Origin of the sequence: Alkalibaculum bacchi (assembly GCF_003317055.1) — a bacterium.
GTDB classification, from domain to species: Bacteria; Bacillota; Clostridia; order Eubacteriales; family Alkalibacteraceae; genus Alkalibaculum; species Alkalibaculum bacchi.
On the sequence record NZ_QNRX01000005.1, the window covers coordinates 1 to 115,343 of the forward strand.

General features: G+C 35.2%; 114 protein-coding genes, 1 pseudogene and 1 riboswitch (1 of these 116 running past the window's edge). Of the genes and pseudogenes, 36 read left to right on the plus strand and 79 right to left on the minus strand.

Features of this window, described 5'->3' with window-relative positions:
- The coding region (locus tag DES36_RS15020; protein WP_207657427.1) for a hypothetical protein at window positions 1-182 on the plus strand (182 nt) is incomplete at its 5' end.
- A gap of 24 nt (window positions 183-206) precedes the next feature.
- Here the strand turns inward: DES36_RS15020 and DES36_RS04630 are convergent.
- Window positions 207-425 (minus strand): sporulation initiation factor Spo0A C-terminal domain-containing protein, encoded by a 219-nt coding sequence (locus DES36_RS04630; protein WP_113920058.1) that lies wholly within the window; start codon window positions 423-425, stop codon window positions 207-209.
- Between the two features lie 129 nt (window positions 426-554).
- Between DES36_RS04630 and DES36_RS04635 the strand changes: the two genes are divergently transcribed.
- On the plus strand, window positions 555-794 hold the full coding sequence (locus DES36_RS04635; protein WP_113920059.1) for a helix-turn-helix domain-containing protein: 240 nt from the start codon (window positions 555-557) through the stop codon (window positions 792-794).
- 108 nt (window positions 795-902) lie between these two features.
- Here DES36_RS04635 and DES36_RS04640 read toward each other — a convergent pair whose 3' ends face one another.
- The 8 genes from DES36_RS04640 to DES36_RS04675 form a co-directional block, all read right to left on the minus strand.
- On the minus strand, window positions 903-1,781 hold the full coding sequence (locus DES36_RS04640; RefSeq protein WP_113920060.1) for an AraC family transcriptional regulator: 879 nt from the start codon (window positions 1,779-1,781) through the stop codon (window positions 903-905).
- Window positions 1,756-1,896 (minus strand): hypothetical protein, encoded by a 141-nt coding sequence (locus DES36_RS14745; protein ID WP_170128174.1) that lies wholly within the window; start codon window positions 1,894-1,896, stop codon window positions 1,756-1,758. The genes DES36_RS04640 and DES36_RS14745 overlap by 26 nt, the downstream gene beginning before the upstream one ends.
- A gap of 506 nt (window positions 1,897-2,402) precedes the next feature.
- The gene (locus tag DES36_RS04645) at window positions 2,403-3,962 is read right to left on the minus strand and encodes an SIR2 family protein (RefSeq protein ID WP_113920061.1); all 1,560 of its coding nucleotides are present in this window, start codon (window positions 3,960-3,962) and stop codon (window positions 2,403-2,405) included.
- A gap of 148 nt (window positions 3,963-4,110) precedes the next feature.
- Window positions 4,111-4,920, minus strand: coding sequence for a nitroreductase family protein (locus tag DES36_RS04650; protein ID WP_113920062.1), 810 nt, complete (start codon window positions 4,918-4,920; stop codon window positions 4,111-4,113).
- A gap of 159 nt (window positions 4,921-5,079) precedes the next feature.
- The gene (locus DES36_RS04655; RefSeq protein WP_242981705.1) at window positions 5,080-5,958 is read right to left on the minus strand and encodes a GNAT family N-acetyltransferase; all 879 of its coding nucleotides are present in this window, start codon (window positions 5,956-5,958) and stop codon (window positions 5,080-5,082) included.
- Window positions 5,959-6,512: 554 nt separating this feature from the next.
- On the minus strand, window positions 6,513-7,364 hold the full coding sequence (locus tag DES36_RS04665) for a DUF3658 domain-containing protein (protein WP_170128175.1): 852 nt from the start codon (window positions 7,362-7,364) through the stop codon (window positions 6,513-6,515).
- A 451-nt stretch (window positions 7,365-7,815) separates the two neighbouring features.
- On the minus strand, window positions 7,816-8,178 hold the full coding sequence (locus DES36_RS04670; protein ID WP_113920065.1) for a DUF6483 family protein: 363 nt from the start codon (window positions 8,176-8,178) through the stop codon (window positions 7,816-7,818).
- 395 nt (window positions 8,179-8,573) lie between these two features.
- Window positions 8,574-9,800, minus strand: a complete 1,227-nt coding sequence (locus DES36_RS04675) for an amidohydrolase (protein ID WP_242981696.1) — start codon at window positions 9,798-9,800, stop codon at window positions 8,574-8,576.
- Between the two features lie 198 nt (window positions 9,801-9,998).
- On the opposite strand from DES36_RS04675, the gene DES36_RS04680 reads away from it, so the two are divergent.
- On the plus strand, window positions 9,999-10,745 hold the full coding sequence (locus DES36_RS04680; protein ID WP_242981697.1) for a carbonic anhydrase: 747 nt from the start codon (window positions 9,999-10,001) through the stop codon (window positions 10,743-10,745).
- Window positions 10,746-10,960: 215 nt separating this feature from the next.
- Here DES36_RS04680 and DES36_RS04685 read toward each other — a convergent pair whose 3' ends face one another.
- A complete protein-coding gene (locus DES36_RS04685) occupies window positions 10,961-11,236 on the minus strand; it encodes an aminoglycoside 6-adenylyltransferase (protein ID WP_242981698.1) in 276 nt (91 codons plus the stop codon).
- A 131-nt stretch (window positions 11,237-11,367) separates the two neighbouring features.
- Window positions 11,368-11,892, minus strand: coding sequence for a nitroreductase family protein (locus tag DES36_RS04690; protein WP_113920068.1), 525 nt, complete (start codon window positions 11,890-11,892; stop codon window positions 11,368-11,370).
- 143 nt (window positions 11,893-12,035) lie between these two features.
- Here DES36_RS04690 and DES36_RS04695 point away from each other — a divergent pair, with 143 nt between their 5' ends.
- From DES36_RS04695 to DES36_RS04705, 4 genes are all read left to right on the plus strand, one after another.
- Window positions 12,036-12,632 (plus strand): TetR/AcrR family transcriptional regulator, encoded by a 597-nt coding sequence (locus DES36_RS04695; protein WP_113920069.1) that lies wholly within the window; start codon window positions 12,036-12,038, stop codon window positions 12,630-12,632.
- A 525-nt stretch (window positions 12,633-13,157) separates the two neighbouring features.
- Entirely contained in the window at window positions 13,158-13,310 is a 153-nt protein-coding gene (locus DES36_RS14750) for a hypothetical protein (RefSeq protein WP_170128176.1), read from the plus strand.
- Window positions 13,311-13,321: 11 nt separating this feature from the next.
- On the plus strand, window positions 13,322-13,834 hold the full coding sequence (locus DES36_RS04700) for a cobalamin B12-binding domain-containing protein (protein WP_113920070.1): 513 nt from the start codon (window positions 13,322-13,324) through the stop codon (window positions 13,832-13,834).
- Window positions 13,818-14,579: an ABC transporter permease gene (locus DES36_RS04705; RefSeq protein ID WP_113920071.1), complete on the plus strand. Its 762-nt coding sequence runs from the start codon at window positions 13,818-13,820 to the stop codon at window positions 14,577-14,579. The genes DES36_RS04700 and DES36_RS04705 overlap by 17 nt, the downstream gene beginning before the upstream one ends.
- A gap of 23 nt (window positions 14,580-14,602) precedes the next feature.
- Here the strand turns inward: DES36_RS04705 and DES36_RS04710 are convergent, their stop codons facing one another.
- The 14 genes from DES36_RS04710 to DES36_RS04765 all read right to left on the minus strand — a co-directional run bounded on the left by DES36_RS04710 (window position 14,603) and on the right by DES36_RS04765 (window position 28,918).
- The gene (locus DES36_RS04710) at window positions 14,603-15,889 is read right to left on the minus strand and encodes a TIGR02679 domain-containing protein (RefSeq protein WP_113920072.1); all 1,287 of its coding nucleotides are present in this window, start codon (window positions 15,887-15,889) and stop codon (window positions 14,603-14,605) included.
- Window positions 15,889-19,965, minus strand: a complete 4,077-nt coding sequence (locus tag DES36_RS04715; protein WP_113920073.1) for a TIGR02680 family protein — start codon at window positions 19,963-19,965, stop codon at window positions 15,889-15,891. Before DES36_RS04715 ends, DES36_RS04710 begins: the two co-directional genes overlap by 1 nt.
- Window position 19,966: 1 nt before the next feature.
- A complete protein-coding gene (locus tag DES36_RS04720; RefSeq protein ID WP_113920074.1) occupies window positions 19,967-21,115 on the minus strand; it encodes a TIGR02678 family protein in 1,149 nt (382 codons plus the stop codon).
- A 5-nt stretch (window positions 21,116-21,120) separates the two neighbouring features.
- Window positions 21,121-22,602 (minus strand): TIGR02677 family protein, encoded by a 1,482-nt coding sequence (locus tag DES36_RS04725; RefSeq protein WP_113920075.1) that lies wholly within the window; start codon window positions 22,600-22,602, stop codon window positions 21,121-21,123.
- Between the two features lie 117 nt (window positions 22,603-22,719).
- Window positions 22,720-23,613, minus strand: coding sequence for a hypothetical protein (locus tag DES36_RS04730; RefSeq protein ID WP_113920076.1), 894 nt, complete (start codon window positions 23,611-23,613; stop codon window positions 22,720-22,722).
- 547 nt (window positions 23,614-24,160) lie between these two features.
- A complete protein-coding gene (locus DES36_RS04735) occupies window positions 24,161-24,802 on the minus strand; it encodes a DUF3786 domain-containing protein (RefSeq protein ID WP_113920077.1) in 642 nt (213 codons plus the stop codon).
- Between the two features lie 65 nt (window positions 24,803-24,867).
- A complete protein-coding gene (locus tag DES36_RS15265) occupies window positions 24,868-24,996 on the minus strand; it encodes a hypothetical protein (RefSeq protein ID WP_278278690.1) in 129 nt (42 codons plus the stop codon).
- Window positions 24,997-25,130: 134 nt separating this feature from the next.
- Window positions 25,131-25,418, minus strand: coding sequence for a hypothetical protein (locus DES36_RS04740; protein ID WP_113920078.1), 288 nt, complete (start codon window positions 25,416-25,418; stop codon window positions 25,131-25,133).
- Between the two features lie 62 nt (window positions 25,419-25,480).
- Window positions 25,481-25,624, minus strand: a complete 144-nt coding sequence (locus DES36_RS15025) for a hypothetical protein (protein WP_242981699.1) — start codon at window positions 25,622-25,624, stop codon at window positions 25,481-25,483.
- Window positions 25,625-25,942: 318 nt separating this feature from the next.
- The gene (locus tag DES36_RS04750; protein ID WP_113920079.1) at window positions 25,943-26,497 is read right to left on the minus strand and encodes a hypothetical protein; all 555 of its coding nucleotides are present in this window, start codon (window positions 26,495-26,497) and stop codon (window positions 25,943-25,945) included.
- A 335-nt stretch (window positions 26,498-26,832) separates the two neighbouring features.
- On the minus strand, window positions 26,833-27,489 hold the full coding sequence (locus DES36_RS04755; RefSeq protein ID WP_113920080.1) for a hypothetical protein: 657 nt from the start codon (window positions 27,487-27,489) through the stop codon (window positions 26,833-26,835).
- A 17-nt stretch (window positions 27,490-27,506) separates the two neighbouring features.
- Complete coding sequence (locus DES36_RS14755) at window positions 27,507-27,650, minus strand: DUF6019 family protein (protein WP_170128177.1); 144 nt, start codon at window positions 27,648-27,650, stop codon at window positions 27,507-27,509.
- Between the two features lie 27 nt (window positions 27,651-27,677).
- Complete coding sequence (locus tag DES36_RS04760; protein WP_113920081.1) at window positions 27,678-28,667, minus strand: DUF4003 family protein; 990 nt, start codon at window positions 28,665-28,667, stop codon at window positions 27,678-27,680.
- A 17-nt stretch (window positions 28,668-28,684) separates the two neighbouring features.
- Entirely contained in the window at window positions 28,685-28,918 is a 234-nt protein-coding gene (locus tag DES36_RS04765) for a hypothetical protein (RefSeq protein WP_113920082.1), read from the minus strand.
- 306 nt (window positions 28,919-29,224) lie between these two features.
- On the opposite strand from DES36_RS04765, the gene dinB reads away from it, so the two are divergent.
- Window positions 29,225-30,442 (plus strand): DNA polymerase IV, encoded by a 1,218-nt coding sequence (dinB, locus tag DES36_RS04770; RefSeq protein ID WP_113920083.1) that lies wholly within the window; start codon window positions 29,225-29,227, stop codon window positions 30,440-30,442.
- A gap of 13 nt (window positions 30,443-30,455) precedes the next feature.
- On the opposite strand, the gene DES36_RS04775 is transcribed toward dinB, so the two are convergent.
- The 7 genes from DES36_RS04775 to DES36_RS04805 form a co-directional block, all read right to left on the minus strand.
- Window positions 30,456-31,403 carry a CobW family GTP-binding protein gene (locus tag DES36_RS04775; RefSeq protein WP_113920084.1) on the minus strand — a complete coding sequence of 316 codons (948 nt, stop codon included), beginning with the start codon at window positions 31,401-31,403 and terminating at the stop codon, window positions 30,456-30,458.
- Between the two features lie 225 nt (window positions 31,404-31,628).
- A complete protein-coding gene (locus DES36_RS04780; RefSeq protein WP_113920085.1) occupies window positions 31,629-32,426 on the minus strand; it encodes a methyltetrahydrofolate cobalamin methyltransferase in 798 nt (265 codons plus the stop codon).
- Between the two features lie 23 nt (window positions 32,427-32,449).
- On the minus strand, window positions 32,450-33,097 hold the full coding sequence (locus tag DES36_RS04785) for a cobalamin B12-binding domain-containing protein (protein WP_113920086.1): 648 nt from the start codon (window positions 33,095-33,097) through the stop codon (window positions 32,450-32,452).
- 58 nt (window positions 33,098-33,155) lie between these two features.
- Window positions 33,156-34,550: a methyltransferase MtaB domain-containing protein gene (locus DES36_RS04790; RefSeq protein ID WP_113920087.1), complete on the minus strand. Its 1,395-nt coding sequence runs from the start codon at window positions 34,548-34,550 to the stop codon at window positions 33,156-33,158.
- Window positions 34,551-34,579: 29 nt separating this feature from the next.
- Window positions 34,580-34,939 (minus strand): B12-binding domain-containing protein, encoded by a 360-nt coding sequence (locus DES36_RS04795; protein WP_170128178.1) that lies wholly within the window; start codon window positions 34,937-34,939, stop codon window positions 34,580-34,582.
- Between the two features lie 652 nt (window positions 34,940-35,591).
- Window positions 35,592-36,233, minus strand: a complete 642-nt coding sequence (locus DES36_RS04800; RefSeq protein ID WP_242981700.1) for a cobalamin B12-binding domain-containing protein — start codon at window positions 36,231-36,233, stop codon at window positions 35,592-35,594.
- A gap of 14 nt (window positions 36,234-36,247) precedes the next feature.
- A complete protein-coding gene (locus tag DES36_RS04805; RefSeq protein ID WP_113920089.1) occupies window positions 36,248-37,570 on the minus strand; it encodes a PocR ligand-binding domain-containing protein in 1,323 nt (440 codons plus the stop codon).
- A gap of 273 nt (window positions 37,571-37,843) precedes the next feature.
- Between DES36_RS04805 and ilvA the strand changes: the two genes are divergently transcribed.
- Window positions 37,844-39,043 carry a threonine ammonia-lyase gene (gene ilvA, locus DES36_RS04810; RefSeq protein ID WP_113920090.1) on the plus strand — a complete coding sequence of 400 codons (1,200 nt, stop codon included), beginning with the start codon at window positions 37,844-37,846 and terminating at the stop codon, window positions 39,041-39,043.
- 261 nt (window positions 39,044-39,304) lie between these two features.
- Here the strand turns inward: ilvA and DES36_RS04815 are convergent, their stop codons facing one another.
- From DES36_RS04815 to DES36_RS04845, 7 genes are all read right to left on the minus strand, one after another.
- A complete protein-coding gene (locus tag DES36_RS04815) occupies window positions 39,305-40,108 on the minus strand; it encodes a histidinol-phosphatase HisJ family protein (protein WP_170128179.1) in 804 nt (267 codons plus the stop codon).
- 298 nt (window positions 40,109-40,406) lie between these two features.
- Window positions 40,407-41,597, minus strand: a complete 1,191-nt coding sequence (hydF, locus tag DES36_RS04820) for a [FeFe] hydrogenase H-cluster maturation GTPase HydF (RefSeq protein ID WP_113920092.1) — start codon at window positions 41,595-41,597, stop codon at window positions 40,407-40,409.
- 15 nt (window positions 41,598-41,612) lie between these two features.
- Window positions 41,613-43,031, minus strand: coding sequence for a [FeFe] hydrogenase H-cluster radical SAM maturase HydG (hydG, locus tag DES36_RS04825; protein WP_113920093.1), 1,419 nt, complete (start codon window positions 43,029-43,031; stop codon window positions 41,613-41,615).
- Between the two features lie 17 nt (window positions 43,032-43,048).
- A complete protein-coding gene (gene hydE / locus DES36_RS04830; RefSeq protein WP_113920094.1) occupies window positions 43,049-44,089 on the minus strand; it encodes a [FeFe] hydrogenase H-cluster radical SAM maturase HydE in 1,041 nt (346 codons plus the stop codon).
- Between the two features lie 14 nt (window positions 44,090-44,103).
- Window positions 44,104-44,355: a TM1266 family iron-only hydrogenase system putative regulator gene (locus DES36_RS04835; RefSeq protein WP_113920095.1), complete on the minus strand. Its 252-nt coding sequence runs from the start codon at window positions 44,353-44,355 to the stop codon at window positions 44,104-44,106.
- 438 nt (window positions 44,356-44,793) lie between these two features.
- Window positions 44,794-45,423 (minus strand): NUDIX hydrolase, encoded by a 630-nt coding sequence (locus DES36_RS04840; protein WP_113920096.1) that lies wholly within the window; start codon window positions 45,421-45,423, stop codon window positions 44,794-44,796.
- Between the two features lie 292 nt (window positions 45,424-45,715).
- Window positions 45,716-47,119, minus strand: coding sequence for a hypothetical protein (locus DES36_RS04845; protein WP_113920097.1), 1,404 nt, complete (start codon window positions 47,117-47,119; stop codon window positions 45,716-45,718).
- A 244-nt stretch (window positions 47,120-47,363) separates the two neighbouring features.
- Here DES36_RS04845 and DES36_RS04850 point away from each other — a divergent pair, with 244 nt between their 5' ends.
- Window positions 47,364-48,641: an HD-GYP domain-containing protein gene (locus DES36_RS04850; protein ID WP_113920098.1), complete on the plus strand. Its 1,278-nt coding sequence runs from the start codon at window positions 47,364-47,366 to the stop codon at window positions 48,639-48,641.
- 536 nt (window positions 48,642-49,177) lie between these two features.
- On the opposite strand, the gene DES36_RS04855 is transcribed toward DES36_RS04850, so the two are convergent.
- Genes DES36_RS04855 through DES36_RS04865 form a run of 3 tightly spaced genes read right to left on the minus strand, consistent with a single transcriptional unit; the run spans window position 49,178 to window position 50,905 of the window.
- On the minus strand, window positions 49,178-50,107 hold the full coding sequence (locus tag DES36_RS04855) for an FUSC family protein (RefSeq protein ID WP_113920099.1): 930 nt from the start codon (window positions 50,105-50,107) through the stop codon (window positions 49,178-49,180).
- Between the two features lie 18 nt (window positions 50,108-50,125).
- Complete coding sequence (locus DES36_RS04860; protein WP_113920100.1) at window positions 50,126-50,398, minus strand: barstar family protein; 273 nt, start codon at window positions 50,396-50,398, stop codon at window positions 50,126-50,128.
- Window positions 50,399-50,416: 18 nt separating this feature from the next.
- On the minus strand, window positions 50,417-50,905 hold the full coding sequence (locus tag DES36_RS04865) for a ribonuclease domain-containing protein (RefSeq protein WP_113920101.1): 489 nt from the start codon (window positions 50,903-50,905) through the stop codon (window positions 50,417-50,419).
- A gap of 191 nt (window positions 50,906-51,096) precedes the next feature.
- Between DES36_RS04865 and DES36_RS04870 the strand changes: the two genes are divergently transcribed.
- Window positions 51,097-52,023 carry a metallophosphoesterase gene (locus tag DES36_RS04870; RefSeq protein ID WP_113920102.1) on the plus strand — a complete coding sequence of 309 codons (927 nt, stop codon included), beginning with the start codon at window positions 51,097-51,099 and terminating at the stop codon, window positions 52,021-52,023.
- Between the two features lie 187 nt (window positions 52,024-52,210).
- A complete protein-coding gene (locus DES36_RS04875; protein WP_113920103.1) occupies window positions 52,211-53,170 on the plus strand; it encodes a DMT family transporter in 960 nt (319 codons plus the stop codon).
- Between the two features lie 283 nt (window positions 53,171-53,453).
- Here the strand turns inward: DES36_RS04875 and DES36_RS04880 are convergent, their stop codons facing one another.
- On the minus strand, window positions 53,454-53,759 hold the full coding sequence (locus tag DES36_RS04880) for a LysM peptidoglycan-binding domain-containing protein (protein WP_113920104.1): 306 nt from the start codon (window positions 53,757-53,759) through the stop codon (window positions 53,454-53,456).
- Between the two features lie 143 nt (window positions 53,760-53,902).
- Between DES36_RS04880 and lexA the strand changes: the two genes are divergently transcribed.
- The 3 genes from lexA (at window position 53,903) to DES36_RS04895 (ending at window position 56,547) form a co-directional block, all read left to right on the plus strand.
- Window positions 53,903-54,520 (plus strand): transcriptional repressor LexA, encoded by a 618-nt coding sequence (lexA, locus tag DES36_RS04885; protein ID WP_113920105.1) that lies wholly within the window; start codon window positions 53,903-53,905, stop codon window positions 54,518-54,520.
- A 143-nt stretch (window positions 54,521-54,663) separates the two neighbouring features.
- On the plus strand, window positions 54,664-55,533 hold the full coding sequence (locus DES36_RS04890) for a methylenetetrahydrofolate reductase (protein ID WP_113920106.1): 870 nt from the start codon (window positions 54,664-54,666) through the stop codon (window positions 55,531-55,533).
- Between the two features lie 267 nt (window positions 55,534-55,800).
- Window positions 55,801-56,547, plus strand: a complete 747-nt coding sequence (locus DES36_RS04895; protein ID WP_113920107.1) for a peptidylprolyl isomerase — start codon at window positions 55,801-55,803, stop codon at window positions 56,545-56,547.
- A 198-nt stretch (window positions 56,548-56,745) separates the two neighbouring features.
- On the opposite strand, the gene DES36_RS04900 is transcribed toward DES36_RS04895, so the two are convergent.
- From DES36_RS04900 to DES36_RS04915, 4 genes are all read right to left on the minus strand, one after another.
- Window positions 56,746-57,588 (minus strand): glycerophosphodiester phosphodiesterase family protein, encoded by an 843-nt coding sequence (locus DES36_RS04900; protein ID WP_113920108.1) that lies wholly within the window; start codon window positions 57,586-57,588, stop codon window positions 56,746-56,748.
- 107 nt (window positions 57,589-57,695) lie between these two features.
- A complete protein-coding gene (locus DES36_RS04905) occupies window positions 57,696-58,610 on the minus strand; it encodes an alpha/beta fold hydrolase (protein WP_113920109.1) in 915 nt (304 codons plus the stop codon).
- 276 nt (window positions 58,611-58,886) lie between these two features.
- On the minus strand, window positions 58,887-59,132 hold the full coding sequence (locus tag DES36_RS04910; RefSeq protein ID WP_113920110.1) for a hypothetical protein: 246 nt from the start codon (window positions 59,130-59,132) through the stop codon (window positions 58,887-58,889).
- Window positions 59,133-59,225: 93 nt separating this feature from the next.
- Complete coding sequence (locus DES36_RS04915) at window positions 59,226-59,822, minus strand: cyclodeaminase/cyclohydrolase family protein (RefSeq protein WP_170128181.1); 597 nt, start codon at window positions 59,820-59,822, stop codon at window positions 59,226-59,228.
- 262 nt (window positions 59,823-60,084) lie between these two features.
- Here DES36_RS04915 and DES36_RS04920 point away from each other — a divergent pair, with 262 nt between their 5' ends.
- On the plus strand, window positions 60,085-60,717 hold the full coding sequence (locus DES36_RS04920; protein ID WP_113920112.1) for a corrinoid protein: 633 nt from the start codon (window positions 60,085-60,087) through the stop codon (window positions 60,715-60,717).
- 30 nt (window positions 60,718-60,747) lie between these two features.
- The gene (locus DES36_RS04925) at window positions 60,748-61,728 is read left to right on the plus strand and encodes a uroporphyrinogen decarboxylase family protein (protein WP_113920113.1); all 981 of its coding nucleotides are present in this window, start codon (window positions 60,748-60,750) and stop codon (window positions 61,726-61,728) included.
- A 67-nt stretch (window positions 61,729-61,795) separates the two neighbouring features.
- Here DES36_RS04925 and DES36_RS04930 read toward each other — a convergent pair whose 3' ends face one another.
- The gene (locus tag DES36_RS04930; RefSeq protein ID WP_113920114.1) at window positions 61,796-62,629 is read right to left on the minus strand and encodes an arginase family protein; all 834 of its coding nucleotides are present in this window, start codon (window positions 62,627-62,629) and stop codon (window positions 61,796-61,798) included.
- Between the two features lie 53 nt (window positions 62,630-62,682).
- Window positions 62,683-63,690 (minus strand): asparaginase, encoded by a 1,008-nt coding sequence (ansA, locus tag DES36_RS04935; RefSeq protein WP_113920115.1) that lies wholly within the window; start codon window positions 63,688-63,690, stop codon window positions 62,683-62,685.
- 152 nt (window positions 63,691-63,842) lie between these two features.
- On the opposite strand from ansA, the gene DES36_RS04940 reads away from it, so the two are divergent.
- Window positions 63,843-64,376 carry a hypothetical protein gene (locus DES36_RS04940; RefSeq protein WP_113920116.1) on the plus strand — a complete coding sequence of 178 codons (534 nt, stop codon included), beginning with the start codon at window positions 63,843-63,845 and terminating at the stop codon, window positions 64,374-64,376.
- A 76-nt stretch (window positions 64,377-64,452) separates the two neighbouring features.
- On the opposite strand, the gene DES36_RS15270 is transcribed toward DES36_RS04940, so the two are convergent.
- From DES36_RS15270 to cobT, 9 genes are all read right to left on the minus strand, one after another.
- Window positions 64,453-64,590, minus strand: coding sequence for a DUF4368 domain-containing protein (locus DES36_RS15270; RefSeq protein ID WP_113920223.1), 138 nt, complete (start codon window positions 64,588-64,590; stop codon window positions 64,453-64,455).
- 190 nt (window positions 64,591-64,780) lie between these two features.
- On the minus strand, window positions 64,781-65,560 hold the full coding sequence (trpA, locus tag DES36_RS04950) for a tryptophan synthase subunit alpha (RefSeq protein WP_187387057.1): 780 nt from the start codon (window positions 65,558-65,560) through the stop codon (window positions 64,781-64,783).
- Entirely contained in the window at window positions 65,553-66,743 is a 1,191-nt protein-coding gene (gene trpB / locus DES36_RS04955; RefSeq protein WP_113920117.1) for a tryptophan synthase subunit beta, read from the minus strand. The genes trpA and trpB overlap by 8 nt, the downstream gene beginning before the upstream one ends.
- A 64-nt stretch (window positions 66,744-66,807) precedes the next feature.
- Entirely contained in the window at window positions 66,808-67,413 is a 606-nt protein-coding gene (locus DES36_RS04960; protein WP_113920118.1) for a phosphoribosylanthranilate isomerase, read from the minus strand.
- Window positions 67,410-68,204 (minus strand): indole-3-glycerol phosphate synthase TrpC, encoded by a 795-nt coding sequence (gene trpC / locus DES36_RS04965; RefSeq protein WP_113920119.1) that lies wholly within the window; start codon window positions 68,202-68,204, stop codon window positions 67,410-67,412. The genes DES36_RS04960 and trpC overlap by 4 nt, the downstream gene beginning before the upstream one ends.
- Window positions 68,201-69,229 (minus strand): anthranilate phosphoribosyltransferase, encoded by a 1,029-nt coding sequence (trpD, locus tag DES36_RS04970; protein WP_113920120.1) that lies wholly within the window; start codon window positions 69,227-69,229, stop codon window positions 68,201-68,203. The genes trpC and trpD overlap by 4 nt, the downstream gene beginning before the upstream one ends.
- On the minus strand, window positions 69,226-69,810 hold the full coding sequence (locus DES36_RS04975) for an anthranilate synthase component II (RefSeq protein ID WP_113920121.1): 585 nt from the start codon (window positions 69,808-69,810) through the stop codon (window positions 69,226-69,228). The genes trpD and DES36_RS04975 overlap by 4 nt, the downstream gene beginning before the upstream one ends.
- A complete protein-coding gene (gene trpE, locus DES36_RS04980) occupies window positions 69,807-71,273 on the minus strand; it encodes an anthranilate synthase component I (protein WP_113920122.1) in 1,467 nt (488 codons plus the stop codon). The genes DES36_RS04975 and trpE overlap by 4 nt, the downstream gene beginning before the upstream one ends.
- A 590-nt stretch (window positions 71,274-71,863) precedes the next feature.
- Window positions 71,864-72,985: a nicotinate-nucleotide--dimethylbenzimidazole phosphoribosyltransferase gene (gene cobT / locus DES36_RS04990; RefSeq protein ID WP_113920124.1), complete on the minus strand. Its 1,122-nt coding sequence runs from the start codon at window positions 72,983-72,985 to the stop codon at window positions 71,864-71,866.
- A gap of 284 nt (window positions 72,986-73,269) precedes the next feature.
- Window positions 73,270-73,526, minus strand: a riboswitch (cobalamin riboswitch).
- 155 nt (window positions 73,527-73,681) lie between these two features.
- Between cobT and DES36_RS04995 the strand changes: the two genes are divergently transcribed.
- Window positions 73,682-74,224: a DUF2284 domain-containing protein gene (locus DES36_RS04995; protein WP_113920125.1), complete on the plus strand. Its 543-nt coding sequence runs from the start codon at window positions 73,682-73,684 to the stop codon at window positions 74,222-74,224.
- 228 nt (window positions 74,225-74,452) lie between these two features.
- Here the strand turns inward: DES36_RS04995 and DES36_RS05000 are convergent, their stop codons facing one another.
- On the minus strand, window positions 74,453-75,838 hold the full coding sequence (locus tag DES36_RS05000) for an MATE family efflux transporter (RefSeq protein WP_242981701.1): 1,386 nt from the start codon (window positions 75,836-75,838) through the stop codon (window positions 74,453-74,455).
- Window positions 75,839-76,053: 215 nt separating this feature from the next.
- Here DES36_RS05000 and DES36_RS05005 point away from each other — a divergent pair, with 215 nt between their 5' ends.
- The 5 genes from DES36_RS05005 (at window position 76,054) to DES36_RS05025 (ending at window position 81,819) form a co-directional block, all read left to right on the plus strand.
- Complete coding sequence (locus DES36_RS05005) at window positions 76,054-76,530, plus strand: winged helix-turn-helix domain-containing protein (protein WP_113920126.1); 477 nt, start codon at window positions 76,054-76,056, stop codon at window positions 76,528-76,530.
- Window positions 76,527-77,897 carry a sensor histidine kinase gene (locus tag DES36_RS05010; protein ID WP_113920127.1) on the plus strand — a complete coding sequence of 457 codons (1,371 nt, stop codon included), beginning with the start codon at window positions 76,527-76,529 and terminating at the stop codon, window positions 77,895-77,897. The genes DES36_RS05005 and DES36_RS05010 overlap by 4 nt, the downstream gene beginning before the upstream one ends.
- A 409-nt stretch (window positions 77,898-78,306) precedes the next feature.
- Window positions 78,307-78,996 (plus strand): polyphosphate polymerase domain-containing protein, encoded by a 690-nt coding sequence (locus DES36_RS05015; RefSeq protein ID WP_113920128.1) that lies wholly within the window; start codon window positions 78,307-78,309, stop codon window positions 78,994-78,996.
- Between the two features lie 17 nt (window positions 78,997-79,013).
- Entirely contained in the window at window positions 79,014-79,685 is a 672-nt protein-coding gene (locus DES36_RS05020) for a DUF4956 domain-containing protein (RefSeq protein WP_113920129.1), read from the plus strand.
- Between the two features lie 49 nt (window positions 79,686-79,734).
- Entirely contained in the window at window positions 79,735-81,819 is a 2,085-nt protein-coding gene (locus tag DES36_RS05025; RefSeq protein WP_113920130.1) for a carbohydrate-binding domain-containing protein, read from the plus strand.
- Window positions 81,820-81,972: 153 nt separating this feature from the next.
- On the opposite strand, the pseudogene DES36_RS15430 reads toward DES36_RS05025, so the two are convergent.
- From DES36_RS15430 to DES36_RS05045, 4 genes and pseudogenes are all read right to left on the minus strand, one after another.
- A pseudogene (locus DES36_RS15430) lies at window positions 81,973-82,077 on the minus strand (pyruvate formate lyase family protein); the annotation flags it as partial.
- A 335-nt stretch (window positions 82,078-82,412) separates the two neighbouring features.
- The gene (locus tag DES36_RS05035; RefSeq protein WP_113920132.1) at window positions 82,413-82,736 is read right to left on the minus strand and encodes a hypothetical protein; all 324 of its coding nucleotides are present in this window, start codon (window positions 82,734-82,736) and stop codon (window positions 82,413-82,415) included.
- Between the two features lie 185 nt (window positions 82,737-82,921).
- Window positions 82,922-84,943: a catalase gene (locus DES36_RS05040; RefSeq protein WP_113920133.1), complete on the minus strand. Its 2,022-nt coding sequence runs from the start codon at window positions 84,941-84,943 to the stop codon at window positions 82,922-82,924.
- Window positions 84,944-85,213: 270 nt separating this feature from the next.
- The gene (locus DES36_RS05045) at window positions 85,214-85,669 is read right to left on the minus strand and encodes a DUF441 domain-containing protein (RefSeq protein ID WP_113920134.1); all 456 of its coding nucleotides are present in this window, start codon (window positions 85,667-85,669) and stop codon (window positions 85,214-85,216) included.
- A gap of 283 nt (window positions 85,670-85,952) precedes the next feature.
- Here DES36_RS05045 and DES36_RS05055 point away from each other — a divergent pair, with 283 nt between their 5' ends.
- Window positions 85,953-87,017, plus strand: a complete 1,065-nt coding sequence (locus DES36_RS05055) for a DUF3810 domain-containing protein (RefSeq protein WP_170128182.1) — start codon at window positions 85,953-85,955, stop codon at window positions 87,015-87,017.
- A gap of 102 nt (window positions 87,018-87,119) precedes the next feature.
- Here DES36_RS05055 and DES36_RS05060 read toward each other — a convergent pair whose 3' ends face one another.
- Window positions 87,120-87,638 (minus strand): nitroreductase family protein, encoded by a 519-nt coding sequence (locus DES36_RS05060; RefSeq protein ID WP_113920137.1) that lies wholly within the window; start codon window positions 87,636-87,638, stop codon window positions 87,120-87,122.
- Window positions 87,639-87,821: 183 nt separating this feature from the next.
- On the opposite strand from DES36_RS05060, the gene DES36_RS05065 reads away from it, so the two are divergent.
- Together DES36_RS05065 and DES36_RS05070 are read left to right on the plus strand one after the other, a co-directional pair.
- A complete protein-coding gene (locus tag DES36_RS05065; RefSeq protein ID WP_113920138.1) occupies window positions 87,822-89,411 on the plus strand; it encodes a hypothetical protein in 1,590 nt (529 codons plus the stop codon).
- Between the two features lie 3 nt (window positions 89,412-89,414).
- Window positions 89,415-90,488, plus strand: coding sequence for a hypothetical protein (locus DES36_RS05070; RefSeq protein ID WP_113920139.1), 1,074 nt, complete (start codon window positions 89,415-89,417; stop codon window positions 90,486-90,488).
- Window positions 90,489-90,595: 107 nt separating this feature from the next.
- Here the strand turns inward: DES36_RS05070 and DES36_RS05075 are convergent, their stop codons facing one another.
- The 3 genes from DES36_RS05075 to DES36_RS05085 all read right to left on the minus strand — a co-directional run bounded on the left by DES36_RS05075 (window position 90,596) and on the right by DES36_RS05085 (window position 94,452).
- On the minus strand, window positions 90,596-90,892 hold the full coding sequence (locus tag DES36_RS05075) for a hypothetical protein (RefSeq protein WP_113920140.1): 297 nt from the start codon (window positions 90,890-90,892) through the stop codon (window positions 90,596-90,598).
- 151 nt (window positions 90,893-91,043) lie between these two features.
- Entirely contained in the window at window positions 91,044-92,684 is a 1,641-nt protein-coding gene (locus DES36_RS05080) for a diguanylate cyclase (RefSeq protein WP_113920141.1), read from the minus strand.
- Window positions 92,685-92,703: 19 nt separating this feature from the next.
- Window positions 92,704-94,452: a sensor domain-containing protein gene (locus tag DES36_RS05085; protein WP_113920142.1), complete on the minus strand. Its 1,749-nt coding sequence runs from the start codon at window positions 94,450-94,452 to the stop codon at window positions 92,704-92,706.
- Between the two features lie 363 nt (window positions 94,453-94,815).
- Here DES36_RS05085 and aroD point away from each other — a divergent pair, with 363 nt between their 5' ends.
- From aroD to DES36_RS05130, 9 genes are all read left to right on the plus strand, one after another.
- A complete protein-coding gene (gene aroD, locus DES36_RS05090) occupies window positions 94,816-95,574 on the plus strand; it encodes a type I 3-dehydroquinate dehydratase (protein ID WP_113920226.1) in 759 nt (252 codons plus the stop codon).
- Window positions 95,575-95,714: 140 nt separating this feature from the next.
- The gene (locus tag DES36_RS05095; RefSeq protein WP_113920143.1) at window positions 95,715-95,939 is read left to right on the plus strand and encodes a hypothetical protein; all 225 of its coding nucleotides are present in this window, start codon (window positions 95,715-95,717) and stop codon (window positions 95,937-95,939) included.
- 306 nt (window positions 95,940-96,245) lie between these two features.
- On the plus strand, window positions 96,246-96,938 hold the full coding sequence (locus DES36_RS05100; protein ID WP_113920144.1) for a GTP-binding protein: 693 nt from the start codon (window positions 96,246-96,248) through the stop codon (window positions 96,936-96,938).
- Window positions 96,935-97,969 (plus strand): ATP-binding cassette domain-containing protein, encoded by a 1,035-nt coding sequence (locus tag DES36_RS05105; RefSeq protein WP_113920145.1) that lies wholly within the window; start codon window positions 96,935-96,937, stop codon window positions 97,967-97,969. Before DES36_RS05100 ends, DES36_RS05105 begins: the two co-directional genes overlap by 4 nt.
- A gap of 35 nt (window positions 97,970-98,004) precedes the next feature.
- On the plus strand, window positions 98,005-98,763 hold the full coding sequence (locus DES36_RS05110; RefSeq protein WP_113920146.1) for a Rossmann-like domain-containing protein: 759 nt from the start codon (window positions 98,005-98,007) through the stop codon (window positions 98,761-98,763).
- Window positions 98,764-98,782: 19 nt separating this feature from the next.
- Window positions 98,783-99,493, plus strand: a complete 711-nt coding sequence (locus tag DES36_RS05115) for a methyltransferase (protein WP_113920147.1) — start codon at window positions 98,783-98,785, stop codon at window positions 99,491-99,493.
- Window positions 99,494-99,790: 297 nt separating this feature from the next.
- Window positions 99,791-100,162 (plus strand): GntR family transcriptional regulator, encoded by a 372-nt coding sequence (locus tag DES36_RS05120; RefSeq protein WP_113920148.1) that lies wholly within the window; start codon window positions 99,791-99,793, stop codon window positions 100,160-100,162.
- Window positions 100,159-100,857 (plus strand): ABC transporter ATP-binding protein, encoded by a 699-nt coding sequence (locus DES36_RS05125; RefSeq protein ID WP_113920149.1) that lies wholly within the window; start codon window positions 100,159-100,161, stop codon window positions 100,855-100,857. Before DES36_RS05120 ends, DES36_RS05125 begins: the two co-directional genes overlap by 4 nt.
- Window positions 100,851-101,648: a hypothetical protein gene (locus tag DES36_RS05130; RefSeq protein WP_113920150.1), complete on the plus strand. Its 798-nt coding sequence runs from the start codon at window positions 100,851-100,853 to the stop codon at window positions 101,646-101,648. The genes DES36_RS05125 and DES36_RS05130 overlap by 7 nt, the downstream gene beginning before the upstream one ends.
- Before the next feature lie 145 nt (window positions 101,649-101,793).
- On the opposite strand, the gene DES36_RS05135 is transcribed toward DES36_RS05130, so the two are convergent.
- From DES36_RS05135 to DES36_RS05190, 12 genes are all read right to left on the minus strand, one after another.
- The gene (locus DES36_RS05135) at window positions 101,794-103,623 is read right to left on the minus strand and encodes an ABC transporter ATP-binding protein (RefSeq protein WP_242981706.1); all 1,830 of its coding nucleotides are present in this window, start codon (window positions 103,621-103,623) and stop codon (window positions 101,794-101,796) included.
- A gap of 860 nt (window positions 103,624-104,483) precedes the next feature.
- Complete coding sequence (locus DES36_RS05140; RefSeq protein ID WP_113920151.1) at window positions 104,484-106,211, minus strand: ABC transporter ATP-binding protein; 1,728 nt, start codon at window positions 106,209-106,211, stop codon at window positions 104,484-104,486.
- A gap of 82 nt (window positions 106,212-106,293) precedes the next feature.
- Window positions 106,294-106,722 carry a MarR family winged helix-turn-helix transcriptional regulator gene (locus DES36_RS05145; protein WP_113920152.1) on the minus strand — a complete coding sequence of 143 codons (429 nt, stop codon included), beginning with the start codon at window positions 106,720-106,722 and terminating at the stop codon, window positions 106,294-106,296.
- Between the two features lie 211 nt (window positions 106,723-106,933).
- Window positions 106,934-108,013 (minus strand): uroporphyrinogen decarboxylase family protein, encoded by a 1,080-nt coding sequence (locus DES36_RS05150; protein WP_113920153.1) that lies wholly within the window; start codon window positions 108,011-108,013, stop codon window positions 106,934-106,936.
- A 23-nt stretch (window positions 108,014-108,036) separates the two neighbouring features.
- A complete protein-coding gene (locus tag DES36_RS05155; RefSeq protein WP_113920154.1) occupies window positions 108,037-108,735 on the minus strand; it encodes a GntR family transcriptional regulator in 699 nt (232 codons plus the stop codon).
- 13 nt (window positions 108,736-108,748) lie between these two features.
- Window positions 108,749-109,384: a cobalamin B12-binding domain-containing protein gene (locus DES36_RS05160; protein WP_170128183.1), complete on the minus strand. Its 636-nt coding sequence runs from the start codon at window positions 109,382-109,384 to the stop codon at window positions 108,749-108,751.
- Window positions 109,385-109,490: 106 nt separating this feature from the next.
- On the minus strand, window positions 109,491-110,474 hold the full coding sequence (locus tag DES36_RS05165) for a uroporphyrinogen decarboxylase family protein (RefSeq protein ID WP_113920156.1): 984 nt from the start codon (window positions 110,472-110,474) through the stop codon (window positions 109,491-109,493).
- Between the two features lie 75 nt (window positions 110,475-110,549).
- The gene (locus tag DES36_RS05170) at window positions 110,550-111,185 is read right to left on the minus strand and encodes a corrinoid protein (protein ID WP_113920157.1); all 636 of its coding nucleotides are present in this window, start codon (window positions 111,183-111,185) and stop codon (window positions 110,550-110,552) included.
- Between the two features lie 514 nt (window positions 111,186-111,699).
- On the minus strand, window positions 111,700-112,242 hold the full coding sequence (gene yfcE / locus DES36_RS05175; RefSeq protein WP_113920158.1) for a phosphodiesterase: 543 nt from the start codon (window positions 112,240-112,242) through the stop codon (window positions 111,700-111,702).
- Between the two features lie 231 nt (window positions 112,243-112,473).
- Window positions 112,474-112,959, minus strand: coding sequence for a hypothetical protein (locus DES36_RS05180; RefSeq protein WP_113920159.1), 486 nt, complete (start codon window positions 112,957-112,959; stop codon window positions 112,474-112,476).
- Window positions 112,960-113,020: 61 nt separating this feature from the next.
- Window positions 113,021-113,386, minus strand: coding sequence for a magnetosome magnetite crystal formation protein family (locus DES36_RS05185; RefSeq protein ID WP_242981702.1), 366 nt, complete (start codon window positions 113,384-113,386; stop codon window positions 113,021-113,023).
- A 480-nt stretch (window positions 113,387-113,866) separates the two neighbouring features.
- Window positions 113,867-115,343 carry the 3' portion of a helix-turn-helix domain-containing protein gene (locus DES36_RS05190; protein WP_146953607.1) on the minus strand. Its footprint extends 218 nt past the window's final position, so the window shows 1,477 of its 1,695 coding nt (coding positions 219-1,695); its start codon lies beyond the right edge, outside the window; it ends in the stop codon at window positions 113,867-113,869.

Below are 115,343 nucleotides of genomic sequence, written 5' to 3' on the forward strand. Positions count from 1 at the left end.
TAAAATGGTCTATCAGTATGCATTTGATGGTCTATTTTAATGCATCAGGTGGCTCAAAAGTTAGCATCGATGGTCCATTTGAAATGCAATATTCAATTTTCATCCAAAAGCCAAACCTTACAACAATTTCATCTTTCGGCAACATCACGAGGGTCGAGATCATTAACATGACGGGAGGTTAAAGACCTCCCCTACTGCTCCAAACCTTATTTATTTTTTGCTTTAGTCGCTATGTAGCTGATAAATTCTACTACCGTAGGAACTTCCCCCTTGCGTGGTACTCTGTCTTGATATGCCCTTGTCACATCATTATGGTTTGTGTTATTATATGTTTCATTAATCACCGATTGCATTTCACGTTCTACCTCTTCCACTGTAATGCCATACTTTCTTGCAACTTCTCGATAAACCTTATTCATACTCATCTGAACTTCCTCCTATATGTATATTATTTTTTAAAATCGGACTAATACTAGTCCCATTATAGCAACAAGTCCCAGTAAAATAAAGAGAAAAAGGACTAAAATCAGTCCTAAATATTTGAGAGGTTTTATATGGCCGAGCAGAAAATAAAATCAGATTCACACATTTCCATAGGAAAAAACATACGAGAAATTAGAATTGCTAAGAATATCGGTCAGACTGAGCTTGTGAGACTTTTGCATTTGCAAGGTGTTTCTATTACTCGTGAATCTTTGGTGAAAATTGAGAGAGGAATACAGCATATCTACGCATCACAACTAAAAGGAATAAAAGATGCTTTACAAACAACCTACGACGAGTTGCTAAAATAGGGAGATCGGCTATCTTTTAATAGAAATATCAGAAGTGCCAGCACAGCACAAGGGAGACAAATAGCTTTGCCTCCCTTGTTCTTTGTTGGCACTTTTGTAAAAAATTTTTCATAATACTTTTTTCTTCACAGGAATCCAGATTTCACTTCTATATTTCGGATTTTTAGTATCTGGGCTCTCATTCCACAAAATTTCAGGGCCTTGGGCTGCCTCATAACCTGAAGATGGAAACCACTCTGAATATATTCTACCCCATATATTTTGAAGTGTTTCTGGAAATGGCCCAATTGATTCGAATACTGCCCAGGTACAAGCATCCATTTTCAGTACATCAAATTCTGCTGTTTCATCACTTGATGTTGCTACACCGATATAATGATCTAATTCTCCCTTTTCTTCCATTCTTCCTTCTGAAAAATTAGTAGAAGCACTAATGATTCCTGTTGGTTCTAGATTTGAAAGTGATTTTAAATGCTTGATAATCTCGGGGGTTAATAATTCAGTCATTTTTGCAATTTCAGGGTTGACACCTTCAAAAATAATTGGAACTCTCTTCTTAAAACCTACTAACTTAAATGGTTCTTTCTCAACAATGCGATAATTCATTTCGCACCCTCCTTTGATTGATAATTGAAAGGTCATTTTAGGATAAGCTTTTATCTGTGTGAGCTCACTTCTTGCCTCTGAAGGAAGAATACCATGCACAGAATGAAAAGCACGAGTAAATGAATCAGCCGAACTATAGCCATATTTAACAGCAATGTCGATTATTCTGAAACTCTTATCTTTCAAATCAAGTGCAGCTAATGTTAATTTTCTTCTTCTGATATACTCTGATAAACTTATACCTGATAAAAAAGAAAACATCCGCTTAAAATGATACTCTGAACAGTAAGCAATTTTAGTTATTTTACTATAATCAATTTCCTCTGTTAAGTGCTCTTCAATGTATGCCAATGCGTTATTCAAACTTCTTAAAGAATCCATTAAACAACCTCCTTTCATCATTAATATTATCAAAGGATACGCTTACCCATCCGACAATCTGTGCACAGTTTAGTCGACTACTTCTAATGCTCTCCACTTTTCGATATTTCTTCAATCCCCTTATAGATTACATAGGCTGCTGTATTTTGCAAACTGGGAGTTTATGAGGGACGGGGAGTTTATGAGGGACGGGGGAGTTTATGAGGGACGGGACTTTTCAAGTCACAAGATTAAAGTCAGCCTTTTATGACCCAAAATTCTATGTCCCTCGTGATTCTTATAGATGCATATTTTGAAACATAAGTGACCTAAATTTGGATTGACAAATACAAATGTTAGATTAAAATAATCTGTCTCTATCAATGCTAAAATTCATAATATCACAATAACAATCTTACAATAATCAATATCCTAAAATTTTAAAACAAGTAGTCAAATTCAATGTTTTCTATTTACAAATCACTATTTATCTAGTATAATTAGGCTAACAAAAACATAAGCTAATATTGTGCTGAACAGAAAGGTGTCTATTTATAGGTGCTAAATCTGATAGGTGCGTTAAAATCGAAAAGGGTTTTCTGTACGGTGTTTGTTTACAAATGCTTGAGGCAGGAAACTCTTTCACTTTCCCCATTTTAAATAATCATATATCATAATTAGCCTTCTTATATGTGTTCTTGCTTGTGAATCTACATTCTGTAATATATTTACATCCTCCTCAAACAAGTTCCTTAGTACATCTTCAAGTTCAACAACATTAATTTGTTCTTTTCCTAGATGAGATATCAACCTTGTGGCTCTTTCTAATGAGTCTTTCTCTTGGTTCCATATTTGTTTTACTGAGCTGTACTCTCCCAAACAATTCCTATTTTTTTTGATTGTTTTAGAAATAATAGCATCAAAATTCTGTTTAATTGCCAGCTCTTTACATTCTGGAAACTCTTTTGTTGCTTCGTACAAATATTTATTAACTGGAAGCCTACCTGAATTTTGTCTCAATACCTTTGGATATGCATACTCTAATAGTTCATCTGCCGAGAAATCCAAATCACCTATTACAATATTTCGGTACCATTCATTGCTATCAATTCCACTGAGCCCTTTAAGTCCCAAATCAGAGACTTTCCCTATTGCAAGTACCAGTTCGTCATCTGATACTCTAATATCATCAAGAGCTGCTACCCTTAAGTTTGATGTTGGCATATTGGTAATCGTGTAATCATACAGCTCCTTCTTAAAGCGGCGCAGTATTTTTACTGAAAGCTTTGCCTTTTTATTTTCCATAGCAGAATAAAGAGACATAAAATCTCCAAGCATTACTTTCTTCATGCCTAACGGTTTGTTGTCCACCATGATAATATATGGACTGACCTGAACGCCCACCATATCTCTATTATATTCCACGAACACAAATCTATCTTCTAGCAGTTTAATCTGTTTTTCATCCAAGCAATTTACAATAGACTTAATGATATTTTGCACATTTATATCACTTATAGAATAACCCATAAAAATAATTGGATATTCCATAAAAATAGTCATCAATTTTGCAGCTAGATAGGCACTTTTTTCTCCAAACTTCACATAATCAGATTCATTAATTATAATACTCTCTGGATTTTCAACTGAACCATGTATTTTATAAATTTCTGCAATGCCCTGAATTGCAGAGAAAATCAGCTGATTCTGACCAACATATTTTGTAAACCCCTGAAAATTATCTTCTAAAAAAGTATCATAATTGGTTGTTATTACTCCTGCTATACTCTTTTCAGAAATATGGACGAGTTTGTTTATTTCTTCTTGATAGTGGGGTTCAACTATTGTGTTACGTTTTATGTATGCTGCTAGTTCTGCCTTAAATGGAGATAAACCATTATTTTTTATCTGTTCTAATGCCTCTTCATTAACATTTCTTATAGAAGCATCTCTAAACCATTTTTCATCGAAGTCTCTTTGAATTAATTCTGCTATTTTAGGCATAATACCCGCCTTACATTGTAAAACCTTTGCTTTGTTCTCATATGAACTATAAATAAAATTATCATCCTCAATAACTCTAGCAAAATGCTCCAACAAACCTTTCCAATCTGGCAAATTCAAATATCTTCGAGTCATTCCAGAACCTAAGAACAAAAATGGAGTAGTATTAAAATTACTTATAACATCTTCAATTGTCATTAATATTTCACCTATTTTCTATTTTCAAATATATATTTGAACGAGAATTTTAGTCTATCAATATTTTTATAATATCATAATTATATCCCCATCTATACTTATTTAATAGGAAAGTAAAATTTCCTTTTATTTGCGAGAGCTCATTATCTTATTTCAAAACAACCTTGGCTTGTTTTCTAGGAACCGTTCGGTAGTATTTTACATCGGGATAACCCAATACAAGACAAGCTTGTACTTCTTTTTCATCCTCAATATCTAAGAACTGTTTTATCTCTTTGTTTTGATTTGCAGCTCTTACGAAAAAGCCGCTATAAAACATTCCAAGCCCTTGGGCAAATGCCATAAGTTCCATATTTGAAGCAACTAGCCCTGCATTAATAGCAGAATCACTGACGACACATACAACTGCAGATGCATGAAAAAACAAATCATCACGACCATCTTGACTATAGTGATCACACATAGTAATCCACCGACGAGCGTGCACTTTATATATCCTAGAAATTTCAGTATTTATTAGTATTTCTTGTGCCTCTTTGTTTAAACTCTCCAGTGCCATCTTCGTTAATTGGGGCAAATTATCTCGTACAACCACATAAGAGGTACCTTGTAAATTGCTACCAGTAGGAGTATATCTTCCCGCCTCGATAATATTCATCAGCTTCTTATCTTCAATGGGCTTTTGAATAAATCGTCGTATAGATCTTCTTCCCTTAATGGCCTTAAGTAATACATCAGGATCTAAGGCTGCCGACTCTAAAGTAGACTCTTCTACCTCTCGCATTTCGTACCCTTCTATAGAAACCGCATTCTGAGGACATACAGCAACACAATGCCCGCATTCCATACAGTTAAAAATAGCCTTGGCCTTTTTATCTTCAATAATAATATTCTTTGGAAAGCAGTCCGCGACACATAGACCACATCCTATACAAAGTTCATTATCAATACGTACCAATTTAATACCTCCAGTAAACTATTTACGATTTATATAGATAAACTAATAAATCTCATCAGAAAAGATTAAAAATATATTGCTCCTAAAATTTTTTGTTCCTCGTAAAATGTTTTAATTTGATTCCTTTCTTTTGTACCTAATCTGCAGCACGCTTTCCACCTACGATTGAAATAGGAAGTCCGGACGTTTTCTATAATAGTCAAATGATGTTTCTACTTTAAATCCACACTTTTTATATAAGTTAAATGCATTTTTATTTGTGCTATCGACTTCGATTGTTATATTTTCTCTACCTCTATTTTTTAAATCTGTTAGTATTCGCTTTAACATAGCTCGTCCAAAACCTTTTCCTTGATATTGTGGTGATACTCCAAACCCAAATATAGAGGCTTCATCATTTCCAAGGCTTGCAGAACCCATTCCAATATGTTTTTTATCTATCATACCTATATATTGTATTCTATTCTCTGATTCAAAAGATTTAATTATCATACTTTTTGCATCTTCATAATTGTCATTGAATATTTCCTGACTCAAATTTATAAGTGATTCCAAATCTTCTTTTTCTGCTTCCTTTAACTTTATTTCAGGAGTTGGGCGAACTTCCATATCATCTACTGAATCATTATATCTTAAGAAATACTCTGTAAAATCAAATTCTGCCTTTAGTTTTTCTATTACTTCGTTTCCATCATTTGATTGCGGTTCACAAACAAATACTAAATCTAATATATTATATTTGGTTATTTCTTTTATAGCCTCATGGAGCAGCTTTTTAAAATATCCTTTTCGCCTATATTTAGGTAAAGTATAGGCTGATATTTCTGCTTCATCTCTGGTTGGAATAAACATAGATACAAGACTCACTAATATGTTACTATCATAAAGTAAAAATAAGCTCTTTATTTCAGAATTAAAATTTATGGATGTGTCAAGAAATATACTTCCATTTAACTTATCATGCTCTTTACATATCAGCTCAACTTTCCTTATTTCCTTTATGATTTCCTCACTTGGCTCACTGAATTTTTTAATCACCAATACAAACCCCTCCACGCATATGCGTTATATCTACATTTTAACAAAGTATAATTCTGATTACCAAGGTTAATTTAATACGCGACATTCTACTGTGGCTCAATTTATAAATAATGTTCGTTACGGGAAGTCAAAGACCTCCCCTACCGCTCCCACTTTAAAGTATTACCTCAATTCACGTAAAATCCCTTTGTCTTCAAAGCCTTCACAGTTAATTTTATACATTAAGTTTATCATGTCGTGACTATATTTTGTAAGGATTTAATGCATAATCTACACAGTCTGCAAGGCAGTTAGCTATGGACTTCCCTTTGTTTTGGTGCATAGAAATTTGAGAGGGGAATACAGCACATCTACGCATCACAACTAAGAGGAATAAAAGATGCTTTACAAACAACCTATGACGAGTTACTAAAATAGGGAAATGAGCTATCTTTTAACAGAAATAGAAGAAGTGCCAGCACAGCACAAGAGTTGAGACAAACAGCTTTGTCTCCCTTATTCTTTGTTGGCACTTTTGTAAATATAATTTATCCTTAATGTTATTAAACGCTTTAAATATATGCTTTTCTTAAAACTTTTCCATAGGGATGTGATGGTTCCTTATTTTCAACAACAATTAGTTTATTATCCTCAATCATCTTATCAATACGCAAAGCATACCAACTATCGCTAATGCCTAGACTGTATTCTCCTAAGAGCTTACCGATAAGTCGTGCCATAATAATATCATTATCTGGAAGATTCTTTGTGATAATGAAATCATAAAAATTTTCTGGTACAGAAATTAGCTTTCCGTTTATAACTGCTCGTAATGGTGCACTTTCTACCATCAAGTCATGCCAGTAGTCACTAGCAATTCTCTTTTCTATCTGTGATAATTGTTTCTCAAGAGGTAGGAATTGATAAATTTTACCTCCCTCAACTTCCCCCCAGTGACTATACTCTGCTATTTGATCCTCAGATATTTGCTTATATTTAGGTAAAGAAACAACACTTATATTGCAGTCAATATTTCTCAATATATTGCAAACAAAATATAATCCACAAGTAGAATAAGGAGTATTGCTTTTCCATATTCGTATGGGTATACCATTTTTTGCAGTTGATAGAAGATATTCCATATCTTTACGTTGATTTAGGAAAAACTGCTCTTTTTCCTTATTATCAAAATCAAATCTCCCCCACAATTTGAGAAAAACATTTTGGCGCTCAACTCCATCAATCGAACCTGAAATATCTCCAACATCAAGTGAAAAGCCTATATTAACCACATCTCTAGAATTTCCTCCAACTGCTTGGCCTTCAAAATGTTTCTCTAATTCCACCTTAGTTGGTTTTTCCCCAGCATAGCTGACAGCTTCACCAATTATATTTTTATCATTATAATTTTTTGCTGCTTTCATAAAACCTTTCTCACTATCGCTAAATACAACTTCAAGCATCATTTCACCTCTTGTACAAATATATTAGTGTTATCTATTCCACTTTTTCAATAAGGAATTATGCTGTTTTATATTATCAGATATTACCGAATTGATTACTTCATCAAGATTTCTAAAAGACACAATTGGGACGTTAAATATATAAAGATATCTCTTTAGATGCACATTTTGCACATCCTGTTTATAAAATGGCGTTCATGCTTAAATCATGAGTTCATGACGGAAGGTCAAAGACCTCCCCTACAACCTAGATACCGATAGGTAGGGGCGCACCTTTGGTCTGACCCGTTTGCACGACGCAATGTCCTACTGTTACGCAATATATAAAAATTGCGTCATGCAGGGAACGCTGCCGCTCCGTATTTCCAAATCCGTATATTAATATGACATTTTCCTACTAATATCTTTATTCTTAAAATAATGATAAACCAAACACTTTAGCAATCTCTTTTACCCCTTGCTCAATTTCTTCCCTAGGAAAATTAGATTTTTCTAATAACTCATCATCTAAATTATTTAATTTTGCATAAAAATCCAAGGCTAGCTCCATATACCTTTTGTCATTAGAATCTATATTTTGAAATAGCAAATTCTCGGCTTCATTGATTTTTCCTTTCCCTATTAAATTGAGCAATTGTTTATATAAATAATCAGTTTGGGTATAATTTTCTTCACTTGGTAGTTCATAGGAAATTGTATCTTTATTAAAGAAAAGTTTTGCAAGCAACCTTATCAAATCATCTACCATGCGCATTATATAATCTTGTTTAATCATAGGATATATCTCAACCTTTCAAATGTATTGATATTTATTACTTTAAATATTACTAGCATTTATGTTAATTAAATTCTAAAGATCATATCAAAACATCACGAGGGACGAACATCAGGTAGGGTCTGAATGCACTTGGCGCACAATTAATAATGATGAGTCAATGTATGATATAACAGCAATTTATCGATTATTAACAAAGATATCGATATGGTAACTTATTTCTCCTAAAAAATGGAATAAAAAGTTACCGTCCCTATATGCCTATAATAGTTGTCATGTTATTGTTATTATTTTTTTACAAAAACAATAGCTTCTTTCTGATAGGAATCAAAATAATTGTTTAAACTAGGAAAGAGTTATTGTTATTTTTCTTCAAATTTACAAGCAATTATGATTTAATTATTTAAAAAATCAAGAGTAAACTGCGCATGTAGTGCTGTGCCATATTTTAAATAATCTTCATCAATCTTGAATTTCTCATGGTGTGGAAAGTAAATAGATTCTTTTTCTTCGTTTCTATATCCCATAAATGCATAAACTCCTTTAGCATGTTGGAAATAGTAAGGCATATCCTCTGATCCCATATATCTAGGTAAATTTATATTTTTACCTTCTCCTAAGACTTTTGTTGAAGACTTGTCAGCTATAACTGCTAATTGTTCATCATTGCAAAGGCTGAGAGCACTCTCTTCTATTCTTACATCTACCTTAAGCTCATAGGCATCTGCTATTGCTTTTGCATGTCTTTTTATTGCTTCATGAGCTATTTCCCTAACAGTTAGATTGAAGTATCTCATAGAAATATCAACCTCTGTATATTTAGCTACTATGTTTGCTTTTGTGCCACCAACGAACTTCCCAACAGAAAGGACTATTGGATCTTGTGCATCAATATTCTTAGTAACTATTCCCTGTAAATCTGTAACAAAAATACATGCGGGATGAATAGTATCTTTTGCCTTATGAGGTACAGAGCCATGTCCTGATACTCCTTCAAATTTAACATAAATAGTGTCACAGCCTGCCATTCTATACCCAGCTTCAATATTTACATATCCAGTCTCTAATTCTGGCATTCCATGCATACCAAAACAAGCATCAACTCCATCCATTCCGCCTGCTTCTATTATTTTTTTAGCGCCTGAGAAAGTCTCTTCACCTTCCTGAAAGAAGAATCGAACTTCACCAGGTATTTCATTCTTCATTTCAGATAAAATTTTTGCTGCACCAAGAAGCATAGCTGCATGAGCATCGTGTCCACAGGCATGCATTATCCCAAGTGTTTTCGATTTAAATTCAACATCCGTTTCTTCTTTTACAGGAAGTGCATCAAAGTCTGCTCTTAAAGCTATCGTTTTTCCGTTTTTCCCACCTTTTAATGTAGCAATTATAGATGTGTTTCCAGCTTTCTTATATGGTATTGCAAGTTTATCCAACTCTTTAATGATTTTTTCCTGAGTTTTAAATTCTTGTCCACTAAGTTCAGGATGTTCATGTAAATCTCTTCTAAAATTTATAATGTATTCTTCTATTGATTTAGCTTTGTTTAATATGTCAGTCATAAAACACCTCTTATTTAATCTATGAAGGTAGTATTTACTTAAATGTCTTTGAGCAAACAAAAATTAAGCAATCATTTCTTCTTTATTGTATTTTATCATGAATATTATGTTTTAAGTTCGTTTCTGGATAAAAAAGGTCAATGGTCTTATCAAAAAAATTTTAGGACTTTTCTTAAGATATTGTTGTATACTAATGGGATTAATATGATAAAATAGTAATAAATGGAATCCAAAAGCAAAATAGAAAGGAGAAATAATGTGAATAATACGAACACACTATCAACACTATTAATAGCTGCATTGTTAACAGCAGTATTTACGGGGTGTACACCTCAGAAAATAATAGGAGTAAATGAACCTGTAATTGATCAAAACGTAGAGGTTTATGAAAATCCTACAGTAAGTTCAGCAGAAGACGCAATCAAGTTATTAAAAGAAGGAAATAAAAGATTTGTAAATAATGAATTAGCGAACTATGACTTAAGCCACACTAGACGAAGTGAATTAACTGAGGGACAAAAACCTTTTGCAGTAGTGGTAACATGTTCAGACTCAAGGGTAGTACCAGAGCATTTGCTCGATCAAGGTTTAGGAGATTTATTTGTTATAAGGGTGGCAGGTAATATATTAGATGAAGCAGAAATAGGGAGTATAGAATATGCAGTAGACCATTTAGGAAGTCCATTAGTAGTAATATTAGGGCATGAGAGTTGTGGGGCAGTAACAACAGCAGTAGCAAAAGCCGAAAAACCTGCTGAAACACATACAACTGAGAATATAGACGCATTCTTAGATAATATAGAGCCTGCAGTTGCAAAGGCTAAAAAAACCGAGTTAAAGGGAAAAGAATTAATAGAAAAAGCAATAGATATAAATGTTGAACTATCTGTAGACCAACTTTTAGAGGAAAGTAATATAGTAAAAGAGGGGGTAGACGCAGGTAAAATAAAAGTTGTAGGTGCTAAATATTTATTAACAAGTGGTGATGTTGAGTGGTTTGAATAGGAACGCAAAAGTATTTTATGATAAATAAGGGTTAAGAACGAAGGAGCAAGGTCAAGGATTTATGAGGGAAATAAGGAAGAATTCTCAAGGGAGCAAATGTTTATTCTGTCTAATGTGAAGGTAGGCATTTGCGGAATGAAGTAAATTTTGCCGTAAATATTTAGAATACTTACATAACAAGAAATTTTCTCAAAGAATTTTAAGGAAAAAGCAATCTATAATGAAGTGCTGTACCATAATCTCCAAAAAAAGGTAAACTTAATAAAAATTGATAACAAAGATTTAAATTTATCCTTTATGCTATTAATCCAGTCTTTGTTCTCCCTAAATGACCTTGTTTCAGTAACAACAAATACTATATCATTATCTTGAAATATATTTTTGGACACATTTGGATTTGCACGTGAACCTTCTAAATACACCGCACGAATACGAATATCGTTATTGGCAACGGCTATGATTAAATCCAACATTTCTTTTTCAGATCGCATACAATGTCTCTCATTATAGTTTTACATTTTCTATATTAGAACCTTACTCTAATTAATCTATTATATTATCATACATATTCCACTTAATAAGGAATATTAAATTTTTAATCTACTTCATAAGGAACTTTATCTTATTCTATATATTTCTCATACATTACCGTTTCGTCTATTTCCTTGCGCTCTGTAATATGACGCTCTGGACTTAAAAAGCCTTTGTCAGGATACCCAATCAGGAGTAGAGCTGATGCTTCGATGTAATCTGGTAAATTAAATTCATTGCTGATAATGGCTGGATCAAACAAACCAACCATTACGCTTCCTATATTTAATTCTCTTGCCGCTAGCATCATATGGTCACAGACAATACCTATATCTAAATCACCTGAGCATTTATTGTCATATGGCCGTACTAATTCATTTCGTCGATCTCGACATACGATAAAAATACACTTAGAACCAAAGGTTTGATATGCTTTTTTGATTTTTAAAATATTTTCTTCACTCTGAACAACAATAATCCTTTGTGGTTGTTTATTACAAGCTGTAGGGGCGACACGTCCAGCCGATAGAATCTTATTTAAGTCACCTTTTGGAATCTGTGCTCCAGTAAAGCCGCGTGTTGTGCAGCGCTGTTTTGCCAGTGTTAAAAAACCCATTATTCTTCCCCCTTATATGCGAATAATTATTCGCATTATTATTATAACAACTTCATTAATAGCTGTCAACAAAATACGAATAAATATTCACATTCTATTGACCTGATTTAAAATTCAAAGTATAATAAAAATGAGGTGATACTATGAATGATGTAAGAGAACCCGTTCAAAAGCGTTCTATTGAAAAAAAGAAAAAAATACTAGATGCCGGGTTTGCCCTTTTTTGCGAAAAGGGGTATTACAAAACCAATACAATTGAGATTGCCAAAAGTGCTGGTATCTCAATAGGCTCATTATATAGTTACTTTAAAGATAAGAAACAAATATATATTGCTGCTTTTCACGATTACCTTGAAAATATTTCAGGACATTTACTGGAAAAATTGAGTTTCCAACAGCCTCTTTCACTGCCTAGTTTTGTCGAAAATTGGATCTGTTATTATATTGACTTATATGCCGATACCAGTCACGCTCTGGCTCAACTAAGAATGATGATATCAGAAGATATTGATATCAATCGTCACTTTTCCAATTTTGAAAATGAATATTTTTTAAAAATCACAGCGCTATTGAACAAAAATGGTATAGAGCAAGATGATTTATTTGAAAAAGTTTACACTTGCTGTATTTTAATCGATGCTCTTAGACAGGAGAAATCTACATTTTCACACGATGGTTTAGACTTCAATATTTTTAAAAACCAAGTAACCAAAACTGTTATTGCATTATTGTCTAGTTGATTTTTATTAAGGTTTTATAGCATTACAGAACAGCTCTCTTTTTCTGTATTTTCGTGTATGGCAGTTAATTTGTCATTTGATGACTCTATCTATTACAGAAAGAGCAAAGCCAACGATATGAAGGCTTTGCTCTTTCTTCAATTATCTCCCCCTCAAGAACATTTTTTACTGTTGCACGAACTTATGCATTAAAAAGCAATGTACCAAACAGTAAGCCTAAGGGAACATCACGAGGGACGCAAACATTAACATCACTTTTGCTCCCACTTTAAAGTATTACTTCAATCCACATGAAACCCCTTTGTTTTCAACGCCTTCATAGTTAATGTATTTCTTTCTAATATTATTAATCTCTTCCTCTAAAAAGGTAATTGTAATGAGATAGGACCTATCATGCTCCTTTATTAAATTAGGTTCTTCTATAATCTTCTAAAATTATGTTCAAATTATTTTGTTTAAAAATTATATCATAAGGATATATATACAACGCAACATATTATTCAACAAACAAGGAGGTTCTAATAAATGGATGATAATATTAAAGTTTATCTTAATCAATTTCAACAATATCTAGGAACCTATGATAAAGATTGCACTATAGAATATTCAATGAGTCTTTTATCCGAAAAAAAATCACAGTTCAAGAGCTTTACGAAAAAATCCTTACTCCCTCCCTAAATAGTATATCAATGACAAGGGCTGAGGAAGCCAGTGAAATCTGGAAAGAACATCTCATGACAAATATCGTGAGGACCATAATAGAATGTGCTTACCCATATGTGTTAAAGGAAAAGCAAATTCATAAAGGTGAGTATAAAACACAAAGGGTAATCATTGTATGTCCTGAAGAGGAGTATCACGAGATTGGCGCTCGTATGGGAGCAGATTTTTTTGTCATTATGGATTATGAAGTATTCTACATAGGATGTAACACACCAAAAGAAACGCTCTACTCTGCCATTGATACCTTACACCCAGACATCATTGCTATAAGTATTACTAACGCCTTAAATTTGGTTTCGCTCAAAAGGATTGTGAAAGAACTCAAAGAAAAAACAGGAAGTAGTGTTAAGATTCTACTTAGCGGCAGTGCATTTATTCATGCCAATAAAAATGAGAAAGACTTTAACGCTGATGGATTAGTTCTAACATTGAAAGACATTGAATTATTTAGGAGGAACCAACATGAGACTAGCATTTAATATAGCATGGAGATTCTTATCCTCAAGCAAAGGGCAAACCGCCTTAATTGCACTAGGAATCGCTATAGGGATATCCGTTCAAGTATTTATTGGCTCCTTAATTGCCGGACTTCAAAATAGTCTTGTAGACACAACTATAGGAAGCTCTTCACACGTTACAGTACTTTCAGACGATAATAACAAGCGAATCTCTGATTATGATTCTATTATAAATACAATAAAAGAGACAGATAAGAATATCACTGAAATCTCCCCTGCGGCGGATGCTTCTGGATTTATTAAAGTAGATGATAGCACATACCCTATTCTTATGCGGGGATTTGAAATTAATCAAGCAGATGGAATTTATAAATTAAAATACGAACTTTTCGAAGGAGCTCTTCCAGCGAACAAAGAAATTATCCTTGGAAAAGATTTTACAACGGAAATTGGTCTTAATGTAGGAGATAAAGTAGAAATTCTAACCCCATTTGGTAAAACAGAAGAAGTATCACTTTCAGGTATATATGATTTAAAGGTATCAAATTTAAATAAGACTTGGGCAATCTCAAATATGCAATTAGTACAAGATATTTTTGAGTATGGTGATGAAGTGACGGGAATTGAAACACAGTTAGAGGAAGTATTCGAAGCAGATATCGTTGCCGATAAACTAACTTCTACACTCCCCTCTACGCTTAAATTCTGTACTTTGTTCACTATTAAATATATTGATAATATTAGTGGTATTAAAAAATATACCTAGAATAAATCATACAACTCAGGTTCTTATATCCCCTCTAAAATATCCGAAATATAATATTCAAGTAATAGTTCTTGATAGGCACCATAACGCCTTTTCTTAATTTCATTAGCAATAACTTGTAACTCTGGACTTTTTATATTATCTAGCTTTTTTAGCCTCTGCTCTGTCAATTTTACCTTTGACTGTATTTCGTTGTACTCCTCTATACCGTATCTCCATAAAATCAGAGACTCTCCGTATCGTTGTTTTAATTTGTCTGCAATCATAATGCCCTCTGGATCAAAATCACCTGAGTAATACACCTTAACGTCATCTTGGACAATTTTATCTAGCAAAACCAAGGATGCCAGTCGTAGCTGTCCATAGGTGCAGATCGTAGATGGGCTTATTTTTCTTGTTTGATAGAGGACTTCACTAAATACTGTAGGATTTTCGAATACATATACCTTTTTGTCTCTACATTTTACTTCTTCAATATTACTAAGATTCAATAAAGATATTTGCAAAGGCTCTCCTGATTGCATAAAGCCCTCCCACCCTTTATGAATTTCTTCTGTTTTCCATGCGCTTATTCCACTGCACATAGTAAAATTAGATAGTTCATCAATGAGCAGTCCTGATTTATACAGCAATTCACTTTGTTCTTCAGCGTTTTCAGGATAAGTACAATTGAATTTATAAGCAATGGCATAAAGGAGGAGTTTACCGCATATTTTGTTTCGATCAAAAGTATGAGGATCCTTAGTAATGCGCGAAGCGTATAAAGCTAATCGAATCTTAGTATCATCTAAAGGCAATTGATTTAAGCCTTCACATGCGTATTGTAGATATTTTTCCAACAGAGATGGATTTTCATCGTATTTTTGACTGATAATGCGATAAGCATTGTCTTTATTTTCAAGAGCATCTTTCAACCATTTATTTGCCAGTGTTCCTTCAAAGGGCTTTAATACTTTATCAAAGTAACTTTTTTTAGCCTCTTCGTATTGAAGATGAAGTTCTTTTTTAGATTGCAGTTTCTCTCCAAAATAACATTCTAAAACATCAATAAAGTCAACGCCTTCAAACCTTGTGTTGTTTAAAACCTTTGCAAAAGACATAACTGATATCTGTGCAGATTTTTTATAGTAGTCCTTTTGAAAGTAACCAGAAAGGGCTTCTTTTTCGTCTTCCTTCAAATGAAATAATTGAATACTTCCTCCTAAATGACCTAAAGATTCATATTTTTCTTTTATTTTCTCTAAAGAGCGTCTCAAACCTGGTGTATTCTTAAAATAATCTGCACAAGCTTTCGATAAACCATTTTCCATTAAACTACCAATTCTTTCACTTTTCCATCCCAATGGTAGCGAAGGACCGTTACAAAATTTGCATTATCTGGGCGAATTAACTCGCTAATAGAAAGAGAGGGAACCGTATCGTAATCTCCCCATAGTATTTGTGAATTCATAATATAACCTAAATCTAATTCATTTAACAATCGAAACATATCTCGAATATTTTGTTCATCTACTCCAGCAAAGGCCTCATCTAAAGATATGATTCTAGGACAATCTTTTCGTCCACCTTCGTAACGGGCGTTTACAGCAGAAAACAAAGGTACATACATGGCCATTGCCTTTTCACCACCACTAAATTGATAGAAAGCATTATTGGTGAGCTCTTTTTTCATCTGACCCGTCTTTACAAAATAAAGTTTAAACTCAAACCACTTACGATAATCCAAAATTTCTCTCATAATGCTGTGAAAAGTGATATTTTGACCATTGTCCTCTGTAGCTCTTCTGGCCAAGGCAATTTTAGACCTAAAGTGTTCTGAAAGCTTATCTAAATCCTCTACCCGCATCAAATTAGCATCTTGCTTTAGCAATTGGACCAATTCTTTTGTATCAAGCTGTTCTTCTGTCTCTGCTTTCTTGCTAGTCCACTGCAAGCTGAAAGACAGTCCACTAGAGGTATTCATAGACTTCATGAGAGTGTTCATTCGACCTACCCATTTTTCACTGTGAAAAATCCTCGATTTTATTTTTTTGCTGATATTTTTTACTAAAATATCCTCAAACAATTGCCGATCGCTTTCTCTAAGGAGGTTTTCATTTTCTTCAATACTATCGTTCATAAATTCTATTAATTCATAAAAATCTACCTTTTTTCCACGAACTTTAGCCGTAATATTGCGTCTCTGTCTTTGTATAACTCCGTTCAAAAAACCATCTTCTTGATAAGGTTCGAAAATGTAGTCTAGACTTACGGAATAATCTCTAAGATAAGAGGCATTTTCATGAAATTTTTCTATCAATGCATTTGTATAATACCCTCTCTCTCGATTATCTTTCTCTTCTTGAGATATCTCTTGAAGAACCTTTTTTGCCAAGGATATTGGTGCTTCTTCTCCTTCAAACGTTATGACATACTTCAAACCATACTCTTCCATAAAAACGTCTTCACAGTATTTATTTATCTTTTCATGTGTATGGCTTTTCTCCTCTAGCTCTTTTAATTTTTCTGTTGCGCTACTGTAGTTAGCCTTTTCATTAGCACGCTCATCTGTCTTTTTTAATTGTTTTTTTGGAATTTCGTCTAATAATTGCAAACACCTATTAATTTCTTCTTTGATTTCTTCGTAATTTGTGTAAGTTAATTGTTCCTTTAAATTATTGAGAACCATAGAAGCTCTCTCTGTTTTATTGGATAGATTGTTAATATCATATAGCAAATCATCTAAGTCTGCCTCTATTTGATCTTTCTGTTCAAGTGTTACGCTAATTAAGCCTAGAGAATGAATAAAGGAATTGTGGGTTTTTTCCAATTCGTACAGCTCATCTCGATACACTTTTGATTTGACAAAAGCTTCTTGAAAGATTTCTAAATTAGGCTTTAACTGAAGTTTATGCGTCTTTTCATATACCCTTTCTCGTGCTGTTTTTAGGGCTTCATATTTTTCCTTTTCTTTATCTGTTTTTATCTTTACTTCTTCAATAGACATTTTATAGCTAAATTCTGCAGTTTTCACTTCTTCTACTGCAGTCATTAAATCTATATGACTTGGTACTCCATGAAATTCAGACTCGAGAAGATCATAATCTTTAATTAAAAGGTCTAGCTTTTCCATATACTCTTGAATAATGCCTTCAAGTGATTCTAATTCTTCTTTTAATTCGCCAATCTTTTTATCCCTATAGGCTCTTCTAGCTGCAGTGCCAATATATCTAGGAATATATGACTTTGACACTTTTCCTTCTAAAATTCCTAAGCCATAAAATCCCTTCTCATCGATATACGTTTCATTTCCTGAATCAATTAAAATACTGAAGAGTGCACTACTTACATCTTCTTTAGAGATGCCATCTAGTTCCAATTTATCTACTTTTAAAAATTGGTCTAAATTATACGTCATTAGCTTTGGTTCAGAAACGATAAATTTATCGGCACCTTCTATATTCAATTGAGATAGTTGGTTTTTGTATTTAGATGGAAGTACTAAAGCATCTAATAGGCCCATTTCTAACAATGCTTCTTCTATAATCCCTTTTTGTTCTTCAGAAACCCCTTCTTTAAAGTCAATGGCCTTATATAGTGGTATATGTGGAATTCCTTGCTCTTCTAATCTTTTCCGAAACAAAATCACCTTTTCATCTCGTAAAGGCTCTGGATCTTTCTGTTCCTCCCAAGTGTGAATCTCTTGTTTCTTCTCCTCAGCAGCTTTTATCCACTTTTGCATTTCTCCCTTGATTTCGTAGGTCTTGACGTTTATTTCACTTTGAATACTATGGTACTCCTGGCGAATTCTTTCTAAAACCTCATTTATATCACTGCCTACGTCGAAATTATTGATTCCCCTAGCAATATCATTAATCGCATTATCTGAAATATTTAAAATACGGTTTTGATCTTTCCAATAATAGATTTTTTCTAAATATTCTTCTTTCGTCTCTAATAGTAGCCCTCTACACTGCTCTAACAATCGAAAGAATTCATCTCGTTTATTTTTGGTTTCTTCCAACTCTGCTAAAACTTCATCATGATCTTTGTTTTTTCGCTTCTGATCTTCGAGAGCCTTGATACCATCTTCAATTTTGTCTGTAATCTTTCTTGTCTCACCTTTTATATAAGCAAAATCGTACTTTTCTTCTAATTTCTTTTCTATTTCATCTTGTAAAAAACAATGCTCATCAAAGGCAAAATCTATGGAGAGACTTTCTAGTTCTTCTAAATGTTCTTCTATTTCTTCATGCAATTTCTCTTTTTTTTCTACATATTGTTCTTCCTCATAATGATTTTTTCGCTGTGCTTCCTTTTTTCGATCTAGTTGTTTGTTTTTATCTTTTATTTGTTCATTTAATCTGTCTATCTCGTCTTGAGTTTGGAGAATTTTTTCTTTAATTTGTAGGCTATCGTGTTGATCTAACTCTTTCTTTTTTTCCTTTACTGTTTCTAATTGAATAGACAAGCGTTCGATATCTCGATTTAATGATTGGTAAGACTCTTGGGCTCTTGTCTTTTCTTTTGCTAATATAGATTTATCCTTGTAAAAATGACTCAGCTTTTTATTTTCATCGATAAACGTTTTTGTTTTTTCTAATAAGAGAAATTTATTGTACTTATCATACGCATTCTTTATTTTTTCTCCAGACTTTTTGCTACTTTTTAACTCTTCTAACCGACTCTTTATATTGTCCATATTTTCGATGGCTTCAGACATAGGTCGCAAATCGTCTTCTGATAGAGGTTGTAAGGAATTTTCCATTATTTCATAGATTACTGTGGGTCTAAAGTCTTTTGATAGTTTAGGACTTCTAAGCTGGACTAAAAGTTTTATGAGTTCTTCATATTCATCTAATTCAGAAAATCCAAATAGCAAATCATTGACCATTTTCATGTACTCTTTCTGTCCATCTGTGACCTTTCCACCTTCACCTATCCTATTCTGGAGTTCTTTTATGGTAAGTGGAATCTTCTCACCAATGTCCTTGTAAAGAAAGAAGTCCTTTCCTATTCTCCTTCCATCATTTATAACAAAACCCCAAGACCTCAAAGGCTTTCCCCTCACTGCCTTAAATCCTATACCGATCGTCAAGGTCTTGTCCGTCTGTTTTTTCTTAAATTCCATGTACAAATAAGCTAAGGATTCGTCTTTTCCTTCGCCTTCCTCACCAAGAAGATAATTTTCCATCTTTCGAGCTTTTGAACCAAAGGGATCTAATCTTTCAGGGCTCTTGTTTGCATCTAATAACAATGGAATAAAACTTTGCATCGTTACGGACTTTCCTGATCCATTAGAACCTCTAAGGAGTAATCTGCCATCCGAAAAATTGAATTCTTCTTCATCATAATACCAGAAGTTTATAAGACCTGCTCTATTCATCATCCATCGATTGTCATTCAATTTAATTCCTCTCCTCTAAGTTTTCTAAATAATCTTTTGGATATGTGCCAATAACCTTTCCAACCAGTGGCATGATTTCTACTGTTTTTCCCATTTCAATAATAGAAACCATTTGAAACTCTTCCATATATTCTAATATTCTTTCCGCTAAGATAGAGAAATTCATCTCGCGATATTCCTTACTCCATCCATGATCTGTTTTACTTTTTAACTCGTTTATAAGTTCCTCAAAATTTCCTTTTGACAAAATAATGGTTCCACTCTTGTTTACGGAAATCTCATGATTTTTTATTTTATTTACAATCAATGCGTTAAAAAGCAGCACTACATCACTAATTGCTTTTGTGCTAGGAAAGGTGTCTTTTATGTTTTTTTCTGGGTCAAGTACGATTAATGCTCCATTTCGATGGACGTGTAAATTGTAGCCTAAATACTTTTCTAGGTCACTTTCAATCATACCCCTCTGTTTTTTTACATAATCGTAATCTGCATCTTCATTTCCTTCATTGTACATAATAGGGGCCATAAGGAGCCTTCTATAAACTCTATGACGTCTCATAAACCCTCTATCCTTGTCCAAATTAGCCCATTCTTCTTGCTCAAAATCTTTATAAGATCTATATTCTAAAATATTTGTGCCAAAGCTGCGGACAAAATACCTTGATAATCCAGTGCTTTCATATAATACTTCTGCATCCATGCTCCTTGCAAAAACTTGTTCGTCACCATCGTCTACCTGAATCATATGAGCTTCCTGCGCAAACTTTAGCACTTTAATCAAATGTTTCCTATGGCGATATAAAGTCCAATCTACCTCTTCTTCTCCCATAAAATTGCCTTTTATGTACTCTGTGATTTCAGACAGTACAAATTGCTCTTCTTTTGTCTTGTCCTCTAAAAACATTAAGAGTAGACATAAAAAAGCGTATTCCATAGAATCGACAAAGTCTTCTATTCCCATGAAGCTTTCTGCTCTACCTGGTATCTTTTCTAATTTAATTACACTAGGATTTACAATGACGTGATAACCTAATTTTTCATTTAAAAAAATCTTAAACTTAGCGATGCTATCTTTAATGGCATAATATAATTCCTTATCTTCTTCTTTATAAATCCAAAAATTTTCTAAAAGCAATTCTAGTTCTCTCATTATTTTTACCTTTCGAATTCTATTGTAAAAGCAGGCATTTCCAGGTCGCCATCTTCACAATGGAGGATACATTTTTTGTGCCTAAAATCAGGCAAAATCACTTTATAATTTCGACCATCTTCAGTTCTACTACCATAATCTGTTCCATTAAGCCCCTTGCTCAACCAACGGAGTAATGTAGTTCGAACATGAGATGGAATAGTAGGTAGATTTTTAAAGTCAATCTTGTTCTCTATAATATACTGATCCATAACCTTACGCTCTTCTTCTCTAACAGCAATTATTCTTTGCAACATATCTTTTTTCTTTTGTTCGTTATTTCTTATTGGCGTAGTTCTTGACTTTTCCCTATAGGTTCGAATTCGTGGCTTGATGTTTTGAATCGTAGACTTTTCTTCGAAAATATCACTATTGATGCTATCCGTCTCCCTTATCTCATTTGCCTTGATATGCTTCATATGAAAAATTCCAAAGGCAAAACTAGAGAGTTTATGTGCTTCATTGATATCTTTGCAGTTTAAAAACATTTTGCCTAATTTCTTATACTCTTCCTTGCGATTAGCTGCGCTATTTCTACTTTCCGATATTTGGGCGGCATAACGAGTTATTTTTCGAATAATTTCATTTGTAATGTCTAACATCTTAGAGGCTTCACTTTCCCGAGTAGGAGACCCTAAAAACCACTCTTCTAGATTTTCCCACCTACTATAGAAATTCTCTTTTAATAATTCATAAGAAATCTCTGTATCTAATCTAGGAATAGATAATTCGTATTCAATGGCCTTTTCTAGAACGGTTATCGCATCACTTGCGTGATAGGATTTTAAAATGTATTCAATAGCCGATCCATTATTTTGTAATCCTTTTATAAAATCTCTTAGGTACTCAATAAATTTATCTTTAAATACTAAAAACTCCTTGGTCTTCATCATTTCTTCTGCTTTTATGCTGTAGAGATCTCGAATGTAATCCTGATAATTTTGATTAAGCCTTTTAAAATCAGCACTTAAATTATTCCACCAATTGTGAACGGTTTTACGATCCTCGTCGATTACAAGGGGTAATTTGCTCAATTCTTCTTTAATTCGCTCTAGAAGAGATGGTTCTAAGGAAGCGCTTTCTGCATGAAGATTTTCTAGTCGTATCGTCAATCGCTCAATCTCTACACTATACTCTGAAAGTTGATAACGAAATTGCTTATTTTTAAACTCTTCTACCGTGCTTACTTTAGAAGTATCTTGAATGGCTAATAGATTTCTCCAAGAAATAAGTACGTCTAAATCCTGACGACATTGTTCTATAGTGTATTCCTTGAATTCATGGTGTTTTTTTAGCTCTTCAAAAACCTCTTCCTTGTAGAGATAATGTTTCATTTTTTCGTATTCTAAATAAAAATACCTTAAAATAGAGCGATACCTCCAGGTATTCTCTGTAGTAAGGTAGCGCATTTCATCAACTTGTTTTATCAGCTTATTAGATATATCCATTATTTTGATTCTTCCTTTGTTTTCTCTAGATTCTTCTGATCTACTATCAATTACAATAATGTTCGCACAGGAGGTCGAAGACCTCCCCTACAATCCGGATAATAAAATTTATATTCCTTATTTATTCCTTACAACATTTAATAGTTTATCAATATACATCTTATCCATTTGTACATAGTTCGAACCTTTTTCACTAGAATCCTTTTTAACTCCACTATTCATAACATATTTGTCTATATCAACATATTCTTGCCATGAATCATAATCATATTTCTCTGAAGGCTGAGCCATAGATGGATGAGCTAATTCTAATTTTATACCATTTTTTAATTCAATATTATAGAAAAACTCACCCTTATTTCTTCCACTATCAACAAATCCAGTATTTACATATTCTACATCACTATAGCTATATTTGTTTCCCTTCAAGTTGTAAAAGCTATAATCATAAATACCATCTTCTGTGACTACCACTACACTAGTTATTATAATATATATAAGTGGAATTATTGTTAATATCAGAACTTTATCAATCTTTAACCGCGGAAATAAGCCTTTGTTCATTGAAGATAATTTTTCTTCTCTATATAGAAACATTCCGATTCTACTAGCCACTATTGTCAGTATTACAAATAATAAATAGGAATATGGACTTTTTATAAGATAAATTAGATATTCTCTTTTAGCAAATAGTTTTTCTTGTATAAGATTAATCCCTATATAAAATCCTATAAAAGCTATTACCATTACTACTAATAATAGAATATAATATATAAATGATATTATATGGCTTAGCAGATCCAAAGCAATATTACGTTTTTTGTTGTATATTTTTGAATAGTTTCTGAGATTGTAAAATACTAAAGTAATTCCAATTATAACAAAAATTATGTTTAATACTATAGATTCGTAATTTTTATGGTATATGTTCATGAATAGCCACAGTATTGGACCTAGCGCTATAAGTATAGATGAGAATAATCCGTATTTAATATATTTTACATCTTTCATGTATATGCTCCTTATAAATTCATATTTTGAATTGTTTTAGATCATTATGTTTTAAACAAATTACAAGACCAGTTTGTAATTTAAAAGATGTTTGCAATAATATCCTATTACATGAAAAAAGAACGCGCTTTCAATCTAGAAAACCTCGTTCTAAATTACTTAAATATTTATTCATTCGTTAACTTCGCTCTTTAGTTTATTCATATAATCCTCTTTTCTCCTTCGTTTTCCCACAAAATGTGTAGCATAGCATTCTTCTACGCTAGGAGTGCCTGATTTACTAAAGCGCAGAATGTAACATTATATTCCATACATACCTAGCTTTCTTCAAGTAATTATCAATTGAGCAAAATGATTGTATTTTATTCGAGATACCTCTAATATGTATAGGGTAAGCTATAACAATGTCAATACAAAAAATACAACTTCATTATAAGCATTATAAACCATCAATCTATATGATTCAATTCGATTATTTGCATCCCTCCATCTATATTGATAATTACATTTATTATCATTTCTATAAAATTATTTTGTTCATCAATATTTACTCTCCCATTATTTTCTTGACTTTATAAAGCAGATGGTAAGCAATATAAAAAGTTGTCTCAAAATGCATATAATTTAAGATATTTTTATCCCAAAATATTTTTATTTCCCCTGAGAATTCATCATCACAGTCCCAGAACTGTATCATGACAGGCAAAAAATCAAATACATTTATGATAAAACTGACATCAGCATATGTTGCCTCTTTCCCACCTAATTGTACACATGCTTTTGCAAGCTCTGAACACTTCCCACTGAAATGCTTAGAAAAAGGAGCGAACAAATCACTACCAACAGCTCTTCCAGAGTGGCCCGTAGCACCTAAACTAGCGCCTAAACTTTGCATATTAATCCATTCTCCTGATAACTCTAACTGTGCCTTTGAATAAGAGAATAAATCAAAAATAGACATAATTTCATTAAAACCTGCTTTAGAGTGATATAATATACCATCAATTGACTTTTCTACTAATCCGGTCTCGCGATTAATGCGGTGTTTCTGATTGATAAAATTTATGTACAAATACTGTTTATCATAGATGAGATTAAATTTGTCAGCTATAGCTTTGTGATTCCACTTTGGAAACTCAAGTTGAGCTTTTTCTGCTTGAATTTCATAATTTGATTTCCCTAAATCCATACCTTTCCCCCCTTCTGCTTTGTGGTATTTTATGTTGTGACGCGATTTAAAAATTGAGTTTTATGTTATGAATTCTTCTTAATATATATCTTTAATACTTTTGTAATTAAGGCTGTACTATAGAAAATAAATCCTATTATTACCACAGAAATCAAAGAAATGATTAATGGTACAAAAGTTATTAGTCCGTTCACTATGACCCCTCCTTTTTTAATCTAACTACTAGAAGATTACTAATTTAATTAAAAAATCTTCCGCTATTTACATCATATTGATCTACTGTTGCATAATATATAATATTGTGTATTAATCTTATTTTAATATAATTTTACTTCTTACTATTTAGTGAATGTAAAACTTTATTAACAAGATATTTTGCTTGCTCATTATCGCTTTGCTTAACAGAAACAATATGCTGTGTATCGTAATTCATATTTACCCCAGCTCTTCTTAAGCTAAATCTTTCATCGCTTCTTAAAAGTTTTACTACTTTGTGCTTATATTTAATATTATTTTCTGTCAGAACACTTATTATTTTTGTTACCTCATCTATTGAATACCCAATATATACGTCTTGGTTATTAAATAAAAGCATTATTTTATCGAGCAAAAACACTATATATTCCCCCTTATGTTTCACGATATACAAACAATACATCTTAAACAAACAATGTCAGTTTAATTTTTAACAGCAAAAAATATTAAAATCAGTATTCCAATAATTATTACACCTACAATAGTCCTTGTAAGCAACTTTCCTTTAGTTAACTGTCTTAAATCACCCATAAGTGAATGATCTATTGAATCAGCGAGGTTCGTCATTGGATTCTTTATAATATTCTTCCATTTTACGTTTATCTTCCTTCTCCATGATTTGACCTCCTAATATTTAATGATTTGATGAATATGATCCTGTAAATATTAAGAGTTTTTATTTATATAAATTTTTAGCACCTTTATTAACAGTATTAAAAGATATATGATAAATCCTACAATAGATACTAAAATTACAATATTTATTATATTCCATATTATACTCCATACAGATACAACTGACATATTATCACTACTTTCTTATTATACTTTTTTCTATATGTAACATAAAAAATCATTTCAAATTTGTATCAGTATTCAACTACTTTATCCCAACGTCCTTCCATTTGTGTTACCATTAAAGGTATAGGGCTCTGTAATTGTTGGCTCAAAATTAATTATTCCATCGTATACTTCTGGAGTGCATAGTATTATCGAGAGGTTTTTATTTGTGCTATCATGCATACAGAGGATATAACTATCTTCTCCATTTCGCTCTGTTTTCCACATTGTCGTACTCTCATACAACTTAGTGGCTTCACCATATTCTCTTGAAAGCTCCTGAACTAATTTTTCATAAACTTTAGAGGACTCCTTTTCAGCTGGAACAATACTAATATTTGATTGAATTAGCTTGCCATCTTCATCAAAAGTGTAATCTACTTCTCCTATTAAATCATTAAATTCTATATCTTGATATAAAATATAATCTTCCTTTGATACTTGGGGATCTCCCCATTCTTTTTTTATTTCAAGAATTTCATCACGTGACATACCTAATTGTATCTCTTTAAAATAGGGTGTTTCCTTTTGACAAGCTGTCATACTAAATAAAAGTATAATACATAAAAAGATAGCGATTCGTGCAATACTTTTTTTCATTTACTCATCTCCCTAAAATTATTATAAATGTTTCGCTTTATTCAATGATATACTATTATTTATAATAATAACCAATATATCCAATATTTACAATTCATTTTACGAATGTTGGCCAATAAATTATCATATTGCATATTATGGAGAAATTATCAAAGTATATATTATTGAGTAATAGAGAATGAACTAAGATTTGCTGGACAAATTCCAATTTGTTTAAATAGATTTACATTTCCTTCCCAAACTATAAAATAAAAGACTAGCAAAAGGTAAGTCTTTTATTTTATATCTATATTTCAATTTTATTTAACTTAATTGCTATTAAGATAACTACCTTTTTATGCATCTTCCTCTAAAAAAGTAACAGTAATAAGATAAGACCTCTCATATTCCTTCAATAAATTAGGTTCTTCTATGTATTTTTCTATTGGCCAGGTAGCCACTTCATCAGAATTGCTTTCTATAGCTAAGGCGATAGGAATCGCCTCTCCAACTTTTATCTTTGTATTACTGTTTAAATGCATTTGGGTTTTAGTGAAATATCCTTCTGTTTTCTCTTTTACATCAAAAGTATCAGTAAAAGTTGCAGTGCCTATATAGCCATTATTATCGCCTTGAAATCCCATATTTAACTCATTTTTATCCATATTGTATTCAAAATAGCATCTACCCTTTTTAAAGTCAAGAGATGAGCGATTGCTATTAATAACTACAGGCATAAGATCTCCCTTATTTTCTATAACATTGATTTCTATTAATCGAATATTTTTGTTCGTGTTATAATCATATATGACACCGCTGCCGTTGCTATTTGTCACTAAAGCCTGTATATTTTCCTCAGCTACTGTTAATATAGCAGGAGAAATGGTCATTTCAGGCAATGGAGTTATAGATTCTTCTCTTAGAGTATCAGATTCTTCTACCTTAGTGGTAAAGCACCCTGCTAATAGTAGAGTACAGAAAAGGATTGCACATAAAGCCATAGGCTTTTTCATATTGGCACCTCACTTTTTTATTTTAAAAATCCATCATCTCTCGCTTCTTTTATCGCATTTTTTACAGCAAGCTTAATAATAAAATATAAAATAATTGCTGGAATCGCGATAATTATAGGAAACACAAACAAACTTATGAAAACATTTGGCCCTATCATCATATAAACCATCTCCTTTCCCTTCGTTTATTAACTATTTGCAGCATTTGTTGCCGTTACACTTGCCGTAATTGCTGCCGTTACAGCTATTTGCTCTGCAATTATAATGCTTGTGATGCTATTTATAGACGCTACTTCCATAAGCTTATTTTCACATTGTCTCTTGTATTCCTGCTCTACTAAAATGGCACTGTACATCAGTCGCTGTTTCTTTGCTATTCCTAGTGCTCCAAAGCCTTTAAAGGAGAGTAAATACTCGTTCACTTCTACTATATCATTAATCACTTGCTGTGTATTTTCCGTTGTCATAGCTAAGACACCTAGTATGGCTAGTTCTACTCCCGTGCCAAACTTACAGTCTCTATTTTTTAACCCTTCGAAGATCTCCATAACTTTATTGCACTTTTTGAGGAAGTTTTCCTCCCCTAAAGCTAGGGCATGGCTTAAAGACTGAACTGCATTAGCAGAAAAGAACTGAGTCTGTAAAAAGTTATAGCATTTTTCCATTTCTGTAATGGCTTCCTCTACAGTCAAGTCACTAATGGCGAACATTATGGCAAAACCACTATCTTCACTTGATGTTAAGAAGGGATGTTCTTTTTTCATTCTCTTGTAGATTTCCTTTGCTTTTTCTACGACCCTCTTATAATCCGTATCTTTGACCATATCTGCCATTACAAAGGCGGACAATGGCAAATAATCAGAAGAATAAAATTCCTTTCTGAGTAAATCGTAAATCCGGAGTACCTTTTGAAACTTTATAACAGCCTGACTTTCAAGGGAAAGCACGGTAGCTAAAATTAAGTTTGTGGTGCTTCGAAAGGGAGACAAAAGGCCAGTATTAGACTTAATAATGTCTTTACATTCTTTAATTTTTACTTCATCTACTTCTAATTGCCTCTCTGTGTACATACTCCCACAAAGAGGATGGAGTGAAGAATGATCCCATCTAAAATGATTCTTCATAATATCTCTATTTCTCACGAACAGCTCACATCTTTGTTTTAGCACATTGTCCATATGCGGTACCCCCCTGCCTATTTATTCTCTCTTTTTTTCTCCATCCACTTGGTAAACAATTCCTCTTCATCTTCATTAAAAGCATGGTCTGCTCCATCTTCTACATGTTCAATTTCTACTACATTGTATTCTGAGGCTATTCCAATACATTCACAACAATTGTCACAAACTTTATTTTTATCTAAATCACATATTTGGCACCTGCCACAATCATCACAGATTTTATTTTCATCTAATTCGCAGTAATTCATTATTTCACTCCATTAATTGTTGATATTCTTGAATACCATTCTACCGTAAATGTTTTCAGTTGAAAAGGATAAAATGGTATACTACAAGTAAGTGCCTTTGGCACTTTAGCTACCAGTAGCCAGTCTTCAGTCATCAGTGCTAGGGTCAAATCTTACAGGTTAAAAGATCTGACCCTGACGCTCAGATACCATATGATGACTCAAGCAGCAGCTAGGATCAAAAAGTAAAACTTTTCCAATTACTTAAAAAGCGCTTGTGCCGCTTTAAATACCAGCAAGGTGAAAATTTTAAAGGAGGTGGTTCCTATGCAAAACAAAGTAGTGTTTTTAGTGGATATGAACGCTTTCTTTATCAGCTGTGAAACTACACGTCATCCACAAATTATTGAAAAGCCTGCAGCTGTAGCAGGGGATCCTAAAAATAGGACGGGAATTATTCTCACGGCTAATTACGAAGCGAGAAAATATGGAGTTCGTACTGCAATGCAAGTTCATGAAGCCAGAAAACTTTGCCCTCAAATCGTGCTGATTGCGCCAGACCACTCTTTTTACAGGCAAAAATCTCATGAAGTAATGAATGTCCTTATGGAGTACACCCCTATTATTGAACAAAATAGCGTAGACGAAGCTTGGCTAGATATGACAGGATCTGAAAGAATTTTTGGACAGCCTTTAGAAGTGGCTAAAACCATTATGTCTCATATTAATGAAGAATGTGGTCTATGGTGTTCTATAGGAATTTCTGAAAATAAATTTTTATCTAAAATGGCATCGGACATGAAAAAACCTCAGGGAATTACAGAACTTTGGCAAAAAGATATTAAGAAAAAGCTTTGGCCACTTCCTGTTCGGAAAATGTATGGCATAGGAAATCAAACAGCTAAAAAACTGCAGAGCATTGGTATTTTCACCATTGGAGATATAGCACAATATTCAAGGGAAAGTCTTTATAAGAAATTTGGGAAAATAGGATCTCAAGTCTACCTTCTTGCAAATGGAATAGATTCATCTCCTGTAGTCTCTCACAATCACGATGATGTAAAATCCATTGGCCGATCCGTTACACTATCTAAAGATATTAATAATGTAGAAGATGCAAAATTAGTACTCATGAAATTAGCAGATGAAGTAGGTATTCAAGCACGAAAACAAAATAAAAAAGGGCGTACTATACAAATCATCATTAAGTATTCAAACTTTCAAACCATCACAAGACAAAAAACCATAGAGCCCACTAATTTAACTACAATCATCTATGATACAGGCATTGAATTACTACATAAATACTGGGACCCTCACAAATCTGTTCGACTACTAGGCATTAGTCTTAACAATTTTGATGAGAAAGGTCATTACGAGCAGATCTCGATGTTTGACCTTCCAAAAGCCAATGTACCAAAAGATAATCTCGAAAAAACAGCTAAATTAGAAAAGGCATTAGACGCTATAAGAGAAAAATATGGATCTTCCACTATAAATCGAGCGTCTCTCCTGGATAAAAATATTGGATCAAAGGAGAAATAAAGAGATAGATAACTCATTTGCAAGCAAACAATCTCTCTACTTTTCCTTTATTCAAATCTTTACCGATGACGCAGAGCCTTCCCGTATAATCAGGTGAAATATCCCTAATCTCGTACTCGCCAGGCACAAAATCAAATTGAATCCAATCTCCTTCTACTGTGGCCAGGATTCCTTTTGCCCTTAAGACGATACCATAGTCTCTATCACTGAGGGCCTTTAGAGAATGCTCAATATCTCCTTTTGTATAAGGCTGGCTTGTTTCCATTTCCCAGCGCTCAAAAAATTCATTTCCTTTATGAGAATGATGATCATGATTACAATGTGGGTCGGTGCAGACTTTTTCTTGTTCTTCCATGAGAGAGCCTACTTTGTTTTCTAATAATGCAAGGACTCCCTTACTCTCTAATTGATCCCATGGAGTAGTTACAATATTTGCATTTTTATTGATCCTTTTTATATCCTCTACTATGTAACGAATTTTTTCTACAGTAGCCTTCTGTGTTCGACTTAAAAATATGGTATTGGCATTTCTAATTTGATCTTCAAAGTACTCTGTGACATACTCTAGATTCATTTCATATTTTACTACATCCACAATAGTAACAATTCCATTTAATTTTATTTGATCCTGAGAAGTAAATTCAGTACAAGAAGATAAAACTTCTGAAAGTTTGCCCACTCCTGAAGGTTCGATAATAACTCTGTCTGGTTGATATGTTTTTATGACAAGTTCAATAGCTCTAGAAAATTCTCCCACTAGAGTACAGCATATGCAACCTGAATTGATTTCTACAATATCAATACCTGTTTCTTGTAATAGGCTTCCGTCTATGCCGACCTTTCCAAATTCATTTTCTACAATGACTACTTTTTCTCCTGCTATGTTTTCCTCTAGTAACTTTTTTATAAAAGTAGTTTTTCCTGAACCCAAAAAACCAGATACAATATCAATTTTTGTCATAAGAATACCTCTCCCTGAAATGATATATATTTAGCGCCTTCGGCGCTTTAGCCATCAATGACCAGTCTTCAGCAATCAGTGCTAGGGTCAAGTCTTATAGGTCAAAGATCCTTCGCTAACGCTCAGGATGACTTAAGCAGTAGCTAGAACCAAAAGTAGCAGTTTCTTATTCAATAAATACACGAAAAGGAAAAAGCAACTCCTTTTCCCTTTCGTTTATAAGATTTATTTATAGAGTCCTTTTCTGTGAGCCTTTAGATAATCGCAATTAAACTCATCTTGATCTAGTAAAGTAGTCGAAGCAATCAAGGAACCCATCATTTCTTTATCCGTTGGATCTAAGACATATCCATCCATTCCAACTGCCATGATTTGGACAGCAAATAATCTATTTAAGACTTTTCGATTTGGCAATCCAAAGGAAATATTACTGAGCCCACATGTGAAGTGTACATCTGGAAATTCCGACTTAATTTGCTTAATCGCCTCTAATACTTCGATTCCTGCTGTACTAATGCTACTAACTGGCTTTATTAGAGGATCAAAGTAAATATCGTCGTCTGGCACACCAGCTTTTGTAAGCTTATGATATAAATTACGAGCTACCTTTACACGGTCTTCTGCTGTTTCAGGCATTCCAGTACTATCCATACAAAGTGCAACTACTTTTGCTTTATGCTTCAACATAATAGGTAATATGGAATCAAATCGATCATCTTCATCACTTATAGAGTTTAACATTGGCTGATCGTATTTACAAAGAGCCAATCCTGCATCTAAAACAGCTGCATCTGGACTATCAATACAAAGAGGTGCCTCTACTTGCTCTTGTATACAATTGACAAGCCAAGTCATTACTTCTGCTTCATTGTTGACCATTGTACCACAATTTACGTCAATATAATCTGCTCCTGCGTCGTATTGTTCTTGTGCTAATTTTTTAATAAAATCTGCATCTTTATTTAAGACTGCTTCTTTTACAGCTTTTCTACTTGTGTTGATTAATTCTCCCACAATAAGCATGGTCATAACCTCCTGGACATTTGTTAAGCGTGTGCTTTTTCACTCAATAAGGAATCACATAATTCAACTGCAGCAGCAGCATCTTCACCGTACCCATCAGCACCTACTTGATCTGCAAACTCTTGACTAATTGGGGCTCCACCGATCATGATCTTAACTTTATCTCGAACACCCTTTTCTTGTAAGAAATCAATAGTCTCTTTAATATTCATCATTGTAGTCGTTAACAATGCAGACATACCGATGATATCAGGTTTTTGTTCTTCTATTGCCTTAAGAAAATCTTCTGGTTCTATATCTGTTCCTAAGTCTATAACGGTATATCCGCTACTCTCTAACATCATACCTACTAAGTTCTTACCGATATCATGAAGGTCCCCTTTAACTGTTCCCGTAACAATGACACCTTTCGTTACTAAATCGCCCTCTTTAATATGCTCTTTTAAAAGTTCCATACCAATATTCATCGTCTTAGCAGATTTCATAACTTCAGGAACAAACATTTCACCTGTTTTAAACAAAGGCGTTACGAGATTCATACCTCCTATTAAACCTTCATTTATAATATCCATTGGCTTAGCGCCATCATCCATTGCTTTGTTAACAAGACCTTTAACTTTTTTAAACTCTCCATCAAGAACACATTGAGCGATATTTTCAAATTTAGACATATTATAATCCTCCTCTAATTAAACAATAATTTTTGTATTACAGTAATTCATTAAAAATCTATACGCTTGTAGCTTCGCCTATTAAATATTCGCCAGGTAAATATTTACTTTCATCTAAATCTTCTTTAATATCATTGTAAAATTCCATAGGGTCTTCAGGTATTTCGTCTAATTCTCTAGCCATAATATCAAGATATTTATTGTCTCTCTTATCTGCAGAAACTTTGCCATCTGCTATACCCTTTTTAAGTCCTTCAACTGCTAATTGAGCTGCTAATTTTGTTCTCAAGAAAGGATTTTGTTCTTTAACTAATTCTTTACTGATATCAAATACAAAATCAGGTCTAAGTACATAAGCATGAACGTCTAAAGGAGAGTCAGACTCTACTAATAAATCTCTAAATTGTACATTCATGCCTTGTTTCGTTGCTTCATTCATTAATCTACAGTCGTAAATTAATTGTTCCATTGATACGATTGGTGCGTAATCAGATAATAGTTTTACTTGTTGTACCGATTCATTACTCCAAAGATCCGCCACAGCTGCTGAAATATTACCAACTGGACTAAAGTGTGCACATGCTGCAGATTTTCCTTCCGCAGATATTGGTGTACCTGTTATTGCTTTAATATATGGACCTGCGTATTCACAGTCTTTACTAGGTCCTACTGCACCCATTTCGTAAGCTACTAAAGCTCTAGATGCGGTAGCAACACGTACTACTGCTGCAAAAGATTTAGGTATAAATCCTCTTTCTGCAAGTACCATAGCTGTATTAGCAAATCCACAAGAGGAATCTCCAGCTGCATAACAATTATTGCGATCTGCAATATCAACTAAATGTCCCCATAAGAATTCCATATCTCTTGCCGCTAATACGCCTAAGGAGAAGATTACTTGTTTGATTTCCGCATTGACTAATGCATCATCATGTAATTCTTTTCCGCCTGTTGACTCTATAGAAAGGAAATCTGCTCCATCTCTAGCACAGCCTTCAAATGCTTCTATCATACCATCCCAGTATTTTCCACTTCTCATTACAGGAGGACGACTCATTTCTCTTGTATCGTTAAGAGTAGCGCGTAATGCTGTTTTTAGACCATATTTATCTGCATATTCTTTCATAATATCTAAGATGATGCGATTGACTTCAATACCCCATTTAGGATTCTCTGTAAAGTTTACTAATGTTTCTAATTCTAGAACCACACCTGGTGCATAAAGTTCATGAGCTCTTTTTAAAGCGCCATTTATAATGTCTGCATAAATTTTGTATGCATCTTTTACTGAATTTTCATCGATATTCATTCCTGGAAGAGTAAAGTTTAATTCAGGATAAATGGTGCCTCCACCAATGACGAGACCGCTTTTTGTAGTAACTGGATTAGGGCAAGAACCGTACACAAAATCATTTAAATCCTTATAAGCTAACTGTGTAAAACTCTTTTTCATATTGATTCCTCCATATAAATTAAATTATATTAACAAGTTTCTGTTGATACCATATAACCAGATGATTCGATAATCTTTCTAAAGAGACGTTCACCAATGTTCTTAGTTTCTCCAGAAATGGTTCCTAATCTTACTATACTGTACCCAATTATAGGTTCTAATAAGTCTAAAATCATCTGCTGCAGCTCACCTGCATAAATAACATCTCCTACAAGGTACTCTCTGTTCTCAAAATGTCTTCCCACGATTGCCATGCCCTTTTGACAAGCTCCAATAACTTTTATTGCATCTTCTTTTGATGGGTTGGACTGGACAAAATGATTTAGTAAATTTATAACCTCATCTTCTTCAAGTTCGCTTACTAATTGTGTTATTAACTTAAAATTCATAAAGATACCTTCCCCTTGTCTCATAGGCGTTGTAGCTAAAACATTTTTTAAAAGCCAGATATGGATTCTGCAGGCCTGCATTTCTTATTGGCTTTCCTACACCACCTCCAAAATTTTGTATTTCACTATAAGTATATAACTTCTTTCTATACTTATATAATACTCTCCTTCAATTCCTAAGTCGATGGAGGATATCAATACATTCTGGTACTCCATCACTTTGAAGTTTTCGCAAATTGTACTATTTCAACAATTTCTGGTAATTTTAAGGTGGTCAGGTGGTCAGCAAATATGCGACTTACGTCGCAGTGAACAATGAATATGGAACAATAAGCAATGAATAATATAAATGCTAAATAAATAGTCGCATATTTGTACTGTTCCATGTTCAGTGTTCAGTGTTCAGTGTTCAGTGTTCATTGAAGGTTTTTACATTTTGTTATAGTACTAGGTAAGTTAGAACTATTATATAGTTTGTGTACTAATAGATCCTTCGCTTCGCTCCAGGATGACCTAAGCAAGGGCTTGGGTCTTTACCTCGCCTTTAAGCGAGTTTGGTTTTCCTTTCCGCATTCCGCTTTCAGCTTTTGAAGTTTTCCCGTCCAACCAAAAAAAGCCAAAACTCCATCTGATGAAATTTTGGCTTTTACATTTACTTTCCTATTAAATTATCTACAAGATCAATAGTCTCAAACAAATCTTTTGCGTAGCCATGAGCACCAATGGCTTTGGCATAGTCGTGGGTAACAGGCCCTCCTCCTACTATGACTTTTACCTTCTCGTCTAAACCTTCTTCTCGAATCTTATTCATGACTTCTCTTTGAGAACCCATAGTTGTCGTAAGAAGAGCAGAAAGAGCTAGGATATCTGGCTCATATTTATAAATAGCGTCAATAAAACCCTCTACAGGAACATCAATCCCTAAATCTATTACAGTATAACCTGCACTTTCTAAAAGCATTGCCACCAAATTTTTACCGATATCATGAAGATCTCCTGCTACGGTACCTATTACAATGACGCCCCTGGAATAACGGTGTTCGCGACACAGGACTGTTCTTAAGATATATAAGCCTGCGTGCATAGCACGTGAAGCTCTTAATACTTCTGGTACAAAATTTTCCCCTGTTCGAAAGCTCTTACCAATTTCGTTCATAGGCTCAACTAAACCCTTTTCAATAATCCTCTCTGGATTAATTCTTTGATGTAAGGCAAACTCTGCTTTTTCTTTTACTAATTGAGCATTACCATTGATTACTCCCATTTGAATCTCTTTGATAATGTCTTCTACCAATCCGTTTCGCCCTCCTAACTTTGCTTTCTATACTGAGTAGGCGTGATTCCTATTTTTCGACGAAAAACTTTTGTAAAATAACTAGGATCACTGTAACCTAGCTTTTCTGCAATATCTTCTACTGAAATCCCAGGGATACGTAGCAGTCTTTTTGCTTCCTCCAATTTGACCTTTGTAACGTATTCCATAATGGTCATTCCTTGATCATCTTTAAAGATTTTGCTTGCATAATTAGGACTTAAAAAGACGGCATCGCAAATTTCCTCTAAAGAGAGATTCTCTTGATAATTTTCTAGTATATAATCTTTAATACCTCGAATAGCTAAACGATTGCTCGCATTAGAATTATTTTTTATAGCCTGTAGAAATAAATCAAAGGTTTTAATAGCTGCTAAATCGATTTCTTCTTTGGTTTCATAACAACCTACATCCTTTAAAAAAGTAGAGCTAATATCCAAGGCTTCGTTTAAGTCCGCCCCTCCATCTACAGAAGCTCTTGAAAGGATTACTCCTAGTTCCAGAACTCGTGCTTTGATCTTGTTTATTTTAGCTGCGCCTTTAAGGAAGATATCGGCTAGAAGTGTTTGATATATGTTCTTGGCTCCCTCAAAGTCTCCTAGTTTTATTTTGCTGACTAAGTCTCGCTCTTTCTCTAAAGAATAATTAAGACTTATACTTTGTATGCTAAGTTTTTCTTCTAAACTCTTTCTATTTTGTATTTCTTCATTTAATAAGGATTGCTGCAATGCCATCTCCTGTTTTTGTTTCTGATTTTCATATCCATATTTCATAATATTATTTGCCGTAACGTAAAGTAAATCTGCAGCACCTTGAACTTTTTCTACGGTGAGAACTTTTAATTCCTTTGCTGCATCTATAAGCTCATAAAAATCAACTGTTAGCTCTTTATTCATCTGTCTTAGTTCAATCCAAAAGAATTCCTCTGGCTCCCACATGAGTACTTGACCACAAATAATCGTTCCTAAATGTTGTCCATTAATAATAATAGGAGCTGCCCATTCTATTAATCCAGCAGGGCACCTAAATATATAGGGTTCTCCAAAAATTGCTGCTTGTTTCCCCGCTCTTTCGTAGGCACCTTTACAGCGCTTAAGACCTTTTTCTCTTTCCTTTTCCCATATGATGCGACAAAATCTACAGCTCTTTTGGGCATCTTCTCTTGAAAAAATGGACCGTCCTTGTATATCTACAATATTTGCTGTTAAATCTGTAGCTTTAGTAAAAGCATTTAAGATTTTTATTAAGAGCTCTTTGTCTACGATATCTAGCAACTGAGCTCTCTTTGATAGCTTTGCTTGTTGGCTTTTATCTGTCATAGTTCGAACTCCTCCTTATGAATGAGTCTTGATATGAAAAGAATATATATATAGTATAACATTACTAATCTATAAAATTTTGTATATTTATATATTATTTTTTTAAAAAAACTCTTAAACTTATTAAATCCAACCATATATGAATACAAAATTATTTTATAGCTTTCATAACACTAGAAAAAATCTCGGTTTCAATTCAATTGTTTCAAACAAGATCTTAGGGTATAATACATGAAGACAATTTAATGTTTTACGACGAAAGAGGAGATAAATATGTTAACATTAGATAAAATATACCACGCTTCCTATATATTAAAGAATATTGTCAGGCCAACAGATCTAATTAGGGCTTCTAATATACGACCAGATAGTAAACTATATCTTAAAACAGAAAATTTGCAAATTACAGGTTCTTTCAAAATTAGGGGAGCATACTATAAGATTTCACAACTCACACAAGAAGAAAAGTCAATGGGCGTGGTGGCTTGTTCTGCAGGTAATCACGCCCAAGGCGTAGCCTTAGCCGCATCTAAAAGTGGCATTAAATCTCTAATCTGTATTCCAGATAGCGCCCCAATATCAAAGGTAGAAGCCACGAAGAACTTTGGAGCGGAGGTTTGTCTTGTAGAAGGAACTTATGATGATGCTTATAGTAGGGCATTAGAAATGCAAAAAGAAACTGGAGCCACTTTTATACATCCTTTTGAAGATGATTTAGTCATTGCAGGTCAAGGAACCATAGGGCTAGAAATACTAGAAGAAATTCCTGATGCAGATGCAGTAATCATCCCTATTGGAGGAGGGGGACTTATTAGTGGCGTTTCTTTCGCCATCAAATCCCTAAACCCCAATATAAAAATATATGGGGTACAAGCTGCTGGAGCCCCATCTATGATTAATTCCAGAGCAGAACACGAAATACAAACCCTTCAATCCGTCAATACCATTGCCGATGGTATTGCTGTAAAAACACCTGGACAGACTACATTTAATCTTTGTGAAAAGTACGTAGACGAAATCGTCACTGTGACAGATGATGAAATTTCAACGGCAATACTTACTCTAATTGAAAAGCAAAAATTAGTAGCAGAAGGGGCTGGAGCTGTCTCTGTCGCTGCTGCACTCTTTAATAAAGTTCCCATAGAAGGTAAAAAAGTAGTTTGTTTAATATCTGGAGGTAATATCGACGTGACCATCCTATCCCGAGTGATTGATCGAGGACTTCAAAAAGCTGGACGACTCGTAACATTAAATATCAAATTAATAGACAAACCAGGGCAATTAAGAGATGTATCTAAAATCATTGCAGATTTAGGTGGAAATGTGGTATCGGTAAATCACGATAGAACCGATGCCAATGTAGATATAAACTCTTGCTTCCTACGAATCTCCCTAGAAACAAGAGATCGAGATCATGTAATGGAAATAAAAAATGAACTCATGAAAGAGGGATATTCCTTTTCGATAAATTAATAAAGCAGAAAGGGAAAAGCGGAAAGCGGAAACTCTCATAAAGACGAGTTTTGGTAGGGAACGGCGTCCTCACCGTTCCGTAAAAGGTCACCATTGGTGATCTCTTTTTATGTAATAGGAAAGTCCTACTTTTAACATTGGCTCCTTCCTAGTCATCCTGAGCGCAAGCGAAGGATCTTGACCTAAAAGGAATACCCTAATGCTAATGACTAAAGACTAATGACTAGCGACTAATGCGCCGAAGGCGCTCTTCTTGTATACTTACAATTCAACAGCTTTTGGTTTTCTTTTTTCAAAAGAGAATACTGATTTAAATCCTATCTGCTTTAGCATTAAATATACAGAGCCTATATTATAGCCTATAGTATCCGTCAAATGAGAATCTGAGCCAACAGTAAGGATTTCTCCCTTTAGGTCTCTGTATTCTTTTAAAATGGCTCTTGACGGAAAAATTTCTGTTGAGCTTGAGCGAAATCCTGATGTATTGACTTCAAGTCCAATATTCCTCGAAACGGCCTTCTTTAATATTTCGTAGATGAGCTCTTGAAAATCTGCGTGTCGATATCTGCCGCTAGAATCGAAAGCATATCTTCTAAGTAAATCAAAATGTCCAATCACATCTAAATCTCCAACTGAGACGGTCTCTAAAAGCTCTTCAAAATAACCTCTGTAACTTGATATTTGATCCCTATGGATGATATAATCTTTCAAATCTACTCCATCTATAGAATGAACAGATCCGATAATAAAATCTAGATCCTGGCCTTTAATTCGAGAGTTGATCTCATCCCTTTTATAATGGGGCTCGCCAATTTCTAATCCCTTCTTGACAATGAGCCTGCCTTGAAATACATCTTTTGCGAATTCGATATCTCTTGAATACTGTTCAAAATCGATATAATCACAGCAGGGGTCTCCCTCTCTCAGTGCAAAATGCTCAGTAAAGCAAATTTCGGTAATGCCCTTATCTACGGCACTTTGGCACATCTCCCCCACAGTATTCTTTGCATCCCAAGAATGTGTTGTATGTGTATGATAATCTAATAATGCGTTAATGAATATCACCTCAAATATTAATATAACATTATCGTACTCTTCTTGAGGTTTAAAAACAATATTGTAACGTTTTCAGTTTTTAGCTGAATGCGGAATGCGGAAAAAGGATTCTCTCGCATATAGGCGAGGCTTTCTCTAGCTTTTTTCGTTAATTTGATACTGCTACAATTAAAGCAAGGGCGAACAAAGTTCGCCCCTACAGACTAAGGATAATAAGAACAAAATGCAAAATAATATATTACATATTATCTAGTTAATAGGTTTTTACATACTCGCCAAAGGCGAAAGGGTTTTGCTGACCACCTTATTACAAATCAATTTTATCCAGTATCCCAGATAAATAAGCTAAGACCACACCGTAATTGCTCATAGGGACCTGTTGGTTTTTAGCTTTGTCTACACGACTAGTGACGTATTTCCGGTTAAACATACACCCTCCACAATGAATGATTAGATCATAAGAGGATAGATCTTCGTGAAAATCTGTACCACTAACGATGTCAACTTTTAAGTTCTCCCCTACTTTCTTTCGAAGCATTTTGGGGATTTTTTCCCGCCCTATATCTTCTGTTAGAGGAGAATGAGTACAAGCTTCTGCAATAAGGACTTTTGAGTTTTCAGTTAAACGGTCAATAGCGCTTGCACACTTTATAAAGTAATCTAAATCTCCTTTATAATTGGCAAAGAGCACAGAAAAAGAAGTCAATTTGCTAGACTCTGGCTTTTTCTCGTATACAATAGGAAAGACTTGCGAATCGGTAATAATTAAATTTGGTGGAGAAGCCAAGCTACTTAAGGCTTGGTCTAGATTGTCTACAGTAGCATTTAAGACAAGGCATTTTTTGTCTAAAAGATCTCTTATAGTCTGCACTTGAGGTAAAATAAGTCGTCCCTTTGGGGCTTGAATATCCTGAGGCATGACTAATAGTATCACATCTCCTTCTTTTGCCAGTCTTCCAGTGATGCTCTGGACTTCATAATTTTCTGGCAACTGACGCAAGATTTCTTCTTTTAATTCTTTTATGCCTCTTTTTTCTTTGGCACTGACCACAATAGGCGAATGTTTACACTCTGATTTTACCAGGGAAGACAATTCATCTAGATCATCTAAAACATCAGATTTATTGATAATAGGAATAACAGATATTTTTTTCTTTCTTAATTCTTGAATCCATCTTATTTCTTCATCCATGTTTACATTGTTAAAGAGCATAAGGGCAATATCCATTTTTTCCATAGCTTGTTTGGTTTTTTCCACCCGCATAGAACCTAATTGACCAATATCATCAAATCCTGCCGTATCGATAAATACACAGGGACCTATTGGGTGGATTTCCATGGATTTATACACAGGATCTGTAGTAGTGCCTGCAATATTTGACACCAGTGCAACTTCTTGATTTGTCAAAGCGTTTAATAAAGTAGACTTTCCACTATTTCTTTTTCCCATTATTCCTATGTGCAATTGATTGGCTCTAGGCGTATCCATAAGTCCCATTCTTTTATCCTCCTACTAAAATCTAAAATCTCGTTTTCCATCTTCAATTTCTTTTAAATAATTCCATGCAATATCTCGTACTGTTTCCTTCTCTATATGTTTAAACTCTTTAGCTATAATAGCCTCGCCTTTTTCCTTCGTATCCTTAGAAGCATAATCTTCTAAGTACTCTTTTAATGTAATAAGAGAATTCGGTTGGCAGCAATTTGCTATTTGACCTGATTTTACTAAGCTCATAAATCTGTCCCCAGTACGACCCTCTCTATAACATGCTGTACAGAAAGAAGGTACATAACCTAAAGTAACAAGCCAATTTACGATTTCATCCAAAGATCTTGTATCGCTTAAATCAAATTGAGCAGAATTTTCATCTTCAGGCTCTTTTTCTACATACCCTCCAACACTTGTGCTAGATCCTCCACTGATTTGAGTGATACCCAGTTCTAAAACTCTTTCACGTGATTTTTGAGACTCTCTAGTAGAGATAATCATGCCCGTATATGGAACGGCAATTCGAATTACCGCTACGATTTTTGAAAAGATATCATCTGAAATAGCATTTGTAAAATCTTCTTTTTTAATATCATCTGCTGGGCAAATTCGTGGAACACTAATCGTATGAGGTCCTACTCCCATAGCAGATTCTAAATGCTCTGCGTGCATTAATAAGCCAATAAAATCATAGCGGTAAGTTTCAAGTCCAAACAATACTCCTAATCCTACATCATCAATGCCGCCCTCCATAGCTCGGTCCATTGCCTCTGTATGATATGCGTAATCATGTTTTGGTCCTACTGGATGTAATTCTTCGTAAGATTTTTTATTATAAGTCTCCTGAAATAAGATATAAGTTCCAATACCTGCGTCTTTTAATTTTCGGTAGTTTTCTACAGTAGTAGCTGCAATATTTACATTAACTCGGCGGATATCCCCATTTTTATGTTTAATGCTATATATGGTCTTTATGCTTTCTAGTATATACTCTATTGGATTGTTAACTGGGTCTTCTCCTGCTTCTAGTGCTAATCTTTTATGACCCATATCTTGCAAAGCCACAACTTCTTTTGCAATATCTTCTTGCGAGAGTTTCTTTCGAGCGATGCTCTTATTCTCTTGATGATAAGGGCAGTATACACAGCCGTTAACACAGTAATTTGAAAGGTATAGAGGAGCAAACATAACGATTCGATTTCCGTATATTTTTTGCTTAATTTCTTTTGCTAGCAACATTATCTCTTGATTTTCTTCTTCTAAATCACACTCTAAAAGTACAGCTGCTTCTCGATGACTAAGGCCCTTACATTCCTTTGCCTTGTCTATTATGCTTCCAATGAGCTCTTTATTGCTTTTGTTTTCTCGAGCATAAGCGATGGTGCTTTGAATTTCTCCGTCATCAATAAACTCTGTAGCCTTTTTTGATTTTACATTATACATAATGGGTAATACCTCCTCTAAATTTCAACAAAATCTCCTCTGTCTACTACAATTTCATAACCAATACGATTCATTCGACTGTCTAGACAAACCTTGCATTCTGCTGCTTCGTCTCCTGTGCATATTTTATTATCATATAGTTCGTAATTTTTTCTTACGGTCACTGGAGATAAATTTGGCATAACTACATTTGCTCCAGATAATATTCCTAGTTCTCGACCATTAGGGTCTATAGTGCCTAATGCTGTGGTAGCTGGTATTAAGGCATTAGGATTCATCAATCTAAGCAGTCCAATAACAAAAAGGGTAAGTTCTAAAGTACCAGCCATCTCTTTGGCAAACGGCGTTTGGTGATGAGGAATAAAAGGTCCGACGCCAATCATTGCTGGTGAAAACTCTTTGATAAAGAGTAAATCCTCTACGATATCTTCTGTTCTTTGATAAGGCGAACCTACCATAAATCCCGTTCCTACTTGATAACCAATATTCTTTAAGTCTTCTAAACATTTTTTCCTCTTTGAAATGGTTAAGTTTGTAGGATGTAATTTGTTGTAATGGTCTGGATTAGAAGTTTCGTGTCTAAGCAAATACCTGTCCGCACCACTTTCAAAATACTTTTTATAAGACTCATAGGATTTTTCGCCTATTGATAAGGTTACTGCACACTCAGGGAATTTCTCCTTTATAGATAAGATAATCGAACAAATTTCCTCATCGGAGTAATGTAAATCCTCTCCGCCTTGAAGGACAAAAGTGCGAAATCCAAGATTATATCCAGTATCACAACAACTTAGAATTTCTTCTTTACTCAATCGGTAACGAACAGCTTGCCTATTGCTTGCTCTGATGCCGCAATAATAACAATCGTTTTTGCAGTAATTTGTAAATTCAATTAAGCCACGCCGAAAAACGGTATTCCCATAGTATTTTTGGGATACAGCTCTGGCTTTTGCAAATAAGTATTGGCTCATCTCTGAATCGTAATGATTTAATAGATGAGATAGCTCCTCTTTAGATAGTATCTGATTCTTTTCAAGTTGATCAATTAACTCAAACATATTTCCTCCTAAGGTTAATGTGACAATTTTGAATAAACAGTCTTAACGCTAACATGGGGTATCATACCTAATTTCCCTGAAAGGGCACTAATGACATCACTTGGTGCATCAATAACAATGCTAATAACGGAAACCTGACGCTTATGATAAGGGATTCCCATCCTTCCAACCACATATTCTCCATATTCGTGAAGAACTGTGTTTAATCTTTCAACAGAATCTTTTTCTTCTACAATAATACCAATAAGTGCAATACGAGATTCCATAGTATTCCTTCCTTTCAATTATTTATTAAAGTAATAATAAATAGCGTATCTGGTTTGAGTTCTAAGTAAAACATTTTTGGTTATTAATGATGACTAAAATAATAGCTAAATCTAAGTAGGACTTTCCCATTACACGAGAAGAAACCCTGTACGCATGCGTACAGGGTTGAGAACACGAAAAAAGCAGGGGATACCCCCAGATATACAATTCATCTCTCGCCTTCTCATTTGGGACGAACCCTCATGTAGTCAGTACGCAGTTTTTATACAGTTTTTATAAGGTTTGTAACTAGAATGAGAATAAACTCTATCTAAATCACTCACCAATATTGTAATTTGAGTATAGCATATATAAATGATAATAACAATTAATTTGTTTATATATTCACATATCTTTCCTAAAACTTATACATCAAAATAGAACTTAATTATGTACTATTATTTTAAGCTATTGCTTTTAATTAATTCTCTTATAAAATTTCTCGTTATTTTAGCAGTTAGTCCCCATATAATATACTTTTCGTATTCATAAAAGTAAACAGGATAGGTCATAATTCTGTTTTGGTACACTGGACCATTTTTTATTTTATGAAATGGAAAAGAATTATCCTCTGCTACTTTATAAGACATATCATAAACTTCTGGCTTATGATCCATAAAGTACTGCAATGGTACAGTAAAAATTTCTTCTACTTCGTCTTTGCTAAAATCAATATTTTCTACGCAGACTTTATCAAGTATCCCTACAAAAGGATAAATCATATCGTTTGTGTGATTCAATAAGTGATCAAGCTGTCCGATAATCTCAATTTGTTCTTCACAAATCCCCATTTCTTCATAAGTTTCACGTATACACGCTTCTTTAGGCGTTTCATCTCTTTCGATTTTTCCTCCAGGAAAGGAAATTTCTCCTGGTTGCCTTCGAATGCGATTAGATCGAACTTGAAAGAGCAGGTGGAGTTCACCCTTTACTTGAATAATAGGAACGAGAACGGAAAAATAATTTTCTATATCAAAAGGCTTACTCTTCTTATTTTCAAAAACCTTTACGATTTCTTGAATATTCATATGGTCTCCTTTATATGGATTCTTTCTACATAATATTTAATGTTTTACTTCTTTATAATACATCAAATAGCGTAGAGTAACAATAGATGAACTATGGTTAAACAGTAGTTAAACTATTCTTTTATTGTCTACGTTTTGCAGTAAGTAGCAAAAAAGCTCTCTTTTAAGAGCTTTTTTGTTTGATACGAAAGTCCTACTTTTGATTCTCAATCCTACCCTAGCCATCCTACAGCTCTAGTAAAGGATTTTAACCTTAAAAGAATACCCTAATGCTAGCTACTCGTGATTTTTTCTATATTAAGAACATTCCCACAATCGTTGTCACAATTAAACCTATTAGTACTGGCTTCATATTTCGTCTGGCAAGTTCAAATGCATCGATACCACATATAGCTGCTACTGGGATAACTGCCCAAGGAACGATAGTTCCCCCACCAACCCATATAGCTGCTATTTGACCAAGCGCGGTTAAAGTTGCAATACCAGAGCCTAATGCCATTGAGAATAATTTTGCAATAGATCCTGCAAGAGATATTCCTGAAAATCCAGAACCATCTAAACCAGTTATAGCACCAACAGTTGTTAAAGTTATAGCTGCAACTCCTTGATTAATTGGAACCGCTTTTGCTAAGGCAATTCCTATATCATTTACAATCCCTTGAGAATTTGCTGGTAGTACTTCCCCAAAGATTTGACCAAATGCAGCATCTCCTAGATAAAAGAAAGCTGCTATAGGGATTACTGCACCAAATATTTTAAAGCCAAATTGAAATCCTTCTATTAGATGTGAAGTGATTTTTTCAAGACCTTTTTCTCTATAAGTCAAAACAGAAATCATTACTAAAACAAAACAAGCAGTACCACCAATTAATGCTGTAGCATCTCCACCTTGTAATTTTTTTATGTACATGATTACAATATCTGCAGCAAAAAATAGTGGGATTACGATTGCAAAGAATATTCTAGTACCTTTTGAAAATTTATACTTATTTTTCTCTATGCAATCTTTATCTTCAATATCTTCTACTGCTCGTTCTTCCTCAAACAAAGTACCATTTTTCATATCCTTTCTTAAGAAGTAAAAAGCAGTAATTGTAGTGACCACACCCATGACAATATTTAGAGGAATACTTGCAGAAACAACATCACTGACAGGAATACCTGCTGCATCTGCGGTAATTTTTGGCGCTCCTTGAATAATTAAGTCACTGGCTAAGGCAATACCATGGCCAAATAAATTCATTGCCATTGCCACACCAATTCTTGGCAATCCTACTTTTAATGCAATTGGTAACAGTACTGCCCCCATTAAAGCAACTGCAGGTGAAGGCCAGAAAAACCAAGATAAAATCATCATTAATATCCCAATGATCCAATAAGCAAGAGAAGGGGTTCGAATTATTTTTGTAAAAGGATAAATCATCGTCTCATTGATACCTGATATTAAGAGTATATTACTCATACCAGTAATTACGGATATAATTAAGATGGTACCCATAAGCTCTTCTGTGGCAAAAACAAAAGAATTAAATACACCCATAACAGCAACAGAAAAATCTGAAGTTCCAACGACACCAAGAACAAATATCCCTAGAATGCAGATAAGACTCGTATCTTTCTTGCAAATCATAAAGACAATAATCAGTAGAATGAAAATAAGATAGATCCAGTGTATTGTTAATAAATCAATACCCATACGTCACCTCCTAAATGATAATGCATCTATTACACATTATGGTGATTTAGGTAATTTCGTTACATTTTATATAATCGTAATTGGATCTATAATTTATCGAAACATCTTTCTCTTAGCTTTTTAATTCAAAATCTTTAAATAATATCTTCAGATATCAAAGTAAAATAAGCACAATTTAATAGTATTATTTTCCACAATGAAAGAGATATGGTAATATAAATATATCAATATTTAGGAGGAGTATATGCAAAGACATGTTTCAGTAAACCTAGGAAATCTTCTATTATCACTTTCTGATATTACGGATATTGCAAACCCTAAAATATCCCATCATCAATTTCGCACTGCATTTATAGCTGTAGAAATTGCTAATTATTCAGGAGCCAGCCAAAAGACAATTGAGAACATTTTTGCAGCTGCTTTACTACACGATGTAGGGGCAATATCCGTTGAAGAAAAAACAGAATTACATAATTTCAAAGAAATGCCCACACATAATGAAGCATTACAAGTTCATGCTTACCGAGGCGAATTATTGTTAAATCAAACCCCTTGGTTTAAAAACATCTCTAAAGCTGTTCGTTATCACCATACTAATTATAAAGATATGGAAAACTCTATAGATCATATTGATGTATTTTCAGCTCAAGTAGTTAATCTTGCAGATTATGTAGAGAGACTCGTAGATCGTTCCCAACACATCCTTCTTCAATACAAGGACATTAGAAATCATATAAAAAAAATAGAGCAATATATTATTCATCCTAGTATTATAAAATCCTTCCTTGAGACAAGTGAACGTGAGGAATTTTGGTTGGATTTGGTATCGAATAAATTATTTACGTTTTTACAACAAAATGGTCCTTACCGAAATCAATTTATCGATATGGAAGATATTATGCACATCTCAGAAATGTATAAAAGCGCTATCGACTTTAAATCACCTTTTACGGCTACCCATACTACTGGAGTAGCACAATGTGCTAAGGTACTATCAGAGAAGTTTGGCTTGACTGATCTTGAAATTGACCAAATAACTATTGCAGGTTATTTACATGATATTGGTAAATTAATCATACCTAATTCCATCATAGAAAAAGAAGGCAAACTGACCTCTAATGAATACGCTATTATGAAAAGTCATACCTATTTTACGTATCATACGATACGCATGATAGGTGGATTAGAGCAAATTGCACAAACAGCAGCTTATCATCATGAAAAACTAGACGGGAGCGGATACCCCTTTTGCTGCAAGCAACATGAGATTGGACTTGGTGCTAGAATCATGACCATTGCAGATATCTTCACAGCTATTACTGAGGATCGCCCCTATAGATTAGGTATGAATAAACATCAAGTAATAAAGATTCTGCTAGAAGAAGTAAAAAACAAGAAAATTGATGGAAATGTGGTTGATTTACTTATAAACGACTATGAGGAAATTGAAGAAATTGTTAAATCAAAACAGAAAGAATCAAGAAACTTCTACGTCAATGAATTTATAAGTTTACGTGAATAATCAAAATAAAAGCAGGGATATTACTCCCTGCTATAAAGTAGTGTATGAGATATTACCAACTAGCGCCTAATGGCATTCTATTATAGTTTACCTCAAAAAAGCTCCCCTAATAGATTTTTATATACTACCTAACACCCCGTATAAACTTCGGCCAAAGTTTAAAGCCCATAGTTGTCGGAATGCCTAAAATATTTACAATCTCTGGTTCGTGGTACTTTAAGTATTTCATCTTAAATCAACCCCTATACCTTTCGATTTTCAATATTCGCTTCCTATAAAAATCATTATTTTAAAGTTCTCTGCACTACTTTATAAACTTATTATGTCTAAATTCAAATGATATATGTATCATAATTATATTATCTTAATTAGAAAAGTATGGTAATTATTTAGGATTTAGTGTTGTTTAAATTAAAAATAAGGAATTATTATATTAAATATCATTTATGATAAGATTTGTTATGATATTTATTATTAATTATAAGGATTGTTGTAATATAAAAGAAGAAAGGATCTATGAAACATTCTTTCTTCTTTTAATTATCTAACAACTCTATATTTTCTAAGATGATTCCTAAATGGTAATTGTAGATCATATCTAAGGAATTTAGGTTTTCGTTACAGTAGTATCTATGAACGACAAAGCCAAGGGACTCTAATTTCTTAAAATTTAATTCATTTACTTTTCTCTCACATACAATAGGAGCTATTACCTTGAAATGAGAATAAGTCTCCTGTATTATTTCCAGAGTAACAATAATATCCTGTACTCTTTGCTGATTGGCCTGTTGAACCTTGATTTCATTCAAATACTCTTTTAATTCACCTTTTAATTGATTAAGGCCATCACTTATAGTCCCTATACAACGATTTATTAATTTACAACAGTCTTTCGGACATGAATTCTCTTTTACATAAGTACAGATATACCCTTCAATGAGCATATTAAATTCTTTATTAAGAGAACTTAATTGTCTCTGAATGCTGTTTTCAAAATTATAAGGTGCAATTAAGAAGTTTATTGCCAATCCAATAAGAATACCTATAGAGGTATCCAAAATACGATTTATACTGTACTGTATAGCTTGTAATCCGCCTATATTAAACATGATAGAAATAAATACAACTCCAGCAATAGATATGGACTTATTCCAATGAAATATATTGCAGATTGTAATGATGATAATCATTCCTAAAGCACTTAAGAGTGCATCTCTAGGGCTAATTAATGTAAAGCCTAAACCTACTATAGCCCCTAGAGCAGTTCCCATTAACCGATCTCTACCTACTTTAAAAGAGCTGATAATAGATGTCTCCATGGACAGTATGGCTCCAATAACTGCAAAGAAAGGATTTTCCCAATGAGCTATTTGATATACTATTATACAGATAAAAACAGCAAGAGAAGTTTTATAGGTTCTCATACCTATTTTATAATCCAATAATCTGTACTCCTTTAATTTCATTATAAACTCTTTTTATACTCAATCTTCCATTTCAATAGATATATTATCATTATTTTCTTTTGCATCTAGAAATACTTTTAATATTTTGTTGCCATACTCATCAGGATTGCTTTTAAGAGTTTGTGTATTCTTAAAAACAATGTGAATTGGCTCATCATAAGTGCTCAGCATATCCCATAGAGCATCTAAATTTTTACCATAATAGTCTGGAAAAGCAAGAGTCTTTGATATATACTCATGAGCTTCTTCTTTCGTATTCATTTTTTTCCCATCTAATAGGATTGTCTTCATATTATCTCCCTACACATTTTAATATAATTGAGTAAAGCTTTCATAATGGTCACTCGTATAATATATTAGCCCATCATTAGAATAAACAATTCTCTCTGCACCCCTATAACCACCATTATAGTTTACATCACACTCAAACCATTTTCGCCCTTCTTCATCAGGTAGTATTCCCTCGTAATTACCAAAAACATCTCCACCTATTACGCCCATCTCTGTTACCTCCCACAGATTACCTTCAGAACTCTTCCACCCGAGTTTTGAAGCCTGTGATTTCGTAAGATAATTAGTTGGTAATTTGCCATAAGTGTTTATGTATAAGGCTACATCATCAACAGTGTAATAAGCTTGATTTTCTTCAATTGAATCTTCTACTTCAGCCACTTCTTGCTCATTTTGAACATCTTCCACATTATTTTCTTGATTCTCTATTACCATATCAAGGCTGCATCCAATAGCAACGAATAAAGTCATGAAAATGAGCAGAATCCCTAATAGTTTTTTCTTCATATTACCTCCAAAATATTTATTCATTACACTATTATACCTTATTTATATCATCAATATAGGAGTTATTTATTCACATAATTGATATTCCTTTTTTCTATATATGCTGTAGAGCAATTCCTTTTCTCCCCTGTTCTGAATGAGTTTTTATTGAATATATTTTATATAAATCAACAGGATAGGATGGGATAAAGATGTATGGATTAAAGGAGGTATCAAAAGTTTATCATACCTCAAAAAAAGTAGATTTTGATGATAATTCAAGATTTGTCATTATGAGTGATGTTCATAGAGGCGATGGTAGCTGGGCTGATGATTTTCATAGAAATCAAAACTTATTTTTTTCGGCTTTATTCTACTATTATGAACATGAATTTACTTATATTGAAAACGGCGATGGAGATGAGTTATGGAAATTTAGAAGCTTAAAGGATATTATACGAATACATAGCGATGTATTTTGGTTAATGTCTAAATACTATGAAGATGGAAGACTGTATTTTATCTATGGTAATCATGATATGGTAAAAAACAAAAGAGATTATATAGCTAAAAATATGTACTACTTCCTTAGAGAAAGGGATAAAAAAATCATTAAACTTTTTAAAGATATAGAATTACATGAAGGGCTGATCTTAAAGCATTGTGACAAAAACTATGAAATTTTCTTAACTCATGGTCATCAAGTAGATATTATGAGCAGTGCCCTATGGAAATTATCTCGTTTTTTGGTGCGCTATTTATGGAGACCTATTGACAATTTAGGTTTTAACGACCCTACGAGTACGGCAAAAAACTATACTAAAAAAGAAAATGTTGAGCGTTCTTTGACCAAATGGGTTGAAGAAAATAAATGTATGTTAATAACAGGGCATACGCACAGGTCAATGCTACCTGAAGTTGGTCAGCTTCCTTACATAAACGATGGAAGTTGTGTTCACCCTAGATGCATAACTGCTATTGAAATACTAAAAAGTGAAATCATGCTAGTAAAATGGTCCGTAAAATCAAGGCCTGATGGCACCTTGTACATAGGAAGAGAACTACTAGCCGGACCATTTAAAATAGAAGATTATTACAAGGTATTTGAGAGAATACAATCATCAATCGACACTCTATGATACTTTTTTACAAAATAGTAATATACTAAAATCAATAAATTCTACACTTTAAACTTAAACTTTACATTTATAACTCTACACTTAATGTTTCACTTGTTGTATAATCTCCTTATGCCATCATGGATTGTACGAAAAATACTTCTTCCTTCCTATATATGAGCAAATACATAAAACAAGAGGTCGTATTATGAACACAGAAACATTTTTTACAACAAGACGAAATATCGTCTTAATTGCCGCACTTTGCGCTTTCTTCTGGGGCAGCGCCTATCCTTCTATCAAAATCGGATACGAAATATTCCATATTTCCTCTAACGATATTCCTACAAAACTAATCTTTGCTGGGTATCGTTTCTCCCTTTCTGGGATTATGGTATTATTGATCTCTACTATAAAAGAAAAGGCATTAAAACTTCCATATAAAACTGATTTTTCAAAAATTTTGATTCTAGGTCTTTTCTTGACAACAGCACAATATATTTTCTTTTATATTGGTCTAAGCCATACTACTGGAGTAAATGGTGCTATATTAAATGGAACAGGTACCTTCTATTCTGTAATCCTCGCCCATTTTATCTACAAAGATGATTACTTGAACATGAGAAAAACTCTCGGCTGCTTTTTAGGTTTTATAGGAATTGTTATTGTAAACTTTTCAAGTGACTTTCGCTTTGCGTTTAACTTCTTTGGAGATGGTTTTATTATAATAGCCGCTTTAATCAGCTCTTCAGCGAATATTTACAGTAAATTCTTGAGTCGTTCAATAGATATCCTTATCCTTACAGGATTTCAACTGCTTTTTGGCGGAATCCTTTTAGTAGTTCTTGGGTATCTAACAGGTGGCAGCCTTACAGGTTTTACCCTAAAATCAACAAGCTTATTAATATACATGGGTTTTTTATCTGCAGCAGCATTTTCATTATGGACTTATCTACTAAAATACAATAAAGTTGGAGAAATTTCCTTTTATAATTTTTTAATTCCAATATTTGGCGCAATACTTTCTTCCCTATTCTTAGGTGAACGTTTTTTAAATACAAAAAATATCCTTGCCCTTTTCTTTGTCTGTATAGGAATTTATATTGTAAATAAAGACGATGGAAAAATATACAATTGGAAAATAGTGAAGCTAAAGAGAACAAAATAAAAGTCATCAGTACGCTATGGTTAAGAGGGGCAAATCAGAAATTTGAACTTCATTAGTGTATGCAAGAAAGCGCCTGTGGCGCATTAGTCTTTAGTCACTAGCATTAGGGTATTCCGTTTGGGTCAAGATCCTTCGTTTATGCTCAGGATGACTGAGCAGGAGCCAATGTCAATAGTAGGACTATCCTATTACATAAGAAAACAAGGTGGAGCCACCTTGTTTTTAATTATGCCACTATATATGAGTTTGAATTTTCTAAATTAATATTAGATATATAAACTCTTTATTCTTGAGTTGGAACTTGAATTGTTTGCCCAGGATATATGGTTTGATTCTTAATATTATTTACCTTTACAATCTCATAGACTATTTCTCTAACATCCCTATCGTTACCTGTATTGATATCTGCAATCTTCCAAACAGTATCTCCCTTTACTACAACATAGTCCTTATATATGATTTTTTCCTCTCCAGAAACTGCGTTAAACATAAGCATAAACGCACATAAAAATGATACAAAGAGCAAAAACAACGCCAATGTAAATCTTCTTTTATTGACTATGCGAATTATTTTACCATTGAAATTCATTTAAATAACCTCCTACATGTCGAACACTTGTTCTTTGTTTTATTGTACAAGAACAAACGTTCTCTGTCAACCGTTTTTCGAACATTTGTTTGTACTCAGCTTTTTTTTATGTTATAATGAGAAAAAATGTGGAGGTGTGTTATTTGCCTACTGAACTAAGTAAAAAACAACAAGAAATCTATAACTACATCAAGCAAGAACTATATAATAGAGGATATCCACCTTCTGTCCGTGAGATCTGTACAGGTGTAAATCTAAAATCAACTTCTACAGTTCATGGTCATCTATCGAAACTAGAAGAAAAAGGATACATTAAAAGAGATCCTACGAAGCCAAGAGCTATTGAAATCATAAACCGAGATGAAAGATATAGCAAAATTAAAGAATTAATAGAGATTCCTATTGTGGGCCAAGTAACAGCGGGGCAACCTATATTAGCTGTAGAAAATATAGAAGATACCTTTCCCTTGCCTGTCAGTTTCGTCAATAATAAAGAGTGCTTTATGCTTCATATAAAAGGAACAAGTATGATTGAAGCAGGTATTTTAGATGGCGATTATGTAGTTGTTGAAAAACAAAACACTGCAATAAATGGAGACATTATAGTAGCACTAGTAGATGATGACGAAGCTACTGTAAAACGTTTTTACAAAGAAAAGAACAAGATTAGACTTCAACCTGAAAATTCAGCCATGGAGCCAATTTATCGAGAAGAAGTGGCTATTCTTGGAAAAGTCACTGGAGTCATACGCAAGTTGTAGTCAGGCATTCAGTTATTAGAATAAATTATAATCAAAAGGCAATTATACTTATAGAAGTATGGTTGCTTTTTTGTTTTAGCTGAAAGTAGAATGCTAAAACCCTTACCACCTGTTTTATATCGTTAACTAAAGGAGGTTATTTATTGAACGTAGCACAAATCATGAAAGAAAGAATGTCTTTCTCCTTTGAAGTCTTTCCACCAAAACAGGATAAACCTGTAGAACCATTGCTTGACACATTAGATCATCTATATAAATTTAAACCTGATTTCGTTTCCTGCACATATGGAGCAGGTGGAACAAATGCAGGGAGAAATGTGGAAATATGTAAAGCAATTAAGGATAGTGGCAAAACCATTCCTGTAACTCACTTTACTTGTATCGGCAACTCTAAAGAGAAGATAAAAAGAGAATTGCAAAACTATTTAGATATAGGCGTAGATCATATTTTAGCTCTTCGTGGCGATTATCCTAAGGGCTGGGAAGGTACAAGAGGAGATTTTAATTATGCAAATGAATTAGTGGAATTTATTAAAGTTCATTTTCCACAATTTACAATTGCTATTGCTGGGGATCCTGAAAAACACGTTGAATGCCATAGTTTTGACGAAGATATTTCTCACCTGAGAGTAAAACAAGATTGTGGTGGAGATTATATTATGACTCAGTTATGCCACGATGTAGACCAGTTTCAATGGTGGCGTGATAGATTGATTGAATCTGGTATTACATTACCTATAGATGTGGGTGTTATGCCAGTACTTGCAAAAGATCCAACTATTCGTATGGCAGTTTCAAATGGTAGCGGCATTCCAAGAGATTTAGCAGAAGTCATTGGAAGATACGGCGAAAATCCAGAAGACTTTAAAAAAGCAGGAATTGAATACACCGTCAAACAAATCTACAAATACATGAACGCTGGTATCGATGGCTTACACATCTATTCTTTAAATAAATGGGAAGATGTAGCTAAAATCGTTAACAAGTCAGGCATCAGAAAAATGCACAACTAGTTAGGACTCTTTTTAATGAAAAGTCCTACTTTGTATCTATATAAAGCAATAGGTAAATTTATACACAAGTGCTACATGTCATAGCTAAATGACCCAAAAGGAATGCAATATACTGATGACTGGTGGCTGATTGCTGATGACTAGAGCGCCTAACGGCGCTCTTTTTATAGACAGTAGCCTAAATTTCTGATATCATGAATTAAGTATGAGACTACGGGAAATCAATTTACTAATTCCTCATGATATTGAAAACAAAGGAGAAATGAAATGGAAAACAAAGTATTAGCTACTGTAGGAAGTAGAGAAGTCACTCAAAGAGACCTTAGCTTTCTTATGAACAGTATGGACCCACAAATATTACCACAGTTTCAATCAGAAGCAGGTCAAAAACAATTAATTGCAGAACTTATTAATCAAGAATTATTTTATCTAGATGCCATTAAACAAGGTCTAGATAAAGATAAAAGATTTAAGATAGAAGCAGATAGATTACACGATAATCTTCTTAAGCAATTTGCATTAAGTGAGCTCCTTAACAATATACCTGTTTCTTCAGAAGAGATTGCTGCATACTATGAAGAAAATAAAGATCAATTCTCTAGTCCTCAGCGCGTGAAAGCTAGCCATATCCTTGTGAAAACGGAAGAAGAAGCTGCAGATATTATAAAGGAATTAGAAGCTGGACTTTCTTTTGAGGAAGCTGCTACAAAATACTCTACTTGTCCTTCAAAAGAAAGAGGTGGAGATTTAGGCTTCTTTACAAAAGGTCAAATGGTAAAAGAATTTGAAGATGCTGCCTTTACATTGGAATTAAACAAAATAAGCGAATCTGTAAAAACACAATTTGGCTATCATATTATTAAAGTGACCGATTCAAAACCAGCAGGAACAAAATCTCTAGATGAAGCAAAAAAAGAAATCGAACAAATTGTATTAGGGCAAAAACAACAAACTGCCTACATGAACAGAGTAACAGAATTAATGACTCAACACAAAGTCGAATTAAAAGTTTGATTAAAAGAAGGGATGACAAGATGTCATCCCCTTTCTACTAAAAAATTTCACTTTATTTTTTAACTTTTACTCTTAATCGTCTACTTTTCTGTTAGAAATGTAACCACAACAAGCCCAATGGAACTCGTCTTTAAACGAATTAGGTTCTTCTTCCACTTTCAACTTTCCGCTTTCCACCTTTGTTTTTTCAGTCCAACCTTAAAGTGCCGAAGACACTTTCTCACCTGGCTCAAAACGTTCAAATATAAAGTAATCAAAATCTTTTCGTGCTTCTTCTAGAGCTTCTTTCGATTGTATAGTCCATGCAAATGTTGGTACTTTATAAAGCTTTTTGCATAAAGAAAATGAAAACATTTTAACATACTTGTAATTAAAAGCGATAAAATGTGGTTTTGTCAAAAAATTTAGGAGTAGGTTTTCTAGAGCAAAGTATAGTAGTTTACCCCTATACTGTTCCTCTTTTAAAAAATTAGAAGCAAGCTGCCCTCTAATCACTTTAGGACGGTGTTCTTTAAACCACAAAAGTACTAATGGATTAAAGGACTCTATACAAAAATCCCCTTCGTATCGATCTAGTATTGGCACAATAACATCGCAGAGAGTAGTATCTTTATCTTCCACCTTTAATTCGACAATTATCGGAACTTTTCCTTCTACTATACGGAGCACATCTTCAAAAAGGGGTATTTTTTGATTAGAACGATATAATCTCAATGCTTTAAGTTCACTATATGTAAGTTCATTGACCTTTTTGTCTACACCGCACATTCTTTTCAAAGAATAATCATGAAAAACCACAGGTATATTATCTTTAGACAATTGTACATCTAATTCGATTCCATAGTTTTTCTCTACTGCCTGGCGAAAAGCCAGAATAGAATTTTCCGGCGGATGGACCTTCCTTTTATGTAAACCCCTATGGGCGTAATAATAACCTTCAAAAGGTTTAAAATCTACTCGCCCACTTTTTTCAGGCTTGATTGCTAACAAATACAAAATTACAAATAGAAACAAAATAAAAAACACAAAATATAAAAACATATTTCCTCCCACGACTTTAATCGCTAGTCACTAGCCATTAGCCATTAGTCTCTAGCATTAGGGTATTCTTTTTAGGTCTTCTTGCTTAATTATTCAGAATATCCTCTTTACTCTTTTATAAAAGCGAATATATCATTGAATACTCGACTAGAATCTATTTCATTTAGGATTTCGTGGCGATATCCTTCATAAATTTTTAATTTTACATAATCCTCCTGTAAGACCTTTGACAATTGTTCATATAATTCTGTTGGCCCCTTACCAAAATGACCAACGGGATCATCACTACCTGATAGAATAAGGACCTTTGTATCTTTTTGAATCTTTTTCAAATTACTTGGCTCATTACAATATTCTAGACCTGTAAACAAATCTCTATAGAAGGAAATTGAGCAAACAAAACCACATAAAGGATCTTTTATGTAGTATCGAACTACTTCTTTATTTCTTGTTAGCCAATCAAAAGCCGTTTCTGGATCTTGCATTTTTTTAGCAAAGTTTCCAAATACTACTTTATCCAAAAAAGGAGATGGTTTTTTGGGGTCATTAGCCGCAAGCATCGATGTGAATAACTTTCCAATTTTTAATACCCCATTAGCAGGAGCATAAGGAGTTCCTAAAAGGAGGGCTTTTTTAGCATTTTTTTTATTGTATTTTATTAAATAAGACCGTAAAAATAAGGATCCCATGCTATGACCTAGTAATACAATAGAATTCGATTGGCAAGATTTCTTTACATGTTCAATAAATAACTGCATATCCTCAACTACAACTTGCCATCCATCTTCATCTGCAAAATGACCTTTTACATTAAATCGAATATTTTTACCATGTCCTCGAAAGTCTAAAGCGTAAACATCACAATCATTTTTATTTAAAAACTGAGCAAATTGCTCATATCTACCTGCATATTCTGCCATACCGTGAAAAAGAATTACTGTATAGGCAGGTTTTTTTACCAACCACTCTGAATAATATAATTCATAATCATTATAACCTTTAAAGCTATTTGAAAACTCCACCTAATTCCTCCTTGAAATATCTTTTTTTAATTATATCACATCTATTCAATACAGAGAAATCACCTATATTCGTTCTAAATTTAAGTTGCAAGATTTATGTTTTATGTAAAGTCTTTTAGGTTGCAACAGATTTCTTTGTGTTTTGTATTTATGATATTATATCATTTATGATAAGATTTATTTTGATATAACGAATAATGAATCTTACAAAAATAAGAGGTCATAATAACCTTCATTAAATAGAAGCTATTATGACCTCTTACATATAATAATATTTTAGGCATTACTATAGTTACTATATAAAAGCTCTTTTCCCTCCCTACTAATGACTATTTTTTCTAAATTCATTTCTGTTAAAGACTCGTTTTCTTGGCCAAAAAAATGTATTAAGCCTTCTTCTTTCATTTGTTGCAGTATTTCATATAATTCATTTATTTCTACTTTATGCAGATTTCCGTATCTTTTGGAGGTAATTGGAAACTTCAAATCTAAATCATGTAAAATTTGCAATCTAATGTTCACATCAAACACTCCCTTACTATCTTATATAAGTATTTTATTCTACAAACAAAACAAAAATCCTCTTTAACAAAGATTCTTTATCATTTTAGCTTTTTATTTAAACATCCCATTTATCACGCTGTTCTTTATTTTGCTACAATTTTCATAAAGTGTTTCTACAGTTTCTTTCACTCTTTCTGTATAAGCCATATCAGAAAGATAAGTCAAGTTCACTTCTATAGCTTTTTTAACAGCTATAGCAGCACCTTCCGATAAATATACAGCTCCAGCTAAATCGCCTAGAACCTTTGCATAGCTCTCTTTGTGAATCTTTTGAATCTCTACTAAAATTTGTTCACAACCTTCTAGTATTGCCACTAAGGGGTCTGTAGCTTTTTGTAAAAGATCTTCATATTGATTTGGAAACTCCTTTTTCTTTTTTGTGCCTTTTATGACTTCACCAAAAGCCTTCATATCATCATCAGCTAGACGTAAACAATGTGCTTTTAACCTTTTCATCTTTTCAGTGACATCTATAAGCAATTGGTTCTGAGGATCCTTCTTTATACTTGCTTTACATGACATTTCAACTACAGCTGAAGCCATAGCTGCAGCAGTAGCACAAACACTACCACTTGCCGGACCTGGAAAACTTGGTTCAGCTATCTTCTCTAAGTACTCTTCTAAAGTTAGATTTCTAATATTGTACATAGCCATCACTCCTATTCCATAAATTTCTAAGGCCTTATTCCTATTAGCTTATCATAAAAAGAGAAGACCATACACTATTTTGATAATAATTATTAAAAGATATAAATATAATAATGATTATATATTTTTACAAATTATAATTGACTTTTGTTTTATAATCATGTAAGATTAAGTTAACATAAAATTTTAGGCAATGAACCTATATTTACTATAGTAAAAGAATATAGGAATAAAAATTACACGTATATAAGGAGGAAGTAACATGTCAAAAATTGAAGAAGTAAAAGCTAAGGTAGAAGCAGGTAAAACAAAATTAGTAGCAGGTTTAGTTCAAGAAGCTTTAGATGAAGGTAATTCACCAAACGATATTCTTCAAGCTATGGTTGACTCTATGGGTGTTGTAGGAGACAAATTCTCAAGTGGAGAATTATTTGTACCAGAAATGTTAATCGCAGCTAAAGCAATGTCAAAAGGTGTTGATGTATTAAAACCTCTTATGGCTGGTGACAGTTCAAATTCTTTAGGAACGTGCATTATTGGAACAGTAGAAGGCGACCTACATGATATCGGTAAAAACTTAGTATCTATGATGATTGAAAGTGCTGGATTTAATTTGGTTGACATCGGTGTTGACGTACCTGCTCAAAAATTCGTAGATGCTATTAAAGAAAATAACAATGTAACTCTAGTAGCTTGCTCAGGCTTACTTACAACTACAATGCCAGCATTAAAAGAAGCTGTACAAACAATCAAAGCTAGTGGTTTAGAAGGTTTTAAAGTAATCGTTGGTGGAGCTCCTGTAACTCCAGAATTTGCAGAAGAAATCGGTGCAGATGGCTATGCTCCAGATGCAGGTAGCGCTGTTGTAAAAGCAAAGGAACTGGTAAAAGCATAATTCACTTTTAAATAAAGGAGGTCTATACATATGTTAACAATAAAACAAAATTTGCAAGAAGTTATGAAAGGTGGAAATCCTGACCGCTTCGTAAAACAATATGAATTTTTGGATATCATTTTAGAATTACCTACTGACGCACCTATGGGCGGACCTGGTCAAGAATGGCGTACTGCTTGGGGTGTACTCAATAGATGGCCAGAAGGACAAATAGGTGGCTTCCCTGTTCACGACGATGAAAACATCGTTATAAAAGACATTACAAAATGGAAAGATTATGTAAAAGCTCCTAGAGTAGAATTTTCTGATGAAGAGTGGGCTCCAGCAATCGAACGAGCTAATAAAGTAGACCGAAATGAAAAATACGTTGCTGCTTTTGTTGCACCAGGTGTATTTGAAATGACTCATCACTTAATGCGTATGGAAAATGCTTTAATGAACTATTACGAAGAGCCAGAAGCTATGCATGAGTTAATCGATTACGTAACGGATTACGAAATTCGTTGGGCAAAAGAAATCATTGACCATATTCATCCGGATGCAATATTTCATCATGATGACTGGGGTAGCCAAATTTCTTCTTTCCTTTCACCAGCAATGTTCGAAGAATTTATCGTACCTGCATACAAGAAGATCTATGGTTTCTATAAAGAAAATGGCGTAGAACTTATTGTACATCACAATGATGCTTACTCTGCGAACTTAGTACCTTTTATGATCGAAATGGGTATTGATATTTGGCAAGGTGCAATGAGCACAAATAATATCCCTGAACTGATTAAAAAGTATGGTGATAGGATTACCTTTATGGGTGATATTGATAGTGGCGTTGTAGACTTCCCTGGCTGGACACCAGAAAACGTTGAAAAACATGTAAGAATCTCTTGCGAAAGATGTGGTAAACTTCATTTTATCCCTTCTCTAAGCCAAGGTTTAAACTTTAGTTCATTCCCAGGCGTATATGAGGAAACAGACAAAGCAATCGACAAAATGAGTAAAGAAATGTTCTAAATATAGTACTAAAGCTTTTTACCAAGAAACCACCTTCTAGAAGGTGGTTTCTTTATTTTAGGGTAATCTATAAGTTTAAACCCAAATCCATTATGGTGTTTAAAGGCTCCCTTTTTTTATTTCCCATTGGTTGGCATTCAAAAAGCCCAACTCCTACAATATCGAATTCTGTTTTAAGATTTTCTAGAAGTTTTAAAAGAGTTTGAATTCTAAGACCTTTTTCTACAGGCAAAGGTACATGTGCAAACTCCTCTTTTTCTAATACATCTAAATCAATATGAACATAAATTCTCTTTCTTCCCTTTTGGCGAATTTGCTCTAAGACAGCGTCCATATTGTTTTCTATGGTTTCAACAGATACGACAGGGATACTTTCTTCCTTTACATACTGTTTTTCAGGTTCATCCAAATCTCTTGTTCCTAGCATGATGATTTGAGAGATCTCTACTTTTGATGGAAATAAATTAACAATTTTCTCTTCACTTTCCCCTATTAAAGCTCTAAGAGGCATTCCGTAAAAATATTTTGTGTGGGAAGATTCCGGCGTATTTAAATCTCCATGAGCATCGATATAGAGTATTGTCATATCCTTATTGTATGTACGATTCAGATAAGAAATAGACGTAACATCTGCGTCACAGCTTCCACCTATTGTAAATATGGTTTCAGGTTGATGATCTTCGATTAATGCCTTCGCCTTATTTAATTGATTATAGATTTCTGTATAACCTAGTATATCATCTTGTACTGGGCTAATATCTTCCGTACTGACTGCTACCTCTTCATAAGCTATTTCATCAAAATATAGCCCTCGCAGCTCTAAAGTACCATAATAAGTGGAGATATCTGGCCCTCCCCCTTGCCAATGTGGAAATATTAAATTAAGGTGTTTCTTATTCATTTGTGATTCCTCTTTCCTAAAAATTCTCGCTATACTATCTTCCTACGAAATGACTATTTTGTCAACTCCCCTCTCAAATTTGTTTCCATAAGCCTTTTCACGGTCTCTACGTCATCATATAAACTAAGGAGATAATCTAATTTTGTAACTGCAGCCTCAACGGTCATATCGTACCCACTGACTGCGCCAGCTTGTGATAAAGTAGAAGATGCTTCATATTGGCCGATTACAGCAGAACCTTTTAAACACTGTGTACAAACGACAATAATTGTATCGTTTTCTTTAGCCCTCTTAAGTAAGCCTTGTAAGATATGATCTGCCTTTGGCAGATTCCCTGCACCCAAAGCTTCGATAACAAATCCCTTTAAATGAGAAGTCATAAGGCTTTCAAATACCTCCCATTGAATCCCAGGAAATATTTTAAGGACAGCTATTTGACGTTTATCAAAGATTCGAACTTTAAAGTCACCCTTTGTAGGACGAATAAGCTTATTCTTTACTTCAATATTTACGCCTACTTCAGCTAAAAACGGATAATTTGGTGAATCAAATGCGATCAAATGATCTGAACTTATTTTTGTTGCTCGATTTCCTCTCATAAGTTTACTTCCAAAATAAAGGCACACTTCAGGGATATTGTAATTGGCTGCAATGAGAAGGGCTGTAATAATATTATCTCGTCCATCGTTTCGTATTTCGGATAAAGGAATTTGAGATCCTGTCAAGATAACAGGTTTAGACAAACCATCTAACATAAAGGAGAGGGCTGATGCCGTATAAGCCATGGTATCTGTGCCGTGCAAGATAACAAATCCATCGTACATATGGTATCTTTCTTCAATATCCTTAGCGATTTTTACCCATTCCTTTACGGAAACATCAGAGGAGTCCAATAGTGGGTCGTATTCAATATAATCATAAGAAGGCATTTCTTCTGAGTTTAATTCTTGAATGGCAGATAAAGCTTGTTTCATAAAACCCTTTTTTGGTGCATAACCATGAGCAGTCTTAATCATACCAATAGTTCCACCAGTATGGATAATACAAATTCTTTTTTTCATTACTACACCTGTCCTCTTTTTATTATTTTAATATCTGCTAAATACAATTTATATATACCAAATTACTATATAAGTTAAAACGGAATCGTAACAATAGGCTTAATAATGAGTATAATATAGTGAACAATATAAATAAAAACTGGAGGAAAAACATGGATTATTATTCTTTCAATTCCCCTATAAATGATTCAATGAATTATGTGCAAAATCCTTATATAAATCAAATGCAACCAATTTTGTCAAATAATCCAACAGAGACAGACCTTACTCTATTTAAAGAGCTAAGCGGATTTCCTAACTATGGAAATCCAAGTAGAAATGCGGATATTCTCTATACAGGAAACCAAGGTACTTGGACGTTTGAAGTTCCAGCCTTCTTCTTTGTACCAGGCTTATTGAGAGCCGAAGTATTAATTTCAGGTGTCCTTGACGACAAACAACCTCCGACTCCTATCCGTCAATACTCTGCTACCATAACGATTAATGGCCGAGTAGTTCATAGAGGCGCTCTTCCATTACAACACGGTAGACCTTTTGGAACAGTATTTGACAATTGGCAAATTATGAGATTTAATGTAAGAAATCTAAGAAGAGTAAATACAATTGAGATTCGAAATACTTCTACAGGCGCAGAAAACGATTGGATTGGTTTAGATTGGATAGAAATGAGATTTTCTCGTAACTAGAAAAGAGCTCCCCTTAAAGGTGGCGCCTAAGGGATTTACTACCCTAGAAATTTGGCATAGTCGGTATAAATATCGGTTATGCCTTTTTCTCTTGAATTTTCGGAAGTTCCACTACTCCGATACAGTTAAAAATCACTTCATTATGATGTTGCCTATGACCATCGACCTTTTCTGCCTTGTAGACAACGACTTTCTCAATAAACTGCCATATAATTCTAAATCAAAACCCTTGTTGTCATCAGCGTATTTCTTGAGCATTGCTTTCTGATATGAGATTTATCAAGAGTGTTTTCCCGCAAAGCCACTACGATCTGCAGTAGTGGCTTTTTGCTATAATTAAACAAAAAACCAAATGCGCCATCTGACAATGTATAAATAGCTTTCATAAAACAAGCCAGTTATGTTCAAGTTATCTCGCAAACAGCTCTTTTCATTGCGCTGACATAGTCTTTCACATACGGCACACAGTCCTCGCCATATTTGGCGCAAAGCTTCACAATGGCAGAGCCAACGATCACACCATCGGCCTTTTGCGCCATGTAGGCCGCCTGTTCCGGCGTGGAGATGCCGAAACCCACGGCACAGGGAATATCCGTCACTTCTTTTGCAAGTGCAATCATCCCATTGATGTCGGTGGTAATTTTCGATCGGGTGCCGGTAACGCCCAAAGAAGATACACAGTATAGAAAGCCACTGGCTTCTTTTGCGATCATCTGGATGCGGTCATAGGAGGTGGGCGCAATCATCGACACCAGATCTAGCCCGTATTGTCTGCAGATACTGTCAAACTCTTCTTTTTCCTCCAAGGGAATGTCGGGAAGAATGAGGCCGTCAATGCCGATGTCTTTGCAAGTGGAGATGAAGCGCTCCGCGCCGTAAGAGAACACCACGTTGGCATAGGTCATGAACACCATGGGGAGCGTCACGGTTTCACGTAGCTCCCGCACCATGGTAAAGATCTTTTCAGTTGTCACGCCGCCAGCAAGGGCGCGGTTGTTGGCCTCCTGAATGACAGGTCCTTCTGCAGTGGGATCAGAAAATGGAATGCCCAGCTCAATGAGGTCGGCTCCCGCCTGCTCCATGGCGGAGACCAGTAGTTTGGTTACCTCCAGCGATGGATCACCGCAAGTGATAAATGGAATAAACGCCTTGCCGTGTGAAAATGCTTTTGAAATATTACTCATAAAGATCCTCCCCTCTGTATCGGGCAATGGCGGCACAGTCCTTATCGCCGCGGCCGGAAATGTTGATAACGATGATTTGATCTTTGTCCATAGATGGCGCCAGCCTTATAGCGTGGGCCACAGCGTGTGCGGATTCGATGGCTGAGATGATGCCCTCCATACATGAGAGATACTCAAAGGCCTCGATCGCCTCACCATCCGTTACAGCAATATACTCAGCCCGGCCGATGTCGTGGAGATATGCGTGTTCCGGACCGATGCCAGGATAGTCTAGACCTGCTGAAATAGAGTATACGGGGGCGATCTGTCCATACTCATCCTGGCAGAAATAAGATTTCATGCCGTGGAAGATGCCAAGTCTGCCGGTGTTGATTGTGGCGGCGGTATCCTTTGCATCGATGCCCCGTCCAGCGGCCTCACAGCCGATAAGCCGGACTGATTTGTCATCAATAAAATGGCAGAACGCACCGATGGCGTTGGAGCCACCACCGACACAGGCGATGACCGCATCAGGAAGCTGTCCCTCCTTCTCATGTAACTGCTGCTTGATTTCACGGCTGATGACCGCCTGAAAATCCCGGACAATTGTTGGGAACGGATACGGTCCCATGACTGAGCCGAGTACATAATGTGTGTCGTCAATCCGTGTCGTCCACTCCCGGAAGGTCTCGGACACGGCGTCCTTCAGCGTCGCCGTTCCAGAATCTACCGGATGCACTTTCGCACCCAGAAGCCGCATGCGGTAGACATTTAGCCTCTGCCGCTCGCAGTCGATGCGTCCCATGTAAATCTCGCATTCCATGCCCATCATGGCGGCTACTGTGGCGGTTGCCACGCCATGCTGACCCGCGCCGGTCTCCGCGATGACGCGAGTCTTTCCCATACGCTTTGCCAGCAATATTTGACCGATGACATTGTTGATTTTGTGAGAGCCGGTATGGTTCAAGTCCTCCCGTTTGAGATAGATCTTCGCGCCACCCAGATCCTTTGTCATGCGCTCGGCATAGTACAAGCGGCTGGGCCGTCCAGCGTACTCGTTGAGCATATAGGTCAGTTCCCGGTCGAATTCCGGGTCATCCTTGTATTTTTGATAGGCTGTTTCCAGCTCCAGTATAGCGTTCATCAATGTTTCGGGAATGTACTGCCCCCCGTGAACGCCAAATCTCCCTTTTGTATGTTCCATAATGCCTCCTTTTTGGTTTACATGACTTTCTCCTTCAGCAGGACATGAACCTTCAGCTCCCGCATCAACGCGTCAAACGAACGGTATCAACAAACCGCTTCATCTTGTCATAGTCCTTGTTTCCGTTGGTTTCCAGCCCAGAGCTGGCATCTACAGCAAAGGGCTGACACCTGTCAATGGCTACCGCCACGTTATCTGGGGACAGACCTCCAGCCAGAAAATAGGGTCGATCAAAACCTGTAACCAGCGACCAGTCGAACTGTTCACCGGTTCCGCCCATGCCATTGTCCAAAAGCACATAGTCGGCAATAGAGTCCCTGGCTTTTTCCGTATCTTCCTGAGAGGCAATTCTGAACGCCTGAATAATCGGTTTGTCTGTTAGCTGCCGCAGTCGGCGAATGTAATTTCTGTTCTCGCGGCCATGTAGCTGCGCCAGATCAATCACACCACTATTTAGAAGCTTGGCGACGGTTTCCGCCTGCTCGTTCACAAATACGCCCACTGCCTGAATTTCTGCGGAAAGCGCCTTTCTCAGCTCAGCCGCCTGCCGGAATGATACAAGCCGCTTGCTTTTTGCTGCAAACACAAAGCCGATTAAGTCCGGTTTTAGCTCATTGGCATATGTGATATCTTCCAATCTGCGAAGGCCGCAAATCTTAAGCCTTGTCATCGGTCGCCTCTCAGCTTGTGCAACATTTTTGATTTGTGCGCTGCACGCATCAGGCTCTCACCCACCAAAACCGCATCCACACCAATCTGTCGCAGTTGGTGAACATCCTGAACTGTTTGGATGCCGCTTTCTGCCACGAACAGAGCGTCTGCGGGAGCCAGCGCCCGCAGATGTCTGCTGTTGCCGGTATCCACGGAAAAGTCCCTGAGATTGCGATTATTGACGCCAATGATGCGCGCACCGACCACTGCAGCCATCTGTAGCTCCTGCTCATTATGAACTTCCACCATCGCTGACAGACAGAGGTTATCGCACAGCTTTAAATACTTTTTGAGCTGTTCCAGATTGAGAATCGCACAAATCAGCAGTACCGCGTCCGCACCCATGAGCTTTGCCTGATAGATCTGGTATTCGTCCACCATAAAATCCTTGCGAAGCATAGGCGTATCCACATTTGCACGTATTTCTTGAAAGATCTCATCGCTGCCCAGAAACCATTTGGGCTCGGTCAGACAAGAGATGCAGTCAGCACCTGCCTGTTCATATTCCTGAGCAATCTGTACATACGGAAACTGTTCTGCGATTACGCCCTTAGAGGGAGATGCCTTTTTTACCTCGCAGATGAAGGACACACCTGGCTTTCGAAGCGTCTTTTCAAACTGGAAGGGCTCCCGGACGGGCGCTGCACCACCTGTGCAGAGCTGTCGCAGAACATCCAGTGAGTTTTCCTCCATATCCGCCGCTACACGAACTCTGGCGTACTGCGCCAGCTGGTTTAAAATCGTGCTCATTCGCGAAACCTATTGGACGCGGCGACAAAATCTTCCAGCTTTTTCGCCGCCATCCCAGAATCTATGGTCTCAGCCGCCATCTGTACTCCGTCCGCGAATGTTGCCGTTTTTTCGGCAATATACAGTGCTGCGCCCGCATTTAGAAGGACGATGCTGCGCTTTGGACCGCGCTCTGAGCCTGAAAGGATGGCACGGGTTATGGCCGCATTTTCCTGTGGCGTGCCACCTGCCAGCGCATCCTTTGTGCAGCGGGTAAGCCCGAACTCCTCTGGGGTCATAACATAGGATTTGTAAACGCCATCGGAGAACTCACATACCGTAGTCGGTGCGGAAAGCGAGACCTCATCCAGCTTATCCTGGCCATAGACCACCATACCTCGGCGGACGCCAAGACTTGTAAGAACACGTGCCAACGGCTCCACCAGCAATTCATCGTACACACCCAACAGCTGCATCTGTGGTCGAGCGGGATTGGTCAGTGGCCCCAGAATATTGAATACCGTGCGTATGCCAAGCTCTTTGCGGATAGCCCCCACATATTTCATAGAGGTATGATACTTCTGAGCAAAGAAGAAACAGATATTCACCTGCTCCAGTAGCTTGACGCACTGCTCCGGGGATAGACTGATATTGACGCCCAGCGCTTCCAAACAATCCGCCGTGCCGCAAAGGGAGGAAGCTGCGCGGTTGCCGTGCTTTGCCACCTTTACACCGCAGGCCACCGCAACAAACGCGGAGGTTGTAGAAATATTGAAGCTGTGCGCGTTGTCACCGCCGGTACCAACGATCTCCATAACCTGCATATCATGCTCCACTTTCGTAGCGTGGCTTCGCATGGCTGCAGCACAGCCAGAAATCTCATCGATGGTTTCAGATTTTGTGCTTTTGGTGGAAAGCGCCGCCAGAAACGCGGCATTTTGAATGGCGGTCGTCTCACCGCTCATGATCTCATTCATAACGGTGTAGGCTTCGTCATAGGTTAAGTCACGTTTATCTACTATCTTTACAATAGCTTCTTGGATCATTGTTTTATCTCCTTTGCTAATTCTAAAAAATTCTTCAAAATAAGGATTCCATCTGGGGTCATGATGGATTCTGGGTGAAACTGCAGACCAAACACCAGGCTTTCGCTGTGCCGGACGGCCATGACCTCTCCATCCTCCGTTCTAGAAATCACCTGAAGGCAATCCGGCAGGGTCTCCTCCAAGACTGCCAGCGAATGGTAGCGTGCCACCGGAATCGCCGTTGGGCAGCCTCGAAACAGAGGACAGCTCTGATCCAGCGTGGTGATCGACTGCTTGCCATGCATTAGCTCTTTTGCGTAGGACACCATTGCGCCGTAGGCAGTGCAGATGACCTGATGCCCTAGACACACGCCAAGAATCGAGAACCGGCTCCCAAGTTCTTTTACCACATCCATGCAGATGCCAGCATCCTCTGGTCTTCCGGGACCGGGAGAGAGAATAATTGCCTCGGGTGAGAGCGACGCAATTTCTTCTGCGGACATCGCATCGTTTCGAATGACCCGTGTATCCGGATTCAAGGTCCCCACAAGCTGATACAGGTTATAGGTGAAGCTGTCATAGTTGTCAATGATCAGTATCATAGGTTTTCCTCCTCAGCCTCATGGAGCGCTTTGACCACGGCAGCGGCTTTATTCAGGCATTCCTGATATTCCGTCTCCGGCACGGAGTCTGCCACGATACCCGCACCGCTTTGAATGAATACCTTGTTGTTCTTTTTGTATACAATGCGAATAGCGATGCAGGTATCCAAATTGCCCGCAAAGTCTAGATAGCCGATAGCCCCACCGTAGATACCCCGCTTGTTATTTTCTAGATCATTAATCAGCTGGCAGGCTTTGATCTTAGGTGCGCCGGACAGGGTGCCCGCCGGCAAAATCGCATCCACGGCGTCCATCGCCGTTTTTCCCTCCGCCAGCTCACCGCGGACGATGGAGCCAATATGCATCACATGAGAATACCGTTCGATTTCATGGTACTTCTCCACTCCCACACTGCCAAACCGACTGATCTTGCCGATGTCATTTCGTCCAAGATCTACAAGCATATTGTGCTCAGCCAGTTCTTTGGGGTCAGCCAGCAGCTCCTCAGCCAGCGCATCGTCCTTCTCCTTCGTTGTTCCTCTCGGCCGTGTGCCCGCCAGCGGGAAGGTATGCAGTACACCATTTTCCAGCTTCACCAGCGTTTCCGGCGACGCACCCGCCACCTCCATATCCGAGGTAGAAAAGTAAAACATATACGGCGACGGATTCACCGTCCGAAGCATTCGATAGGTGTTCAAAAGAGAGCCTTCATAATCTGCCGCCAGTCGATTAGACAGCACAATCTGAAAAATGTCGCCCTCTCTGATGTGGTGTTTAGCCTGCTCCACCATCTGGCAATACTCCTTCTGACTGAACAGCGGCTGTAACTGAGACCTGAGATGCCCGGGTGGCTCCTCTCTGGGCGTTCCAGTTTTCAAAAGTGACGCCATCTGTGCCAGCTCCAGTAACGCCCGGTTGTATTCCGTTTCACAGTTGGCAAGAGAAATATTGACGATCAGCATAATCTTCTGTCGGTAATTGTCAAAGGCGATGACCTTGTCAAAGAGCATTAGGTCAATATCATTAAAGCCTTCTGTGTCTCTGCCGTCCAGTTGCAGGGACGGCTCAGCATATTTGAGATAATCGTAGGAAAAATACCCTACCAGACCCCCAGTGAACGGAGGCATACCGTCCGGACGTGCGCTTTTGTGTTCCTCGATGATCTGCTTGATGTATGTTCCCGGGTTGGTCGTCTCAAATCGCATGGAACCGATGCGCAACTGACCGTCTAAACAAGTGATTTCCAGCTTTGGGTCATAACCAAGAAACGTATACCGGCCCCAGTTTTCGTGATCAGATACAGATTCCAGGAGATAGCAGTGAGTGGATACGTTTTTCAGTATCTGCAGCACCTGAATAGGAGTCCCGAAATCCGATAAGATTTCCATACATACTGGCGCAGTTTTGTACTGCCCGGATTTCGCAAACTGTTTCAGTTCATTTAAGTTTGGCTTTACCTGCATAATATTTGCTCCTTTTCTATCTGCCAGGGAAATAAGAATAGCTTAGCTACCAGCGGCTAGTCTTCAGTCATCAGTGTTAGGGTCAAGTCTTATGGGTCAAAGATTTGGCCCTAACATAGGATGACTCAAGCAGCAGCTAGGGTCAAAAGTACAACTTTCCTATTACATAAAAAAAACGCCCCTGACAGAATTTTAATTCTGTCAAGGACGAATAAATCGCTATCCGCGGTGCCACCTTGATTTACGGAAATCCCGTACTCTTTTCAGGATACCATCATATCCCTGGCCACTTACGCGTGCCGGACGTCGCAGAATACTCAGATCGAAACCCTTTGACTGCGCCCTCAGCGGTCCATTTGATGACTTGTTTTCCGCCCGATTCTCAGCAACACGGACTCTCTTTGGGATCATGATCACCGTTATCTCCGCTTCAACGGTTTGCAACAGAATAGCACGATTTGTCCGTGTTGTCAAGTGGTTTATGATAAAAGTCATTTTGTTTCGCTTACAAATTTATATAGTTGGGCGGGTATGCGCTTCGCGCAATGATCAATTTAGAATTGAGAATTAAAAAACGCCAAAGGCATTTTTTAATAATCTCCTGTAGTTACTCCAGCCGCTTCATAAGTAGCCATTTCATCGGCCACTCTTAGTGCTGTATCTATTGTTGGGAACATAAGAGCCGCTCCTGTTCCTTCTCCAAGCCTCATATTAAATGCAATTCTTGGTTCTAGTCCTAATTGCTGTAGTCCGATACGACAACCTTTTTCTTCTGAGCTATGGGATGAAATCATGTACTTTGTTGCCACTGGTGCAATCTGAGCTGCTGTTAATGCTGCAGCTGTTGAAATAATACCGTCTAGAATAATTGGTACTTTTTTATAAGCTGCTTCTAATATTGCTCCAACTAATGCAGCAATTTCAAGTCCCCCAATCTTTGCAAGAGTGCCAACAGGGTCTTTTATATCGATATTATTGATTTGAATTGCCTTCTTAATTACTTCTTGTTTATGTATTAAAGCATCATCTTTTATTCCTGTTCCTCGCCCAGTTACTTCTTCAATAGAGCAGCCTGTAAATACGGAAATAAGAGCTGAACTTGGTGTTGTATTCCCTATTCCAACTTCCCCTGTAGCCAAAAGATTTATGCCAGAATTTATAGCATCTCTAGCAACTTTTGCACCTGTAAAAAGAGCTTGAAGAGCTTCTTTTCTACTCATTGCAGGTCCTTTAGCCATATTATCCGTGCCATTTTTTACTCGACTAGCCATGAGTTCTGGTGGATTTAGTGGACCAGCGATTCCGATATCTGTTGCGATAACGTCTCCTCCTCCACTTCGAGCGATAATATTGACTCCCCCGTTTTTATTCATATAAGCATAAAACAATTCAGCCGTAACCTCTTGAGGTGCAGCGCTTACTCCTTCAGCTACAACGCCATGATCACCTGCCATTAAAAGTACAGCTTTTCCTGTGATCTTAGGTTGAGCAGTGCCTTGAACTCCTGCAATTTGTTGAGCAATATCTTCTAATACCCCTAAGCTTCGAAGAGGTTTAATCTTAGCATCTAAACGAGCTTGCATACCTGCAATAGATTTTTCGTCTAACCCTGTAATATTACTTGTAAGCTCTTGTAATGCACTTTCAAGTTCTGCTTCACTTGCACTTTTCACATCTTTCAAATTATGAAATTTTTCGTTGATTGTATTCATTTTTATATCTCCTCCAGATTAGAATTATTATTAGATTGTGGCAAAAGCTAAATAATCAATCTTCCTCGGTCGCGACGCTCGCCAAATGAAAGCATAGCTTTCATTTCGTATCCACGAGACTCCTCAGTCAAATCGGCAAGCCGTTTGCCTGTTCCGTCTCATGTCTACTGCGAAAGCTATGCTTTCGCTTGGCTCGCTGTTTCACGAAAAAAAGTCCCGCCACAATAATATTATTTATTGTGGTCGGGACTTTGCCGTCATCTCCGCCGCTTCCCATTTCAGGAAAGGCTTCTCAATCTTAGGCAGGTCTCCTGGCTTTGACTCAAACGCCCTTTCGCCCCTTCCCAGCATTAGCCAGTGGTTAGCGTGAGCTCGTCATTACAGTGGTGGGTCCGCACCGGACTTTAAGCAGTAGAAATCTACAAATCTTAAATTTATGATTTCCTTACATAAGTTCGCCAACAACTCCTTCGTCGTAGGGCGAACTAATACCGGTTTCCCTATTCTCCTCATATGAGGCACCTAAAATTGCTTACATATTTTAATTTATTTATATTATACCAAATGGATTAAAATAGTCAATAGTGTGACTTTAATTTCTATCTATTTAGTTTAAACTCCTCTCTCATTGACAGCAATCTGCAACCTGTTTGTGATATAATTATTAATATTAAATAAAAAAGTGAGGCAGATACTATGATTACTCAGGAAGAAATTGAAAAGAAAATTACGGAATATCCTATATTTGAGTACGCATTTTTTGATACAAATGAATTAAGTTTTTACCCTAATGTAAGAACCATATGTGAAGTTCAATGTCCTCAATATGGAAAGTCCTGGTCCTGCCCACCAGCAGTGGGTACATTAGAAGAATGTAGAGAAAGGTGCTTAGCATATAAGGACGCTTTTATCTTTAGCACCGTTTCAGAAGTAAAAGATATACTCAATATGGAAGAAAGCCTTTCAACAAGAGGCGAACACATTGATATTGTAAACCAAATAAGAAAAGATGTCTTTCCTAAGGATGAGAACATATTAATTTTGACAGCAGAATCCTGTAGCATATGTGAAAAATGTACATATCCTGATAGCCCTTGTAAACACAAAGATAGGATGTATCCTTGTATTGAAAGTCAGACCATAATCGTAACGGAAATATGCGAAAATTACAATATGTCCTTTTTAAACGGTCATAATATCATCACCTGGTTTTGCTTGATTTTATACAACAAAAAGTAGCCATCAGCAACCAGCAATCAGCCACCAGTGCTCTTGGACTAGGCTTCGGTGGTCAAAGACACGTATCAAGCTAACTACCAGCTCCAATCCAAGTATTCTAGATTCCTCATAAGCTATTTAACACTAGAATCATTATTAAGTAGTAACCAATATTTCGTATAATATCAAATAACTAATAAAAAACCAGCTCTACTGGTTTTTTATTAGTTAAGATGTAAATACTAAAATTTAGTGTTCATAGATTTCTTCTTTTACAGCCAAATGGTTCTTTTCCTTAACCTTGTTTAAGTAAATAATATACCACGCAACCAAAACAATTCCCTTAATCACACTGCTTAAACTTACACTCCACCACACACCAGTAACACCTAGTACCGCATTAGATGAAAGAAGGACTGCTGCTGGAATTCTAAGACTTGTAAAAACAATGCTCACAACAGAAGGAGGTACTGTTTTTCCTAATCCATTAAATGCACCAGCTGTTGTAATTTCTAAGCACATAAACAATTGAGAAATTCCAAGTATTTTCAAATACTTGACTCCATAATAGATGGCTTCTTTTTCAGACAAAAATATGCTAAATATTGGCCTCGCACCAAAAATCAGTAAAACCGTAGTAATAAGTCCTATAGTCGTCATAATCCTCACGGCGATATGATAGCCTTTATTGATTCGATCCCACTTTTTCGCTCCATAGTTTTGACCTACAAAGGCCGCTAAAGCTGTAGAAAAACCATTCGCTGTATTCCAAGATATGGATTCTATTTGAGATCCTATTTGTTGTACTGCTACAGGTACAGGACCCCACTGAGCTATAAGTCTTGCAATGATCATAGATATAAAAGTAAAAAGTCCATTTTGCAACGCAACTGGTAGACCCAATGTAAATACTTTTTTTAGTATATTCCAATTAGGTACTTGAAAAAAACCCACTTTAGAGGTATAGGATAATTGAGCTTTAACTGCCTTAAACAAGAAAAAAGTCACAATCATTTGTGCAAAAACCGTGGCAATTGCTGCACCTTCTACTCCTAAAACAGGAAATGGTCCTATTCCTAAAATCAAAAGGGGATCTAGAATAATATTTGTAATAACGCCTATGACATTAATATAGAAAGGCGTTCGACTGTTTCCATGCCCATTTAAAACTCCGGTCAGCACAGGATTTAAAAATGTAAAAATCATCCCATATGAGACAATGAGCAAGTAATCCTTAGCCATTTGAATAACAGAAGGATCTCCTAAATGGAAGAAATCAATTAGTGAATCTTTGAATACTATGAGAACTGTACTATAAATAAGAGCCAGAAAAATAACTAGCTGCAAACAGCTTCTAATAAACTCTAGAGCAGATTTTATATTCTTTCCTCCTATAGACTGAGCCACGCCTACTTCTGCACCAATTTTTGGTATCATAATAAAAGCCATAGCCAACCATGGAAAAAAACCAGCAGTACCAACTGCTGCTACAGCTTTGCTGCCTAGCTTGCCAATAAAAATCATATCAGCTAAACTATAGGTCATTTGAATAAAAGAGGACCCCATAATGGGTAGTGCCAATTTTAATAGTGTCTTTTGTATGCTACCTTCTGTTAATAAATTTACTTCTTTCAATGTCTGTTCTCCTTGACGTTAGATCATGATAGAGTATTATAACATAATTGCTCTTAATTTACCTCTAAAGGGTAAAAAACTAAATTTATAGATTAAGACTTTATCATATTATTCTCTTGTCGATCATATTAAACTATAGAAATTTTCTCATTATTTGCGTGAAATTTTCGTAACTTCTACCGTCATAATCTATTATAATTAAAATGAGGTGACATATGATTATCCTTACAGCAAAAGACAGCGATTTAGATTATGCAACAGGGATCAATCTAGGTAGCGATGATTATTTTACGAAGCCCTTTAGTGCCATCTCCTTAGTAATGAGGGTAAAGGCCATACTGCGAAGAGTTAAACTAGACAAACAGTTACAAGAAAGCGATGAAAAACAGGAAAATTCTCTTACCTTCGGTCAAATCTCCATTAACCGAAAGGCCATGAAAATCACCGTTAATGGTGCTCTTATAGACTTTTCACCTACAGAATACAATCTTCTACTCTATTTGATTGAAAATGCAGATCGAGCAGTATCAAGAGAAGAACTGCTCAATGAAATATGGGGTTACGAAAAAGACATTGAAACTCGTGCTTGTGACGATACCGTGCGCAGAATCCGAAAAAAGCTCGTCCATACCAATACAAAAGTAGAAACCATATGGGGCTTTGGCTTTACTATGAAGGTGGTTGACCCTTGAAAGATACGAAAAAAAGCATAAAATTTAGGCTTATTTCTAGAGTAATCCTACTCATACTCATTGTATTTATATTTATTTCTATGGTTTTTGATTTTTTGATTTCTCAGTATATGAAAAACAATGCAAATGAGGTATTACATAATTCTAGAGATTACATTGTGCAAGGTCCGATGGACAGCGGCAGCGAACCACAAATACCTCATAAGCCAAAGCCTAATGGCACTCCTATGGGAAAAGCCGAAACAGTAGTCTTAACATCAAATTATGTTATACTACACCCTACCCAATCTTTAGACAAGTACTTCGACAATAGAGACTTGCAGGATTTTACAATAGAAATAAAAGCTCAAAAAATCAACTTAGATACTAGTGAAATACAAAAGCTTTCGACAGACTCAGGACTGTATTATTTTACTTCAATATCTAAATCCGATATGGATTTAGATCAATTCTATATTGTCAATTTTATTAATATGTCTCATATGAATGAATTTAAAGTGAATCTTAGTCGTATTTTATGGATTATCATGATTCTTGCTTTATTGACAACTGTACTCATGACCTATGTAATTGGGTCAAGGATTACTGAGCCCATTGTATACTTATCAGAGTTTGCCAAGAAAATTGGCGAAGGCAAATATGAAACCATAGAAGATGAATTTGACGATTTAGAGCTTCATCATCTAAAAAATCCCATGAATGACACATCAAAAAAATTAAAGGCATACGATGCAGAGCAAAGAGCATTCTTTCAAAATGTTTCACATGAATTGAGAACACCCCTGCAAATCATTAAAACCAATGCAGAAGGCATTCAATTTGATATTTTAGAAAAGAACAGTGCCTGTGTTATCATAAAGGATGAAACGGATAAACTTAGCGAATTAGTAGAAGATATTATCTACCTTTCCCGATTAGAGTCTAGATCAAAGGATATGATTACTACACAAAATGATCTGCGAGAAACTTTATCTTATGCAGCTGAAAGATACCATTCTTTATTTACAAGTAAAAACATAAAAGTAAGCTACGAGTTTGATGAAGATCCAGTACTTTTTACTTACGATGAAAAGTCTATAGAGCGAGCCTTTCAAAACTTATTATCTAATGCCTTACGATATTCTAGAGGTAAAATAATTATCACATGTAGAAAAACTCAAGGTAGAATAGTCATTAAAGTTGAAGATAATGGTCCTGGAATCAGCCAGGAAGACCTTCCTCGTATTTTTGATCGATTTTATAAGGGAGAAAACGGAGTCCACGGCATAGGCCTTTCAATCGTCAAATCCATAGTCACCTCCTACGGTGGCCGAGTAGAAGTCCAATCAAGCCTTAAGGGAACGGCTTTTACTATATTTTTTAATTAAATAGATCATTCTCAAGAAAGTGCCTTTGACACTTTAGTCATTAGCAATCAGCTAACAGCTATCAATGCTAGGCTCAAGTCTCATAGGTCAAAGATTCAATCACATATAATGAAGTAGTTAAATTGAAAAGTAGAACTTTCGTAATATATTAAAAAGATGGACTTAGATCCATCTTTTTTCTTTATGTCCTCTATATTCAATCCTATCTACTGATTAATCATCCTATGCAATATTGAAATCTTTGACCCACAAAGCCCTGCCCTAGAATACTGATAGCTGATGACTGATCGCTGATGGCTACGCTTTTATTTCGTAATTTTTGCCTTAATTTTGACGCCTTTTTTCGGAGAAGCTTTTCTTCTTTTCATTTAAACTAATGCTACAGACAATTAAAAGAGGAGGTTAAAACTTGGAAGAAAAATATTACCGAAATGAATACAAACACTCCATTTCACAGGAAACTCGAATAACACTACACTCAAGATTAAAAAAATTCCTTCCTATGGATGTACATTCTCAAGGAAAAAGCTATCTCATTAAAAACTTATATTTTGACACCTTATACGATGATGCTTTAAACGAAAAATTAAATGGAGACCCTTATAGGGAAAAATTTAGGATTAGGTGCTATAACAATGATTACAATTATATTCGATTAGAAAAAAAGGTCAAGGAGATACGAAAAGGATATAAGCTCAGCACAAAGCTGGCAAAAAAGGATATCCAAAAGATCCTTTTAGGAGATATTGAATTTCTTAAAGACAAAGACGACTCACTACAAAAAGAGTTCTATGTAAAAATGAAGACAAAAGTATTACTCCCTAAAATTATTATCCAATACCAAAGAGAGGCTTATACCTTTAGACCTGGAAACACGAGAATAACACTAGACTACAATATTCGGTGTAGCATTAATCCTACAGATTTTTTTAATGATACACTATCTTACCTAGAAATAGAACCACATAAGTGTGTTCTCGAGGTAAAGTTTGATCACTTTTTACCGGAAATCATTAGAGACTTAATACAAGTAAATGAAACCACAAGCACAGCAAATTCAAAATACGCATCAGGTAGACTTTTTACCCTTAATGCATAAACATTTGGAGGTATACTATGAATTTTAACGATATTTTAAAATCAAGTTTTTTAGAAAGGGTAAGCGACTTTTCTATTATAGATGCAACCATTGCTCTAATAGGCGCTTTTGGCATTGGTCTATTTATATATTTTATTTACAAAAAAACATTCTCAGGTGTTATGTACTCAAAGCCGTTTAACACTTCCCTTGTGCTTTTAACCATGCTCACAACCTTTATTATACTTGCAGTGACAAGCAATATTGTATTATCTCTTGGAATGGTAGGCGCTTTATCCATTGTAAGATTTAGAACTGCCATTAAAGACCCACTGGATTTAGTATTTTTATTCTGGGCAATTGGGTCAGGAATCATCCTCGGGGCTGGTTTACTTCCTTTAGCCATATTAGGATCTTTTTTCATAGGGATTGTGTTAATAGGCTTTCAAATGTCTAGTCCTAAAGAATGCCCTTATATTCTTATGATTGAATGCAAAAATGAGATTACAGAAGTATCCTGTTCAGAGCTTATAAAAACAAAGTGCAATAAGCATAAGATAAAGAGTAAAGCTATCACTGATGGAACGATTGAATTAATTTATGAAGTCCGAATAAAAAATAATGATACTGTTTTTTTAAATGAACTTTCTGCCTTACATGGGGTAAACCATGCTACACTGGTAAGCTATAATGGCGAATACGCTACCTAAACACTTAAGTTTCATTTTATAGTGACAAAACAATCATAAGGAGAAAAACATGCTATTAAAAAGATTTAATAATAAGATATATAAGGCATTGGTTCTCTCAATTCTCTGTGTATTGATCTTTAGTTCTTGTACTCCTAAGACTACAAATAATGCTAATACATCAAATAGCTCCTCTTCAATCTCCGTAAATTTTAGTGAAGAAGAATTAAATGATGAATGGAGCCAAGAAGATTCCGATTCTATTGTACTAAAGGGAGATTCTATTGAAAGTGATGGAGATGGTGCTATTGTTAAAGATAATATACTAACTATCGTATCAGGTGGAACTTACGTTATTTCAGGTACTCTAAATGACGGTCAAATTTTAATTAATTCTAAAGATGAGGAAACGGTTAGAGTGATTTTAAATGGAGCAAATATAAATTGTAGCGATAATTCACCTATCTATGTAGTGAACTCTGATAAGACGATTCTTACTTTAGCAAAGAACACGAAAAACACCCTTACAGATGGTAAAACATATACATTAGAGTCTGGTAGTGATGAGCCTAATGCGGCTCTATTTAGTAAAGATGATTTAACCATAAATGGTGAAGGGTCCCTTACTGTCACTGGAAATTACAAAAACGGCATTTCCTCTAAAGATGAACTGAAAATTGTAAGCGGAAATATCTCCGTACAAGCAGCAGAAGATGGCATACGAGGAAGAGATTTTATTGCTGTAAAAAACGGTACGATTACCATACAGGCGACAAGTGATGGGATGCAATCAAATAATGATCAAAATTCCTCAAAAGGATTTGTTTACATTGAAAATGGAGAGGTCGATATTGAAGCAGGAAATGACGGAATTCAAGGGGAAACAAAAGTACTTGTAAAAAATGGAGACATAAATATCAAAACAGGAGGCGGCAATGAAAATGGCGTCAGCCATGAAGGTGGACAAAGAATGGGGTTTAGTACAAATACAAAAGATATCAATAATACGGATTTAGAAGACAGAGCTCCCCAAAGAATTCCTCCAAGTGGTGAGTACCCACAAAACATTATGCCTGATGATTCAAAGCCAGATAATCCTATATCACAAGATGAGAATGCTCAAACGACAGACACACAAAGTGCTAAGGGCATCAAGGCGGGAGTAGATATTACTATAGATAGTGGCAATATGACTATAGACTCTGCTGATGATGCCATTCATTCTAACGATAGCTTAACCATAAATGGTGGAGAAATCCAGATTCATTCTGGAGATGATGGAATTCATTCCGATGGATCACTCACACTAAATAATGGTACTGTTCATATTCAAAAGAGTTATGAAGGAATTGAAAGTTCATCTATTGCCATTAATGACGGATCTTTTCATATCGCATCTAGCGATGATGGAATAAATACAGCTGGAGGAAATGATGGTTCTTCAATAAATGGAAGACCTGGTCAAAATAATTTTGACTCAGATGATGGTAGCCATCTTGAAATCAATGGTGGTGAAGTAATCGTAAATGCAGATGGGGATGGCATCGATGTAAATGGAACGGCTACTATAAATGATGGCCTTATAATAGTAAATGGACCTACAAATGATGGAAATGGTTCCTTAGACTACGCTGGTTCTTTAGATGTAAATGGAGGGATACTCGTCACAGCAGGCAGCGCCGGAATGGCACAAGCACCTAGTAGCTCTTCAAAACAAAATAGCATCAAAATCAATTTAGATTCCGTTCAATCAAAAGGTACCTTAATACACGTAGAAGACGAAAAAGGCAAAAACATCTTAACCTTTACACCTGCAGAAGATTACCAATGCGTAATTCTTTCATCCCCTACTATTAAAGGTGGTTCTACCTATACCATTTATACAGGAGGAAAATCTACAGGTGAAGCAAAGGATGGATACTACTCGGGAGGCACCTATTCAGACGGGACAAAGCTTGGCAGTATCAAAATCGAAAATATCGTTACAGAATACGGTACCTCTTCGGGAAATATGCAAGGAGGTGGTAGACCAAATGATGGTTTTTCTGGAAAGCAAAGAACTCCTGGACAAAAACCAAATATGAATGGCCAAACCGGTAACGAAGAATCTTCAACGCAAGGACCTACTACCCCTAGTATAGATAGCAATCTGTAAGCCATCAGCATTCAGCCGCCAGTGCTAGGGTCAAGTCTCACTGGTCAAGATTACCAGCAAACAATTGTTAAACATTGAAAGTTACTATAATGAGAAAAGGGGAGGTAACCTTCCCCACTACACCTCGCCTAAAGGCGAGGTGATTTACACTATTAACTTTGTTTGTTTCTTAGACTGCAAAAACAAATAGGTAAGCTCGTTGGTTGCGTCTATACCTTCCTTTGTCTGTCCTCCTATAGTCACAGCCTCCCAGTGGGCACTCCTTTATTCTCCTTATAGGCAAAATATCCTACAATTAGGATTTGTTCTACTTATTCATGCTTATTTTTATACATAGATATTTTAAATAGCCTTATGAAGTCGCTATTAGTTCAATAATTATTGATTTTCTACTTCTATATTCTACTGCTAATTCCTCGCTTTACATTTGAGCTGCTTTATAAGCAATGTTTCATCGGTAGGTAGATAGGTATTCATTTGAAAATTAGAGATTTTTCATAAGAGTTACAAAAATGAAGAGTAGATAGATTGTTGTTATAATTCTAATGATTTTATAAAATCATTAGAATTATAACAACAATAACAGCAAAATATCATAATAACTTTCTATTTTCATAATCTTCTTTTTGATACAGTAACTCTCCACCATTAAGAATATTTGATGCAACTATATCCCCCTTTTTTATTGCCATTTCTACTTCTTGGCTCGTCAGTGAGATAATATCAAAAGGAGTGTCAAGCTTGATATCAGCAGAATAAAAAATCCGGCGAATTTGCACTCTTTTACGAAAGCTGCTTTTATTTTCATTCCAAACTACTAAAAAAAGTTTAATCGTCTTTAAATCAAGAACATAAATTTGCTCTGCATCTATTCTTTTAATCAATTGGCTAATGATCGGTTCATAGCTCTTATCCATTAAATCCTCCCCCTGTCAGAACTTACGTTCTGATACTATTATACCCCAACATTTGGAAATTAACCAGGAAAAATTAAGTGTTTTTACATTTTAAATGTATTTTGTTCATTAAAATCAAAGATAATACCAAAAAAACCCCCATTAGGGGGCGAAAAACGAATAGCTGGACACTGATTGCTGGTAGCTTAAAGTGCTACTTCCCTTTTCCAGTGTCTATGCATTGAGATATCATCAATCATCTTTTGTACATTCGTATTGTCTATTATAGTAACTCCTGTTTGGCCTTTCATTTTAGGATTTAATAGACTAGAAGCAGAATTTGAAACAGCTAGTGGCTTGTAATGTATAAAGGTTTCATTAATATATCTCTTTACATCAGCCTGGAAAGTATCACAGCCTTGATCTCCTAAAAGTACAATGATTCCATCGTGAAGAACTGGATCCGTTGACAATAGAGTATAAATGGGTATGTGATTATTTCCATTGCTGTCCTGTACAGGACTAAGGGACTGAGCTATAATCTCAGGTTTGGCTTTTGCAGTCGTTAAGGCAGTTACAATGTTTTCATATTCGTTTACATCAAATCCATTCGATACAATGATTCCTATTTTTAAAGTGTCTGCCTTTTTCACTGTATTTTCTTGGCTAAGAGCTGGAGATACTTTTTCATAAACAGATTGTTGTGTTTTTGGAGGATTTACCCCAATAAACTGAGCTACTTGTGTCATCATGTCCGTATTGATGCTTCCAAACATATCAACTACCTGTTGCCTAATATCCATGCATTTTACTTTAGCAAGCTCAAATTTAAAGGCTTCAATAATATGCTGTTTCTCAACTTCACTCATGCTGTTGTAAAACATTGCGGCCTGAGAGAAATGATCTTTAAAGCTGTCACTTCTCTCCCTGATTTTGCTTCCGTGAACCGTCTCTTGATAATGGGCATAGCCCCCTTCACTTTCAGGGATCGTTTTTGGCGTATTATTTGCCATAGAATTTGCATGATAGCTCACCTTGCTTGTATTAATTGTCATTCTGTGGTATCCATCTCTTTGATTATTGTGGAAAGGAACTACAGGGCGATTAATAGGAATTTCATGGAAGTTTGGGCCTCCAAGTCGTATTAACTGGGTATCCGTATAAGAGAACAATCTGCCCTGAAGTAAAGGATCGTTGGTAAAATCAATCCCCGGAACTACATTCCCAGGATGAAAAGCAACTTGCTCTACTTCAGCGAAGAAATTGTCTACATTTTTATTGAGAGTCATTTTTCCAATGATTTTTACTGGGATGTCCTCTTCTGGCCAAATCTTTGTAGGATCTAATACATCAAAATCAAACTTAAATTCATCTTCTTCAGGAAGGAGTTGAACGCCTAACTCAAACTCTGGATAATCTCCGCAGTCAATAGCTGATTGAATATCTTTACGATTAAAATCTGGATCTTTGCCCGCTATTTTTTGCGTTTCATCCCACACCAGTGAATGTACACCTAAAACAGGCTTCCAATGAAATTTGACAAAAGTGGCCTTTCCCTCTTTGTTAATCCATCTGAAGGTATGGACGCCAAAGCCTTCCATCATACGAAAACTTCTTGGTAAAGCGCGATCAGACATAACCCACATAACCATATGAGCAGACTCTTGATTGTTTACAATAAAATCCCAAAAAGTGTCATGAGCACTTGAAGCTTGAGGAACTTCCGTATCTGGCTCAGGTTTATGAGCATGGATAAAATCTGGAAACTTTATGGCATCTTGTATAAAAAACACAGGCATATTATTTGAAACTAAATCGTAATTGCCTTCTTGAGTATAGAATTTAACAGCAAAACCTCTTACATCTCGAACCGTATCTGCAGAACCTCTAAAACCAGCAACTGTGGAAAATCTTACAAATACAGGTGTCTTCACATTGGGGTCTTGTAAAAAGCCTGCTTTTGTATAGTTGGCCATAGATTCATAAAGAGTAAATTCACCATGAACCCCTGTTCCTCTAGCGTGGACTACTCGTTCTGGAATTCTCTCATGATCAAAGTGGGTTATTTTTTCTCTAAAATGAAAATCCTCCATTAAAGTAGGGCCTCTTTCCCCTGCTTTTAAAGAAAATTCATCTTCTGATAAAGGCAATCCGTGATTGGTAGTGAGAACTTTGTCACTGTCATCAACTTTAAACTGTTCTAGTTGCTCTTGCTTCTTGTTATCCATCTTATACACCTACCCATATTTTGTTAATAACTTTCTCACTAGTGTTATGCCCCTATTGGGAAACCTTTATTCATAACAATTATTAAACGTCAATTGAACAATTATTAAACAATAGTTGAACCGTTGGTAAAACAATTGTATATGACAATATCTGAAACAAATATGGGTTTAGTGCACTTAATCATAATGGCCTTACATGAAATGGTCAACGAAACTAGTACTCACCAATAAACGGCTACAAAGTTCTGCTTTCAGCTTTCCACATTCCGCTTACTTATGAATTAGTTTCAATACAAAGGCCAACATACCCGAAGTAATCAACGGTCCCACGGGGACCCCTCCTAAAAAGGACGCTGCTATTACTGCTCCAAAGATTAAAGAAGGCATAATATTTCCATGGCCCTGCACTGTTAGGTACTGTACACCTAAGCCACTTAAATATGTAGTAAAAAGTGAAATCAGCATTGCAATAATGCCAATCCACGATGTAAACACATTTTTAATATTCCCTAAATTAATTTCCCCACTAGCAATGGGAATTAGAATAGCTGCAATTAATAGCACTAATCCTATAGACATCCCGTAACTTTCTATAGTTGGGAAAAGATATTTATCTAAGCTTAAAAGCTTAATCAATAACAACAAACAGGATGCAATAGCTACAGAATTGGCCTTACCTAAAAGTGAAATGCCAAGAATGGCAAACAAAATAATATTCGATTCCAGTTCAAATCACCCCTTTGAAAAATTTGATTCCTTAGTAGTATATTCTTGCATAAAATCTTACATTACAAATAAACAAAAACTTGGCAATCACTTTCACAAATATATCTTTATGGGAGGTATACTTTTTTTTAAAAAATTCTCAAATCCAAATCTTGGTATCTATTAATGAAATAGAAAGTGCGATATAATATTTTATATAACGAAGCTTTATCCAGCAAGTTTTCACCCTTTGCTGGATATTATGTATATTAACGGTATTATTATTGAAAGGAGGGATAGAAGTATGGTTGTTAGTATTTTCATTGCTTTTATAGCATTTCTTACGTGGCTTCTTACAATTTTTGCATCTAAAAACCCTGAAACTGTAGAGTCTATGTACTCTTCAACAATTTATCCATACATAGCAAAATTCCTTAGCGCCTTTAATGGATTCGTTCCCATATCCCTTGCTGAAATTTTACTCTTTGTCTTATTGTTGTTTTTAGTGTTACTACTATTAAAACCTAAATTGTTCTTTAATAAAAAAACTCAATTTTTTCATTTTTTAGTAAGAACAATAAGTTTATTATATATTGGTTTTTATCTATTATGGGGTTTTAATTATTACAGGCTTGATTACATAGAAATCGCGAATATGAACACTGAACCTGCTACTATGCAAGAATTAGAAGAACTTACTGTTCAAACTATAAGGAAAATAAACCTCGTTCGTCAAGGTTTACAAGAAGACTCTAATGGGGTATTTGTTTTAAAAGATTCTTTTGGTGAATTAAGCAAAAAAGCACAAAAGGCATTTTACAAAGAAGACAACGATCTATTATTTCCTATTAACGGACATGCAAAACCGATTTTTTTATCTCAGTGGATGAGCTTTACGGGAATTATGGGAATTTACATTCCTTATACTTTTGAACCAAATATAAATACGGATATTCCTCCCCAGAATCTTCCATCAACTATTATTCACGAAATGGCACATCAACGGGGTTTTGCTAAGGAAGAAGAGGCAAACTTTATCGCTTATAAAGTATCCACCAATCATTCAGATCCAATTTTTCAATATTCAGGTTACTATCTAGCAATGCAGTATTTAATGGAGGAAATGCACAAATTAGATGAGAGCAGTTATAAAATAATTTACTCGACTATTAGCGATGCTGTAAAACGAGATATGGAATACAGCAGAAATTACTGGAAAGCAAAAGAAGGAAAAGCCGAGGAATTAGCCCATAAACTAAACGACAATTACCTAAAAGCCAACAATCAGACACAAGGCATCCTAAGTTATAATGGCGTTGTAAAACTTTTATTATCTGATTTTAAAGACACTTCTTCTAACAGTAATTGAACAATGGCTTTGCTAAGTTCTAAGTAAAGTCAGCAGGTCGCTCCGCGACCGCTGATTTTACCTGACCACCTGACCACCTGACCACCTGACCACCTGATCGCCTTACCACCTTCCATAACGAATCTTATCATATGGCAATTCGTCTTCATCGTAAGGTTGCTTTTCCTCCCCAGGATATCCCATTCCAATGATGCATTCTACAGAGTATTGTGCTGGTATACCTAAAACACTTTTTACAAAGTCACTTGAACTATTTCCATCTTTCGTTTCTCTATTTCTCACTTGGCACCAACAAGCCCCCAATCCTTGTCCATGGGCTTCTAGAAGTAATATGGTAGCGATAATAGATGCGTCTTCAATCCATACATCTGTAACTGTAGGGTCTCCTACAATAACGATGCAGGCAGAAGCGTCGGCTAAAAAGCTTGAACCTACTTCTCTACACTGAGATAATTGATTGAACTGTTCCTTTTCTGTGACTGCTATAAGATTCCAAGGTCTCTTCCCCCTTGACGAAGGAGCTGTTAAAGCACCTTGCAAAATAGCTTTAAGCTTGTCTTTTTCTACTTCTCTGTCTTCAAACTTCCGAATACTTCTTCTTGTTTTGATTATATCTAACATACTTGTCACTCCTTTCCTCTAAAAAACTATTTTCTTATAGTATACACCTTTTCCTAAAGAAACCAATACTTCAACAAGCAACAATATCATACAAATTTCTACAGTATATGATAAAATAAAAATTATCCCACAAATATTTATATTCTATAACATGCTTTTTATTTCAAAAGGAGTAGATCACATATGGTTGACGCAAATATCATTAAATTTCCAGAAATAAAACTTGCAACAGAAGATTTTGAAGTTGAGTTTGATATGGAACTTGAAGCCGTAGGCTATCAGAAAGAAGAAATTAGAAACGGGCTAAATTATATTGATGCACAGTTAATATCCATTCATAGAAGAGTAGATGAATTAAACAAGGAGATAGATGGTTTAACGAATCATTCAGACGGTATTGATTACATAATTGCAGTTAGTAGTGGTATCCTTGCAGGAATTATAGATTCATTTTGGGTTGGCAAATTTGATTTTGAAAATGGTAAGGATTGGGGTAATGATAAGGTCAATAACTTTGTTGTTAAAATGGCACAAACGCAAGGATACGAGGGTGATAACCTTGAAGGAGCAATTAGATACTTAGAAAGTGGAAAAAAACATGGAAATTCTGGAATAAGGAGCGGATTTGGAGCACCAAGTGACAGCACTACAAATGAACTTGGTGGACCTCTTCAACACCATTTGCGTGATTTTGCACATCACCCAACCCCTATGGGTCTCATGTTTTCTTTACTCACCCAATTTACTGAAAAAGCATACGGAACGGATACGAATGGACATTTTATAGTAGTTAATATAAAAGATAAGGCATATATTGGTAAAGATATTCCACAAAAGCTTTTATTCGGCTCTGTATTCTGGTTTCTTCATCTCGTCAGTGATATGGCAGGATCAAATAAATACCATGGTGCTGGAACTGGTTTGCCTGGACCTTTGCTTTCACTTGCAAAAGAATTATCCGTACTTCCTTTCTTTAAAAACATTCATATTGGCGAGAATACATTTTCGGAGTGGCTTTCTAAGCTATTTAATGGAACTTTACTTGGTGAGCACAATTCAGAGGGGAAAGTTATTGACAAGGTTCGATTTGATTTGCGAGCAGAATTAGGAGTAGCACATGAACTTGGACGTCAGGCAATACCGGTTATAATCAATGAATGTATTGTACGAGGCTTCTACTTCATTCGTCGACTTGGAATGGAGATAAAAGAAAAAGGTATAAGAGAGCTAGGTGAGCTAGGCAGAGTAGACTGGGACAAAGTCAAGCCTACTAAGAATCGCACCATTGTACGGATGCTAACAATTGCAACAGGTACATTTACAATGATTGACTTAGGTGATGCTGCAATACGAGGAGGCATAGAATCAATGAAGTCAGCTGGAAATCCATCAATGTTTGCTAAAGAATTCGTTTTGCGTGTAAACTTTGTTGGAGTAGGAAGATTTGCCATTGCAGTGGGAACAGATGTATCAATGGGTATTAAAAACGATAAGCTTCGAAATGAGAGAATGGCCCTTCATAGCAAGCAATTGCACTTCATGAATGCAAAAATATATTATATGCAAGCAGATTCTTGGGTAGCTGCCCAAACAACGGAAAGAACTTTAAATGAGACAGCCGAAGTAATGAAAAGAGCAACTATATTTACAATGGAAACATGGAAAGCCAATAGAGAATCAATGAATAATATCGGTACATATCGCCAAGGTATTGAAAAACATAATCCTGGATTAATCAAAGATATTCATTCTGTTTTAAAATGGGGGTTATAAGCTATGAATCAAAATGGTGATATTTTGCAAACTGATACAGTAATAGAACCTAGGGTGCCAATCCTAAGTGAAGGCGATTTACCTGAAATAATTCAAGGACAATTTATTAAAATTAAAGAGCTCGATAATAGTGTTACTAAATCCATAGAAGCAGCAAATAGAGCATTAGATTCTGCAGAGAGAGCCAAAAATAAATCTGTCGGTTTTGGAAAAAAAAAGGCTGCAATAGAAGAATTGCAATCAGCAGGAGTAGATTTAGCCGAGGCAGTTCAATTAGGTACAAAAGCTCATAAAATATCTTTTGAATTTCAAACTAAACTAGCAAAAATCTCTCAATACTTATTTGCATTAGGCTGTACTAATCTTGCAAACAATCGTACAGTAATTCAACAACTAGAGATGAAACTTCAAGGAGCTTCCGAAGAAGAATTATCTGAACTGGCAACGCAAGAAGTAATCACTGTAGTAAAACAATTAAAGAAACAAGAAGATCTTTTAAAAAAACTAGAAGATCTCACTAATTTGATAAAAAATCACCATGAGCGTTTGGAAATCCAGTCTAAAAAGAACCAAAAAATTGATTGTCAACTACAAGCACAGGAACAAATTGATAAACTTCATGATCAGAAATTGAAGCTTCATGACGAAAATGACAAAAGACTGAATCATCAATTGAAGACTCAAGCTGAAAATCAAAAAAAACTTGAAGAATCCTTACAAATTCAGGTAGAGATTAGTAAAGGACTCCAAGCAAAATTGTTGGTTCACGAACAAATCTATACATCTCATGAACAACAACTGAAAACCCTGGATGAAAATCATAAACGGCTTGAAGAATCTTTGCAAGCTCAGGCTGACATTGATTTACTTCATAGTAAACAATTAGAATCTCAATCTACATTAGGACAATCCCACGATGAACAATTAGCTTCTCTAAAGGAAATAAATAAGACCCTGAAAAATGAAATTGACAGTTTGAAAATCTTATTAGGATCTAAAGCGAACAACAAGTTTGCGTTGTTCACTTTATTCATTGCAATTAGTGCATTAGCGCTGTCTCTAATGCGATTTTTTTAGAATTTATAGACTCTCTATAAATTCACAAATATCTTCCTTTTATACAAGCTACCAAAAGAACCTCTCTTTGTATATGAGAGGCTCTTTTCTAGATAATATTCATACTACTACTCATCCTTTTTCCTGGATAATGCCAATCCGCCAAAACCACTGATAATAGCCATATAAAAACCCAAATTATAAGTAAAGCCATTATTGTAGATTTCATAGATGCTTATATTGTCGTTAAATAAGGAATAAATAAGTGAGAATGGTGCAATCCAACCATGCCAGATCCCTGAGAAGAATCCTGCCGTATCTGTAGGGCTATTACTTCCATCTCCTGGTATGCAACCAGCCAAAGACAAGCAGAAAAGCAAAATAACTGCTAGTAAAAGTGATTTTTTCATTACTTTCTTCTTCATACTTTCCCCCTATTTTATAGATTGGAATAATTGCTTCAATATATATCTCTATTAAATCAAGCTTATCACATCAAAATTGTCATTGCAAATAAATGCGCCGAAGCTACGATTAAAATACAAGCATCAGAATTTCTCTTATAATACTAGTAGGTCATTCTATGATTTTAATAAATAGTTCTGCAAGCTTAGGATCATATTTTTGCCCTGCAAATTCCTTAATATGAGATAAAACTTCTTTTTTCTCTATTGGATTGTTCTCATCATTCTCATTTGTATATCTGTCATAGCACTCAGCTAAGGATATGATTCTAGAATACAATGGAATTTCTTCTCCTTTTAGTCCTTGTGGGTAGCCGCTACCATCCCACAGCTCATGATGATGCAAAACGGCTTCTGCTAATTTATTATTGGCATGAACTAAGTTTAAAATTCTATACCCTAGTAAAGGATGTTTTTTCATTTCTTTTATTTCTTGATGGCAAAGTTTATACTCTTTATCAAAATACTTTTGATCCAATGCAACCTTTCCAATATCATGGATATAACCAGCTGTTTTTAAATTTTGTATCTCATCTTCCGGCAAAAACAATACTCTGCCTAATTTCTTACACAATTGACTTACACGGAGGTAATGATTATATTCTGTTTCACTAATCTTGTGTAATTCATTTATTATGAAACTGACGAGTTGCTCTTGTACTTCCTTTTTCCTTATAGATTTCTCAAAGTACATTTTTTCTTCAGCTTTATCTATTACCTCTTTAAAAGATTGATTCTTATCTACTTTAGTATATGCACCTAAAGACATGTCACATTTTATAAATCTTACTTTTTTCATAGGCAGTTCGTTTTTTATTCTACTGATTATTTTTTTTGCTTCACAATAATTCGTTCGTGGAAGTAAGATCATAAATTCATCTCCACCGATTCTCGCTATAATGTCATCAGCCCTACATACCTCTTTTAATACCTCAGCAATTTTTTTTAGCAGTAGGTCCCCGTAGCTATGTCCAAAGATATCATTCGTAAATTTCAGACCATTGACATCACCCATTATAATAGAAATCGGTAGATTTCTCTCCCTATCAAGGCGTTTTACCTCTTCATCAAAAAATCTCCTATTATACAAATCTGTAAGAGAATCATGAAAGCTTAAATATTCGATATTTTCTAGTGTTTTTCTTCTTTCTACTGCATGCCACACTCCACTCATCAAGGCTGTTAAGTGATAAATATCCTCGTCATTGTAATCTCTACTTTTGTTGCCAACGCCTACTATAGCCACGATTTCGTCATCAATAATAACAGGAATTGTCATTAATTTATTTAAAGACCCATATCCCTTTGGACATCCTGAACATCCTTTTTTTTGTACACATTCTTTGTGAACATCATTTATTACAATTGGTTTTTTCTGCCTTACTACCTCCTCACATACGCCTGTTTTGTCGAGTTCATACTTCATCGATTCTTCCATTAGAATACAATCTTTTATAATGCTACTTGTCCATGAATTAAGGCAAAATTCTCTTCTTTCTTCATCATATAAATAGATATACCCATATTGGCTTTGTGTTAACTTTAGAGCTTGATGTAGGAGATAATCTAACTGCTCTTGTTTGCTTATAAATTTTCTTGTCAAGACATTTGTTAATATTTGTAATCTTAAAACTTCTTTTTCATATCTTTTTTTATTTTCTATTAAAATATTATTACGTCTTTTATAAATCAAAACATGAATGAGTAAAACAAAAATGATGAAAATTAGTATAATAATGCGTACTCCGTTCATTATTACTCCTTTGATATTATTAGTCTTGTATTCCTAACATTCTAAGTGCCTCTTTTTCATAGAGAGGTTTGCTGAAAAGGTACCCCTGAACAAAATCACAATTATTATCAATCAAATATTGTTTTTGCTTTTCATGCTCCACTCCCTCAGCAATAACAGTACAGCCGAGTTTGTGTGCCATAGAGATGATATCGCCTGTAATAACCTCTTCTGTTTTTAGCTTAAGTAATTTATCTATAAAATACTTATCAATCTTTATACAGTCTACGTTCAATTCTCTTAAACGGTATATTGATGAATAACCCGTACCAAAATCATCAATGGAAATTTCAATTCCCATTTCTCTCAATGCATACAATTTTTTATTGACCATTTCGCAATTATCCATAAAAATGGATTCTGTAATCTCAATTCCAAGGTTTTGTGGATTGATTTTTATACCTTCGACTAATGCTCTTAAGTCACTAACAAATTCATCTCTTAAGAGCTGAATCGTAGATACGTTAACAAAAACATTTAAACGATCATAACCAGCTAATTCTAACTTCTTAATAAATTTACACGCCATATGTAAAATATCTAAGCCAATCGGTACGATAAATTGCATCTCTTCAGCAATAGGTATAAACTCAGCTGGAGACACTAACCCAAGTTCTTTTGATTGAAATCGAGCTAAGGCTTCAAATCCATGTATCTTATTTGTTCGAAGATCTATTATTGGTTGATACTGTAAATAAAAGTTTTTATTATTTTTGCCCATTACTATTTTAAACAATTCATCTTTAATATAATTTTCTCTAAATACTTTTTCTTCTAACTCCCCATCATAATAGCAATATTCAAATGTCTTTATATTACTTGTTCTACCTGCTGCAATAGAAACATTCTTAATGATGCTTTCAGCATCATAATTATCTTCTTCAATTTCAAAAATTCCTATAGAACAGCCTATATGATTTAAGATTTGTACCTCTTTAATCGTATCAAAAATTTCCTCACAAAATTGAGCAAGCTCCATTTGATGGTCATATCCTTTTATATAAAATGCAAATTTTTCAAATGATATTTGAAAAATCCTTCTCTTTTCATTTTCAAGGTTTTGTAATTTATACGTTATTGCTTTAATGAGATTTGTACTAAAATGATATCCATAATCTAAGCTTATAGAATTAATCTTATTAAAATCAATTAACAAAATAGCTCTTTTACAATTTTTCCCTTCAATAGATTCTTTAGCTAATTCCCCCTCAAAAAATCGTTGATTGTACAATCCTGTGTATTTATCATGCTCATTAGCATACTTTAATTGATATTCCTTCTTTTTCCAATCTGTAATATCTCGAATGATTGATATATGATTATTTTTGAATTTGTTACTACATTCTAATTTAATTGCAGTTAAAAGAACCCATACACTTGAGCCATTTGGCTTTATAAAACGTTTTTCAATAGAATAGCTATTAATGCTTCCTTTCATCAATTTATTATACATATAAAGATCCTTTTCTAAATCATCAGGATGTGTAATTTGACTCCAGCCTATTCTTATCAATTCCTCTTTTTTTCTTCCTGTAATCTTTTCGTACATAGAATTAATGAGGACTAGAGACTTTTCTTTTGTAGTGATTGGATAACAATTATGTGAAATGGCGATACCAAAGGGTACTTGTTCAAGTATAGTATAGTAATTTTCTAAAGTTAATATATGCTTTGAAATGATTGACTTATCCCAATTCGCTTCATTATACTCTTCTATTTCCTCAATCATGTGATTCCTCCAGATGTTATTATTGATTCACAAAATCAAATTACTATTAAAGTCTGTATTTTTATTTACATTTAACAAAATTATATATTAATAATTTAGGAATTACAATAAATTACTTATGTATAAACTAAGTGTAAACAGAAGTAGCCATCAATATATTCAAGGGTTTAAGAGTTGTGATTTTATTGACTACCTTTGTTATTTTTCCTATACTTTAAGTAGAATGTAATAGTGTGATAAGAATTCATTACTAAATTGTAAAAAACAAGAAGAATAATGAAAAAAGAACAATAAGATTTAGTAGTTCATAAAAGGAGGTTTACAATGGGTAAACATTCAATCATACAAAGAGTTACAGGTCATATGAATACTGTAAAAGTAAAAAATATTGTATTTAATGAAGGTGCTCCAAAAATCTGTGTTCCCCTAGTTGGAAAAACAGAGCAAGCCATACTAGATGAAGTCGATTTTTTAAATACAGTTGACTTTGATTTAGCAGAATTTAGAGTTGATTTTTATGAAAATGTAGAAGATTTTGACAAAGTAGAAGAACTCCTTCAAAAAATCCGTCAAAAGTACAACAAACCTCTTCTCTTTACCTTCAGAACAAAAAAAGAAGGTGGAGAATATGAAATGAGTGAAGAGAAATACTTTCAGCTAAATCATAAGGCCATCAAATCTGGATATATTGATATCGTCGATGTAGAACTATTCTCTTCTGAAAAGAATATCAAGGAACTAATTGCCCTTGCAAAAGAAAAGAATGTCAAAGTCATCATATCAAACCATGATTTTTTCAAAACACCTGAAAAATCAGAAATCGTAAATCGACTCATTAAAATGCAAGAATACGATGCAGATATTACTAAAATTGCAGTTATGCCCCAATGCGAAGAAGATGTGCTAACCCTGCTTTCTGCAACTCTAGAGATGAAAAAACAAAAAGGGGATCGCCCTTGCATCACCATGTCAATGGCATCCCTAGGTGTGATTTCTAGGCTGTCAGGTGAGTTATTTGGCTCTTGCATGACATTTGCAGCAGCAAAAGAAGTATCCGCACCAGGACAAGTTAGCGTAAAAGAGTTAAGAAACATTTTAAATTTGCTACACTTTGAACAATAGTATTTTGGGCAATAATCGAACAATAGCTGAATAATTGTTAAAATCAAAACTTTCCCTATACAAGCGATGTACAGACTGATTTAAATATAAGTTTCTGGGTATACTATATGTACAAAGTAGATAATAAGGAGGTTATCTTCATGTACGTCAAAAATATACAAATTATAAAGGATTATTTTTTAAACGCTGGGATAACTCCCAAAGCCTTAGAGACACTTATACCAAAACGAATAGAAACAGAAGTTGTTTCTATGGAAGAAATCTTTGAGTATATTATGGAACCAGAAAGAATGGAAAATGTAAAAACAATTGATTCTGACCCAGAATTCGCTCGTTGGAGCGATGGAAAAGAACTGTTTATGTAAATGAACTCTTTTAACAAAGCAAAAAATAGTGAGGGAAACCTCGCTATTTTTTTGATGATTTTAGTAAAGTGAAATGACAAAACAAGGTTAAATATTGCTCTTTTTTACAGAAATCTAGTAAAAAAATCAAAATATTCCATATTATGTATGGATTAATATTAGTATTTATATTATAATCATATTACATTTGTTTTAGTTTGTTTTAATTTGTTTTAATTTGATTAAGATTTCTCATTAACTTGTGTATATCTTTTCAAGTATGATACACTATGGATAATATTAAGTAGAATATATAAGGAGGTTCTCATGAAATTAATCACCGTAGCTGGTCCCCCCTCTTCTGGGAAGACCTCTGTAATCATAAGATTAATCGAATGCATGGACATGCCAAAGAGTAGCATTGGCGTTGTCAAATTCGATTGCCTTACTTCCTTTGACAATCTGCGTTACAATGAGGCTAATATTCCAAATGAAACGGGTTTCTCAGGAAAAATATGTCCAGATCACTTTTTTGTCAGCAATATTGAAGATGCCGTCCAGTGGGGTATCGAATCAAATTTTGAAATGCTTATCACCGAAAGCGCTGGCCTTTGTAATCGTTGTTCCCCCTATATAAATGGAATTTTATCGATTTGCGTCATAGACAATCTCTCTGGAATAAATACCCCAAGAAAAATAGGCCCTATGCTAAAATTTGCAGATATTGTTGTGGTCACAAAAGGCGATATTGTCTCACAAGCAGAGCGGGAAGTCTTTACATTTAATATTAAACAAGTAAATACATCTGCAAAGGTGATCTTTGTCAACGGCATTACGGGACAAGGAAGTTTTTTACTTGCAAAGTATTTAAAGCAGGCTCAAGATATTCATACCCTTAAAGACATGAAGCTAAAGTTTACCACGCCTGCGGCTGTTTGTTCTTACTGTACCGGTGAAACAAAAATAGGAGACCTCTATCAAATGGGAATGATGAAGAAAATGGAGTTTAATAAATTATGATGATTGAAGACTTTTTTTCCATATTACATAATCAAAATCTCGACGAAATACTAAAAACATATCCAATTGTTATGGATTTTCTCGCTAATTATCGATTAGAAGATATTGCAAAAGACAAACCTTTTATTGAAGCTTTAGATCAAGCATATGATGAAATCCTAGAAGAATTTGGAGTAGATCAATACAGTATGCTTTTAAGCCTACATTCTTTTTTGAAAACCTTTACCTCTGAAGAAACTGCTCTTGCCTCTGTTTCTTCCTTGACTATTCTAGGAGGTTTCAATAAATCACGGGAAGCTGAGAATGTTTCTCTTAAGATTCAATCTGGGGAGATCATCAGTATAGTAGGACCTACAGGCTCTGGAAAAAGCAGACTCTTAAACGATATCGAATGTTTAGCACAAGCAGATACTCCTACAGGAAGGAAAATCCTTGTAAATGATAGCGAAATAGATGAAGATAGCCGTTTTGAAATAGAAGGCAAACTAGTAGCTCAACTTTCACAAAATATGAATTTTGTTATGGATTTAACTGTACAAGAGTTTTTAGAGATGCATGCTAAGAGTAGACTTACTCCCAAAGCAGAGACCGTAATAGAAAAGTGCTTTACATGCGCTAATGATTTAGCTGGCGAAAAATTCTCAAAAGATACTAAGGTCACTCAACTTAGCGGAGGACAATCTAGAGCACTAATGATTGCAGACACCGCTTTTATGAGCAATTCGCCCATCGTGCTCATTGATGAAATTGAAAATGCCGGCATCGACAGGCGTCAAGCTATTGAGCTTCTAGCTCGAAATGATAAGATCATCTTGGTCTCCACTCACGACCCCCTACTAGCCCTTAGTGCAGATAAAAGAGTAGTCATTAAAAATGGCGGTATGTATAAAATAATTGAAACCTCAGAAGAAGAAAAGCAAAGCCTAGCTGCAATTGAAAAGCTAGATAATATTCAGCATATGCTTCGTCAAAAATTGAGATTTGGTCATTGTATCACAGAAGATATATTTGAGAACTTACATATTAGATAGTGAATTACAATGCAAATGTAGAAGGGAGTTTTAGTATGTGGGAAATATATGATACCTTAATTGATGGAATCGATGAAAATAAGATTGTAGACGAGCTAATTTGTGGAAGACATTATGCTTATGTCCGAAGTGGAGACTGGGTTGGTATCTCTGGTGTACGCTATGGAGATACGAGACCATCAATTTTTTCTAAAAACTTAATCGGTGCACCTTTAAAAGAGGTAGCTACTTGTATCAAATCTTGGAATTTTCTTGAATCTTCAATAGGTTTGGCCGCTATAAATGCCAACTACAATAATCTAGACACTGCAAGAAAAAATGGAGTTTCCTTTTCTGATACGAAACGGGTTGAAGACCGTATTTTCGACCCATTCATCATGTACCAAAACATGGTGAAAGGTAAAAATGTAGCAGTATATGGTCACTTTACAAAATTAGAGAGTTTGATTGAACCAGTATGTAATCTGTCTATTATCGAATGGGAACCTGAAGATGACGACTTTCCTGTAACTGCCAGCGAATACATTTTGCCCCAATGCGATTATGTTTTCCTGTCAAATAGCAGTGTTATAGATAAAACTTTACCTAGATTTATTGAAATCTCTAAAAACGCCAAGCAAATTACCATCGTTGGGCCAGGAACGCCTCTAGCTCCTTGTCTTTTTGACTTTGGCATTGGTGATTTATCTGGATTTGTGGTCAAGGATAACGAAAAAGCCTCTAGAATCGCAGCAAGATCTGAAAATGTTCGAATTTATACTGCTGGACAGAAGGTCTCTTTTAAGAAACCGTAATACAAAGGAGGAAATAAATGTGAAATTTGATTGGAATGAAGGCACTATTAGGCGATACATAGAAGCAAATGAATATACTGGTTTTTTTAAAAATATCGCCCAGATTATTAAGCCAAAACTAGAAGGCTTTTCTACCCTTTGCGATATCGGATGCGGACTTGGTCTTTTGGATTTAGAACTACATCATAATATTGAAAATATCACCTGTACAGATATAAACCAAGTCGCTCTTAATGCCCTTGAGCAAACGATAAATGAAAAAAATATCCAAAATATAAGAACTCAGATTATGGATTCTAATCATATTCAAGGTCAATGGGATATTATCTTAGTTAGCTTCTTTGGAGCAAAAGAACTAGAATGTTTCTTGCCCCACTGTAAAAAGCTAATCGCTGTCGTACATGGTGACAAGGAAGGCAATCTATCTCCTACAAAATGTGACACATTTAAAAAAATGAATGTAAGTGATGTAGAGGAAAACCTTAGAGAAAAGGCCATTCATTATTCTTTAACTCACCACGCCTTTGAATTTGGACAACCCCTTACTTCTATAGAAGAAGCAAGAGAATACATCCAAGACCATACCCCAGATATTACTCCAGGAGACTTAGAGATTTTTCTTTCCGAAAAACTCAAGAAGACAGGAGAAGAAAAATACCCCTTCTATATTCCTCGTATGAAGAAAATGGGAATCTTTGAAATCAAAGGAGAACAGTTCCAATCTATTTAAAAATTTTCATATAATAAACCCTATGAAAAAGCGCCTTCGCGCTTTAGTCACTAGCATTAGGGTATTCCTTATGAATTAAGATATTTCGCTTGCGCTCAGATGACTAGACAAGAGCTAAAATTAAAAGTAGAACTTTCATATTCAAATAGAAAAGACTGTTAGATGTTTCTAACAGTCTTTTCTATTATATTAAATAATTATTTTAAATATGTATTGACATTGCAGATAGAATTACATATTATTGTATTAAGTTATTAGTACATTAATACAAAGTTCATTAATATTAGGAGTGATAAAATGTCGTGGGATTTATCATCGGACCGACCAATATATGCTCAACTGATCGAGCAGATAGAGCTAAAAATCTGCGCTGGAATCTATCCATCGGGCTCAAAGATGCCATCGGTGAGAGATTTAGCTCAAGAGGCAGCAGTAAACCCAAATACTATGCAGAGAGCTCTTTCTGGATTAGAAGATGCTGGTTTACTATACACTCAACGCACCAGCGGGCGATTTGTAACGGAGGATGTAGATATGATAAAACAAACAAGAACAAAGCTAGCAAAAGAACAAATCGAAGTCTTTCTAAAGAAGATGTCAGAACTAGGATTTAAGCACGAAGAAATCGTAGAAATATTAAGTAGTTTATCAGGGGGGAATGAAAAATGAGCTATATCTTAGAATGTAATAATATGACCAAAACCTTCAATGGAAAAACAGCATTAAAAGATCTAAATCTAAAAATACCTACAGGAAGAATTATTGGTTTATTAGGGCCAAATGGCAGTGGAAAAACCACTTTTATCAAATTATGTAATTCTCTGCTTACGCCTACTAAAGGTGAGCTGTTTATTGATGGAAAGAAGCCTGGAATCGAAACAAAGGCTGTAGTCTCCTATCTTCCAGAGCGCAGCTATTTAAATGAATGGATGAAAGTTAAAGATGTAATAGAGATGTTTGAAGACTTTTACCATGATTTTAATTCTGAAAAAGCATATGATATGCTACGTAAACTACATTTAAGCCCTGAACACAGACTAAAAACCATGTCAAAGGGTACCAAAGAGAAGATGCAGCTTATACTAGTCATGAGCCGCGAAGCAAAGCTTTATCTTTTAGATGAGCCTATAGGCGGTGTAGATCCTGCTGCAAGAGATTATATTTTAGAAACCATTCTAAAAAATTACAACGAAGACGCCACTATTATCATATCAACCCATTTGATTTCAGATATTGAAAAAATATTAGACGATATCATTTTTTTAAAAGAGGGTCAGGTCGTTCTAACAAAAACCGTCGATGAAATTCGAGAGGAAGAAGGCAAATCCATAGATTCATTATTTAGGGAGGTATTTAAATGTTAGGAAAACTATTAAAATATGAAATCAAAGCTACAGCTAGAACACTGCTACCTCTTTACCTTATCTTATTTGTTGTTACAGTGGTCAATCGATTTCTTAATCCCTTTGAAATCCTGGAAAATGCCCAAGGGTTTAATATTCAGATATTGGTAAATGTTTTAAGCGTTATATTATACTTTACAATCGCATTTAGCGTTATGGCTGCAACCTTTATAATAATGATTCAACGATTTTATAAAAACTTTTTAGGTGACGAAGGCTATCTTAGCTTTACCTTACCAGTAGAAACTTGGAAACATGTCTTAAGCAAGCTCCTTACTTCTATGATGTGGATCATCTTAAGTATACTAGCAGTTATAGCTTCGATTATTATCATTGCTGATATAGATAGTCTTATGAGTGGATTTTCAACATTTTTAGAGGAAATAGGAACTACCTTTGGAAGTGGAATATATATTATGCTACCTATCTACATGCTGTCAGGACTTACCCTTGCAATACTGGTAATTTATAATTCCATCTCAATAGGCCATCATTTTCAAAACCACAAGGTCCTTGCGTCCTTTGCAACTTTTGGAGTATTTTATCTCTTCACACAGATTGTGTTAGTAATTATGCTTATGATCTATGTGATAATGAATTATGGAAGCCTAGCTGCCGCACCAATAAATGCAACAACAGTGCCAAATGCAGGTATTCTTTTGGGTACAGTCATAGCGATACTTCTACTGATGTGTATAGGCCATTTTATATCAACAAATTATTTTCTGAAAAACAAGCTAAATCTAGAGTAAGATGCGCAATTTAATTCGTAAGAAAAAATGAAAAACGGGTAAATTGGCAATAGCCTCTTTACCCGTTTCCTCTATCATGTAATCAACATACCCCTAGCTCTTACTAATTATCATCATTTACTGCATTAACTATAAGAAATATAATTTACTGAGCAAACTGGCTTTGGTACAAATCTGCGTAAAATCCGTGTTTTTCTAAAAGATCTTCGTGATTTCCCATCTCTATTATGCTCCCCTCTTTCATAACGAGAATGGTCTGTGCATCTCGAACGGTTGACAATCGATGGGCGATGACGAAACTGGTTCTGCCTTTCATCAAATTAATCATGGCCTTTTGTATTAGAACTTCTGTTCTCGTATCTACGCTGCTTGTCGCTTCATCGAGAATTAAAATTCTTGGATCTGCTAGTATCGCTCTTGCAATGGTAATGAGTTGTTTTTGCCCTTGTGAGATATTGGTTGCCTCTTCGTTGAGAACTGTCTCATATCCATCGGGCAATGTTCGAACGAAGTGGTCCACATGGGCAGCTTTCGCTGCTTCAAGAATCTCTTCTTCTGTTGCATTTTCTTTTCCATATGCAATATTTTCTTTTATGGTACCATTAAATAACCAGGTATCTTGTAGTACCATTCCAAACACTCTACGCAAGCTGCTTCTTCGAATAGAAGTAGTATCCATACCATCTACAGTGATTTTTCCCCCTCCAATTTCATAAAATCTCATTAATAGATTGACCAAGGTCGTCTTCCCTGCTCCAGTAGGTCCTACAATGGCAACTGTTTGGCCTTCCTTTACCTGGAGATTCAGGTTTTCGATTAGAGGTGTATCTTCTTCATAGCGGAATGACACGTTTTCTAAAATTACATCACCTTTTGCATTTTCAATCGTAATAGAGTCGGCTGAATCTGGTACCTCCTCCTCTTCGTCGAGCACTTCAAAAATTCTCTCTGCACAGGCAACAGTCGATTGAATGACATTGGCAATATTCGCCGTTTGGACAATAGGCATAGTAAAAGATTTGGAATACTGAATAAAAGCGAGCATATCGCCAATCTTTAATAAATCCTTCGTAATCCATATGCCTCCAACGATGCTGATTAAGACGTATCCAATATTGCTTACAAAGTTTAGCAGTGGAAACATAATTCCTGAAACGAATTGAGCTTTCCAACTAGCTTCGTATAATTTTTCGTTGACCTCATTAAATTTATCTACAGATTCCCTCTCGTAATTAAATACCTTCACAATCTTATGCCCTGTATACATTTCTTCCACATGACCGCTAAGGTCTCCTAGTTCAGCTTGTTGAGCAGCAAAGTGTTTTTGTGATTTTTTTGCAATGGTTACCGTGGCTAATACATAAAATGGTAAAGTTGCTATGACGATGAGGGTTAGCGTTTTGCTAATAGTTAGCATCATAACCACATATCCTATGATGGATATCACAGAAGTAATTGCTTGTGTCAAACTTTGCTGCAAAGTAGAGGCAATGGTATCTACGTCATTGGTTACCCTACTAAGCATATCTCCATGGGGATGCATATCAAAGTACTTTAGTGGAAGCTTAGCGAATTTATGATCTACTTCCCTTCTTAAATCCCTTACCGTGTTTTGAGATACGCCCGACATGACAAGGCCCATAACTAAACTGAATAGGGAACTTATGATGTACATGGCAACTAAAATTAACACGATTTGCCCAATATAGTTAAAATCTATTTTACCATTGGTCTCTTCAATAGCGGTGATGACACCTTCAATTTGTTCGTCTGTCAACTCTACTTCAGAATCAGGACTACTTGGTGCATTGTCTATAGATGACATTTTTGATCCTAAGTTGATAACTTTTTTTATAGTTTCGGCCTTTTCCTTTGAAGATTGAATTTCTTTAACGATTGGAAGAGAAACAAACTCTCTCAAGGCATCTATATCCTCAGCACTAAATTCTTGTGTAGTGGTGTTGTCTGATTCCATTTCGGGGAGATCTTTAAAAAGCAAAAGCATTTCATTTAAGGCCTGTAATTTCTCATCTTGCTTTTCAATCTCATCAAACTCTTTTAATACAAGCAAAGCTTTTACATTATCTAAGGATTTTACATCAAATGAGTTCTCTTCTCCTGAAGATGCATCCTCTGGCAATGATTTAAATACTTCGATGACTTCTAAAGTTCGTTGCTTCTTTTCTTCAAGAGATTTTGCATTTTTGATGAGTGGGATTTCCAGTAAATTTTTAACTGCTCCTAGTGATTCAGCGTCCATATCTTGTGAATTTTGTGCAGTCTCTGGCAACTTATCTAATAATTTGATAAAGGCCATGGTTCTTTCTACTTTTTCTTTATAAGTTTTCCCGTCGCTTATCTTGCTCGTGTTAGTCTGAAAATACACCTCATTAAGGGCTTTGTTTTGAGCTGTAGCCATATTATCTATAATCTTGGTTGCAGCCTCTTCTTGGGCATCATCCATACTGTCTATAATACTCATAACCATTTCATCTTGAACATCCGTCATATTCTTGATGATTTCTATTCTCGCAGTCTGTTGACCTTTTGATATTTCTTGTATTACTTTTCCCGACATATAACCATCTTGAAGTTTATTCACAGCTTTACTCATTACCTTTGGGGCAACTATCGTAAATACCGTGCTCGCAATTGCAAGCAAAACAACTAAGAGTAATTTTGATCTATGGGGCTTCAAATAATGCACAAGCCTTTTAAGACTACCTTTAAAATCCTTTGCCTTTACAACAGGTGCACCCATGCCCATAGGACCGCCATGACCACCATGACCACTTCCTATCGATCCACTAGGTTTTTTGCGTTTCTGATCTCTGCTCATTTCATATCCTCCTTTGTCAACTGGGAAGACACAATTTCTTTATAGACTTCACAAGAATTTAACAGCTCATGATGGGTACCTATTCCTTGGATTTTGCCTTCTTCTAACACGATAATTTGATCTGCATCCATGATGGTACCTACTCGTTGAGCTACGATAATGACTGTAGCGTCATTCAGCTTGTTTTTTATCGATTTTCGAACCTTTGCATCCGTTTTAAAATCGAGAGCAGAAAAACTATCGTCAAAAACGTATATTTCTGGTTTTTTCAGTATTGCTCTAGCAATGGCTAACCTTTGTTTTTGTCCACCTGAAACATTAGTTCCTCCTTGTGATATGTAGTGATCAAATCCTTCCTCCATATTTTCGATGAATTCACAGGCTTCTGCAACTTTTGCTGCTTCAATGACCTCCTGCATAGGAGCATCCTTGCTACCAAATCGAATATTGTCGGCAATGCTACCTGAAAACAAGACCGATTTTTGAGGGACAAACCCAATTTTATCTCGAAGGGTCTCTAAGGAGATTTCTTTAATATCCACACCATCCATAAGTATATTCCCTTGAGTAACATCATAAAATCTTGGGATCAAATTCACAATAGTAGATTTTCCTGAGCCAGTGCTACCTATAATTGCAGTTGTTTTGCCCGGCTTTGCTTGAAAGCTTATATGTTCTAATACGGATTCCTCTGCGCCAGGATAACTAAAGGTGACATTTTGAAATTCCAATGTACCTGTTACGCTGAACTCGTTTTGTACGATTTCTGTATTTACTACACTAGGTTCTGTTACAATGACTTCGTCGATTCGAACGGCAGCTGCATGAGCTCTTGGTACCATAATAAACATCATGGAGAGCATAAGCATAGACATCATAATCTGCATAGTATACTGAGTAAATGCACTTAAATCCCCTAAATCCATGGTGCCCACATTAATTTTAATAGCCCCAAACCAGAGGATAGACAAAGAAGTGATGTTCATAATGAGCATAATAGAGGGCATCATAAAAGCCATAATTCTGTTTACAGTAATGTAGGTATTGGTCAAATCGTTATTGACGTCATTAAATCTTTTGTTTTCTCTTTCGACAGTATCAAAAGCGCGAATGACCCGAATTCCAGTAAGCTTTTCTCTGAGCACAAGGTTAATTTTATCCACTTTTCCCTGTACTAGCTTAAATAATGGTATGACTTTTCTTGCAAGGACTGCTATGGTCAAGCCTAGAACAAGAATGGCTACACCAAGAACCCCTGTCAAATTAGCATTTTTAGAATAAGCTAAGGTCAATCCTCCTATTGCCATCATAGGGGCACTGACCATCATACGAAAGATCATAATGGTCACCATTTGAACTTGATTGATGTCATTTGTCGTCCTCGTAATCAGCGTTGCTGTACCAAATTCGTCAAATTCCCTTAAAGAAAAGCTCTCTACTCTTTCAAAAATTTTGTTTCTTAAAACCGTACCAAACCCCATGGCAATCTTTGCTGAAAAATAACTCGATGCAATAGACAAAATTGCACTAAGACCTGCTACCAGGAGCATGATCTTACCAATATCCCAAATGGTTGCTACATCCCCTGCCATAACTCCCTCATTAATAATATCAGAGGTAAGGGTAGGCAAGTATAAATCCCCTAGCGTCTGTAAAAACACCAATACAAGAACCACAAAAATTTGCCACCTGTATGGCTTTAAAAATCGAAATAATTTAATCATAAATTCTCCTTTTTATTTAGCATTCTAAACTACCTCTCTTGACCTTTTAAACTAATTCAACAGTTTTTTAGTTAAACTTTATTTATTCTAATTTGTCTAATATGCTCCTCATCTCTATTATCAGTGTATTTAATCTAAGTATATCTTCTTCTTGTAAGTCTTCTAGTGATTTTGCCATCTCATGTTTCATTCGATTCTTTTGAGTACTAAAAAGGTCTTTCCCTTTTTGAGTGGTTCTTAAGTTGATTACCCTTCGGTCCTCTGGATCCGTATCTCTAATTAAATAACCTCCTTTTATTAATCGGTCTGCTAATACTGAGATATTGGATTTAGGTAACTGCATCTTCTCACTGTAACAACTCATGGTTTTCCCCTCACGAATACATACCGCATGGAGAAGGCCAAATTGCTGCTTTGGTATATCCATTGGTGGTATGCTTTTCATTAGTTTTTTAAAGATAGTTGGAATGAAAAATATTAAATTCTCAACTAACTTTTCTCTCTCTTGCACTTTCTTTCACCTCACATTATTTTGTTACTAAATATAACTATTACTAATAGTAACCATTCCTGAGTAAAATATCAACAATTATTTTTAATTTAAGTTTTATTTATCTTATCATCAAAACCTCCACGTTTATAAATTCATAAAAAACAACCCTTTAAAATGCCTTCAAAGGCAGCTTAAAGGGTTGCAATTTTCTATTTTTATAAATAAATACTTATTTGCCGTACTCTTCCACGTACTGGTAAACTACCCTTAATTTGTCTATATTTACTTCTGTAGGAGAATAAATAACCTTATTTGTAGTAAATATATACTTCTTTCCTTTAAAAATGTGGAGTAACTTTACAGCGTAAGAAATACACTCCTCCTCTGTTCCGTATTTTAATAAGTGGACTGGAAAAAAACCAGAGATAAGATTATTTTCATTCATTTTTTCTTTTACTATAGCGGGAATATCCTCTTCAAAGTGAAAGATTACTTTTGGTGAGTTGATTTCAAAAAATTTATCTAACAGCCTTTCTACTTTTCCTTCTAACATGATTAGAATAATGAAATCGTCCTGGAGAAGTTTTTGGATTAATTTGTGAAAGGATGGAAAGAAAAAGTTTGTGAAATCCCTTGTGCTTAAAATACTCGGTATATGAAGTGGCATTATCACTGCATTGTCAAATTGTCTTTTATTATAAAGGGCCTTCTCATAGCAGAAGTCTACTAATGAATTAGCTGCCTCTTTAACGAGATCAGGACAATTATGCATATCCATTAGAAGGTTCTTTGTTCCTCTAAAGAAATCTCCTAGAACATCAAGGGGTGATGTTATGATATCTAAGTACAAATGATTTATTTGGTATTTCTCTTTAAGAAGCTTCTGAGCCATGTAATTTGATTCATTCTTTGCATTAAATTCTTTATAAGCTTCTACTAAGTTCTCGGGAGCGGTATTTTTATAAAGCCTAAAAATTGCTTTGTTTTTTATAAACTCAAGTGGATTCCATATAAGCTCTTCATACTCTTCTCTAGTCATTAATTCAATGAACTTTCTTTGATATACGTTATTGTCAAAGCAAATCCATCCCTTATGACCTAATATTTCATTTACTTCAGGTATGAATCCAAAATAGCTAATAGTGAAATTACAGTGAAATTCTTTGACCATCTCACGGCTTGACCTTATAATGGACTGAATTTCATCTGAGTATTCACAACCTAAGCGATGTAGATAATTTTGATTCCAAAGTGAATCAGAGAATAAAAACTTTGGCACCTTACCATTAAAATTTAAAATTGAGTTCATGGCTTTATACAAACTCCCTTATATTATATCTTCGCTTCTGCATGAAGGGTCAAATACTCACCTCGAATATAAAATTCATTATAACTAATTACACTATTTTTCTCCGTAGAGTATATCCCTTGTGAAACTAAAAAAATGTATTCATCTTTTAATTGTAACACTTCTTTGACTTCAAGATCTGGTTTTATTATTTTAATATCGATCTCTTTTTCAACTTGAAAATGTAATTGATTACGGTCCATAATATCGTGAAAGTTGGCAAATTTTATGGCGTCTTCTACAATAGGATTTCCTCTTTCATAAGGCAAGTACATGACAATGTACTCAATTGGCTTTTTATTGCAATTAAATACTTTTCTAATTCGAACAATTTTATCAGAAGGACCCGTCATTAGTTTCTCCATCAGTTTTCGATTAGTCTCAACGATCTTCACATCTAGTAAACTAATATCATCGATCTTGCAATTAATATTTTCAACTTCATCAAATTGCATCTCATAGTGCTTTCTCGTTGGTTTACATACATAATTACCTTTCCCCGGTATAGTGTAAATATAACCTTGATTTACTAACAATGAAAAACTCTTTCTTAAAGTAGTACGGCTTACCCCATAGGAACTAGCCAGTTCTGTTTCTGGCTGAAGCAAATCGCCTGGCCCCAGCTCTCCTGAAAGAATTTTATTTTTTATATCATCAACAATATCAATATATAAAACTCCCATAAATCCTCCCCCCTTATTCTTCGATACCCATCCAGTTTTTACATATTCTAACCCCTTCAGAAGCATCTATGCTAAAGGCATCGGCACCTACAAATTCAAATAATTTATCATTAACAGAGGCCCCACCCACAATTATTTTTACATCTTCTCTTATATTTTCTTCCTTAATTCGATCTATAATGATCTTTATATTTGAACCAATTATGGATAAAACCCCGCTAATCCCAATAATATCAGGTTTGTCCTCTCGAATACATTGTATAAACCTCTCAGGAGGTACATCTACGCCTAAATCTATGGTCTCAAAACCAGCAGCCTCTAACATACTGATAAAAATATCCTTTCCTACGTCATGAATATCTTGAAACACCGTACCAACTGCAACCTTGCCTATGAATTTCTGATCGCCAGATGTTCTTAAGGACATTTCCTCAGTAGCAAGGATTTTTTTTATTAATTCTCCTGCTACAATTAAATCAGCGATGTAGTATTCCCCTTCTTCATACTTTTTGCCTACTAGTTTAAGTCCTTCACTTAAACACTTGTACACATTCTGAGAGGGTTCTCCATTTTGAAAAGCAATTTGTATATGATAAAATAATAACTTCTCATTAAGCTCTGCCATAGCCTGTACAATTTTCTCGTTCATTTGCATATCACCTCATACTAATCTCATAGCCTCATTATACTAGAAAAGATAAAATTTCGATACGAAAAAATGGCTGGATAAAAGATTATCCAGCCACCTGTTATATTTAGAACATTTTTTTACTCATTCTGTCAATTGCAGCGCTTGTTTCATCATATACACCTTCAAAAGATGCGATATTAAGTCCTTGGCTTAAAGAAGGGATAAAAGATAATTTTCCATTTTCTTTACATGCAATTTCTACATATTTTTCGATTTCTTCTGGTGACCACTCTGGATGATCTACTTTACCGCTGTCGATTCCGCCCATGAAAGTGATTTTATCCCCATATTTTTTGATTAATTCAGGAATATTATTTGTTGTCATCGTTCCTTGCCATATATCGATTCCCATTTCAATCATTGCTGGAACTAGTGTAGCAGCAAAAGAATCACTGTGGTGAACGATTAATTCAACTCCATTTTCCTTCCAGAATCCATAAACTTTTTTATATGCTGGTAATAAAAATTCTTCAAACATTGGTACTGAAACAAATGTAGAAATTTGACTACCCCAGTCATCGTGGTGGAATAAACAGTCAGGATGAATATGGTCAATCACTTCTTTTGCATATGCTAATTCATATTCTACAATATAATCAATAAGTGCTTGCATTTCTTCTGGCTCTTCATAGAAACTCATTAGTGCATCTTCAATTCCCATAAGGTGATGAGTCTGTTCAAATATACCAGGTGCACAGAATGCAGTAACAAATTTTTCGTTTCGATCTATAGAATTTGCATGAGCAACTGCTGGTGCCCATTCTTCTTCTGTATAAAATACAGAAGGAGCTTTTACTACTTCTCTCCATTTCGTAATATCTTTTAATACCTTATGTTCATCATCGTGAACAGGGAAAGAACCAATTTGACCTTCAGGCCATCTAAAGGTAATGCCCCATTTATTTACAACTTCAGTACCTGGAGCTGGTGCTAATGGAAGGTCCATTGGTGCTTCCATAATAAGATCCATGAATTCAAATTGGTTAACAAATCGATCAGGATTGCCACGTTTAATCGTTTCCACTAAATTTTGTCTAGGTGTTAACATTATAATCTCTCCTTAGTTTAAAAATACAGTTCTAAGTAATTATTCTATCCCTTTTGCTTCCTAAATCATGATTACTTATAAGGAAGCTACTAATTCTTTCGCTTTCATCGCTGCACTACCTGCATCTGGAGCATATCCATCTGCACCGATTTCATCTGCATATTCTTGAGTAACAGGTGCTCCACCAATGATTGTTTTAAATCCAGTTAATCCACTAGCCTTTACTGCTTGCACTGCTTCTTTTAATGCTGGCATTGTAGTTGTAAGTAAGCCAGAAAAAGCTACTAATTTTACGTTTTCGTTTTCTTTAATTGCATCTACAAATTTTTGAGCTGGAACGTCAACGCCTAAGTCAACCATTTTGAATCCAGCACTTTCAATCATCATGATTACAAGGTTTTTGCCTATATCGTGTAAGTCACCTGCTACAGTTCCCATAATGCATGTTCCTAACGAAGATGCACTATCGTTTGCCATATGCGGTTTTAATACTTCTACTCCCTTTGCCATAGCTTTTGCTGCAATAAGCATTTCAGGAACAAAGATTTCGCCTGCTGAAAATTTGTCTCCTACAACTCCCATAGCGTCAACCATTACTTGAAGGATATCTTCTGCTTTATTTCCTCCATCTAATGCTTCTTGAACTAAACCTGGAACTAATTTCGTTTTTCCTGCTTGTACTTTTGCTTTTACCTCTTCCATTATAGACATCTTGTACTTCCTCCTTTAATTTTTACATTTTTAATACGTTTACATTTCTTCAGCATTCTAGTAATATAAATATTTTTCAGTATCAACATGTGTGTACATGTGTATTATTATAATACCTTCCATTATTTCAAATGTCAATACTTTAAAAATTATTTTTTTTATTATAAAAAGTTTTAGGCACAAGGAGCCTTTCTTCATAGTATTCAACCAAAAGTTTATATCTTTACTATACCCAATACAATCATATTAATTACACAAGAAAGTGCCTTTTTGCACTTTAGTCGCTAGTCATTAGTCTTTTGTCACTGGCATTATGGTATTTCTTTTGGGTAAAGATCCTTCACTTACGCTCAAGATGACTGGGCAAGAGCCAATGTCAAAAGTAGGACTTTCCTATAACATTAATATAGCGACCATTTTGGTCGCCCATAGTATTATAATGGTGTTTCTATATAATGAAAAAAGCTGCACGAAGACATATGGGTCTTGGCAGCTATTTTTATTATATATTTACTTAAATTTCTATTCTCTTATAATAGTTTCCTTCGAAGTCTTTCCATAAAAAACTCTTACCCTCTAAAATCATATACCCATGTGCACTATCTTCTTTAGGTATCGAAACGGAACCTGGGTTCATATAAAGATAGCCTACTTTTTTACTATACTTAGGAACATGAGTGTGCCCACACAAAAGAATATCTCCTTCATTTAATGGTAACTTCATGTCTTCAATAAGCTTATGACCATGAGTACAATAGATCATGTGATTTTCAACGTAAAAAATGGCGTACTCTGCCATAATAGGAAAGTCTAATACCATCTGATCTACCTCGGAATCACAATTTCCTCTAACGCATAGTATGTCTGAAGCTATATCGTTTAACATTGGTATAACCTTCTTAGGATTATAATCTTTAGGCAAATCATTTCTTGGGCCATGATACAAGATATCACCCAATAATAGTAATTTATCCGCTTCTTCATCTTTAAAGGCGTGAATCAATTTTTCACAATAATAAGCGGAACCATGAATATCTGATGCTATTAATAATTTCATATTATTCTCCTCATGTTGTAATATATTAGAAATATGCCAGCATTTTATCTTAATGAATGATATAAAACTTAACTTATCTAACTGTTATTTTATACCAAGGCATACAATGCGTCTACTGAAACATGAAGATAAGTATATATGAATGAAGTTCCTACGGAAAAATATGAAATATAAATAGATCAATATAAAAAGCTTTGTCTCGCCGTTAAGCACAGCTGTTTTACAACGATCCTATTTCTGAGAAGCACTTTCCAATCCAGTTAGAATAATGTAGACGGATACTTTCCCAGCATGTTGGGGGTTGGATTTCATCACATCTTTACTAAGGGTAATAGTGTAACCGATGCCATCCATTTTGGCGGAAACCACATAACCATCTGATGTTTCATATGTACTTAAATCTTTCGCATTCTTTAGTGCGCCTTCATAATAATCACACAATGTTCCAATGTCATTCTCACTTACATATATGACTTCCAGGCCATTGCTTGCAGGGTTTTCCCTCACATCAATAATCTCCGCATCGGCCGCAAGGGGCAAAATTTCATTGGGATAACTGGCAGGAAGTGTTTTAGAATTACTGCTAATCTGACCTTGTTTGGGCTCTGCTGAAACATTTTTGCTGTTTGCTTCGTTTGCCGTAGACTCTTTTGCTCCGCATCCAACAAGCGCCAATATTAATACAGATGTAAAAAATAAAGTTAGAACCTTCTTCATATGAATATCCTCCTAATGTTTTTTAGTCAAAACACAATTTTTATTGAGAAAAGTTTATGCGCTATTTCAGGATAGTTATCTTACCGATAATAGGAAGAGGATTTGCTTTCCCTCCGAACCCATTGATGATTCCCATAATACCAAGTATCAAAATACCGATACCAAAAATTGGCATCAGTATCCATCCAATTATGGGAATGATACCTAATATTACGTTCCCTGCTATACCCGTAATCAAAAGTAAAAGCGCCTGATTTGCATGAAACTTGGCATATTGGGATTCGGGACAGACAATCAGCGGAAGAAAAAACAGAAAATAAGAAAGACCTGCCATTGTCTTGTTCTTTTCAATATCCTCCTGAGTAAAAATATTTTCCTGTACCACTATTGGCTCTTGATTTTCGGGATTAATTTTTTGCTCTGTCATAATAAATTCCTCCATTTCTCTTATTTCATTTGCATAACTATAACAAAGAAAATGCACCTAAACCTGTTTATTACGCTTTACCTGAACAACAAGCTCATCTTCAACATCCTATTCATGGAAACCAGTTCACCAAGGGGTTATGTAACCTTGTTTTACAGATCGAAGTTAACAACTGCCTTTCTCAGAGTTTGGTCATATTCATTGTATAGAATAAGAACTCTTTTTTATAGTAGATAAAAGCTTAAAATCATTCATTTATGCTCATATTTTTGGATAACAAAAGAGCCTTTGTATTTGTTTCTGGATACAGAGGCTCGTTCTCGTATACTAGAAAAATTCTGCTTTTTAACCTTAGCTGCTGCTTGAGTCATCCTAAGCGTCAGGGTTAAATCTTTGACCTGTAAGACTTGACCCTAGCATTGATGACGAAAGACTGGCCGCTGGTAGCGAATGCGCCGCGGCGCTCTTCTTGCACATTTATCAATCCACTATTTTTCGATATTGGGATGGCGTCATGCCTACTTTTTCCTTAAAGAATCTCGCAAAATTTCCTGGATATTCAAAGCCGCAAGATAAAAAGGCTTCGGTTACACTTAAATTCTTATTCCGAAGTGCTTTCTTAAGCCGGGCTACCTTAATCTCCTGATAGTAGCTATAGGGCGTCATACCAGTATGCTTTTTAAACAGCCGCATAAGATGTGAAGGGCTTAAACAGGCGGCCTTTGCAATTTTATCTATATCAAATTCTTCTCTCCAATTGTTTTCAAGATATTCCCTGGCTTTTGCAACTTCTGATTTCCCTTGATAGATTCTGCTTGTGAAAAAGACAGCTACCATATACGCCATTTGACCGTCTTCATTTGAAATAGGAAAATTTAGGATATCGGTGTAGATTGCTTCGATATCATAGACAGTACTTCTCTTCTTATACCACTCCCAAAAGCTTTCCAAAGGGATTCGAACATCTGAAATCAGAACCACTTCACCCGCAAAGGCTTTGTGGATACTGTCTTTAAGCTTGGGCTGTCCATTCGCAAAGGGATCACGAATTAAATTGTACTTTCCAATAATCAGAGAAGTATCCTTAACATTCCACATCCGAAGAACTGCATCATTGATAAAAATGATGTCACCGTTGTTTCTGAATATCTGTATAGGGATAGGAAAAAGTTGAGCGATTTGAAAAAGTTGCTCCTCTGATTCACAAATAGGATATAAAGAAGTACCCTCAAAAGATTTGCTATATTCTGGTTGTTTCTTATTATCCAATATATTAACCTGTAAGGTCTTTCTGTACTCGGAAGGCGTCATGCCCATCTTTCTTTTAAAAGCTCGTGCAAAACCCCCGCTATAATCAGCGCCGCATAAAGAAAATGCCTCGCCGATATTTAGGTCTAAATCCCCGAGAGCTTCCTTGATTTTTTCAAGCTTAATCTCTCGATAATAGCTATAAGGCGTCATGTTGATAAAGCTCTTAAACAATCGTGTGAGATGGTGACGGGACAAGCCAACATGAGTTGCAATCTTATCTAAATCAAAATGATCTAGCCAATGGGTATCTATATATTCCTTGGCCTTAATAGTATCCAGCCTTGACAGATAAATGCGCTTTGTCATAAACGACGAAATAATATAAGCCACTTCTCCGTCCTCACCCAATAGCGGGAAGCTAGTAATGTCTTGTTGATACATCTCATGGGATTGGTAGCAGTTATCGGCTTCCTCAAAAGGTACTTTTACATCATGTGCTGAGAGAATTTCTCCGGAAAAAACACGTTCGAAATAGTCTGTTAAGCCTAAATTGTCATTAATGAAGGGGTCTTGTAGGATATTGAATTGCCCGATAATATTCGAAGGATTTGAGATGCAGAAAAACTCTAAAAATACCTTATTCATAAATATACAAATGCCGTCAGTAGAAAACACCTCCATTGGAATGGGAAAAAGATTAAGCACT

Bases quoted from the DNA above. Each gene is read 5' to 3' on its own strand.
- DES36_RS04630 (WP_113920058.1), bottom strand. From the start codon at position 425: ATGAGTATGAATAAGGTTTATCGAGAAGTTGCAAGAAAGTATGGCATT.
- DES36_RS04635 (WP_113920059.1), top strand. From the start codon at position 555: ATGGCCGAGCAGAAAATAAAATCAGATTCACACATTTCCATAGGAAAA.
- DES36_RS04640 (WP_113920060.1), bottom strand. From the start codon at position 1,781: ATGGATTCTTTAAGAAGTTTGAATAACGCATTGGCATACATTGAAGAG.
- DES36_RS04645 (WP_113920061.1), bottom strand. From the start codon at position 3,962: ATGACAATTGAAGATGTTATAAGTAATTTTAATACTACTCCATTTTTG.
- DES36_RS04665 (WP_170128175.1), bottom strand. From the start codon at position 7,364: ATGAAAGCAGCAAAAAATTATAATGATAAAAATATAATTGGTGAAGCT.
- DES36_RS04670 (WP_113920065.1), bottom strand. From the start codon at position 8,178: ATGATTAAACAAGATTATATAATGCGCATGGTAGATGATTTGATAAGG.
- DES36_RS04685 (WP_242981698.1), bottom strand. From the start codon at position 11,236: ATGCGATCTGAAAAAGAAATGTTGGATTTAATCATAGCCGTTGCCAAT.
- DES36_RS04690 (WP_113920068.1), bottom strand. From the start codon at position 11,892: ATGGGTTTTTTAACACTGGCAAAACAGCGCTGCACAACACGCGGCTTT.
- DES36_RS04695 (WP_113920069.1), top strand. From the start codon at position 12,036: ATGAATGATGTAAGAGAACCCGTTCAAAAGCGTTCTATTGAAAAAAAG.
- DES36_RS14750 (WP_170128176.1), top strand. From the start codon at position 13,158: ATGGATGATAATATTAAAGTTTATCTTAATCAATTTCAACAATATCTA.
- DES36_RS04700 (WP_113920070.1), top strand. From the start codon at position 13,322: ATGACAAGGGCTGAGGAAGCCAGTGAAATCTGGAAAGAACATCTCATG.
- DES36_RS04705 (WP_113920071.1), top strand. From the start codon at position 13,818: ATGAGACTAGCATTTAATATAGCATGGAGATTCTTATCCTCAAGCAAA.
- DES36_RS04710 (WP_113920072.1), bottom strand. From the start codon at position 15,889: ATGGAAAATGGTTTATCGAAAGCTTGTGCAGATTATTTTAAGAATACA.
- DES36_RS04720 (WP_113920074.1), bottom strand. From the start codon at position 21,115: ATGAGAGAACTAGAATTGCTTTTAGAAAATTTTTGGATTTATAAAGAA.
- DES36_RS04725 (WP_113920075.1), bottom strand. From the start codon at position 22,602: ATGGATATATCTAATAAGCTGATAAAACAAGTTGATGAAATGCGCTAC.
- DES36_RS04730 (WP_113920076.1), bottom strand. From the start codon at position 23,613: ATGAAAGATGTAAAATATATTAAATACGGATTATTCTCATCTATACTT.
- DES36_RS04735 (WP_113920077.1), bottom strand. From the start codon at position 24,802: ATGGATTTAGGGAAATCAAATTATGAAATTCAAGCAGAAAAAGCTCAA.
- DES36_RS15025 (WP_242981699.1), bottom strand. From the start codon at position 25,624: ATGACGAACCTCGCTGATTCAATAGATCATTCACTTATGGGTGATTTA.
- DES36_RS04750 (WP_113920079.1), bottom strand. From the start codon at position 26,497: ATGAAAAAAAGTATTGCACGAATCGCTATCTTTTTATGTATTATACTT.
- DES36_RS04755 (WP_113920080.1), bottom strand. From the start codon at position 27,489: ATGAAAAAGCCTATGGCTTTATGTGCAATCCTTTTCTGTACTCTACTA.
- DES36_RS14755 (WP_170128177.1), bottom strand. From the start codon at position 27,650: ATGATGATAGGGCCAAATGTTTTCATAAGTTTGTTTGTGTTTCCTATA.
- DES36_RS04760 (WP_113920081.1), bottom strand. From the start codon at position 28,667: ATGGACAATGTGCTAAAACAAAGATGTGAGCTGTTCGTGAGAAATAGA.
- DES36_RS04765 (WP_113920082.1), bottom strand. From the start codon at position 28,918: ATGAATTACTGCGAATTAGATGAAAATAAAATCTGTGATGATTGTGGC.
- dinB (WP_113920083.1), top strand. From the start codon at position 29,225: ATGCAAAACAAAGTAGTGTTTTTAGTGGATATGAACGCTTTCTTTATC.
- DES36_RS04775 (WP_113920084.1), bottom strand. From the start codon at position 31,403: ATGACAAAAATTGATATTGTATCTGGTTTTTTGGGTTCAGGAAAAACT.
- DES36_RS04780 (WP_113920085.1), bottom strand. From the start codon at position 32,426: ATGCTTATTGTGGGAGAATTAATCAACACAAGTAGAAAAGCTGTAAAA.
- DES36_RS04785 (WP_113920086.1), bottom strand. From the start codon at position 33,097: ATGTCTAAATTTGAAAATATCGCTCAATGTGTTCTTGATGGAGAGTTT.
- DES36_RS04790 (WP_113920087.1), bottom strand. From the start codon at position 34,550: ATGAAAAAGAGTTTTACACAGTTAGCTTATAAGGATTTAAATGATTTT.
- DES36_RS04795 (WP_170128178.1), bottom strand. From the start codon at position 34,939: ATGAATTTTAAGTTAATAACACAATTAGTAAGCGAACTTGAAGAAGAT.
- DES36_RS04805 (WP_113920089.1), bottom strand. From the start codon at position 37,570: ATGACAGATAAAAGCCAACAAGCAAAGCTATCAAAGAGAGCTCAGTTG.
- ilvA (WP_113920090.1), top strand. From the start codon at position 37,844: ATGTTAACATTAGATAAAATATACCACGCTTCCTATATATTAAAGAAT.
- hydF (WP_113920092.1), bottom strand. From the start codon at position 41,597: ATGGGACTTATGGATACGCCTAGAGCCAATCAATTGCACATAGGAATA.
- hydG (WP_113920093.1), bottom strand. From the start codon at position 43,031: ATGTATAATGTAAAATCAAAAAAGGCTACAGAGTTTATTGATGACGGA.
- hydE (WP_113920094.1), bottom strand. From the start codon at position 44,089: ATGTTTGAGTTAATTGATCAACTTGAAAAGAATCAGATACTATCTAAA.
- DES36_RS04835 (WP_113920095.1), bottom strand. From the start codon at position 44,355: ATGGAATCTCGTATTGCACTTATTGGTATTATTGTAGAAGAAAAAGAT.
- DES36_RS04840 (WP_113920096.1), bottom strand. From the start codon at position 45,423: ATGAATATTCAAGAAATCGTAAAGGTTTTTGAAAATAAGAAGAGTAAG.
- DES36_RS04845 (WP_113920097.1), bottom strand. From the start codon at position 47,119: ATGGGTATTGATTTATTAACAATACACTGGATCTATCTTATTTTCATT.
- DES36_RS04850 (WP_113920098.1), top strand. From the start codon at position 47,364: ATGCAAAGACATGTTTCAGTAAACCTAGGAAATCTTCTATTATCACTT.
- DES36_RS04855 (WP_113920099.1), bottom strand. From the start codon at position 50,107: ATGAAATTAAAGGAGTACAGATTATTGGATTATAAAATAGGTATGAGA.
- DES36_RS04860 (WP_113920100.1), bottom strand. From the start codon at position 50,398: ATGAAGACAATCCTATTAGATGGGAAAAAAATGAATACGAAAGAAGAA.
- DES36_RS04865 (WP_113920101.1), bottom strand. From the start codon at position 50,905: ATGAAGAAAAAACTATTAGGGATTCTGCTCATTTTCATGACTTTATTC.
- DES36_RS04870 (WP_113920102.1), top strand. From the start codon at position 51,097: ATGTATGGATTAAAGGAGGTATCAAAAGTTTATCATACCTCAAAAAAA.
- DES36_RS04875 (WP_113920103.1), top strand. From the start codon at position 52,211: ATGAACACAGAAACATTTTTTACAACAAGACGAAATATCGTCTTAATT.
- DES36_RS04880 (WP_113920104.1), bottom strand. From the start codon at position 53,759: ATGAATTTCAATGGTAAAATAATTCGCATAGTCAATAAAAGAAGATTT.
- DES36_RS04895 (WP_113920107.1), top strand. From the start codon at position 55,801: ATGGAAAACAAAGTATTAGCTACTGTAGGAAGTAGAGAAGTCACTCAA.
- DES36_RS04900 (WP_113920108.1), bottom strand. From the start codon at position 57,588: ATGTTTTTATATTTTGTGTTTTTTATTTTGTTTCTATTTGTAATTTTG.
- DES36_RS04915 (WP_170128181.1), bottom strand. From the start codon at position 59,822: ATGTACAATATTAGAAATCTAACTTTAGAAGAGTACTTAGAGAAGATA.
- DES36_RS04920 (WP_113920112.1), top strand. From the start codon at position 60,085: ATGTCAAAAATTGAAGAAGTAAAAGCTAAGGTAGAAGCAGGTAAAACA.
- DES36_RS04925 (WP_113920113.1), top strand. From the start codon at position 60,748: ATGTTAACAATAAAACAAAATTTGCAAGAAGTTATGAAAGGTGGAAAT.
- DES36_RS04930 (WP_113920114.1), bottom strand. From the start codon at position 62,629: ATGAATAAGAAACACCTTAATTTAATATTTCCACATTGGCAAGGGGGA.
- ansA (WP_113920115.1), bottom strand. From the start codon at position 63,690: ATGAAAAAAAGAATTTGTATTATCCATACTGGTGGAACTATTGGTATG.
- DES36_RS04940 (WP_113920116.1), top strand. From the start codon at position 63,843: ATGGATTATTATTCTTTCAATTCCCCTATAAATGATTCAATGAATTAT.
- trpA (WP_187387057.1), bottom strand. From the start codon at position 65,560: ATGAGTAATATTTCAAAAGCATTTTCACACGGCAAGGCGTTTATTCCA.
- trpB (WP_113920117.1), bottom strand. From the start codon at position 66,743: ATGGAACATACAAAAGGGAGATTTGGCGTTCACGGGGGGCAGTACATT.
- DES36_RS04960 (WP_113920118.1), bottom strand. From the start codon at position 67,413: ATGACAAGGCTTAAGATTTGCGGCCTTCGCAGATTGGAAGATATCACA.
- trpC (WP_113920119.1), bottom strand. From the start codon at position 68,204: ATGAGCACGATTTTAAACCAGCTGGCGCAGTACGCCAGAGTTCGTGTA.
- trpD (WP_113920120.1), bottom strand. From the start codon at position 69,229: ATGATCCAAGAAGCTATTGTAAAGATAGTAGATAAACGTGACTTAACC.
- DES36_RS04975 (WP_113920121.1), bottom strand. From the start codon at position 69,810: ATGATACTGATCATTGACAACTATGACAGCTTCACCTATAACCTGTAT.
- trpE (WP_113920122.1), bottom strand. From the start codon at position 71,273: ATGCAGGTAAAGCCAAACTTAAATGAACTGAAACAGTTTGCGAAATCC.
- cobT (WP_113920124.1), bottom strand. From the start codon at position 72,985: ATGAATACAATCAACGAAAAATTTCATAATTTGAAAGATGTGAAAAGT.
- DES36_RS04995 (WP_113920125.1), top strand. From the start codon at position 73,682: ATGATTACTCAGGAAGAAATTGAAAAGAAAATTACGGAATATCCTATA.
- DES36_RS05005 (WP_113920126.1), top strand. From the start codon at position 76,054: ATGATTATCCTTACAGCAAAAGACAGCGATTTAGATTATGCAACAGGG.
- DES36_RS05020 (WP_113920129.1), top strand. From the start codon at position 79,014: ATGAATTTTAACGATATTTTAAAATCAAGTTTTTTAGAAAGGGTAAGC.
- DES36_RS05025 (WP_113920130.1), top strand. From the start codon at position 79,735: ATGCTATTAAAAAGATTTAATAATAAGATATATAAGGCATTGGTTCTC.
- DES36_RS05035 (WP_113920132.1), bottom strand. From the start codon at position 82,736: ATGGATAAGAGCTATGAACCGATCATTAGCCAATTGATTAAAAGAATA.
- DES36_RS05040 (WP_113920133.1), bottom strand. From the start codon at position 84,943: ATGGATAACAAGAAGCAAGAGCAACTAGAACAGTTTAAAGTTGATGAC.
- DES36_RS05055 (WP_170128182.1), top strand. From the start codon at position 85,953: ATGGTTGTTAGTATTTTCATTGCTTTTATAGCATTTCTTACGTGGCTT.
- DES36_RS05060 (WP_113920137.1), bottom strand. From the start codon at position 87,638: ATGTTAGATATAATCAAAACAAGAAGAAGTATTCGGAAGTTTGAAGAC.
- DES36_RS05065 (WP_113920138.1), top strand. From the start codon at position 87,822: ATGGTTGACGCAAATATCATTAAATTTCCAGAAATAAAACTTGCAACA.
- DES36_RS05070 (WP_113920139.1), top strand. From the start codon at position 89,415: ATGAATCAAAATGGTGATATTTTGCAAACTGATACAGTAATAGAACCT.
- DES36_RS05075 (WP_113920140.1), bottom strand. From the start codon at position 90,892: ATGAAGAAGAAAGTAATGAAAAAATCACTTTTACTAGCAGTTATTTTG.
- DES36_RS05080 (WP_113920141.1), bottom strand. From the start codon at position 92,684: ATGAACGGAGTACGCATTATTATACTAATTTTCATCATTTTTGTTTTA.
- DES36_RS05085 (WP_113920142.1), bottom strand. From the start codon at position 94,452: ATGATTGAGGAAATAGAAGAGTATAATGAAGCGAATTGGGATAAGTCA.
- aroD (WP_113920226.1), top strand. From the start codon at position 94,816: ATGAATACTGTAAAAGTAAAAAATATTGTATTTAATGAAGGTGCTCCA.
- DES36_RS05095 (WP_113920143.1), top strand. From the start codon at position 95,715: ATGTACGTCAAAAATATACAAATTATAAAGGATTATTTTTTAAACGCT.
- DES36_RS05100 (WP_113920144.1), top strand. From the start codon at position 96,246: ATGAAATTAATCACCGTAGCTGGTCCCCCCTCTTCTGGGAAGACCTCT.
- DES36_RS05105 (WP_113920145.1), top strand. From the start codon at position 96,935: ATGATGATTGAAGACTTTTTTTCCATATTACATAATCAAAATCTCGAC.
- DES36_RS05110 (WP_113920146.1), top strand. From the start codon at position 98,005: ATGTGGGAAATATATGATACCTTAATTGATGGAATCGATGAAAATAAG.
- DES36_RS05120 (WP_113920148.1), top strand. From the start codon at position 99,791: ATGTCGTGGGATTTATCATCGGACCGACCAATATATGCTCAACTGATC.
- DES36_RS05125 (WP_113920149.1), top strand. From the start codon at position 100,159: ATGAGCTATATCTTAGAATGTAATAATATGACCAAAACCTTCAATGGA.
- DES36_RS05130 (WP_113920150.1), top strand. From the start codon at position 100,851: ATGTTAGGAAAACTATTAAAATATGAAATCAAAGCTACAGCTAGAACA.
- DES36_RS05135 (WP_242981706.1), bottom strand. From the start codon at position 103,623: ATGGAATCAGACAACACCACTACACAAGAATTTAGTGCTGAGGATATA.
- DES36_RS05140 (WP_113920151.1), bottom strand. From the start codon at position 106,211: ATGATTAAATTATTTCGATTTTTAAAGCCATACAGGTGGCAAATTTTT.
- DES36_RS05150 (WP_113920153.1), bottom strand. From the start codon at position 108,013: ATGAACTCAATTTTAAATTTTAATGGTAAGGTGCCAAAGTTTTTATTC.
- DES36_RS05155 (WP_113920154.1), bottom strand. From the start codon at position 108,735: ATGGGAGTTTTATATATTGATATTGTTGATGATATAAAAAATAAAATT.
- DES36_RS05160 (WP_170128183.1), bottom strand. From the start codon at position 109,384: ATGAACGAGAAAATTGTACAGGCTATGGCAGAGCTTAATGAGAAGTTA.
- DES36_RS05165 (WP_113920156.1), bottom strand. From the start codon at position 110,474: ATGTTAACACCTAGACAAAATTTAGTGGAAACGATTAAACGTGGCAAT.
- DES36_RS05170 (WP_113920157.1), bottom strand. From the start codon at position 111,185: ATGTCTATAATGGAAGAGGTAAAAGCAAAAGTACAAGCAGGAAAAACG.
- yfcE (WP_113920158.1), bottom strand. From the start codon at position 112,242: ATGAAATTATTAATAGCATCAGATATTCATGGTTCCGCTTATTATTGT.
- DES36_RS05180 (WP_113920159.1), bottom strand. From the start codon at position 112,959: ATGAAGAAGGTTCTAACTTTATTTTTTACATCTGTATTAATATTGGCG.
- DES36_RS05185 (WP_242981702.1), bottom strand. From the start codon at position 113,386: ATGACAGAGCAAAAAATTAATCCCGAAAATCAAGAGCCAATAGTGGTA.